The sequence below is a fragment of the Bacteroides caecimuris genome, from assembly GCF_001688725.2.
Lineage (GTDB): Bacteria > Bacteroidota > Bacteroidia > Bacteroidales > Bacteroidaceae > Bacteroides > Bacteroides caecimuris.
In genome coordinates, this window is record NZ_CP015401.2 from 2,306,856 (window position 1) to 2,422,198 (window position 115,343).

Here is a 115,343-nt window from a genome sequence, read left to right on the forward strand (position 1 = left end):
GAAGCCGGCTATTATACGGCGGATATCTTCAATATACTTCCCTACGTTCAAACGAGGCTTTGCGGGAATAACAAAAGCCAAGATAACCCCGGAGATCGTACTATGAATACCCGATTGCAAAAATAAATACCAGATAACGACCCCAATCACTAAAAAGAAAATCTTATTTGTTGCCCCCCATTTTCCGATAAAATAAAGAAAAGCATAAAGCAACGCAGCCACCAGAAGATAACCGTAAGAGACATGTGAACTATAAAAAATGGCAATCACCAGAATACCGCCAATATCATCGACAACCGCAAAAGCCGTCAGAAAAATTTTCAGGCTCAGCGGAACGCGATTCCCCAGCAAACTCAACACACCCAATGAAAAAGCAATATCCGTTGCCATCGGGATGGCGGACCCTTGTCCGCCGACACTGCCCGGCGGGCAAATCAGCATATATATAATTACAGGAACCAGCATGCCACCACAAGCAGCGATAAAAGGCAACGCCGCCTTGCGGAAAAAAGAAAGCTCGCCCACCAGCAATTCCCGCTTGATTTCCAGCCCCACCAGCAAAAAGAAAATCGTCATCAAGCCATCATTGATAAACTCAATCATCCGTAGATTCTCCCCACCGTGCGAAAGTAAATTAAAACTACCAATCTGCAAATGAAGTTCATGCGATAAGAACGCCTGATACACCGGAGCCACAGAAGAGTTCGCAATGACGGCTGCCGAAATAGCAGCCAGAAACAGAAGAATACTCGCTGTGATATTCATGGATGAGAAATTCCGCATAGTCCGCAAAATAGTCATAACGAAATGTATTTATAATATTAGATTCGCAATATACGGATTTTTTCCAATCAAAAAGCAACCGCAAGTCAATTTGTTCAGAAAATACTCTGAAAAACTGCTTGCGGCAATATTCTTAATCCAGTTTCAGTACAGCAAGGAAGGCTTTCTGAGGCACTTCCACGTTACCGATTTGTTTCATTCGTTTTTTACCTCTTTTCTGCTTTTCAAGCAGTTTACGCTTACGGCTCACGTCACCCCCGTAACACTTCGCAGTCACATCCTTACGGACTGCCTTAATGGTTTCGCGAGCGATAATTTTGGCACCGATAGCTGCCTGAATGGCAATTTCAAACTGCTGGCGAGGAATAAGTTCCTTCAACTTCTCACACATCCTCCTGCCCATATCATACGCATTGTCGATATGCGTCAATGTAGAAAGCGCATCCACAGGCTCACCGTTCAGCAAAATATCAAGTTTCACCAGTTTGGAAGTACGGAAGCCGTTGGGCTGATAGTCGAACGAAGCATAACCTTTGGAGATACTCTTCAGTTTATCATAAAAGTCGATGACAATCTCTCCCAAAGGCATATTATAATAGATCTCCACCCGATTGCCGGAGATGTACTCCTGCTTGAGAAGCTCGCCGCGCTTGCCCAGGCAAAGCGTCATGATAGGTCCTATGTAATCGGTCGTAGTGATGATAGACGCCTTGATATACGGTTCTTCAATATGATCTATTAATGTAGGATCGGGCATACCTCCGGGGTTATGCACCTCCTTCATATTGCCTTGCTTGTCATATATGTTGTACGATACATTGGGCACGGTGGTAATCACGTTCATGTCAAACTCGCGGTCCAACCGTTCCTGTACAATCTCCATATGGAGCAATCCCAGGAATCCGCAACGGAAACCGAAACCCAGTGCCAGCGAAGATTCCGGCTGGAAAGTCAAAGATGCGTCATTCAACTGCAACTTCTCCAGAGACGCACGCAGGTCTTCAAAGTCCTCCGCCTCAATCGGATAAACTCCGGCAAACACCATCGGCTTCACTTCCTCAAAACCGGCAATAGCCTTGTCGCACGGACGGGCGATATGCGTAATGGTATCTCCCACCTTCACCTCTTTGGAAGTCTTGATACCCGAAATAATATATCCTACATCTCCCGTACGAAGCTCGTTGCGGGGAACCATATCCATTTTAAGCACCCCCACCTCATCGGCGTCATACTCTTTTCCCGTATTGAAGAATTTCACCTTATCACCCTTGCGTATTATACCGTTCTCAATCTTGAAATAGGCTATAATTCCACGGAAAGAGTTGAACACAGAGTCGAAAATCAACGCTTGCAACGGGGCATCCTCGTCTCCTTCCGGATGAGGAATCCGTTCAATCACAGCTGCCAATATCTCTTCCACTCCCATCCCCGTCTTGCCGGACGCACGAATTACTTCCTCCCGTTTGCAGCCCAACAATTCAACAATCTCATCTTCCACTTCTTCGGGATTGGCACTCGCCATGTCACATTTATTAATCACCGGAATAATCTCAAGGTCATGCTCAATGGCCATATACAGATTTGAAATCGTCTGCGCCTGCACTCCTTGTGAAGCATCAACAATCAGCAACGCACCTTCACATGCAGCAATAGAACGCGATACCTCATACGAAAAGTCCACATGTCCCGGAGTGTCAATCAAGTTAAGGATATACTTCTCCCCTTGATAAGTATATTCCATCTGGATAGCATGGCTCTTAATAGTGATCCCCCTTTCTTTCTCCAGATCCATATTATCAAGCATCTGCCCGGAAGTCACCTGAATGGTATGTGTAAACTCCAACAAACGGTCAGCCAAAGTCGACTTACCGTGATCAATATGAGCAATAATGCAAAAGTTGCGTATATTCTTCATTCTGAATTCTTATTATTTTATCTTTTTGGTGTGCAAAGATACGTAAATGACGGAATAAAAAAAATGCGTTGATAACATTATGATCATGTACCAACGCATTTTTTTATTGCTTAAGTGAGTTACTCGCTTAGATCAATTTGATGAAGAGTTCACCTTCAACTTCTTCCACAGAGATTTTGTCTTCTCTCAATAACCAGCCAAGGCCGAGAAACAGATCTTTGTCAACCAATTTAGTCGCTTTTTTAAGCTGCTTGGCAGTCATTCCTTCTGTTTCATTCAGTGTATTCCAGATAGTACCTGCAATTACACCAGCTTTTTCTTTCAACATTTGCTTTGCAATTTTAGTTAGACATGCTTAAAATCCTTCCAGCCATAAAGACTTTCAGATTTTATTTCGGAGACAAAGATAGCTATTTTTATGTTATATAACATTTTATTGAGTACTTTTTTACCGTTTTTGTAATAAAAAAGCATTTTAAGAGCTCATTTTAGATGCTTTTCGAGATATTCAGACCAAATTCTTGCTGCTTCTTCAACCATTTTTGCACAAGGGCGCTTGCTATAATATTGAACTGTACGCTCTTCCGGAATGGTGGAAACCGGCTCTTTTTTCTTTAACCCCAACAATTCACCACAAATCAGCGAGCCGTTACGCTTCTTAAATTCAGTTGCCAATTCTTGCACTACCGCATAATTGGCAGCTTTTCCTTCCCGGTCTGTCGCTTCCGTAGCACCGGTTTCTAAGCCTGCCAGTAAGAACATGCCGCAGGCAGCTCCACACGTTTCACGCATCCGTCCGATGCCTCCGCCAAAAGAAGCACTCATACGCAATGCCTGTTCCTGTGTAAATCCATACATGTCCGCAAAAGCCGCTACCACCGACTGTGAGCAGTTATATCCACTCTTAAAAAACTCCACTGCTTTCTGTATTCTATCTTCCATAAACTTTTTGCATTTTTATTTTGTACAAAAGTATAAAAAAGTATCTTTGTATCAGATAGGGCGTAAAGATTAAAATCAAAAAAAAGAAAATATAAACAGATGGCTACAACATTTGATATCCAACTACCTCATTATTCGCGCGGATTTCATCTAATCACGCGCGATATTGTCTCACAGCTACCCGCACTTCCTGAAAGCGGTCTGCTGGTAGTCTTTATCAAACACACTTCTGCCGGACTAACCATCAACGAAAATGCAGACCCAGACGTACGGCATGACTTTCAGACGTTTTTTAATAAACTCGTTCCCGACGGTACTCCCTACTTCCTCCATACCCTTGAAGGTCCTGACGATATGAGTGCCCATATAAAAGCCTCCCTGATAGGAAGCTCGGTCACCATACCCATCAAGAACCATCGTTTAAATCTAGGCACATGGCAAGGCGTCTACCTCTGCGAGTTTCGCGACGGAGGAGACACCCGCAAATTGAGTATTACCATTCTATAATATTTCCAGAACCATCGGACAAAGCGTACGGAAAAATAAGTTCATGTTCATTTCATGAAAACAAAAGCATAATGTTTAGTACCGAAACAATAATGGCAATCGAATACAATACAAACGTACTCCAACGGCTATTGACATAATCGCCCATCACCTTTCGGGAAGACGTCAGTCCTACTTGTAAGAACACGGTAAAAGGCAATTGGATACTAAGTATCATCTGCGAAATAATCAATCCTTTAAAGGGATCTCCAATAAAGAAAATCAGCAATAAGGCAATTCCTAAAGACAAGAGGACTCCCAGCTGTGAGTGACTGTCTTTGATATGATAAGATTCGCCAAAAATCCCTGCAAAGATAGAACCTGCCGCCATTCCACTCGTAATGGTTGACGAAATGCCCGCCATCAGCAATGCCAGTGCAAATACGATTGCTGCATTACTTCCCAATAAAGGTTCGAGTAGAGACTTAGCCTGCTGCAGTTCCTCTACCTGAATACCGCTTTTAAAAAAAGTGGCTGCCGCCAGCAGAATCATGGCACTGTTAATCGCCCAACCGACAATCATTGAGAAAAGAGTGTCAAACAACTCATATTTCAATACTTTCTTAATAGAAGCATCATCTTTCTTATTGTACTCGTGACTCTGTATCACCTCCGAATGAAGAAACAGATTATGAGGCATCACTACCGCTCCCAACACACTCATGATAATCAGCATACTGCCTTTCGGAAAAGAAGGAGTCACCCACCCTGCCGTTGCAGCGGACCAATCTATTTCCACCAGAAACAATTCATAAATAAATGAAAGCCCGATAACAGAAACGAATGCAATGATGGAACGTTCTATCTTTTTATACGAATTAGTGAAAAGCATGATGGAGACAAAAAGCGTAGTCAGCACAGCTCCCCATATAATAGGAATATCCAATAACATTTCCAACGCGATGGCACCTCCCAGAATTTCCGCCAAGGAAGTAGAGATCGACGCTAATACTGCTGTGCCAAGAATAGGTCGTGACACCCATTTAGGAGTGTACTTAGTGGCCGCCTCCGAAAGGCAAAGTCCGGTAACGATTCCCAAGTGAGCAACATTGTGCTGAAGGACAATCAACATGATGGTAGACAAGGTAACCACCCAAAGCAAGGAATAGCCGAATTCGGAACCGGCGGCGAAATTAGAAGCCCAGTTTCCCGGATCAATAAATCCTACAGTAACCAGTAGCCCCGGACCAATATATTTAAAAACATCCAGTCCACCCAGATAGCGTTTATGATCTTTCCGTTTTAAGTCTTGAAAAATACCCTTCATTTTTGCATAATAGTTTATCCAGTACAAATATACTTATAAATAACGAGTGAGAATCAATTTTAGTTCAAAATACCGACCAATAAGTAGATGATCTATGAACACAGATGATACATTAATTATGAGGGCATTATTATAAAAGGATTGAGTAAGGACTACTCGAGAAAAGTAAATAAGGGCTTTCTGCAAAAAAATAACCTCCGACAAACCAATTGCCAGAGGTCACAAATCAATATATAATTTACATAAATGAAAACCAATCAATATCCCATCTCATGCAACGCACGACACAATTGGTCGGGGCATGAGGTCGGTCTGCCACCACAACGCACTCCTTCAAGTTTTGTGATAACATCTGCCACCTTCATTCCTTTCACAAGCCGTGAAATACCTTGAAGGTTACCATTACATCCTCCCCAGAAAACAACTTCTTTCACCACTCCATCTTCCACATTCAGTTCGATACTCGTGCTGCAAGTCCCCTGGGTCTTATAAACATATTCCATAACCTTGCTTTACTCTTCACCCTCTTCCGGTTGCATGTTGGTATAGACAGTCTGCACGTCATCAAATTCTTCCAGACGTTCGATCATCTTATCCAATGTTTCGCGTTGTTCCGGAGTAACCTCTTTCAGGTCGTTCGGGATATAAGTGAAGTCTCCACCAACATCTTCAAATCCACATTCTTCCAGATGTTTCTGAATAGCAGCGTAGCTCTTAGGATTACCATAGATAGTGATTGTTCCCTCTTCATCATCTTCTTCATATTCATCTTCCACATCATAGTCGATCAGATCAAGAATCAGTTCTTCCATATCCAATCCGTCTTTCTTCTTGAAAGTGAACATACATTTGTGGTCGAAAAGGAACGCAAGAGAACCCATTGTACCCAGATTGCCACCGAACTTATTGAATACCGAACGAACATCAGCCACCGTACGAGTTGTGTTGTCTGTCAGTGTGTCTACAAACACAGCAATACCGTGAGGACCGTATCCTTCATAAGTCATGCTCTTGTAGTCGCTCTGATCTTTACCCATTGCGTTTTTGATAGCACGTTCAATGTTATCCTTCGGCATGTTTTCACGCTTACAAGTAGCGATCACCGAACGTAGCGTCGGGTTGTTTTCAGGTTCCGGACCGCCAGCCTTTACAGCAATAGCGATTTGTTTACCCAGTCTTGTAAAAGTTTTAGCCATGTGGCCCCATCTTTTCAACTTAGCGGCCTTTCTATACTCAAATGCTCTTCCCATTGGTTTATATTTTTAATAATGACAATTTTAAGTTTATCTAAGTTTGGCACCCAGTTTATCTTCCAGGTTCTTCACCAGTTTCGACATGATCTTATCAATCATCTTATCATTCAAAGTCTGGTTTTCATCTTGAAGCAGGAAGCTCACCGCATACGACTTCTTACCCGCTTCGAGGTTCTTACCTTCATATACATCGAAAAGTTCCACCTCTTTCAACAGCTTCTTCTCTGTTTCGTATGCAATCTTTTCGATTTCGGCAAATTGTATATTCTTATCAAGCAACAATGCCAAGTCGCGTTTCACAGCAGGGAATTTGGAAATTTCCTTGTAGCTGATCTTCACAGAACGGATAGCTTTCATCAATTCCTTCCAGTTCAGGTCAGCGTAATAGACTTCATTATCGATATCAAATGCTTTCAACAGCTTCTTAGTTACAATACCGAAAGAAGCAAGACGTTTTCCGCCTTTCGTGTTGACAGAGAGTGCGGCAGCAAAAACATCGTCTGTCAGATTACCGACAACCAGATTGTGCAAATCCAGTCCCAGACGCTTCAATATATTTTCTACGTACGCTTTCAATTCATACACCGAACTATTTTCATCCGCATGCGCCCATGAATTGGAAACCTTCTTACCGGTTACCCACAAGCCCAGGTGATAATCTTCCGAGTAAGGAGCCAGTACCTTCTCTTCGTTCTTCTTGTCAGCATTGAAATAATAACAATTACCGAATTCGAAGAACTTCAAATCAGCGTTTTTACGATTGGCGTTATGAGCAATACTTTCCAGTCCGCCGAACAACAAAGTCTGACGCATAGCGTTCAAATCAGTACTCAACGGATTGAGCAACATCACCAAGTGATTGGACGGATAAGCCTCCAACCCATCATAATAAGCAGCACGAGTCAGTGAATTGTTCAAAATTTCATTGAATCCGCAGCCCACCAGCTGTTCTGCAATCAGATTCTGCAATTTATTCGACTTGTCGTGCTCACCCTTTGTCGTCAGACTAGAGTTCAATGTAGTCGGGATTTCCACATTATTATATCCATAGATGCGAAGAATATCTTCAATCACATCGCAATCACGCTGCACATCTACACGATAAGGAGGAACAGCCAATGTCAGTCCTTCTGCCGTTTCATTGGTAATCTTCATTTCCAGGCTAGTCACAATGCTCTTGATTGTCTCTACCGGAATCACTTTACCTATCAAAGAATATACTTTTTCGTAAGCAAGATCGACGATAAAATCCTGTGCAGGAGTAATGCATACATCTTTTATTTCAGAAGAAATCGTACCGCCAGCCAGTTCTTTCACCATCAAGGCAGCCAATTTCAGGCAATAAATCACGCCATTCGGATCGATACCACGCTCAAAACGGAAAGAAGCATCCGTGTTCAAACCATGACGACGTGCCGTCTTACGCACCCATGTAGGATGGAAATAAGCACTTTCGATGAACACATCTGTCGTAGCTTCCGTAGAACCGGAGTCCAGTCCGCCGAATACGCCGGCAATACACATGGCTTCTTCCTTGTTGCAAATCATCAGGTCGCGTTCGTTCAACTTACGCTCCACTTCATCCAGCGTAACGAACGGAGTACCTTCGGGCATTGTCTTCACAATCACTTCATTGCCTTTAATCTTTCCGGCATCGAAGCAGTGCAACGGCTGACCGAAAGCATGAACGATATAGTTCGTAATATCCACTACATTATTAATAGGACGCACACCGATCAGGCGCAATTTGTTTTGCAGCCATTCCGGACTCTCCTTCACTGTCACACCTTTTACGGTAATACCGGCATAATGCGGACAAGCTTCGCTATTTTCAACCTTCACTTCGATATTCAAGTCATGGTTTTCCACTTTAAAGCCATCCACCGACGGGCGTTGTAAAGTTGCCTGACGACCGTTCTGAATCAGATAAGCATACAGGTCACGAGCTACCCCATAGTGAGAGCAGGCATCCGCACGGTTAGGCGTGATGTCCACTTCCAATACATAGTCGCTCTTGATATTATAATAATCCTTGGCAAGTGTACCCGGAACAGCAGTTTCCGGCAATACGATGATACCTGCATGATCCGTACCGATCCCGATTTCGTCTTCAGCACAAATCATACCTGTAGATTCTACCCCACGGATTTTTGATTTCTTGATGGTAAAACATTCGTCACCGTCATAAAGTTTCGTACCTAAAGTAGCTACTACCACTTTCTGTCCGGCAGCCACATTCGGGGCACCACAAACAATCTGTACCGGCTCACCGTCTCCCAGATTGACAGTAGTAATATGCAAATGGTCAGAATTAGGATGTTCCGTGCAAGTCAGCACTTCACCAATCACAAGTCCTTCCAAACCACCTTTAATGGTTTGCACTTCTTCCACACCGCCTGTTTCCAAGCCGATAGAAGTCAACGCAGCAGCCGTTTCATCAGGTGTCAGGTCGAAGTTGACATACTCTTTCAGCCAGTTATAAGAGATATTCATATAATTAATTTTTTATTGTTTCTCAAAAAGATTCGCAAAGTTAATAAGATTTTTCGGTTGACCGAGAAGGTTTGATAAAAAATTGCACGTTATTTCACCACAGAGGACGCAGAGGACACAGAGGATATCGGAAAGATGAAAAATAAGTGCAAATCCTTAATAAGCAAATGCGTATAATTAATTTACAAACCAATTCAACATGAGTACTTAGTAAAAAGAAAGAACTCTGTGTCCTCTGCGTCCTCTGTGGTGAAATAATGCGCAACTAGAACGGCAAAGGTCCATCCCCCGGTGCTCCAAACGGATTACTCGCCTGCGGTGCAAAATCAGGCGCAGGAGGAGGTATGGAACCGACATTACCTGTATTCATCTTCGATCCTAGCATAGCCCCGGCAGGCTCACCCGGCATCGGAATAACCATATCGTCCTCCGGATTGGAGAAACGGGTGAATTCTCCCTTAAACCGGAGCAACACCTCGCCTACCGCACCGTTACGATGCTTGGCGATGACAATCTCCGCCATACCACGCAGGTCATTACCACGATCATCCTGATAAATCTTATAGTATTCAGGACGGTGGATAAAGCACACCATATCGGCATCCTGCTCGATGGCTCCCGATTCACGAAGGTCACTCAACTGCGGACGTTTACCATCAATACCTTCACGACTTTCCACACCACGATTCAACTGCGACAGTGCGATGATCGGAATATTCAACTCTTTCGCTAGTCCTTTCAACGAACGAGAAATGGTACTAACCTCTTCCTGACGGCTACCAAACGCCATACCACTCGCATTCATCAACTGAAGGTAGTCAATAATAATCATTCTCACTCCATGTTCACGTACCAGACGACGTGCTTTCGTCCGAAGTTCAAATACAGACAAAGACGGCGTATCATCCACGTAAAGCGGTGCATCCATCAGATTCTTTAATTTATAGTCCAATTGCTGCCATTCATAATTTGCCAATTGTCCACTTTTGATCTTCTCACTTGGAATCTCACAGACATTCGAAATCAAACGATTCACCAACTGAACGTTACTCATTTCAAGCGAGAACAACGCCACTGGATTCCGATAATCGACAGCAATATTCTTAGCCATAGAAAGGACGAAGGCGGTCTTACCCATCGCAGGACGTGCAGCGATAATGATAAGGTCGGAATTCTGCCAACCGGAAGTCATCTTGTCAAGCTTTGTAAAACCACTCTCAAGACCACTCAAACCGTCGGTTCGCGCCGCAGCCTTCTGAATCAGCTTATAGGCTTCGTCAATCACCGGATTGATCTGCGTATAATCCTTTTTCATGTTCTGCTGTGAAATCTCAAAGAGCTTACCTTCCGCTTCCTGCATCAAGTCGTCCACATCCAATGTCTCGTCAAACGCTTTACTTTGGATATTGCTCGTAAACGTAATCAACTCACGCGCCAGAGATTTCTGCGCAATAATACGGGCATGGTATTCAATATGAGCTGATGAAGCCACTTTACTACTCAATTGAGTAATATAAAACGGACCTCCCACTTCTTCCAGTTCTCCGCGTTTGCTAAGTTGTTCCTTTACAGTCAGAATATCCACAGGTTTCTGATTCACCGCAAGATCGGTGATGGCAGAATAAATCAACTGATGCCGGTGTTCGTAAAAAGATTCGGGACGAAGAATCTCACTCACCAATGAATAAGCATCCTTTTCAATCATTAAAGCTCCCAGAACTGCTTCTTCCAATTCAGGCGCCTGCGGTTGAATACGCCCATAATCATTTACCGGTTGTACCTTAGTTGACTTTGTATTGCGGGTATTTCTTTTCTGTTCGGCCATCGAGGTATTTACTATTTTACAATTTACTATTTACTATTTTACGACTGGACAGACTCCTTTATAACAGAGTTTTTCCGGTCGGGGCGACAAAGATAGAATATAATCACGAAGAATGGATAAGGAAAAATGAAGATTTTACTAACTTTGCTCCCGAATCACATTTCAACACATGATTAATTATCATGTGCAACACTGCAAATAGTAAATCGTAAATTGAAAAATAGTAAATAACCTTATGATCGCTTTTCCTAATATTAAAATAAACTTGGGGCTTTCCATCACCGGGAAACGCCCGGACGGATATCACAATCTGGAAACCGTTTTCTATCCGGTAGCACTTGAGGATGCCCTCGAAATCCGTACTTCTTCTGAAACAGAAAACAAGATTACCCTCCACCAGTATGGCATGGAAATAGCCGGCAATCCGGAAGACAACCTGGTGGCAAAGGCCTATTCATTGCTGGATAAGGAATTTCATCTTCCCCCTGTCGAAATTCATTTGTATAAGCATATTCCTTCGGGAGCCGGACTGGGGGGCGGTTCATCCGATGCCGCTTTTATGCTGAAGTTGCTCAACGATCATTTTCAGCTGGAATTATCCGAAGAGCAGTTGGAGGTATATGCCGCCACTTTGGGAGCGGACTGTGCTTTCTTTATTAAAAACAAGCCGACCTATGCCGAAGGGATCGGAAACCTGTTCTCACCAATCGAGCTTTCATTAAGCGGTTACCAAATCATGATCGTCAAACCGAACGTTTTCGTTTCTACCCGGGAAGCCTTTTCAAATATCCACCCGCACCGTCCGGAATATCCGGTCAAAGAGGCAATCCTGCGTCCGGTTGCAGAATGGAAGGATATCCTAATCAATGATTTCGAGGCAAGTGTATTCCCGCAACATCCCGTTATCGGAGAAATCAAAAGGAAACTCTATCATCAAGGAGCCACCTACGCCTCCATGAGCGGCTCCGGCTCTTCAGTGTTCGGACTGTTCGCCCCCGGAACTTCTTTACCGGAAACAATGGAAGAAAGCGACGTTTTCTGTTTCAAAGGAAAGCTATAAACATAGTTCTGTTCGCCTGTGCCAGGCGAACAAAAAACGGTACCACGACTCACGTCGTAGTACCGTCACAACACAAACACAAAATAAAACACGACAAAACTACTATGCAATCTTCCTGTCTATGCCGGGGAGGCATAAGTACCATTTACGTATATTCGCATACTCATAAACAGCTTCAGGTCGATTAGCATCAAATAAACAAATCGCATGCACGATTTGTTTAATCTTTTATGTTATTTTTTAAACAAATCTCTTTTATTGAATCCCTCTCTCACGGAGTTTCAGCTGCCAATTCCATGCAGAACGTAAAGTATCTTCCAACGTTTCTACAGCCTTCCAACCCAGTTCCTGGTTTGCGAAATCCGGATTCGCCCAAACTTTTTCAATGTCGCCTGCACGACGTCCGACAATCTGATAATTCAATTTTACGCCGGTGGCTTTTTCAAAGCCATTTATTAATTCCAATACAGAAACGCCACGTCCCGTACCGATATTGAATACTTCCACTTTTTCTTTTTGTGTCTTTTCCAAGATACGACGGATAGCAATCACGTGGGCTTTAGCCAAGTCAACAACATTGATAAAGTCACGGATACAAGAACCGTCCGGTGTATCATAATCGTCACCAAACACACTTAGTTTCTCACGGAGACCGATGGCGGTTTGGGTCAAATATGGAATCAGGTTTTGAGGAACCCCATTAGGCAGTTCACCCAGCAATGCCGTAGGATGCGCACCAATCGGATTGAAATAGCGCAGCATAATCGCATTGATCGGAGCACCTGAAGCTACTGTATCACGAATAATCTCTTCATTGATCTGTTTCGTATTTCCGTATGGCGATTCCGCTTTCTTAATCGGAGCCTTTTCCGTTACCGGAAGTTCATCCGGCTGACCGTATACTGTACAGGAAGAAGAGAACACGATACCTTCTACTCCATGTTTTGGCATCAGTTCGAGAAGGTTAATCAAAGAAACCAGGTTATTACGGTAGTAAAGCAACGGTTTCTGTACTGATTCTCCTACTGCTTTGCTCGCTGCAAAGTGAATGATCGCCTTAATTCCTTTATATTTTGTAAATACTGCATCAAGACCAGCAAAGTCCAAGCAATCCAGCTTTTCAAAAACCGGGCGAGTACCGGAAACTTTCTCTATATTGTCAACAACGTCAGCACTTGAATTTGATAAATTATCAATGATGATTACTTCATATCCACTATTCTGTAGTTCTACAACAGTATGAGACCCTATGTATCCTGTCCCTCCTGTTACTAAAATTCTTTCTTTCATATACTTTATAAAAATGGTTAGTTTCTCGGCTTATCATTGTTCGAGTTACAAATGTATGGAAATAAAATGAGATAGCAATAATTTGCCACAATTTTATTTATCAAAAAGTAATTAAGGCACGATTTGGCGGCAACCAGATATAAAAAAGAATTGGAAACTCAAATTTGTATGTCGCCATACAACAGAGTTTCCAATCCCCTATTTAAATATCAACTGTAAATCCTTACACCACGCCGGAGAATCCCATGAATGCCATAGCAAGCAAACCGGCGGTAATCAAGGCAATCGGAGTGCCTTGCATTCCTTTCGGAACTTTCACAAGACTCATCTGTTCGCGCAATCCGGCAAAAAGCACCAGTGCCAGACCAAAACCGATGGCCGTAGAAAATGCGTACACAACACCTGTCAGCAGGTCGTAGTCTTTCTGAATCACCAGGATAGCCACACCAAGAATACAACAGTTGGTTGTAATCAAGGGCAAGAACACGCCCAAAGCCTGATACAGAGCAGGCGATACTTTTTTCAGAATGATTTCCACCATCTGCACCAATCCGGCAATGACCAGAATGAACGTAATGGTCTGCAAATATCCCAGCCCGAAGACATCCAACACAAACTTCTGAATCAGGAAGGTAACGATGGTAGCGATGGTCAACACGAAAGCAACTGCAGCGCTCATACCCATCGCAGTTTCCACCTTCTTGGATACGCCCAGGAACGGACAAATACCCAGGAACTGCGACAACACGATGTTGTTTACAAAGATTGCCGAAATAAATATCAATATATATTCCATATTCTTTTCTTATTTAATTGAATTAGGCTTTCTTGAGACTGTTAATCAGCGCAATGAGGTATCCCAAAGCGATGAAAGCACCCGGAGCCAATACAAATACCAACATTCCATATTCTTCCGGCATGATGGTCAGATCGAAAATCTTACCGGTTCCAAGGAATTCGCGGACAGCACCCAGCAATGTCAGGGCAATGGTAAAACCAAGTCCCATGCCGATACCGTCGAACATAGATGCAACTGCGTTATTCTTGGCAGCGAAGGCTTCGGCACGTCCCAACACAATACAGTTCACCACAATCAACGGGATGAAAAGACCGAGCGTAGCGTACAGTCCCGGCACGTATGCCTGCATCACCATTTGAAGCAAGGTTACGAAAGACGCGATCACCACGATAAACGACGGGATACGCACCATATCCGGAATCAGGTTCTTGATTAAAGAAATCACCACATTCGAGCAAATCAAAACGAACATGGTAGCCAGTCCCATACCCATACCATTGATGGCCGACGAAGTCGTACCCAATGTAGGACACATACCGAGCAGGAGTACAAACGTAGGATTCTCTTTGATAATCCCGTTCATCATTACTTTAAAGTTATTCATATCTGTCTCCTTTCTTATTTAACACTGACCGAATCAGTAAGTTCAACTTTTATCGTAGCTCCCGTAGCAGCGTCTGCACTTGTAGCCTTTTGAGAAGCACCGCTGACACCGTTCACCTCACCACCTTCCGCTTTATAAGCCTGATAAGCAGCATTTACAGCATTCAGAAATGCACGTGAAGTAATGGTAGAGGCTGTAATGGCATCCACCGCTCCCCCATCCTTGCTGACAGTCAACGGAGCTTCACCCGGATTCATCCCCAAAATAGACTTTTTACTCTCTTCGTGAGACACAGCCTGTTCTCCCTTGGCCGGGTCGTATGCTCCAAACCATTTGTCGGCTTTAGAGCCCAGTCCCGGAGTTTCCGCGTGAGCGAGTAACGAGTAATTATAGATTTTACCTTCGGCGTTAAAGCCTACCAGTACTTTCAGTTCGCCGCCAAATCCCATTGATTTAGCTTCGACAGCCGTTCCTACCAATTCTTCGCCATTTTTGGCGGGATAAACGATAAAGTCAACGTTCTTCTTTCCGTCTTTCTCGCTGAAGATCGTATCGCTTTCCGCTACCGGATTATTGGTAAATTCGGGAAGAACCTTTTTCAAGGCCTCGTTCAATGTCTTCGCATTCGCTTCGGCAATGGGGCCTTTTGTCAGTTCGTTTACATAAGCCAGCAACGCTACGGAAACAGCAGTCACGCCCGTAAGTACCAGCAACATATTCTTTAAAGATGATTCTAACTTTTTCATTTCTTCTTCGCTACCTCCCCAAAGCGTTTTGGTTTACAATAGGTGTTAATCAGCGGAGTGAACGCATTCATAATCAGGATGGCGAACGACATACCTTCGGGATAAGCACCGAACAGACGAATGACAACCGTCAGCAGACCGATACATACACCATAAATCAACATTCCTTTCTTACTCATCGGAGAAGTCACATAGTCGGTTGCCATAAAGACAGCACCCAGCATCAGACCACCGGAGAGCAACTGCAATACCGGAGAAACATATTTTCCCGGATCTGCAAAGTGCATGATACCTGCAAAAATAAACACGGTAGCCAGGATAGACACAGGAATATGCCAAGTGATGATCTTCTTCCAGAGCATATAAACCAATCCGATCAATAGAGCCAATGCACTCACTTCACCCAAGCATCCGCCATTCTGTCCGATCAGCAAACTCAATGCATCCGGAATCTGGTTTAAAGCATCCATAGCCGCACTCTTATCTGCAGCATGAATCGCTTGTTTCATCAATGCCAGCGGAGTGGCACCGGTGGTAGCATCCGTATAGGCGGTCATCTGTCCGACTACCGGCCAGCTGGTCATCTGCACCGGGAAAGAGAGCAACAGGAACACACGTCCTGCCAGTGCCGGATTAAAAGGATTGCAGCCTAATCCACCGAAAGACATTTTGCCTACACCGATAGCAAACAGTGCACCCAGAATGATAATCCAGATAGGGAGATTAGACGGTAAGTTGAATGCCAGCAACACACCTGTGATGATGGCAGAGCCGTCGCAGATGGTGGTGGTAGGTTTCTTCATTAAATATTTCCCGATCGCCCATTCGAAGAACAAACAAGCTGCAACGGAAGTAGCCGTGACAATCAGGGCACCCAGTCCGAAGAAATAGAGAGACACCAGAAAAGCCGGAATCAGTGCGATCAGCACGCCATACATATTTTTCTGTACGCTGTCTCCGCCATGAACGTGGGGCGATAGTGATACGATTAATTTATTTTCCATATTCGTTATTTTTTAGCTTGACGTGCACGAATCATAGCGCCAACTTTGCCTTTGCCCAGACGACAGTAGTCGAGCAGCGGACGGTTGGCAGGACAAGTGAACTGGCAAGAGCCGCACTCGATACAATCCATGATTCTTTCTTTTTCCATTGTTTCAAAATCTCCGTTTTCGGACAAAGCTCCGAGCAAGTACGGTTCCAGTCCCATCGGACAGGCACCCACGCACTTCGCGCAACGGATACAGGTTTGAGCTTCGCCGCGTTTGGCTTCCTTCTGATTCATAATCAGGATACCGGAACTGCCCTTCGCAGTAGGAACCTCGATATTTACGAGCGCCTTACCCATCATCGGACCGCCACCGATCACCTTACCCGTATCTTCGGGCAGACCACCGCAAGCGTCAATCAACTGTTTCATCGGTGTACCGATACGAGCCAGGAAATTGGAAGGTTTCGCAACCGACTTTCCTGTCACGGTAATCACACGTTCGAACAACGGCTTATTTTTCTGTACAGCTTCATAAACGGCAAATGCTGTTCCCACGTTCTGCACGACTGCTCCCGTAGAGATAGGCAATGCACCGCTCGCCACCTGACGTTTGGTGATCGCGTCGATTAGTTGCTTTTCACCTCCTTGCGGATATTTCACCTTCAAGGGCACTACTTCGATACCTGCATAGCTGGAAGCCACTTTGGTCATCAGTTCGATAGCATCCGGCTTATTATTTTCGATTCCGATAAATGCCTTGTTCACTTTCACCGCTTTCATCAGGATAGAAACACCTACCATAATTTCTTCCGCGTGTTCCAGCATCAGCTGATGGTCGGCAGTCAGGTAAGGTTCACACTCTACGGCATTGATAATCACACATTCAGCCTTGAAAGAAGGAGGAGGACAAAGTTTCACCTGCGTAGGGAAACAAGCACCGCCCAGACCTACGATTCCGGCATCGGCAATCTTCTTCACGATCTCTTCTGCGGAAAGTTCACACTCTTTCACCAGTGTGGTGCTACGGTCGATTGTTTCTTCCCATTCGTCGCCTTCCACATCAATGAAGATGGCAGGTTTCGCATAACCGCTGGCATCGACTATAGTATCAATCTTCGCCACTTTACCACTGACCGAAGAGTGAATTGCTGCCGAAACAAAGCCGGCAGGTTCGGCAATCCGTGTGCCTACCTTTACCACATCCCCTTTCGCTACAATCGGTTTTGCAGGCGCACCGATGTGCTGCCCCAGCAAAATAACAGCCTTTGCAGGAACTTCCGCTGTGATAATAGGTTGATGTGCCGACAATTTATTTTCGTGTGGATGAACTCCACCAATTGAAAATGTCTTTAACATACAGTTCTGTATTTTATTCTGTTATTATTCTGTTACTTTCGGAGCTTCCGCCACTTCTTCCACTTTCGGTTTCCGTGGCGGGAAATTCAACTCGACAATGCTATTCTGCGGACAAACTTCCACACATTTCCGGCAAGATTTACACTTGTTCGGATCAATGTAAGCCAAGTTGTTTTCCAGCGTAATAGCTTCGAACGGACAAGTCTTCACACACTTGCCACAGCCGATACAGCTCACTGTACAAGCCTTACGTGCCACTGCTCCCTTGTCTTTATTCACACAAGAGACATACACGCGGCGTGACTTCTTTCCTTGCGGACGGATTTCGATGATCGCCTTCGGACAAGCCTTCACACAGGCGCCACAAGCGGTACATTTCGCTTCATCCACTTCCGGAAGTCCCGTTTCAGGATTCATGTGGATGGCATCGAACTGACAAGCCGCCACACAGTCGCCACACCCCAGACATCCGTAACTACATCCCGTTTCCCCACCATACAGCGAAGCGGCAATAGCACAACTCTTCGCACCATCATACTGGTTGGTACGCGGACGATTAGCACACGTTCCGTTACATCTTACCACTGCTACCATCGGTTCAGCTTCACCGGCTGCAAGTCCGAGGATATCAGCAATTTGTGCCATGACAGGTTGTCCACCTACAGGGCAGAATTTACCATCCAGCGAACCGGCTTTGACGCAAGCGTCGGCAAATCCGCTACAACCGGGATAGCCACATCCACCACAATTAGCCTGGGGAAGCACTTCTCCCACCTGAGCAATCCGCGGGTCTTCATACACGGCAAATTTCTTGGAAGCCACATAAAGAATAGCGGCCAGCACGAGCGCTATAGCTCCCAATGAAATCACTGCAATCAGAATCAAATTCATAATGTTTTTAGTTATTTATTGGTTTTATAGTAAATGAAAATTGTTGTTTGAGTCGCGTTTTATTGAGCCACAAAACGAAATAATAAGGTATAAGGACAGCCAGAGAAAGAAGTGCTACATACAACTCATTCTCTATCCACGCCATCAAAATAAACAATGAAAATATAAGAAGTACGAAAGGAAGTACGAAAGCCAATGCCACTGCCATCATGCCCATCGACGTTTCACCGACCACCATCACCTTCTCTCCCACCTGATAGGAAGGAGCCGCGGTATCTATAATATCTATGATTTTGTCCTTACTATCCGCCGAGGAACAATGCCCCTTTGCGCTACAAGCCGCGCAAGCCGATGTTTGGACAATCCTCACCAACAGATGAGAACCTTGTATGTTTTCCACAATACCTAGATGCTTTATAGTATTATTCGTCATTTTGCAAACTCCGCATTACAAATCGCGGCAAATTTAATCATTATTTATGAACTACGAAGCATTCCTCCCACTTTTTCTACATAATAAATTGTTATTTTTTACGTTTTCGTTATCGCACACGGGAAAGATATAGCTACCATTTAATATTTTCCAAAAATGGCAAATAAACATTTTAAACAAGAAAATCCCGGCCGTTTTATTTATTCAGCCGGGATTTTCTGTCGTTATTTCACCATTATCCCACTATCCATCTCTCAATATTCCGCATTTTCGCGTTAAAGTTCACTCCTATTTTAAATAATCGGCGATTGCCATCGGCCTCAAAAGGAAGTGCATAATGTTTTTCATTGATTTGTCGTAAGGCATCTTCCGCTGTCCCGTCAAATTTGAATTCGATCACATAAACAAACTTATCAGTTTGCAGAACTAAATCGATACGCCCTTCACTTGTGTGGTATTCCGCTTTCACATAAAACCCGACCAACTTAAAGACAATAAAAAGTACATTTTGATAATGCAATTCCAAATCACGGATAAGTTCATAAGGAGTATCAGCAAAGAAACTCCGGAGACGACGGAAAAAAGAATCATAATCTCCGACACGTATTTCACGAACAAACTTCTGTATTTCAAACTCCGATTCTACCGCATTGGTGTTTGCATAAAAAGGAAGCAAGAATTTAATGAACCCTTCCTCTACTTCGCGATTCGGGAATCCTAAACTGTAAATTCCAAATTCATTATCATATCCTTTGATAGTGAGATAACCGCTCTGATAAATGACCGGAATGGGATTGTCCGATGTCGAATCAATACTGTTCAATACAGCGGCACTCGTTTCCTCATGTGCCATACGCCCCAAGTCATAATGATGTTTTTTCAGCAACTCCACTAGATAAGTAGGAGTTCCCGTTTCAAACCAATAGTTACCGAACTCTTTATACTTAAAAGTATTAAGCAAGCTAAACGGATTATATAGTCCGATAGAATTGTATGTAAAATGATAGCCATCATAGTATTCCCTCAATCTATTGCACAGTTCACCATAAGTCAGTTTCTTTGCATCCGCCAGTTCATGCAGTTCAATTTCGAGATTATCATGCAGTTCTTTTTCAGAAACTCCGCAAATATCCACGTATTGCTTCCGCATTGAGATGTCATCGAGATTATTTAAATCGCTGAACACGCTTACCTTACCGAATTTCGTCACTCCCGTCAAAAATGCAAACTGAATACAGCCATCCATGGTCTTCAGCACACTATAAAAAGCTTTCATAGTATTACGGAATTCCTTCTGAAGTTCCTCGTTACCTATTGCCTGCAACATGGGTTTATCATATTCATCAATCAGGATGACAACCCGTTGCCCGGTTTGCTTGTAAGCCCGTTCAATAAGACCGCGAAAACGCAATGCAAAAGTTGTTTCTGACGGAGCGGTGCCATACAGCTGTTCCCATTTCTCCAATGTGAAATTCAATATACTATCCAGGCTCTCCCGCGTATCATACTTCTCCGTATTCAAGTCCATATGAAAAATAGGATATACAGTCCAATCCTTTTCCAGCTTTTCCATGGCCAAGCCCTCAAAAAGCTCTTTCTTGCCCAAGAAATACGCTTCAAGTGTAGATATCAACAGACTTTTCCCAAAACGACGGGGACGACTCAGGAAATAATAACTGCCTGTCTTCACCATCTGATAAATCAAAGCAGTCTTATCAATATAGAAATAACCGTCTTTCCGGATTTTTTCAAAGTTCTGTATGCCGATGGGGTATATCCTGTTACTCATGTTTTTCCTTTTCTTAAACTATAATAATTACAAAACAACTATGCATACGTTTCTCTTGAAATCATCCAATCAGCTATCGTCCGACTCTCCGCACTAAAATTAATTGCGACCTTTACCACCGGAAGCCCACAAAGAGCAAAACGCTCGGAATATTGCTGCAAGTTAATCTGATTCATAGCAGCCTCTGCACTCTGATTCAATTTCAGTTCTACCAGATAGAGAGTAGTCTTCGTGCGAAGTACCATATCCACTCGTCCCTTCAGCGTACGTACCTCCACATCGGTATAAATACCCAGTAATGAGAATATCACATAGAGCATTTGCTGGTAATGTCCTTCATAATCCGTGTTGTCACAATAGGGCACAGTAGAAAGGAAAGTCTGAAGCAGCTTCAACGCTTCATCCATATCCCCCCGCACAATGTTACGCGCCAAATTACGCACCACACTGTTCACCTCATGACTGTCACTTTTCACATAAGATGGGATCAGGCTTTTCATCAGACCGACACGCACCTCTTTGTTTGGAATATCAAGCATATATGCGTCAAATTCCAAATCCGCCCCCTTTATCGTAAGGTAACCAGCCTGATAAAGCAACGGCATATAATTGGTAGCCAACTCTAAAGGTACGTTAAAATCACTGGGCGACGCTTCCTCGCCACCAATTTCCGATGGCAATACAGCATATTTACGCAGCATCTCTATGATATAAGTGGGCGTGCCGCTCTCAAACCAATAAGAGCCGATCTCTCCCAAAGCCATCGCTTTCAGTAAACTGAAGGGATTGAAAACATCGGGCGACGGCCACGAAAAATGATAGCCGTCATAATTTTCCTTCAGTCTGTCCAGCATCTCTTCTGCAGTGATTCCCAACCGGATGGCCAGACGCTCTACATCGGGAGCCATTTGAGTACGGAGTTCTTCAGCAGTGATACCGCAAATGGCAGCATAATCAGGCAACATGCTCACATTGGTGATATTATTAAGTTCACTGAACACACTAAGTTGCGAAAACTTGGTTATACCCGTAAGAAAAACAAAGCGTAGATAAGGATCACATGCCTTTAACGGACTGTAAAAATTACGCATCACATTGCGCAACTGTGGCAGATTTTTCTCCTCATGAACCACATCGAGCAGAGGAGCATCATATTCGTCTATCAAGACAACCACTTTTTTACCGGTCTGCTTGTAAGCGCGTTTTATAAGTCCCTCCAGGCGCTGATTCACATACTGTTCCTCCTCTACACGTCCATAAATCTCCTCATAAGCCATGAGTTTCAATTCCAGTTCTGCGTTCAGTTGTTCCTTGTCCACATGTTTAGCGGTACTCATGTCGAAGTGCAACACCGGGTGCTTTATCCATTCCGTTTCCAGTGTCTCTATAACCAGCCCCTCAAACAAATCTTTCCGTCCTTCGAAATAGCAGTGAAAGGTGCTGGTAAGCAAAGATTTCCCAAAACGTCGGGGACGGCTTAAAAACAAATATTTAGAGTAAGAGTGCGTCAGGCGATACACATATTCCGTCTTATCAATATAAAGATAATTACCTTCCCGTATCTCCGAGAATGTCTGTATCCCAATAGGGTATAATCTTTGCAAATCTTCCATATCAATCATATTTTTCACAAAGCTACAAAAAATATCCGTGCAAAAAAAAGACAGGCGGGAAACTTTTCCCGCCTGCTGCTCTTTGACTTTATATGGTTTTCACTTGTTGATTTCAACTCACGTTGATCCTACTTATCTTCTACGCAACGGATAAAACAAGCATCTTTTCCACCATTGGTTGCATAATAGGTGATGGGATAGAAATCAAAAGTAAAGTAATTGAAATCCCACCCAGTTGTAGTCCCATCTCCCGGATTTTGAACATCTACATAATTGCTCAACCAGTAGAGTGCTCCAGGACGCATATATACGTCATAGAAAAGGGGGACACCCTGGACACCGTCAGGGTAGACAGCACCAACAGGTCCTTCGGGAAATCGGTCGTCTCGAGATGCTGCATATCGTAATGTGCCCGGACCTTTGGCATCTTTATTTTTTCTATGTCCGTATCCGGAAGCCCCAATAGGAAAGAACAGATTTTTTCCAGTTTGTTCATTGTAGACAAAACAACCACGCATTCCACGTTTTGTATTATTGTAGTCATAACCGTACGCTGCAACTATATCATCTTCAGTGCTTGTCGATTCATCTCCATATAGTATACCATATCCTTGTTTGATGTCTCCATGGTCATATAATGCTTTAAAATCGGCATAAGAAGCAATTCTTGTATTTGAAGGAAGCTGCGATTTATCGACAAATGCTTTTCCGATATCAGTGTTTATCAATTCTACAGGTTTTATCTCTTCCCATGACTTCTCTTCGTTTGTGCCAGCAATGGGCAATTTCCTGGTTCCTAAGCCTTGAAAAGATTCCGGTGTAACGTCTACCCAATATTCCTTAGGGTTCTTATTAGCGAGTGCGTCAATTGGATCGGTCAGGTTGCCCCATTTGAACAACGAACCTTCTTCCAACGGAGAAGCAGTTTCTGAGTCTTTAGTCTTCATATTGTACGCATGCCATTCGGTCCCTCCATCAATCAATGCATCGGGAGCATCTCCTTGACGTACAAATATTAAGTGGTAGCAAGTATAGTTGTGATACTCTACCCGTATGATGGCATATCGATTTTCATTCTCTCCGCAGCTGCCATTAAAGTCAATTCTGAAATCTATATTCGAACCGGTTTTTCCACAAACAGTGTCGTTTTTTACTTCATTATTATCTTTGCCGCCACCTAAATTGACAAATTTTTCATCCCCACGAACCACATAAGCTTTCCACGGACCTTCGGAAGTGAATGCCTCAAATTTTGTTCCATTCTCTTGAGATAATCGTTTCAATAACACATCGAATCCTGCGCTATTGTTATGACTGCGCCAAATTCCTTTGGGATTAACAACACGGCGCACTTGATAAATAACCGGGTTTTCATTCCCTTTGACGGAGTTTGTAACGGAAGAATTTGTAGAAATCGTTTTCCATACTGTACCGTCCGGATTCAATAACGTCGCTTTTATCTCCACTTCCGATCTGCGTTGATAGGCCACATAGGGATTATTCCCAGTATATGCGGTTGCCTTAATTAGCTGTTTGGCGCGGGTGTACATAGGAAGCAGCACATGATATATGCTATCACCTTCTTTTCTTACTTTGTATTCTCCGTCTTTTTCCTCTCCTGCTTCACCAAAGAAACTATGTTCCTCTTCGTCTGTAATATCTCCGATGGGATATGTGCGTTCTCCTCTTTTATGCTCTTCATAATAAGATTGGTTGGAGGTTGCGGTATACGGAGAGGTACCGGTTATAAACAAATCCTTGGTCTTACGCAGGGACAGAAAGCCATTCCACGGGTTGGCATTGGCTATATCCATCTGATAGTAATAATCGAAAGCTTTTAATGCGTCGTGGGGACCCCATCGGTTGTCTACAATCCTTGCCTCTATTTTACCCAGTTTATGTCCTCCCGTTTTGACTTTCAGCGGCAACATCATCGAATGATTATACAGATAAGAGATATAATAAGGGTTCGGCACCTCAATACCTGGTTCAGGCTCTTCATATTCAATGTGCCAGTCGGCATCATTGGCATAATTCTTGAATTTCAGTGTGAGTTTATAATGATGGTTACGCTCGGCGTTGTAGTCGGTCTTTTCATCTTTTCCAAGCATAAAACGATATTTGATATTCCCGCTTCCCACTTTTTCAGGATTGACGGAAACGTAATAAGCATCCACTTCGATGTAAGTGCCATAGGGCATGGCGTCTTTCGGCCGATAGTTGGGATATTTGTCCGGATGGTCGGGCAATCCGGGAAAGTCTAATTTCCCGTCCCCATTTGCATCCTGGCGTTTGTCGGGACCTATTCCTTGCATATTTTCAAAGAAAAACAAGGAGTTGGCAATCTCATCATGAGCTTTCTCTTCCGGATAACGAGGTTGACCTGTGGTCAGGCGCACCGGATAGGATTCGTCAAAAACGGTCGGTTCCGCTCCTTCGTAATATTTTATCACCTCGCCACCAAGCAAATCCGAGTTCAATTGATAAGCAGGTTTATCACTATCCCCTTCACTTCCTACATTGTTTTCTTTGCCTAAGTAACAGTGAGAAGGAATATCTTTGATTTGCACTGACTTCAAGTAAATGAAAACCCCCTCTTTCAGTCGGCTTGCATCATAGGCAATGGTTATTTTGGAAGCGGCACGACGTATCCACGCGTGCAGCTTCATTCCTTTCTTATTGATGGTAACAGGCGAATCCTGCGTGTTGCGATTTGCTTTTTCAGGAGCATTTTCTTGTGTAGTGAAGTAACCAAACATTTGGTTGTTGGCCGTAGCTTTTGTTTTTTGGTCTGTAGCTTCTCCTTCTGTTGAAGTCCATTCCGTCTCCCATTGCAAATCGATGGATTTCAGTCCGTCGGCTGTCTTTATAAGTTCTTTATGAACTTCCGATGTAGCGAGATTGCCCATATTGGCAACAGCATACATATAGTAACGACCGTATGGAATCTGAGACAAATTAAAAGTGGCTCGTTTGGTTCGGCTTTCCGCTGTTTTGTTACCAGTTGCATCTGCATCTGATCGGTCTATATCGCTGACGTTGAATGTACCGTCTTTCTCTTCTGCCGATACAGTTCCTTCCGGCAGGAGATAGTAGGATTTCATAAGACCTCCTTCCATGTCATACAGCAATATGCAAAGATTGTCGATATCCTTGATTGCATCTCCTGCCGTACGGGTTTTCACATCCAGCGCCGAGCGGAGAGGAAGAAACTCCACAGTCGCAGTTACGCCGGTTTCTCCTTCTGGCATTTGTTCGCCTTCGTTGTTCAACCAATCGTCCGTACAGGCTGTCAGGGCAAATGCCAGCACGGTTAATAGACTATAAATAATGTTTCGTTTCATTGTTTCCTGTATAAATGTTGTTGTAAGGAAATCCGTTTTTTGTTTTATAATCCGAAATCGGGTTCCAGTTCGATTTCGGTATAAGGACGGACGTCTACTACACAGTCTATATCTTGTTCATTAATAGTCACATTAACCACCACATGAGTATTGCGTGGTAAATGTGGCAAATTAGGTAAATAGCTTTTTAATTCTGTTCCATTGATTCCCAACGTCAGTAGATAGGGATTATCCCTGTTTTTGTCGTCTTTATGTTTTCCTTCTAACAAATAAATCGGTCGGTCGTCGTTGGTTTTGGTTCCTCCAATTGGCAACTGACCTTTGAACAACGCTGATGCATCATACGTATAATACCCCGTATTGGTAGGAACATCAAAACTTGTAATGTCTTTGTATGTCTTTCCATCTTCTGTCTCTTTTTCCGTATATATCGCATTGCGTGGAAGAAAATATTCTTTTTGTGCCATCTTGTCTATGGACAGTTGGGTGATGTTGAGGGGTTGCCCACTTTTATTGGTTACATTGAACGTGAACTTAGTAGTAACCCGTGTTACGAACAACTTACATTCGTAATCCTCATTTTTTACATCTATCGTATGACATTCGCTCATTGGCAACAGCCCATCTATCTTTTCCGTGTTGTCGTTTAGTTGGATAGACAAATCGGAAATAACTCCTGTAGGAAACGGACTGCCGAGTTGAATTTTGCTGAAATCATAGTTTACCAGTTTGCGTTTTGCGGGAAATCCCGATGTTGTCATTTCCGCTCCTTCATTTACAAGCAGATAAATCCGTTTTTTTTCGTTGCTGACTACTTTCATCTTTTCGATATAGTAGTCTGTAGAAGGTTCGGATTGCAAATTATAGATTCGGTTTTGTTCTACTATATTATCCGTATCCGGATTGCGTACGACGATAATACGCAAACTTTGTATCTTCTCATTATCATTGATTGGAGGGGTGGGATAAGTGTCATTAGCCCGTGTTCCCGCCTGCGAAATATCGGACAGGGCAACGCTGATGTTCAGATTCACCAGCATTGCCTCACTGCCGGACATTTCAAGAACCGCATCATGGCTACATCCTCCACAAAAAAGCAGTGCAAACCACACTATGATAATATGTGCGTATTTCTTCATTGTCCTATATTGTTGATTCTTACAGTCCAATCGTTAATCTTAATGTAAGTTTTAATCCATTCAAGATTTGGGCTTAGGAAGAAGATCATCGACCATTCGCTTTCACGGTCGAGAAATTCCTGCGACTCCATGCTTGCATATAAATCACTTTTGAGCATCAGCAGATAGTTGATGAGCGGAATGTCTACAATGTCCTTACCATCAGACTTGCGGCGGATTTTTAATTGGGGCGAATGCCAGTCACTCACCATCAATCGCGAAATAGATAATTCGGCGTATGCAGCTATCACCTCTTGTTCATCATCGGTGACTCCCGCCGAAACTTGTCCTTGCGACCAAGGAGTGTATGTCACCATACCGTTTGCGAGCAAGTTGTTGTCGTAATTAAACAAAGTATTATCATCAGTAATTTCAAACTCAAAGTCTTTATCGTCTACCGGTTCACCACTCATCTGTTGCAATACGATACGCACATTGTTGGTGTTCTTCATCATTTCGACAGTGCCTTCGCTATAGAGGTCGGCAGTAGCAAGAATGAGTTCGCCCCAATACAATCCATGCAGGTTTTTGCGTAAAGGATTAGTCAAGCATTCTTCATCCAATTCTACCCGTAAATCGGTATATTGTGTTCCCCCTTTAGGAGTATGGTTCATCAGGAAAGAACTTTTTTCACAAGCCAGACCGCCGTAAGCCACGAAATGATAATTCCCTTTTTTGAGGTCCAGTTTCATTCGGTAGTTCTCATCCTGCAACTCCGTGCCCGTTACAATACGGGTATCCACATAATTGCCTTTATCATCGTAAATCAGCAACGTCAGACAATCCACTTTTTTGGGAAACGCATTGGCATATTCCATGTTGTAATCGTAGATGAAGCGCAACGATACACCGTGCGGACACGGGTCGAGATCTTCATAGATACGCTCGCACGAAGAAAAGACAATGTTTACCAGTATGATGCCAAGCACCATACTGGTAAACTGTGAAATTATATTTCGTTTATTATTATGCATTTTTTATATCTTAGAATTCAATGTTATTGATGCGAACCACCCACGGTAGTACGTCCACTGAAACCGTCAGGTAGATATCACCTCTTTCGTCCGGTATTTCAGGAGTCGGGTTGTCCGGATCGTTGTCGGAAATACGTGGATGACCAAGACGTGAAATGTTGGTAACGGCAAGTTTATAAACGTTATTGCGTACTACGGCAAATTCCATAGGGGCCATTTGTCCATCTATACCATTGTCATTGTGACGATTCCAATAATAATAGTAGCAATAATATCCCCATCCTCCTTGTTCATCATGACTTGACTGATAAATAGTGATACCGGCACCGGTAGCTGCTTGTCTGAAAGCTTTCAGCTTGTTGTCAAGTGGTTTGCCAGCCTGGTTCCAAATATTCCATTTGTAGTTGGCGCAGGTTGGATCCTGAGCACTATCATCGCCTGTTTCACCTGTTCCACCTTCGCCGTATACAGCTACATAAAGCGGGTTCGAACGGCTCCAGGTTTTTGTTTCTTCATTGTATGCAACAGCCTTTACCGCTTTGAGTACATTGGGCCAACTTACATACAAGTTGCCACCAAACATATAGATAATAGGATCTTTATAGGAGTCTTCCTTTAAATCATCGGCAGTATAATTCAAAACTTTCGCCAAACGTTGGGTCATTTCATCAGTGCTGTTAACAGCATCTTCGGTTGCTATCATTTTTCCTTTGAATACAATTCCGGTGGTGATTCCGTTTACTTGATTTGTCACAGGACCGGGAATTGTATTTTCGGTCACATAGCGCCAGATACGATAGTCACCATGTTGTTGATTACTATTCCAACTATTATCGTTATCAGCTTCATTGCCTAAAACATCATTGATTAAATAGGTGTCCCAAGAGTCTTGTTTAGTATTATCTATCGAACCGTCTTCTTGGAAAAGAGGATAATCGAAATGATTTTTCAATTCATTTGTTTTGATGCCTATCGATTTTTCAGTCGCCCATGCATCTACCACATAATTGCCTTCGAGTGGATCACCCATACCATCCGGAGCGGTAAACCAAGGTTTTTCCGGAGCACAAAGTTCTTGTTTAGTTGGCAAACCGTCATTAGAAACTCTACGCAAATAATGGAACGCTTTATTCATGTTTACCAAAGCCATTTTGCCTAATTGTACATTTACGATGTACTTGCCCAGAGTTCCGTCCGGTGCAATATCCTGTACTACCGGATAGGTATTTCTTCCTTTAGGGCTAGCGTCTTTGAAATCAAAGCGCGCCATTGCGCGTTCCACTTTTACAGCACCACCCACACTGTTGTCTACTTGCGAATTACTTCCCGCATTGTTCATACCGGAAAGATTAAAAGGATTGGCTTCACTATATAGCAACCAGTCATTCATCGTATTAGGCAACTGGCGTTTAGCTATGACATAGTTTGCCATCAAGAAACTACCACCATCACTTGGCTCCCATGTTTTATCTATTTCATCACCTTTACAGAGTTCATTGTACCATGTCACATTTTTATATTCGGCATTACGAATGATATCTATCAGATGATCGGTCGGATTACAGAAAACAAATACATTTACTTCTTTCTTGTTGGCAGGTGTATCTTGGTCATCATAGAATTGTGCCAACTGTGTTTTGGTGATTTCGGAAGTTCCGGTATACGCCTGTTTGTTGGCCGATTGTTTCATTTTGTCCGACATATCGCCAAAAGCTATAAATGCATTATCGGTGCTTCGGGCAAGTACAATATACATTCTTTTCACATTGTTTTCATAGTCTTGACCGATTTCCACTCCGGCATTGCTACCACCGTCTTCATCGGTATGGCTACGACTACCAGGAGCAGATGGCATCGTCACTTGCACTGTCATATAAGCTTTCTCTCCTTCATATATAGTAGGATCAAAGTTTGTTTCGCCCAATTTATCATCAGCACAACTTGCTGTGAAAGCCACGGCTAAAAGGCCTAATAAAGATTTGCTAATTCTTTTCATAATCTGAAAATATTGAATGAATTAATTATTTCTATGATTTATCGTTACATTCTATCAGAGTTTGATTTCCTCAATTTGCCTTAACATCTTTTCTGCATCCGGCATTCCTTTGCGCGCAGTTTCTTCAAACATTTTCTTGGCTGTGTCGAAATCCTTGTTCAAAGCAGCAAGCGTAGCACGTGCATAGATAGCCTGCGGTGAATCACCGGCTTTCTGCAAGTAACGTTCGGCACTTTTAAGTCCACCACGACTCATGGCGATATTGGCTGCATTGAGGTTGGCCACTTCATCGTCGGGGAACATACGCACAGCGATGTCGAATGTTTCGTTATACTCCTCACTGCCTGTTTCCATTTCTTGTGCAGCAAGATACATTTCATTGAGGCTTAACTTTTGCGGCTGTGTCTTGATAAGACGTTTAATCTCTTCCACATCCGTATAAGCACGCACTTCATACTTCACAGCATAGTCCGAATGGCGCAAGCCCGGATAGATGTTCTTCAACAACCAGGAGTAGTCGGCAGGATAAGTCTTTTTGATTTTCCATTCTTTGGCATCCGGCTCCATGTTGCTGCGAATCAAAGCGAGGATGGCATCGCGGTTCTGCAAGTCGGAGTTCTCGACGGCACGTTCCAGCCCTGCCCAGTCTTCGGGTTCGTAGTCGGTGGAAATAATGGATTCGGGGAAGTTATACTGTCTCTGTACATATTCCTTAAGCGTCTGCGTACGTCCTTTTGCCAACCGTTCGTTGTTGGAGTATGGGCTTTCGGGCGACGCATATCCCTTAATGGAGAGGGCTATGATGCGGGTGTCGGCATCGTTGCGTACAGCATCAATGGTAGAAAGAATCTTCTGCAATTCCACTGGATTACGGCGGTAGTCCTCATGTATTTCCGTACGATTTACAGGGAAGTCGATATAAGCAGAACCTTCCAACACATTGATCTTCGGTTCGGCTTTCGGGCGTACATATATATAAGAAGGCACAAACGCCTTCGGTTCAAGACGGAGCGCCAACAACGGTTTGTTTTCGCCGGCAAGCGTCTCTTCACAACATCCGCACACTTCATTCAGGGTAACAAGTTTGGATGTATTCATCCATTTTTCATAAGGTACCACTGTACGATATTCCACTACCGATACGTCGCTGCGACGGTATATTTGCGTAGTCGCCGGTCTCAAGTTATCATTGCGTAAATGATGGTAATACCGGTTACGTCCGGCAATCATCACAGCAGGCAGGCTCAACGTGTGGTCATCACTTGCCAATGCCGGCATAAATATCACTTCGCGATTGCTCTTAACCTCCAAACCGGATACGTCTATATCCATCGAAATGAAGAGTTTGTCATCCGAACGGGAAACGAAAAGATTTCGCACTGTCACTTGCCCATTCATAAGCGGCTGTCCTTTTACACCAGCCACACCAAGTAGTGACAACAAAACACTACCTGCTATTTTAGCTATTTTATTATTTATTATAATCATGACTACAAACCGAATTAAAATGTATAAACCAAATTAACAGCCGCTTTTGTGGGACCAAAATAGTTGTGCGATTTTCCTTTGACAAGTTTGGTGCCGCAAGTTGCACATGGATAGACATCATAGCGTGTATAAACCCAGCCCAGCCCGAGTTCGGTTTCCAAATTCCAATGCTTATTCAATATCCATGCATAACCGTATGCAATGCCGGCACCGGCAAACCATCCTTGGTAACGACGGTCGGAAACTACAGAGAAATCTGTGCCCAGAAAAGAAAGGTTGTTTTTCAGACCGCCAACGTTATATTGGCCGCCTAAAGCATGGGCACCCACAAAATGACCGGCAAAACGGTCGCAGAACCAATAACGCGCTTCCGGTTGCAAAAGCCAGTGTTTCCACTTCCGCTCATGGGAAAGCGTCCACCCATTGTAGTCGGCAGACAAATCGAATGTCCAGCGAGGGGCCAATCCTACCTCTACGCCTGCATTCACATTCAAAAACGCATCATACAGAACATTAGTCTTAATTGCTACTTTCTGTGCTCTTGCCACCGAACAGAACGTCCCCGACAAGGCTAACAACAGAAATAAAGTCGTTCGTTTCATCTCAAGTGTGTATTATTCAGTTTAACTTTAAATCCTTACTTATTATACTCTTTATACTCTCTTAATTCCCCCCTAAAGTACATACCACATGTACTAATAAAATAACATCGGACAATCTTCCGAATGATAATATAATATACACGACACTTATGCTTCCCTATATTAAAATTAAGAGAAGCATCAAGCAACATAAAAAATCAACACCTCTTCATTAGAGATATATTAATTTACAGGCAAAATTACATAAATTCCTCAAAGTAACAACATAATGCAGTATTTTTTTTTTAATCATCTCAAAAAAAATCAAATAAGATAACTGCCATGCACTCTTCCCCTTATCTTTTATAAGACCACCCCGATTCGTTCATAAAAAAAGCAGGCGAGAAAATCTTCCCGCCTGCCTTTTTTATTTCACCTGCTTTTCATTGTGTTCTTCTCTCTTCTCTTTTTCCTTCCGATACCTCATGTATAGCTGTTTCCACCTGTTCAAAACCCTCTCGATTTCCTCCTCGTCAAGATAATCAAAACAGAGTTCCACCACTTTTAGGTAATTACCCAATGAGCAATCTAGCCCTTTTTTAACTCATTCAAAGGATCATGGCCGATTCCCAATGCCTTGCACACATTCTTATTTGTCAAACACGTGCGTTTAAGCAACTCACTAACGCTAGCTCCTAATGCTGCGTAATAGTCTTTTTCTTTTTTCATACTTATTTATTATTAAAATTACACCATAATGGTTAATTATTTTAACTTTCATCCTGACATATCAGGATGATGCTTATTTTATTTCTACTACATTTACACCATGTTTCAAAATGAACACATATATGATGCAAAGTAAATAATTAAATTTTTAATAACAAAGAATTATGCCAAACGATTACAGAATGTCCTATTTCATGCCTCCCATCGCCCCTATCAAAGACAAACAGGGACAAATACTCACTCCCCCCACACTTTCCCCCTTCTGCGAAGTCTGCATTGAACAGGTTTTCCAGATGATTACCAGCAACGAAGACCTCAGGCTCCTGACCGAGCAAGTACGCAACGCACCGGACATACGCATAGCAAAAACAAGGCTTTTGCCCTATGTAACTCCCTGCGGCACCTTCTCCCGCCGCAGCGGCAAATACTTCCTGTCCCCATCGGGGCTGGTGATAGTGGACCTGGATCATTTCCGCTCTTACCGGGAAACTGAAGAAATGCGCCGTGTATTACATGACGACCCGCTCCTCCGTCCCGTACTCACGTTTATCAGTCCCAGCGGACTGGGTGTAAAGGCCTTTGTCCCCACCTACCATTTATCCACGGCAACTGGCGGCAAACAAATCACAGAATGTATGAGTTGGGCAATGCAGTACGTAGAGACAGCGTATAATACAGAAACATCTGTTTCCTCCGAAACAAAGACCAAAGTAGATTTCTCCGGCAAAGACCTTGTGAGATCCTGCTTTCTTAGCCACGACCCCGAAGCTTTATTCAGAAACATCTAACATAAGAAAATTAAGAAAAAATGAACAACATCGAATCACTACGCCGTCTCACCGAGACAGTTGAAACAGCAGGAGCAGACATCGCACCCACTTACATCGAATACATACAACTGGCATTTGCCATCGCCACAGACTGCGGCGAAGCCGGGCGCAATTATTTCCACCGTCTCTGTCGCCTGTCTGCCAAGTACCAGCGCGAACACACCGAACGGGTATTCTCCAACGCGCTCGCCACAAAACATGGTGACGTACATCTAGGCACGGCTTTCCACCTTGCCGGAATCGCAGGAGTCGAGCTCCATCAAGACAGCGTAATGAACAAGCCGAAGGGTACAAAGGGTACAGAAGATTCAGGGGCAACTTTTTCCACACACACGTGCGCGCGTTATAAGGTAGACAATGACGAAAATACCGGAAAGGAGGAAAATACCCAAGAAGAGGAAAGAGAAGAAGAGGAACTTCTCTCGGGCAGCGAACCGAAACAACAATTGCCCACCTTCCCCAAAGCCGACTGGCCCACACTCCTACAACGTATCATTGCCTATGGCAAAAGCGACGCCCTGAAAGACGTTATGCTTTTAGGAGCATTGACAGCCCTGGGTGCAACCATCGCCCCACACTTGCGCTGTTCCTATAGCGGCAAATTCCTGCATCCCTGCCTTCAGTATTTTGCCATCGCTCCTTCCGCTTCCGGCAAGAGTATCCTCTCTTACATCCGGCTGCTTGCCACTCCCATTCACGACGAAATCCGTGCGGAAGTGGCAGCAAAGATGAAAATCTACAAGAAAGAGAAAGCCGCCTACGAGGCATTGGGCAAAGAACGAGCGAAAGTGGACGCACCGGAAATGCCCGCCAACAAGATGTTCATCATTTCGGGTAACAACACCGGCACAGGTATCCTGCAAAATATTATGGACTCTGACGGAATAGGATTTATCTGCGAATCTGAAGCGGATACCCTCTCTACCGCCATCAATGCAGACCATGGACATTGGAGCGATACCCTCCGCAAAGCCTTCGACCACGACTGCCTGTCTTACAACCGCCGCACCGACCAGGAATACCGTGAAGTGAAGAAAAGCTACATCTCCCTCAACATTTCCGGCACACCGTCGCAAGTGAAATCCTTCATCCCCACCACGGAAGACGGAGCCTTCTCCCGCCAATTGTTCTACTACCTCTACGGCATCGACCAATGGATCAACCAATTTTTGGAAGACGACCTGGATCTCGAAGAAATCTTTACCAACCTCGGATTGGAATGGAAAAAAGAAGTGGAACAGATAAAAGCACATGGAATACATACGCTCTGTCTTACCGAGGAGCAGAAAAAAGAATTCAACACGCAATTCTCCCACCTCTTCCAACGCTCGAGCATAGCCAACGGCAGGGAGATGTACAGCTCCATCGCCCGCCTGGCTGTCAATCTATGCCGCATCATGTCGATAGTGGCCCTGCTGCGTGCCCTCGAAAACCCGCATCCCTACCAAGTGAAGAACGCTCCCTCCTCGGGACTGACTCCGGATAAGGGCATTCCCGAAGATAACATCAAAGACAACATCATCACCCGTTGGAAGCTTGCCATCACCCCTGACGATTTCCACGCAGTGCTCCGTCTTGCGGAACCGCTCTACCGCCATGCCACACACATTCTCTCGTTCCTTCCTTCCACGGAAATCAGCCGGCGTTCCAATGCCGACCGCGACTTCCTCTTCTCGCAGTTGGGCGACCGTTTCACTCGTGCACAAATGATAGAGATAGCAGAATCCATCGGAATTAAGAAAAATACCGCCATCACTTGGTTGAAACGACTGACGAAGCGAGGCATATTAGTGAAGGGAGATAGCACCGGAGTATATGAACGCGCATGTGTGCGTGTGTGAGGGAGCCCCGAAAAAGTGTACCCACTGTACCCCCGCCGCAAACCAATAACGGTACAGCGTTTTACGGATACTAAAGCGGCGCTTTAGAGAGCATAAAGCTAAGCTTTAGCCCTCTTAAAGCACCGCTTTAAGGTTCTCCTAATGCATCCACAATCACCCTCACCTCCAAAGGCGTATATGAACGGTGCTCCGGTTGATAGCCCAAGTCGTACAAGCGTTGCAGCAGTCCGGGACACCGCTCTATCCACTTTTTCATTTTTCGGTAAGCGGCAATATCAGTAAGTTCGGGAGAATAGAGTTGCGCCAGTTCCATGCGCCCGTAGGCACGTATTCTGAATTCGTTCATGATGGATAAGAGTTTGATTTAATGTTACAAATATAGCAAAATAGTTGCACATACGCAACGCTTTCCGGTTGAATAACCGACGTTAACTGCACATAACTGACAAGTAACGGACATAAATGCATATAAGCGATTTTCCGGATTTTCGGCAGCCTATCTTTGTATCGTCGGAAGGGAAAAGAATCCCGAAGACACGATGTTTTAACCTTTTAATTTATTGTTTTATGATTCGTTACAAAATTTATCAGAACCAGCAGAAGAAAGGCTTGAATGCGGGTAAGTGGTTCGCCCGTGCAGTAAGCGATGAGACGTTTGATTTGGCAAAGCTTGCCGAACACATGTCGAAGCACAATTCACCATATTCCGGTGGTGTCATCAAAGGTGTGCTTTCGGATATGGTAGATTGTATCAAGGAGTTGTTGCTGGACGGCAAATGTGTGAAAATTGATGATCTTGCCATTTTTGGTGTGGGTATTCGCAGTAAGGCAGCCGATACGCTGGAAGAGTTCTCGTTGGAGAAAAATGTTACTGGCATGCGTCTGAAAGCTCGTGCCACCGGTAACTTATCAACTACCAACTTGAAACTCGACAGTCAGTTGAAGCAGCTGGCGGAATATCAGAAACCGACAACTACCGGAAGTGGTTCTGATTCGGGTGATAACCCTGATCCGAAACCAGACGGAGGTGGCGAAGCACCCGACCCGGCTGCTTAAAAGATTCACCACTGATTACACCGGTTTCCACAGATTATAATTTAATTCAAGTTTCGCAAGTCGGTATATTCCGCATGGTTTTCCCTCCTTTCAAGAAGCTATGCAGCGTCCTTGCAAAACTTTAGTAATTTAATTGGCAGTCATTAAAATAGTCGATTATTTATTTCTGTGTGAGTCTGTGTAGTAGTGTGCATAGTTGCGTAGTTTGCAGCTTTGTGAGAAAAGAAAACTGTTATCCATTTATTTAAAACCTGTTATTGTATGAGCAAATCATCCTCTTCCCGCTCTGTATGGAGCTTCATTATCAAAGTAATCATCACCGTTGCCACCGCTGTTGGGGGCTTGCTCGGAGTACAAAGTTGCATATAGATCTATGCGAACTATTACACTGATTATCATTCATTGCAGTGCCACGCCGGAAGGAAAATCCCTTTCGGCGGAGGCTTGCCGACAAGATCATATCCTGCACCGTGGTTTCCGTGATATTGGCTATCATTTTTACATTACTCGCGACGGGGAGATCCACCGGGGACGTGCGTTAGAAAAGGTCGGGGCACACTGCCGTAATCATAATAGCCATTCAATAGGTGTCTGTTATGAAGGTGGACTGAATGCGGATGGCAAACCCAAGGATACTCGCACAATGGAACAACGGGGCTCGCTGCTTGCTTTATTGCGTGAATTACGACGGCAGTTTCCCAAAGCGTTGATTGTGGGACATCGGGATTTGAACCCAATGAAAGGGTGTCCGTGCTTTGATTGTGTGAAGGAATATCGGGATGTATAGCAACACCTCAGTAAGTACACCGGTTTTTGCCTTAGGCACATACTCCAACGAAGGTCGCATAAAAAAACTACACTCCCAAAGTTTTAGTGTCTAACTTTGGGGGTGCAGTTCACTAGCAAAAAGGGGGAGACTGTCCGAGAACTCCTCTTTAAACAGAGGTTTGTCGTTGTCCCTCCGCAATAGCCCCTGTTTGTAGCATGGTTTAACATTAGATATTCATGCTTCTCATTCATTTTTCTTATCTTTACCTAAGCTAAGAAACAGAGTTATGGCATATAAGAAAGGTGAAGAACGACAACAGAAAGTACTTTTCCCCGATTGCATAGACGACTATGTTGAGGAGGATGCTCCGGTTCGTTTGTTTGATGCATTCGTTGATAGTTTGGATATGGGCAAGTTAGAGTTTATACGGAACATTCCCAAAGCCACGGGAAGTCCCGGGTACGACCCTCGTGACCTGTTAAAACTGTATATTTATGGTTACTTTTACCAAGTGCGTTCATCGCGCAAGTTGGCCCGTGAGTGCAAATGCAACGTGGAGGTGATGTGGCTACTGGGCAAATTATATCCTGATTTTCGCACCATTTCCGATTTTCGCAAGGATAATAAGGATAGCATAACTAAAGTATTCAAGGAGTTCAATAAGTTCTGCATGGGGTTGAAGCTCTTCTCCAAGTCATACATATCTATTGACGGAAGCAAGTTCAAGGCTGTAAATGCCAAGGATAACAATTTTACGCTCAACAAACTTGACGACCGTATCAAACGTTTGGATGAACATATCACTTTATACATGGAAGAGCTTGACTCATGCGATCGGGAAGAAGGTCGCAAACTTTCCAGAGAAGAACTTGAGCACAAACTGAATGTCTGTAAAGAACGCAAAGCCCGTTACGAAGCATACCGCACTACATTAGAGGAGTCTAATGAAAAACAGATATCGCTTACTGACCCGGATGCAAGACTGATGAAAGCGAATGAAGGTTTCTGCGTAGGCTATAACATGCAGACGGCTGTTGACGCGGACAGCCACATGATTGCCGGCTTCCGGGTCACTAACAGTCCTACTGACCATGGCCAAATAACAAACGTAGCTACAGATGTGAAAAAAGACTATGGGATTGACATCCTTGAGACTACAGCAGACAAGGGCTATGAATGCCCCGAAGACCATACCGACGCACTTGCATCGGGCATTGTACCCAATGTCATCCGGCGTGACGGTGGCTGCACCGAGCAGGTTGAGTTTGAGTACATTGGAAACACCATAACCGATGAACAGAAAGTTAGTACCAACCCCGAGGACTTGAAGGCATGTCTTCAAGCCGGAGTAATTCCCGATGTCTACAACGGAATCTTAACTGATATGGAAATTGTTGAGGTAAAAAAGCGTACATTGCCGACATCCGATTCAGCAGTGCTGGACATGACTTCCGAACAAATGCGTGCCAAAGCTCTTGAAGGCTTCTTCGTTAGGGATGCCGAACGTAACCTTGTCTATTGTCCGCAAGGTGAGATTCTTAGACAGAAATCCATTAAACGAAACGGCAATATACGTTACTGCAACAAGTTGGCCTGCAAGAAATGCAAATGCAAGTGTACCATATCCAAGTTCAAGGAAGCGGACTTTAGTAAGGATGATCTAATAAAGGTTGCTGATACCCGAAGGAAACAAGATGCAGCAAATGACGGCAATGCGAATCTGAAACCAACAAGAATAACCGTTATGAAAAAGGTGGTACGCTATGTGCTACATCTTGACCAAAAGAAAATGGATAATCGCAAATGTTTGTCGGAACATCCGTTCGGGACAATTAAAAGAACGCTCGGATACTACTATTTTTTACTAAAAGGTTTTGCAAAAGTAGGTGCAGAGATGGGATTGCTCTGTCTATCCTATAACCTACGTCGTGCTATAAGTCTCAAAGGTGTACCCGCACTGCTTGCCGCACTCCGATAAAAGACTTGCCGAGGTGCACATCCTTACGAATATAGGTAATAACCACATTTTAAAGTGCATTTTAAGCTTCTAAAACCGATTATCATGAGAGAATTTATTCTTTCAATTGAAAAACAAATTCCACCAGATAGTCTCTACGACCTCAAATCCGCTGCAAGAATGCCATCCTACAGCGAAAATCAGAGTTCTCGGACGGTCTGGGGGGGCGCATTTTTTCTTTTCAGGAAGCAGCCCCCATCCTCCTGTCTTATAAATCTTCAATCTCGATCTCCGACAGACCTGTGCTTTCCATTATAATGGCAGTAGGTATACCTGCCATTTTCAAGCTGCGAGCAACTTCTTTTTTGCCTTCCTTTATGCCTTCCTTTATGCCTTCCTTTATGCCTTCCTTTATGCCTTCCTTTATACCTTCTTTTATACCTTCTTTTTTGCCTTCTTCCAAGCCTTTCTTCATACCTTCTTCCAGCCCTCTCCTCATGCCCCGTCGCTCCGCACTACTGAACAAGGTTTTCTCCACACTGATTATATCCCAAAACTTCTCATAGCCAGCAAGCTGGGCATCGGTAAAAGCAGACTCTTCAAGAGCCTTCACAGCTTTTTTAAGTTCAGGATTTGCCAAAAACTCTTTGGGGACTTCGCGCGTACGTTCGTTGATCTCAGTTAGATAACGCAGCCAAAGAACCTGCATTTTCTTATCACTATAATTTTGAGGAGTAAACTTAGGAAGTTCCACAAATACAAGATGCAGGCCTTCGATCACCTTTTCGGTATGTTCCGTATGAACCAAACGGTAATAATGATAGAACTCATCATCCAAATCCAATTCAAAGATATCGTTCACTAGATTCAGAGAATAAACGGGTTGAAGTAGTTCATAATTCTCACCAGTATCCAGCTGGCGCACGTAAGCCTTGGAAGCGTTGAACAAAACACGCTGTTTAAACTCAGAACTCCATATCATCTGCATTTCAACCAGGAAAATGCGACCCTGATTGTCGCGGCAACGGACATCCACAATACTGTTTTTACGCAAAGGATTGTCAGGGACAAGCTCCACGGGGAGATATTCGATTTCAGTCACCTCCTGACCCGGAGATAAAGGAAGCAAGGCATTCAAAAAGCTCATCACCAAATCGGGGTGCTCGCCGAAGACGCGCTTGAACGTCAAATCGGCTTTAGGGTCTAAGTATCTCATTATATTTTATATAGGCGTTAGTTACTAATATGCGTCAAAGATAAAAAGAATTCCGGGAATTACCACTATCCTAGCCGAACTTAATCGTCGAAATAGAAGTTGATGAGAGATACGCCCATTTTTATCGGATACTTTAAGATTTGCCCTTGATACAGCTATCTGTGGCAAGGGAAAATTCTTCAAAAGGAGAATTTTGATACCCAGGTGCAGTTCAATAACAGAAAAGAAAATCGTTTTTTCTTTTCAGGCAACACTCATCTACCGCTTTACAAATCCTCAATCTCGTTCTCCAACAGACCTGTGCTTTCCATTATAATGGCAGTAGGTATACCTGCCATTTTCAAGCTGCGAGCAACTTCCTTTTTGCCTTCTTTTATACCTTCTTTTTTGCCTTCTTCCAAGCCTTTCTTCATACCTTCTTCCAGTCCTCTCCTCATGCCCCGTCGCTCCGCACTACTGAACAAGGTTTTCTCCACACTGATTATATCCCAAAACTTCTCATAGCCAGCAAGCTGGGCATCGGTAAAAGCAGACTCTTCAAGAGCCTTCACAGCTTTTTTAAGTTCAGGATTTGCCAAAAACTCTTTGGGGACTTCGCGCGTACGTTCGTTGATCTCAGTTAGATAACGCAGCCAAAGAACCTGCATTTTCTTTTCACTATAATTTTGAGGAGTAAACTTAGGAAGTTCCACAAATACCAGGTGCAGGCCTTCGATCACCTTTTCGGTATGTTCAGTATGAACCAAACGGTAATAATGATAGAACTCATCATCCAAATCCAATTCAAAGATATCGTTCACCAGATTCAGAGAATAAACGGGTTGAAGCAGTTCATAATTCTCCCCCGTATCCAGCTGGCGAACGTAAGCTTTGGAAGCGTTGAACAAAACACGCTGTTTAAACTCAGAACTCCATATCATCTGCATTTCAACCAAGAAAATGCGACCCTGATTGTCGCGGCAACGGACATCTACAATACTGTTCTTACGCAAAGGATTGTCAGGAACAAGCTCCACGGGAAGATATTCGATTTCAGTCACCTCCTGCCCCGGAGATAAAGGAAGCAAGGCATTCAAAAAGCTCATCACCAAATCGGGATGCTCGCCGAAGACGCGCTTGAACGTCAAATCGGCTTTAGGGTCTAAGTATCTCATTATATTTTATATAGGCGTTAGTTACTAATATGCGTCAAAGATAAAAAGAATTCCGGGAATTACCACTATCCTAGCCGAACTTAATCTCTGAAAGATAAGTTTATGAGAGATACGCCCATTTTTATCGGATACTTTAAGATTTGCCCTTGATACAGCTATCTGTGGCAGGGGCAAATTCTTCAAAAGGAGAATTTTGATACCCAAGTGCAGTTCAATAACAGAAAAGAAAATCGTTTTTTCTTTTCAGGCAACACTCATCTACCGCCTTATAAATCCTCAATCTCGATCTCCGACAGACCTGTGCTTTCCATAATAATGGCAGTAGGTATACCTGCCATTTTCAAGCTACGAGCAACTTCCTTTTTGCCTTCTTTTATACCTTCTTTTATACCTTCTTTTATACCTTCTTTTATACCTTCTTTTTTGCCTTCCTTTATACCTTCCTTTATGCCTTCTTTTATACCTTCTTTTTTGCCTTCTTCCAAGCCTTTCTTCATACCTTCTTCCAGCCCTCTCCTCATGCCCCGTCGCTCCGCACTACTGAACAAGGTTTTCTCCACACTGATTATATCCCAAAACTTCTCATAGCCAGCCAACTGGGCATCGGTAAAAGCAGACTCTTCAAGAGCCTTGACAGCTTTTTTAAGTTCAGGATTTGCCAAAAACTCTTTGGGGACTTCGCGCGTACGTTCGTTGATCTCCGTTAGATAACGCAACCAAAGAACCTGCATTTTCTTCTCACTATAATTTTGAGGAGTAAACTTAGGAAGTTCCACAAATACCAGGTGCAGGCCTTCGATCACCTTTTCGGTATGTTCAGTATGAACCAAACGGTAATAATGATAGAACTCATCATCCAAATCCAATTCAAAGATATCGTTCACTAGATTCAGAGAATACACGGGTTGAAGCAGTTCATAATTCTCCCCCGTATCCAGCTGGCGAACGTAAGCTTTGGAAGCGTTGAACAAAACACGCTGCTTAAACTCAGAACTCCATATCATCTGCATTTCAACCAAAAAAATGCGACCCTGATTGTCGCGGCAACGGACATCTACAATACTATTTTTACGCAAAGGATTGTCAGGGACAAGCTCCACGGGGAGATATTCGATTTCAGTCACCTCCTGACCCGGAGATAAAGGAAGCAAGGCATTCAAAAAGCTCATCACCAAATCGGGATGCTCGCCGAAGACGCGCTTGAACGTCAAATCGGCTTTAGGGTCTAAGTATCTCATTATATTTTATATAGGCGTTAGTTACTAATATGCGTCAAAGATAAAAAGAATTCCGGGAATTACCATTATCCTAGCCGAACTTAATCGTCGAAATAGAAGTTGATGAGAGATACGCCCATTTTTATCGGATACTTTAAGATTTGCCCTTGATACAGCTATCTGTGGCAGGGGCAAATTCTTCAAAAGGAGAGTTTTGATACCCAGGTGCAGTTCAATAACAGAAAAGAAAATCGTTTTTTCTTTTCAGGCAACACTCATCTACCGCTTTACAAATCCTCAATCTCCACCTCCGACAGACCTGTGCTTTCCATAATAATGGCAGTAGGTATACCTGCCATTTTCAAGCTGCGAGCAACTTCTTTTTTGCCTTCCTTTATGCCTTCCTTTATACCTTCTTTTATACCTTCTTTTTTGCCTTCTTCCAAGCCTTTCTTCATACCTTCTTCCAGTCCTCTCCTCATGCCCCGTCGCTCCGCACTACTGAACAAGGTTTTCTCCACACTGATTATATCCCAAAACTTCTCATAGCCAGCAAGCTGGGCATCGGTAAAAGCAGACTCTTCAAGAGCCTTCACAGCTTTTTTAAGTTCAGGATTTGCCAAAAACTCTTTGGGGACTTCGCGCGTACGTTCGTTGATCTCAGTTAGATAACGCAGCCAAAGAACCTGCATTTTCTTATCACTATAATTTTGAGGAGTAAACTTAGGAAGTTCCACAAATACAAGATGCAGGCCCTCGATCACCTTTTCGGTATGTTCAGTATGAACCAAACGGTAATAATGATAGAACTCATCATCCAAATCCAATTCAAAGATATCGTTCACCAGATTCAGAGAATACACAGGTTGCAGCAGTTCATAATTCTCCCCCGTATCCAGCTGGCGAACGTAAGCTTTGGAAGCGTTGAACAAAACACGCTGCTTGAACTCAGAACTCCATATCATCTGCATTTCAACCAGAAAAATGCGACCCTGATTGTCGCGGCAACGGACATCTACAATACTGTTCTTACGCAAAGGATTGTCAGGGACAAGCTCCACGGGGAGATATTCGATTTCAGTCACCTCCTGACCCGGAGATAAAGGAAGCAAGGCATTCAAGAAGCTCATCACCAAATCGGGATGCTCGCCGAAGACGCGCTTGAACGTCAAATCGGCTTTAGGGTCTAAGTATCTCATTATATTTTATATAGGCGTTAGTTACTAATATGCGTCAAAGATAAAAAGAATTCCGGGAATTACCACTATCCTAGCCGAACTTAATCTCTGAAAGATAAGTTTATGAGAGATACGCCCATTTTTATCGGATACTTTAAGATTTGCCCTTGATACAGCTATCTGTGGCAGGGGCAAATTCTTCAAAAGGAGAATTTTGATACCCAAGTGCAGTTCAATAACAGAAAAGAAAATCGTTTTTTCTTTTCAGGCAACACTCATCTACCGCTTTACAAATCCTCAATCTCCACCTCCGACAGACCTGTGCTTTCCATAATAATGGCAGTAGGTATACCTGCCATTTTCAAGCTGCGAGCAACTTCCTTTTTGCCTTCTTTTATGCCTTCTTTTATACCTTCTTTTATACCTTCTTTTTTGCCTTCCTTTATACCTTCTTTTTTGCCTTCTTCCAAGCCTTTCTTCATACCTTCTTCCAGTCCTCTCCTCATGCCCCGTCGCTCCGCACTACTGAACAAGGTTTTCTCCACACTGATTATATCCCAAAACTTCTCATAGCCAGCAAGCTGGGCATCGGTAAAAGCAGACTCTTCAAGAGCCTTCACAGCTTTTTTAAGTTCAGGATTTGCCAAAAACTCTTTGGGGACTTCGCGCGTACGTTCGTTGATCTCAGTTAGATAACGCAGCCAAAGAACCTGCATTTTCTTATCACTATAATTTTGAGGAGTAAACTTAGGAAGTTCCACAAATACAAGATGCAGGCCTTCGATCACCTTTTCGGTATGTTCCGTATGAACCAAACGGTAATAATGATAGAACTCATCATCCAAATCCAATTCAAAGATATCGTTCACCAGATTCAGAGAATAAACGGGTTGAAGCAGTTCATAATTCTCCCCCGTATCCAGCTGGCGAACGTAAGCTTTGGAAGCGTTGAACAAAACACGCTGTTTAAACTCAGAACTCCATATCATCTGCATTTCAACCAAAAAAATGCGACCCTGATTGTCGCGGCAACGGACATCTACAATACTGTTCTTACGCAATGGATTGTCAGGGACAAGCTCCACGGGGAGATATTCGATTTCAGTCACCTCCTGACCCGGAGATAAAGGAAGCAAGGCATTCAAAAAGCTCATCACCAAATCGGGATGCTCGCCGAAGACGCGCTTGAACGTCAAATCGGCTTTAGGGTCTAAGTATCTCATTATATTTTATATAGGCGTTAGTTACTAATATGCGTCAAAGATAAAAAGAATTCCGGGAATTACCACTATCCTAGCCGAACTTAATCGTCGAAATAGAAGTTGATGAGAGGATGACATACAAAAATATCAACGATCTTCACAGACCGTTGATATAGTGGGAAATTCACATCGGCTTTAACCTCCGATGCCAGGGCGTAGATCAGAAATGCACCGTCGTGCTATTTCTGATCCACCATGTAGGGAATCATGTTTTTACAGCATGAAACTAGGGACCTACATTTTCTTCATCTCAACATACGAAACACTCACGTGTTCATTTCACATTTTCAACATATTTCACGTTTTCAACATAGTCAACAAATTCAATATTTATTTTATACCATTTTTATTCTTTTCATCCACCAAATATTCAACCCGATCCATACCAGCATATCCAGTAACAGCATCACCGTATTCTCCACATAAGGAATCAGCCAGATATTCAAACCGCTGAGGATGCAAGACAACAGAAGAATCATCAGCAATGCTTGACGAACCGTAAAGCCCATTTTCAAGAACAAGTGATGAATGTGCGTCTTGTCAGGTTCGAAAGGATTCCGCCCTTTATACATACGGACGATAGCAACGCGGATAGCATCGAAAACAGGTACCAGCAGCGTGCTGAAAGCAATCACCAACGGACCGTGTTCCTTAGGGATGCCATCGAGATTCTGACTATACTTGATGGCAAGGAAACTCAGGATGTAACCCAACGTCAGACTGCCCGTATCGCCCATAAAGATCTTACGCGCACGCTCAGCCTTACCAAAAACATTGTAATAGAAAAACGGAACCAGCACACCGAACGAGCTGAAAGCGATCAGACTGCAACTCCACATCTCACGCTCTAAAAACAATGCCCCCAACACCACTAACGACACGCTACTTAACCCCGAAGCAAGACCATCGATACCATCAATCAGATTGATGGCGTTCGTGATGAGAATCACTACCAGCACTGTGAGCAGCCCTCCCCAAAACTGAGGAATCATGCCCAAACCGAACAAACCGTAAAGGTCGTTTATCCAAAGTCCGCTCAACGGAAACAGGCAGGCACTCACTAACTGCACTGCCATCTTATTGCCGTAACGAACACCAATCAAGTCGTCGGCAATACCCGTCAGGTAAAGCAGAACCAGTCCGCAGACAAGCAGCAACATCTCCGACAAGATGCGGTCGTCGTGAAGCGTGGAGACATAATAGCCGAACAGGTTGTAGAAAGCCAGCACTCCGCAACAAGAAAACAGGATGGTAGGGAAAAAAGAGACTCCGCCCAGACGGGGGATCGCACCTTTGTGAACCTTGCGCTCTTCCTGAGAATCGAACAGTTTCTTCCGATAGGATATCAGCAGGATGCGAGGGATAATCATACGGGCGATGAAAACGGAAATCAGAAAGGCCAATGCCATTAGTAGATATTTCATGATTTTAGGACGTTATGGGGTTAATACTAGATAAATTTTCATTCTATGCAAAAAAACATATAAGCACTCAATTTAGGGATACTCCTTTGGAAGGGCACATTATTGCATCCTAAACCAAGTTTTGTTAATTAATTAGTCTTGAATTTAACATTGGCTGGCAGCCCAAGTGATTTTGTCAGAAACCATGTTAACATAATCCCTGCACCCGTTAAAGATATTTTTGAAAAAAGTTCCGATGAAGTTCCAGATAGAACTACCATGAAGCTTTACCGTTCCTATCACACTGTGATAAGTTGCTGCCATCTCTGCTCCAGCATCACTACCATAATGAAGTGAATTGTTGCGTTGAGTAGTCAGCTTTCGAATGGTTCGCTCTGCCGGATTGTTGTCTATCGTAAACTCCCTCGTCATCCCAAAAACAAATACCTCTTTCCAGAATCGATTCAGATAACTAAAAACTTTCGTATAATTAAAAAAAACAGACATTCTTTCATTGTAGTATTAATACAAAGCCTCATATTGCGACGCTATCATTTTCCAAGTATATTCTTTTTGAGCAATACTTCGCATTGCATCACCACATAAATCCGTGCGTTTTAGCAAATCAACAAGTTCACAGACATCCTTCCAGTAATAGGCTTCATTCTGCGTACTAGCGCGATTATATACAACATCATAGCATAAGATAGGACACCCAAAGAACATAGCTTCTACTAGAGATGGATTTGTACCTCCTGCACTATGACCGTGAATATACATCTCTGCGTTTTTTCTTAAAGCATACAAAATGTCTATATCATATATTGGATCTTGAATGATGATATTCGGGAACTTACTATACTTCTCTTTTAAGTTACGTCCGTACTCACTACGATTCCAGTTCCCGATAAAAATAAGTTTCTTATCAGTCTTTGAGAAAGCCTCAAGTGTATTATGACAATTGTTTTCCGGCTCTATTCTACATACAGTGATAGCATAATCATTGGGGATTAATGCAAACTTTCTTAAAATATCATCTTCAAACCTAGGTTCAATATCTCGAATCACATGATCGCCTCCGTATGCAATAAGCACAGAATCTTTTCCATATTCCTCTTTTACATAATCCTGTATTCCCTTGTTGTCAGCAATTATGACATCAGCATATTTTACCGCCATCTTCTCAGAAATCTTAAGATACCATTTTGCAGCTTTACTCCATTTATTACGGCGATGTTCCAGCCCATCAATGTTCATCACTAGTTTCTTCTTGGAAAACAGCCTAAAAAAAGGAAATATCAGGGAGCCTGATACTCCCAGAACTAAGATCACATCTGTTTCTTTTGGCACTTTTAATAGGCTGAGCATATCGTATGGTATACTTTGAATACCATTCGCGCTGAGAGGTATATATTTTAGTTTTGCACTCTTATATTCATTTATTTGTTGCGGTAAGTCCTTGCTACTACAAAATACCGTATAGTTCATATTAGGAGATTTATTCTCTCCAATAATATTTTCAACGAGAGACTCAAAACCTCCATAATTGGCGGGAACCCCTTGAGTTCCTACGATTGTAATATTTTTCATGATTGATTATAATTACTATTTATTGCACCAAAATTGTTTCAATTCCTTCGCACATATATTTGTTTGAATACAATGCTGCTGTTGTTAATGCACCTTTTGCCAATTCAGAATAAATGTCTATGTCAGAAAGCATATACTTGATTCTATCCGCAATAATATCAAGTTGTTGCACATCTATTTTATATCCGTTTATATCATCATCGACCAATTCTGCTATTCCACCAACCGTCGGTACTATTACAGGTATGCCTGCTGACATACCTTCGAGAGCGGTCATTCCAAAAGTCTCTATAAATTTTTTTCTATTCGACAAATTCAATAGAATTGAAGCTTCATTATAAAATCGACTTATATCTGACTGACGAGGATAAATCTTAATGTTATTAGGAACCTTTATATTATACTTTGATATAAAATTCTCTATAGCAGTCTGAGTATCATTCAAAACTAATGTGAATTTATACAAAGGAAGTTTTTGTGCTAATGTTATAAATTCAATCGGACTTTTATAAAGAACTAATGAAGAAACCATTAATATATTTTTCTTATTAAATGCCTTATTCATATTTGGAACCAACTTACATATAAATGATTCTGGAAGTGCATTATAAACGACCGAGATATTATTACTTTGAGGCAAGAACGAACGCTGATATTTTGATACACATATTATTTCATCAGCAATGATTAACATTATACGATAAAGCACTCTGTAAAAAGAACTTTTAATAAAAGCATTCTCGTGATAATGATATACCACCTTCTTATTTAAAAGCCGACCAGCTATAGCTGCACCTACTGGCATAATTGTATTTATATAAAATACAGAAGAATCCTGATATTTTAATGCCTTCAAAAAGAGGGATACTTGAGCGTATATGAAATGGCATATCCATAAAAACTTATTACTAGAAGGATGATAATTAAAATACTCATAATTCAAATTATCAACTTCAAATAAATCATTTAAAACACCATTTGTCTTAGAAGTAACAATAGTTACCTTATGTTTTTTATCAAGCAACCCTTCTACTATATTACGTAATACTTTAGGGCTACCACTGTAATCGTTGTATAAATGGAAACAAGTAATATTCATATACTTTATTAGTCTTAATAAAGGGGAATTCTCTTATTTAAATATGTTTTGTACAGAAGAATCCAGATAATCATGTTCCCGAAAATCAAAACAAATGTCAAAACTGACTCTGTCAAAGCTACGGTAAAAACACTCGCCATAAGTGGAACAATAGCAGATAATTGATTTTTATCAGCTTTACGTATAAAATTAAAATACAATAAAACAAACAACGAAAAAGGAATGACTCCTCCCTCAAACAGAAGATGAAGAAAAGAACTATCTATAGTCTCTGTGTTTATTAGATCCGTACCAATCAAATAGTCAAAGTAACCAACTAATGACAACAGTTTGTTATAAAGATCTAAGCGTCCTGAAAATAATAAATTTACTTCTGGGTATGAGATGTAATTCTGAGAGAAATAAAATACTGCACTAAAAATTAATATAGGAGTTGTTATTAATAAAAATTTTAATATTAGAGGATATCGTGCCCACAATTTACCTAAAACTCTAAATATCAATAGAATTAAAACAGACATAAAAAAAGTTCTAGATCCTGTATATGAAAAAACCATCCATGCTATCATTCCAATAATGAATAGATATTTCTTATAATAAATCCCCTTATATAAGTATAAATTGATTATGAAGGAGTATATGAATAAAGCAAATGTATTTGGATTACCCATACCATAATCGTATCTAATACGCATATCCAGTACTGTCTGTTGAAATAGTTCTGATGTTGTAATTCCAAAGAACAAACAAATTGATGATAAAAAAAATATTATTAATTGAGCCGAAAGATTATGGAATAATATAGTTTTTAATGATAGTTGAGATACGATATAAGTAGATAATAATATCACAAATATATTACGAGCTGCTACGTTCAGAATACAGACACCCAAAATAGGTATTAAAATAAGAAATGAATACTTTACCCTCTTATAGTCAATTCCCAATAGTAAAAACACATACAACAATACATTCATTATGACAGACTCTATATCCAGTACAATCTGCAAAAAGAATTTAAAATGAATAAAATACACCAATAATATTGCATATTTATCAGTTGCTACTGAATAGTACTTTTGTACAAACTTATCCATTTTCCCATTATATTATCTAAGTTGAATTTTGCCGCTTTCTCTATTGCACTCTTACTCATTGAGGATCTAATATGCGAGTTCTTCATTAGATGTGTCATGGCGTCTGCTAACGCTGAGATATCCCCATTGTTGACTAAAATGCCATCTTCTCCATCAGAAATTATTTCTTTAGGTCCAGACTTGCAATCAAAAGAAACGACAGGTAATCCACATTCCATTGCTTCTATTATTACTAATCCAAAACCTTCAAACCGAGAACTTAATACATAAAAGTCGGAATTTACAAACTGTTCGGAAATATTCTCATCAAATGGATTTATTTGAACATTTTTGAGTTTCTTTCCCTCTATTATAGATTGTAGGTTACTATATTCTTCTCCTTCTCCATAAATAGCTAATGACCAATCTGGGAACAAAGGGAAAATCAATTCCCATGCATGCAAAAGTAAATCAAATCCTTTTTCCTTGGTTAAACGACCAGCAGCAACTACCCTTTTTGTATTTCCTTCAGACTTATATTCCTTTACAAATGACAAAGGATTGGGTATTATATGTTTTTTTACACCATCTGACCACAACGAGGCATCTTCTTGAGTTAGCGTCACTAACACATCCAATTTCTTCACATTATGACCAAGTTCAAAATCTCTATATTTAGCTATAGTATGTCGAAGAATATTTTTAGAATTATTTTTAACGAAAGAATATCGGAAATTTCGGTTAAAATGGTTTTCACCGATTTTGATACTTCCATCATTCAAATCTGAAAGGAAATCTATTTCATGAGACAATAAGGATGTTACTATATCAGGTTTTATTTCTTGTATAACAGACCATAATTTAGCTTTATATAACTTCAGCTTGCTTTTATAATTTAAGAGTTTCGACAAAAATGTTTTCTCCTCATTAAAATTAATGTTCAAATTAATTATAGAAATTTTTGAGTTAAGATCAAAAAATGGTTTTCTTATTTGATCCTCAGTAGTAACAATATAGAGTTCATAGGAAGTACGCTCTGCTAGATAATTCAGCCTAGTAGTTAACACCCTTTCTGTTCCACCACAATTTGTTAATGATGGAATGCAATATAATAGACGCATAACACTAATAATTATATATGAGATACAATGTTGTTCTCATTGGGCATTTTCATATAGTCGCCAAAAATCTTTTGAAGATAAGCATGAGAATCCTTTGGAGCATTAAACTTATAGCCTTCAAATTCAATTTTTGTTAAAGGGAAAATATCCTCCATTGTACGATATCTATGAAACCCAGAACCATAAGTTTGAAATAACTTTGAATCGGGACGGAAAAACATGCACAAGCGAAAGAATGGATATACTAAGTGGGTTAATGTATTATATACCAAAGACAAATATAACTTAGGAGTTGATTTATAGCAAGATCTCCCTAAACACAATCTATAATGAAGCCACTTAGATATTTTCGAGAAGAAAAGAGAACCTTTCTCTATGCAAAATACATCAATATATACCCCATGATATTTATACCTGATATCTGTATTACATACTTCTTTTATAGGGTAACGTTCATCTCTAACTTTTGAAAAAGGCCAATAATAACATTTATCAGTCTTATGATTCTGTAGCTTAAAGTTTTCCGGTAAATATTGCGGTATGATTTCATTGAATTTCTTAAAGTCATCTCTAAGCATTTCTATGTCAACATCATCATCCCATGGTATGAAACCTTTATGACGAACGGCACCTAATAATGTACCACTTGACAACCAATAATTTATATCGTGTTCCCTACATATAATGTCGACAATTTTAAGAATCTCCAATGTTCTTAATTGGTGTTGACGTAACTGTGAACCTTCAGGATTATATTTAGCACGCAAATCATTCTGCAATTTTTCGTCTATCATGTCATTTCTTGATTAAAAACAATAAACTGTTTACTTTAGCCATCAATTTCCCAATTAGAGTCCCCCCATTGTATAAAGGCGATGAAACAATAATACTCAATAAAGACAACTTTCTATCTAATTTTTTATTCGTATACAACTCTACAATATTATCTCGTCTTAAGATAGATAGCCGAGAAGAAATATTAAAATCTTTAGAAATTACAACTTCTACCATAAGACCAACTCTAGAGGCTTCTCTCCACACTCTTTTCAGTGGATTCTTAATAGGGAATGGGTAATCATAGGTAATATTCATCGAATGGTTGTCCCCTACAACAGACGGATACCATATTGGGCGGGGAGGATACATATAGAAGTCAGGGAACAAGAAATTCCCCAAACCATAAAATATATGTTTCTTTTTATACCTTATGCTTGGCTGAACGATATGAGCATGGCTGCCAATAATCAAGTCGGCACCAGCATCAATCATCATCTTACCATAATCTTTCATTTTTTTAGTAGGAAAACGATTATACTCTACCCCCCAATGAGGTAAGATTACCACAAAATCACACTTTTCTTTATATTTTTTTATGTCTGCAACAGCAGAATCTATATTCAGCGGATTTATACCGTATGAATTTTCAGTTGCAATTGGCACATAGCCAATAGTGGGAAAATCATAATCACAATATGCAAGAAATGCTATTGTCTTCCCATGCATTTCAATCAAAACAGGGCGTCTCGCTTCTTCTATATTTCGACCAGCTCCACAATAACAGATTTTGTTTTCTCCAAGCAACTTAATGGTATTCTCAAAACCTTCAAATCCTAAGTCAAAAATATGATTGTTCGCTAAAGATACAATATTAATATTCAATTCTACAATTTTAGCAATCGATTCATTTTTTGAATATATGATATTACATCTCCCTTTCATTTTGATTTCGTCAAAGGAGATATTATCTCCTATTGCAACCTCAAGAGTTGCCACACGTAAATCAAACCCCGACAAGTACTCTTTTATAGAATCTGTATAGAATCGATCTTGATATGCCAATACTCCACCTGGCATTATATCACCAACAAATGATATATGTAAATCTTTCATAAATGCATTTATAACCTTTTATTAACAACTCTATGAAGCAAATCTTTTGTGATATTAGAAATCAATGTCAACGTCCTTATATTAGATACATACGATAGCAATAGATATATAGAAATATAAGCTACTAACATTATTAAATACCAAACAAATCCATTGATAGACACATAACATTTAATGGCATATACACATATGTATGTAACACCATTAATCAATATTATTGACAGTAAATCAGTAAGTTGCTCCAATAGTTTGTACCCAATATACTGATGCACCATTATAGAGTTGTATAAACAGATAAAGAATGATGATACAACCATTCCCCATAATAAACCTTCAATGCCACCTACTTTCAGACCTACAATTAGTGAAGCTACGGAGACACTGCGCTTGATTACTGTGGATACAAATAAATTCTTACTACGTCCAATGGAAGCTACTGCATTATAATTCACATTCTGTATGCTGATAGCTATACCTTGAAATGCCAAAATTTCAAGATAAGGTACGGCAGGCAGCCATTCAACTCCTAACAGCAGACTGATAATTGGTTTAGCAAACAAATTTAACAGAAGCATCAAAGGTGTCACTACATATAACAATAAGGAGTTGAACTGTGACAACATTTTTTTTAATTCATCATTTTTATCCTTTACTTCAACCAATACAGGATAAGTCACTTGCCCGACAACAGTTTCTATACTTGAAGAAAAAACATCTTCCAACTTCTTGGCTTGTGTGAAATATCCCATAGATGAAGCATTGAAAAATTTTCCTATCAATAATCCGTTCAAGTTGTTGCAAAAAGCATTGAGTAAACTGGATAAAAGAATAAATGAACCGAAACCGAAAAGTTCCTTAAATGATCTTGCTGAAAAAGTTCGACTAGGACGCCATGAACCATGTATCCAATATAGTAGAGTAGAAACAAAAGATAAAACTATTTGTTGAGCCACCAAACTCCAAACTCCATACCCCATATAGGCCATCACTATTGCGACTATGACAGAGACTATTGATGCGGTCAGCGTAATATGTGCAATAGATTTGAATTTGAGCTGTTTTCGTAATTGATTGTTCTGTATGATACCAAGCGCATTTATAATAAGAATAATCCCTTCAACTTGTAGAATTTTTGATAATATTTCAATATTATAAAAGTCTGCTATTAGCGGCGCGCAAAGAAATAATATTGCGTAAAGTACAATACTTAAAAAGACATTCCAATAAAAAATAGTAGAGTAATCCTCTTGTGTAGGACGTTTTTTCTGTATCAGTGCAGAACCAAAACCGCCATCAATGAATGTATTAGATAATGCAATGAATATGGTTAGCATTCCGATACACCCATAATCATCCGGAGTTAAAAGACGAGCAAATATTATATTGGATATAAAACTCACTCCCATCGAACCAAAACGTTGAAGAAAACTCCAAATCATGCCTGATATCGTTTGTTGTTTCAGTGATATTGCCATGTTTGTTTTTTGTCAGCACAAAAGAATTTACGCTTATATTATTTATATAGCGCGAGTAACTCTTCTTTAGTCTTTATATCATAATTCTGTATTATGCCAGTTTGAATAAGATCCTTGCCACAGAATTTTCCCTCAACATACCATTCTAATCCCATATAATCTGCATACCATCCAAGCACTTTATCCATTGTAGGGGCTTTTATATTAAAAAACTCAAAATAAGAACGAATCACTGCTAATCCCCACGGAAAGTCCTCTGTAAACATACGGGATGTAACATCGGTTATATACCCTCCTTCTGTTTCCTTCATTGGCGCAAACACCGTTTGGAAAGTAGGTATACTATTAATCTTAGCAGTTAGTGCAGGTATAGTAGGAGACTCATAATGCTCTGATAAAGGACGAATGGCAGAAGTATTGATGCCATCCATAGCATCAAGAAGATTATGCAATTCCCGATCCATGCCCAAAAGAGTCTCCGAAGTATCATCGCTCCATCCTACATAGAACTTAAATTTCGTATCATAAACATAATCCACATCATGTTTACTAAAAAGTTCGTATGTTCGTGAAGTATGCAATATAGGATTGGTAGGAGTAAGTGCAATTTCCAGATAATTTGAAGCTTTCTTTGTTCTCAATCCGCACAGCTCAATCCGTTCACAGGCTTTGTCTATACGATCGGTATTTAATGTTCCAACCACACTAAATGGTTTCCAACTCTTCAAATTTGTTTCAACACCATACTTTTCCAATTTAGCAGTAAATGGTACTCGTTGAAATCCAAAAAGAGTTTTATCATTGTCAAAATACTTATTAAAAATGAACTCACAACCTCCTCCGCCAGGCAAGACACCGATAAAAGCATCCGCAGCAACATACGGAGCAATATTTCCAAAAGCCTTTTCTATGGCAAAATGAGGAAGAGCTATAAATACAATATCAGCACCTCCTGCAGTCTTTTCTGCACTATTACTAATCAAATCTGGTTTGACATAATACGAAATATTCCGCTCAATATCATTACATTGAATTTCTTCAGCAAACAATTCCGGTTTACGAGTATAAAGAGACACTTTATACTCAGGATGAGAGTGCTTTATATAACATACCAATGTAGTACCTATATGACCACCACCTACTATACAAATATTCATTGTGTCGTTCTTTTATCTATTATTATTATTTGTAATACAACTCATGCATGGCAACCATTTCGTTCCAAAAACCTCTCATCTTACAACCATCGAAAGCTTGATGTAAAACAACGTCCCATCCGTCATTACCCTCAATAACATGAGGACCATTAGGTGTTATACAAATATCCCATCCTATTGTGAAAATTTCAGGGATATTACTATGTAGGTGCTTTACCATATCAACAGCATCCTTGAAAAATGGTATTTTCATACCTGCCTCATGGCACCTCTTTCTCTGCTTACTCTTAAGATCAAAAGCCGATTCCATAACGATACCTTCCATGTCAACACCAACACCTAAACTGGAATTATCAACTAAAGCTCCAAAAGCGCCATACCTCATCATAATAACAGGAAATACTCTAATATCATCTCCCGTATGAAATGTAACAAAACGCAATGTGTTCACAGATGTTTCATTCAGTCTTTTCATTTTAGGATGCTGAATAATATATTCCTGTACAATCCAACTTGAGGACTTTATATTGGTCAATAGATTAAAAAAATTGATTGGAGTATATGTTTCACCACTAGAAAATACATTACCATTTTGGATTTTAACGACTTTTACAGTTTCACCGGAACAACCAAATACTTGCTTGAATACGAGCATCTGAGATTCATATTTCTCTATAAATTCTTTAAAGTCAGCAGAATCTAATACTCGACCATTCTTTAGCATGAACTTTCTTTCAACAATGTAAGCAACTGATGGAGAATAACTATTCCCATATCCTAATACCATTTCACAAAAGCCTTCAAACATACGTTTATCTCGCATGATTACAGTATAATCCATTGGAAATTTACTTCCATTGGGATAAACAAATGCATTAATATCGTGGCGTTGCTTTCTAAATAAACCCCGATCTAGCCATTCGTCAAGATTTGTTGCATCGACACAATCCATTCCCCAGAAGTTATAAACTTCATTGATGTCCTCATATTTCTCGTACCATGCTAACAAATCAGCATTACGTTGCTCACGGCTTTTCCTCTCCTTCTCTGGATAACAAGTAGGGGCATCCAATATAGAAGTAAATAAGCGTTCCAATTCCATAATTATTCCTTATTATTGTCTATCTCTTTCAATGCTGCTATAAATCTAGAATTATCTTTGTCATCACGTATTGCGATACGCATATACTGTTTTCCATCAAATCCTTCTTTCCCCGAACAGTTTCTCATAAGAATATTATGCTCTTTAAGCATTCGTAATATAATTTCTCTCGCAGTATAAGGAGGAAGTACTTCTACAAGAAAATAATTGGCTTGAGATGGTATAACGCGCAAAAAACGTATCTGACGAAGGTTCTCTTCAAATGTATTACGTGTAACAATAAATCTTTCACAGGCACGCTTATAGTCCTTTTCGTACTTGGTATATATTTGCATAAAGAATTCGCAAAATGAATTTAAATTCCAAATACTAACCATTTTCTTTATTTTTGCAATAATCTCCACATCAGCAGAACAGAGAATACCCAAACGAATACCAGGGACACCATAACTTTTACTTATGGATTTCATTACTAACATATGTGGATATGATTCTAAGATATGATCATGTAACAATGTATTATTTTCCCAATTTATACTAAAATCAACGAAACTCTCATCTACAATGAGCCTTATTCCATGCTTTTCACACCATTCTGCAAACATACAGATATCTTGCATCGGAATAAAATTTCCAGAAGGATTATCAGGATTAATAAGTAAGATGTTGTCTGCCGGATTCTTCTCGAAAAAGTTCATCAAGTCCTGTACAGAATAACGATATTCATTGTTTTGTGGAATAAATGTTACCAATGATTCTGATTCACGACGATTTGGATATTCTTCAAATGTAGGACGTGTAATTCCTAGTTTTCCCGGCAATAATTCCATTAGTGCCTTAATGAGTTCAGCGGCACCATTTCCTGGTACTATATAATCTTCTTTGACCCCCCAACATTTACTTGCAAGCAATGTATTAACTTTCATTCCTGATGGATATTCTCCTATAAGGGTACGAAAATTTGCTTGCATTTCATCTATGATTTCTGACGATCGAAAATATGGATTTACCAAATAGCAATAATCTAACATTTTAGGGAAACGCCAATATCCTCCGAAACGTCCATAATATTTTTTGAGGATGTCTTGTTCTTCTGCAAATATTGCTTCAGCAATATCCAAGTCTTGTTTATCATCTATTTCATACCACTTTTCTGTTGTAATTGGGAGTGCTTTTAAATCTGTGTTATTTAAAAAACTAATTATGCGAAGTACGTTCTCATAATATTCGTTATTTCCCATTACTTTTGAATACGCATCTAAGAATGGTATGTATTTATCTCGCAAAAAATCTTTTGAAAATTTATAGATATTTACTGTCTTGAAATACTTATCTGTATCAGAATACTTAAACGCTTTCTTTGGTATGAAATTCACAATATTTCTATCATCGTCAATACGAACCATAGTACCGTCCATCCATGTTTCATATTTTGCAACTAAAGCAAGATTCGAATCAGGATGTTTTACCAATATGTCTAGCATTTCACTATCAAAAATCAAATCCGATTCTAATAGTAAAGTATCATCCTCCATCATTTGCTGTTTTGCGAGTGCTAGAGAGTAAATGTTGTTGGTCTTATCGTATATCGGATTATGCACATATTCTATTTTCAATTTGTTATCGTATCTATTACCTATATATTCTATGAGTTTAGTGCCCTCATATCCCACAACTATAACAACACGATTTAAGTTCTGTGAGGATAATTGCGTGAGCATTCGATCAATAAGTCGAACGCCATTAACAGGCAACATACACTTCGTATTATTTTTAGTATACTCTCCAAGGCGCTTGCCCATTCCTGCCGCTAAGATTATTGCTTGCATATTTAGAATTTTTAATGATATATACTAAGAACCTTGCTTAGATTTTATTCAATATTTTTAAGAATTTCTTTTGAGGATATTTTTGAAAAAACAAACTATTGGCATCAGTCGAATAAATCATCATGGAACCTTGGGTACGAATAAGACCAAAATTTACAACATAATAATGTGCTACAATCATCAATATGCAAATAATCCGGTAGAATTCCAGATTAGGATTCCTTCGCCTCTATTCAGTTTTATCAACTTTATTATCAACTATATAAATCAAAATATTCTTTTACAATAGAAAACCTGATATTATTTGGAATACTTTAAACCACACAACATATCCTTTCCAAACAATAACCATCCCATCGTGACTAAAACCGAAAGGAATGTAAAAGCCAATATGTACATTTTTCTTCCCATACCCGATGGCAAAAACGGAACAACAGCTGGCTCCACCACAGCAAATACGGGCTTCTCCTCTTGAACCTTCGCACGTGCCATCTGCAACTGAGTGGCAACCTGACTATACACCTGATAAGCCAGGCTCATGTCATTCTGCAAGCGTTCTTGCTCAGCACGTACGCTTTGAAGGATCAAATTGTCATGCGTATCCACATAATCGGCATATTTCCTCTGAGCGGCATAATATTCCTGTTGACGGTCTTGGTATAGTTTCTCCAAGTAGGCACAATCCTCCTTCGCCTTCGAAGTACGGTAGCTGACAATGCATTCCTGCAACTTACAGACAACCGAATCCGCCACAACGGCAGTCACTTTCGGGTCCTGCAAAGTGACGGATACATTCGTGATAGACGTCTTCTTGTCCATCATAACTGAGATATTCTCCTTTAATGAAAGGATTTTTTCACTCTCTTCCTCTGTCAATACAAGCATGCCGTTCATAGAAGATTGGTCAGTTTCTTCCTCATCGGAAGACAGTAAATCCTTGATGCCACCGATCACCATGCCAGGCATCCCCAAGATATAACTCCACCAAGGGGAAGACTGGCTGTCCAGATAAGCGGACAAGTTCATTTCCTTACCGCCTTTCTGTAAAGAAGGAACTTGCATGTTCAATAAATCCAACAGAAACGGTGTCGAAGAGACGATGTCCGAAGAAAGGGCGGCATTCAAGGCGTCAGAACCATCCGCTCCCATCGAAGCGCCGCTCCCTAAGAAAGATGCGGCAAGACCGGCAAGACCGCTGTTTCCTTTAGAGCTCCCCATCTCAGGAGACAAGGTCACTGTAACCGTATATTTCTTCGGAATGCTGAATCCTATGACAAGCCCTATGAATGCACCAACAATGGCGGCCTTGTACAAAGTCTTACGGATACCGATTATCTTACGAACAATCTCCAGCAAGTCAATCTCCATCTCATCATTATGGGGATTATTGTGCAATTGCTTTGTTTCCTTTTCAGATGCTTGTTCCATCAAAGTAGACATAATAAAAGATATTATAAGGTATTCGTTATTTCTTGATTAAATTGGCAAGAGAGGCAATCATCATGCCCAAAGAACTGAATGAGGTGGCATAGCCAAGGATGTTCCCCAAATTATTCTTTTTCCTTTCTTTATTGGGAACGATAATCTCACAACCGGCCTCAATCTGTTTCTTACCACTGCCTTTAACCTTAGCAACCTGACCGTTCATGTAAATGATAAACTTCTTGCTCTTGCGGGCATTGTCTGAATAACCACCAGCCTGGTTCAGATAGTAATCAATATTCTTGCCGGCTATATAAGAAACCGTATTGGGAACCATCACGGCACCATTGATCTTAACCGTATTGGTACTTTTGGGAATAAAGACAACATCACCCTCACGCAAGACAATATCAGCCGTGCTACCCGGATTAGCTATAGCTTTTTCCAAATCAATACCCACCGTAAAATGGTCTTCCACATGAATATCCAAAGAATCCATCATAGCCTCACCCAACTGACGGCTCATCAAGCGAAGCACATCTTCCATACGTTTCTTCTCACCCTCAGTGGCGACACGAGTCAACTTGGCACCGCGCAGGTAGGCGTTTTTGGTGGAACCGCCGGCTTTGCGGATCAAATCGGAAAGACGTTCCGTACGGCTGGTCATGGCGTAGGAGCCTTCGAACAGGATTTCACCTTCAACGGCTACATTCTGTTGGACCTGATAGCCCGGGCTGCGGCGAACATAAACCTCATCGTACGGTTGAAGCACAAAACCCGGTGTACCGTCAACGACAAAGCCTTCTTTCAGGGAGAATGTGTACGTCCGGCCGATAGTATCGTTATCCGCTGTACTATGGGGATTCCTGATTCTGCGAGAGACATCCACACGGACTACAGAAGCGGCTTCACGCAAACCTCCCGCCTGAATGATCAGGTCTTCAAGCGTCATGTTGTCAGCGTACGGATAGGAAGCAGGTTTTGCCACTTCGCCATGGATGACAACATCTCCCCTGTCTTCCAGATCATGGATGCTCGGAATATAAAGAATGTCGTTTTTCGTCAGGATAATGTTTTGGGAAGTGCCATCCATGATGGCTTTTATGTCAACAGGGACAACTTCAGTAGTGAGGTCCTCACGCTGGCGATAAAGGACGGCACGGTTCAGGAAAGCATCACCCGTCAAGCCTTGGGCTTCATTCACCAGTTCGCGGACCGTATTCAGTCTGCCGTTGAGCTGGTAGATGCCGGGGCGGTAAACGGCACCACGGATTTCAAGCTTATTGGTGAAGCGGTTGAGGATGGCCTCGGTGGTCACGACATCACCGTTACGCATTTTATAGACACTATAGTCAAGGTCCTTGACCGTGTTCACTTCATACTCCTGGCCGTTTTGGCGTACCACGCGCAAAGAACGGGTGTAGGCGTCGGCGTCAAAGCCACCGGCGTAACTGATAAGGGTGGACAGGTTCTCGTCCTTCTTCATCTCGAAACGCATCGGGCGTTTCACTTTCCCGTCGATCTTGACCAGGACCTCATAGGCGGGAACAATCACCACATCGCCTTCCTGAAGGCGGATGTCATCCTGGATGTTGCCTTTCATGATGAACTGGTAGACGTCGATCGTGGCGATGTTTTTGCCGTTACGTACCAGCTGCACATTGCGGAGGCTGCCTATCTCACTCACACCTCCCGCACGGTAAAGCGCATGGAAGACAGTAGAGAAGGAAGAAAGGGAATAAGTGCCCGGCTGGACCACTTCACCCATCACATTGATCTGGATAGTACGGATGCTGCCCAGAGTCAGACGGATGTCGGAAGTAGGGTCGTCCGTATTATCAAGACCATTATATATCTTGTTTAATGTTCGCTTGAGATAGTCATTGGCTTCAGCAATAGTCATACCGTTCAGGTTGACGGGACCGATTTTCTGGATGTTGATCGTGCCGTCAGGGGAAATCTGTTGGCGGATCGTGTTCTGGCTGGCTCCCCAGATGTCGATGATCACTTCATCACCGGGACCCAGGCGGTAATTTAAAGGGGTGGCGATGTTGACACTGGGTTCAAAAGTCAGGTTACGGGTATTGAAGATGTTGCGTCCGAAAACCTGGTTGCTACGGGCAAGGTCTTCAGTACCAGGACGGTCTTCCAGTATATCGGAAGTGTTCTCGTTCATCTCTTCACGAAGGCGTGATTCATTGACATCCGTACCGGCAGCGTTGGAGGCATTGACATTGTTCTGTTGCTCATAGAGCTGCTTCACACGCATGGCCTGTTCCTTGGTCACGCCTTTGCGTGCCAGTTCGGAGGCGAGTTGCTTTTGTTCTTTTCCCTGCTTGATCCCCTCTTTGACATACTCCAATACCTGGGAGTCGCTCATGGTTTGAGCTGTCACAGGTGTGGCGCCCAACATCAATAAGAAGATGAGCGCCCCCATTAATTTTTGCATTTTCATTGAGTAATTTGAATGTTTGATTCAACCAATAGTGCTAGACCGGCTCCACACATCCTGCCGGTATATCTACGCACGCACATCCTAACATAGTCAGTCGGACTGCAACTTTTGATTTCCCATTTATATTTACCAGTTCTCCTTCTAATCCTGCTAATGGTCCTTTTATGACCCGTATCTTTTCTCCCGGAGCTAAAGGTGAAGTGCTCATACTGATCGTCTCGTCCGAATAGTCGAGCATAAACTTGAATCGCAACATTTGTTGGTCGGGAATTACAGCCGGAGTACTCTCCCCACGAAGTACCATGTAACGGCTGATAGCGGATAAAGTCAGAACTTCTTTTTGTTCTAGTGAATCAACGTGGACAAAGATCATCATTGGAAGTACAACACGATCGATCACTTTGCGACGATCGCTCCATTGATGAACTTCTTGTTGGATAGGAAGAAAATTTTCAATGCCCATTTTAGTGAGGCGTTCGCTTGTTTTTTTCTCATGATGAACGCGCACAATGGCGACTAACCAGCGTTTAGAGTGCGCTACGCTTCTGCCAATCACATCTGTTGGCAGAACTTCTCGATCGTCATTTTTGCTAATGATCATATATTTTTACCCCACTTTTTCTATTACCATTTAGGCAATGAAATAATTCCTGTTGCAAAGATAGATAAAATAATAAATAAGAAACAAGAAAAAAATGCTTTCTTTTCTTGTTTACCAATCAAAATATGCAGTTAAAGCATGTAGTAAGAATGATTACATCATATAACAGATATGAACATAAAAAAAAGACTGAATAACTTTTATAGTTAAACAGCCTTTTCTTATCTTTTAATCAGTATTCCCGAAACGCGAATTACCACTTATAATTAATACCGAAGCTAAGCAATTCTTTCAACTGGAAGAAACTATCTCCTTCAGTCGGCTTGGAACTGTCATCAAAACGGGTATGTATATAGAGCTTGGTAGAAAGATAACGGTTTAATACAAAGTTGAATGTATTTTCCCATTCTACACGTGCCCAATGGTAGTTGGTCAGGTAATTAAGACGAGACTCTAAAGTTACTGCAGAAATGATAGTCCAATTGAATGTCGATTGCAACTGCGAACCAAAATCGTTTTTAGAACATTTTCCTTTTTCTAAGCCAAACTTCGTTTCGTCTACTTCAGAATTGCCAATATAACGCAAGTTGTAAGTCAACGGCGCCATAAACACGGAAAGATTAAATTTCTTCTTACTCAATTTATAATCCATACCGATACTGACCGCCAAATCTGCCGGAGACATGAAAGACGAAACCAACTCTTCGCTATTAGCTTTATAGCCGTTGAAGAACTGTGTCTTAAACTCGGAAGAAATGGTATAGTACCAATTCTTGAAAGCCCTCAAACCTAATTTATTATATAAGCGGAATTGGTCGGTATTAAAAAGATATTTATGAAATTCATCTGACGGTGTGGAAGTCATGCCCACTTTAGCTTCCAATTGATTCTCAAACAGGACTTTCTCATTATCATTATAGTTGGCAAAAACCTGAAAAGTCGCTAATCCGGAGAAGTTACTTTCACCTCCCTTATACCAGTTATCCGAAAGGTGGTTCTGACTAATCTGCAACGATCCGTTACCTCCGGTCACCCACCAGTTAGGTCTGCTAATCTTCATATTGGCCTCTCCTACATTGTCGTCCATATTTTCCGGTTGAAACAGATGAATAACATTCGCTTTGGGAGATATTTTCGGCTTTACATCATGGCGGAACACATCACGACTCATGATACGATCCTCCGTTGTGACAACTAATTCCGGATGCGTCAAATAAAAATCCATCAATGCGCTGTTGACTATCTTCTCAGCACGTTGTGTTTTGGTAAATACTAGAGTATCGTATGGCAAAAGCTCTTGCGTCAGTTGAGGAGTGGTATCCAATTGCATGGGCTTCCATTCCAACTTCGAGTATTGAGCCATCGGAGCATAATAATATGCTAAAGGTGTAAACAGACGGAAATAATCGGGATCGGACGGAATATAACGTGGCGGCACAGACAAATCATTCAAATAATCTAATTGCGCAACATACCTATTATATAAATAAGATACAGTATCCAATTTCGGAGTCGGACCTGACAAATTAAGTTTTAGCATTAAATATTTCTGAAGCTCTGCCGAAAGCGTATCAGCTTTCACAACTCTTGCCTTTGCCACAACTGCCGAAGGGGTGACCGTTTTAGCTGGTTTAATTACTTCAGGGGCGGGCTGCAGAGAGTCAGTTGGAAGTGAAGCAGCCTCGACAGATTCCTGCGCAAAAAGTGATAACGACAAGATTGACAGGATAAACGCTGAACATAAAGTAGTAATTCTCATCATATTTGTCTATGGTTTAGGCTGCAAAGCTACATTATTTTGTTCAGAAATCATAGGATTCTTTCAAAATTGCATTTTTTAATAAAATTGTAGAGACGAAAGTCTGTAATCTTCCTCTTTTTTTTATAATTTTGCGCTTTTTAAGTTCGTAAGATTACTACTAAGTAAACAATTATTAAAACAGTTATAGCTGTGGGAGAAACAAAGTATATTTTCGTCACCGGTGGTGTTGCCTCTTCATTAGGAAAAGGGATCATTTCATCATCCATCGGTAAGTTGCTGCAAGCAAGAGGTTATAATGTAACCATTCAGAAGTTTGACCCGTATATCAACATCGACCCGGGAACATTGAATCCATACGAGCATGGAGAGTGCTATGTAACCGTAGACGGACACGAAGCCGACCTCGACCTGGGACACTATGAGCGATTCCTGGGTATACAAACGACAAAGGCGAACAACATTACTACGGGACGTATCTACAAGAGCGTCATTGACAAAGAACGTCGTGGAGACTATTTGGGTAAAACAATCCAAGTGATTCCTCACATTACAGACGAGATCAAACGGAATGTAAAACTGCTTGGTAATAAATACAAGTTTGATTTTGTAATCACTGAAATCGGTGGTACGGTAGGTGACATCGAGTCACTCCCCTACCTCGAAAGTATCCGTCAGTTGAAATGGGAACTCGGTAAAAACGCTCTTTGTGTACACTTGACTTATGTTCCTTACCTTGCTGCTGCCGGAGAGTTGAAAACAAAACCGACGCAACATTCTGTAAAGGAACTCCAAAGTGTAGGTATCCAGCCGGATGTACTGGTATTGCGTGCTGAGCATCCGCTAAGCGACGGACTGCGTAAGAAAGTGGCACAATTCTGTAATGTAGATGATAAAGCCGTTGTGCAGTCTATCGATGCAGAAACAATTTACGAAGTACCTATCCTGATGCAGGCGCAAGGACTAGACAGCACTATCCTCGAAAAGATGGGACTGCCGGTAGGAGAAACTCCGGGATTAGGTCCATGGCGTAAATTCCTGGAACGCCGTCACGCTGCAAAATCCAAAGAGCCTATCAATATTGCACTGGTTGGAAAATATGACTTACAGGATGCTTACAAATCTATCCGCGAAGCTTTATCACAGGCAGGTACTTACAATGACCGCAAAGTGGAAGTTCATTTCGTAAACAGCGAAAAACTGACAGACGAAAATGTAGGTGAAGCTTTGAAAGGCATGGCAGGTGTAATGATCGGTCCGGGATTCGGTCAGCGGGGTATTGACGGCAAGTTTGTCGCTATTAAATATACACGTACGCATGACATTCCGACTTTCGGTATTTGTCTGGGTATGCAATGTATCGCCATCGAATTTGCACGCAACGTACTGGGATACGCTGATGCCAACTCACGTGAAATGGATGAAAAGACTCCACACAACGTGATTGATATCATGGAAGAACAGAAAGCAATCACCAACATGGGGGGTACGATGCGTCTGGGCGCTTACGAATGTGTATTGCAGAAAGATTCGAAAGCATATCAGGCTTACGGACAAGAACATATTCAGGAACGTCACCGTCATCGCTATGAGTTCAACAATGATTATAAAGACCAATATGAAACTGCCGGCATGAAATGTGTAGGTATCAACCCGGAATCGGATCTGGTAGAAATTGTTGAAATCCCGGCCTTGAAATGGTTTGTCGGTACACAATTCCATCCGGAATATGGTAGTACGGTACTGAACCCTCATCCGTTGTTCGTGGCATTCGTGAAGGCTGCTATCGAAAATGAAAAAGCAACGGTGAACGACTAACGATACGTGGTAAACAACCGGTAGTTTGTAATTTATATAATTTGTAATTAAAATAAGAATGGATAAAAACACCATCACAGGTCTCGTTCTAATAGGCATATTATTGGTAGGATTCAGCTATTTGAGCCGTCCAAGCGAAGAACAGATAGCTGCACAAAAAAGATACTATGACTCTATTGCCGTAGTACAGCAGCAGGAGGAAGCGCTGAAGGCGAAAACGGAAGCTGCGCTGGCCAACAGCCAAAAGGGAGTTGCAGCGACAGCCGATTCTACATCTTTGTTTTTCAACGCCTTGCATGGGACTGACTCTAAAATCAGTATCCAAAATAATGTAGCGGAAATTACTTTCGCAACCAAGGGCGGACGTGTCTATTCAGCCATGCTGAAGGATTATATGGCACAGGACAAAAAGACGCCGATCATGTTGTTCGACGGTGACGATGCTTCGATGAACTTCAACTTCTACAACAAAGCAGGAGCCATCCAGACCAAAGATTATTTCTTTGAAGCTGTAAACAAGACAGACAGTAGTGTTACCATGCGTCTGGCTGCGGATAGCGGAAGCTATATCGATTTCATCTATACGCTGAAACCGGATAGCTACCTGATGAACTTTGAAATCAAAGCGACAGGCATGGAAGACAAGTTGGCAAGCACTAAGTATGTAGACATCGATTGGTCACAACGCGCCCGCCAACTGGAAAAGGGATTCACTTATGAGAACCGTCTGTCGGAACTGACTTATAAAGTAACAGGCGACGATGTAGACAACTTATCTGCTGCCAAAGATGACAGCCAGAATTTGCCGGGACGTATCGACTGGATAGCTTTCAAAAATCAGTTCTTCTCTTCTGTATTTATTGCTGAACAGGATTTCGACAAGGTTTCCGTAAAGTCAAAAATGGAGCAGCAAGGAAGCGGATATATCAAAGATTATTCTGCTGAAATGAATACTTTCTTTGATCCGACTGGCAAAGAACCGACAGAGATGTATTTCTATTTCGGTCCGAACCACTTTAAGACGCTGAAAGCGTTGGATAAAGGTCGCGACGAGAAATGGGAACTTCACAGACTGGTTTATCTGGGCTGGCCGTTGATTCGCTGGATCAACCAGTTTATCACAATCAACGTATTCGATTGGTTGTCCGGTTGGGGATTGAGCATGGGTATCGTACTGTTGATTCTGACCATCATGGTGAAAGTCGTGGTTTATCCGGCTACCTGGAAAACGTACATGTCTTCTGCCAAGATGCGTGTATTGAAACCGAAAATTGACGAAATCAGCAAGAAATATCCGAAGCAGGAAGATGCAATGAAGAAACAGCAGGAAGTGATGAGCCTTTACAGCCAGTACGGGGTAAGCCCGATGGGTGGCTGTCTGCCGATGTTATTGCAGTTCCCCATCCTGATGGCTTTGTTCATGTTCGTGCCGAGTGCTATCGAGCTGCGTCAACAGAGTTTCTTGTGGGCGGACGACCTTTCTACTTATGACGCTATCATCACATTCCCGTTCCATATCCCGTTCCTTGGCAACCACCTCAGCCTGTTCTGCTTGCTGATGACGTTGACAAACATCTTGAACACGAAGTACTCGATGTCTATGCAGGATAACGGAGCACAGCCACAAATGGCGGCAATGAAATGGATGATGTATCTGATGCCGATTATGTTCTTGTTTGTCTTGAATGATTATCCGTCAGGTTTGAACTATTACTACTTCGTGTCAACGCTGATTAGCGTGGGTACTATGATTCTGCTTCGCAAAACAACCGACGAAACTAAATTGTTGGCTATTCTTGAAGCGAAAAAGAAGGACCCGAAACAAATGAAAAAGACCGGATTTGCTACTCGCCTGGAAGCGATGCAAAAGCAACAAGAGCTACTGCAACAGCAAAGACAGAATAAAAGATGAGAGGAATTATTCCTGAAATCATATTCTACGAAAGCCGGGCAATCCAAATAGGGTGTCCGGCTTTCTTTCTCTAAACAATATAATAAAATGAAAACTAAATATTCGTATAAACAAATATGGACGATCACCTTCCCTATCCTGATCAGTCTGATTATGGAACAAATGATCGGTATGACGGACACAGCCTTCCTGGGACGTGTAGGAGAAATCGAGCTGGGTGCTTCTGCTATCGCAGGGGTATATTATCTCGCCATCTTTATGATGGCATTCGGTTTCAGCATCGGTGCACAGATCTTAATCGCCCGCCGCAACGGAGAAGGAAACTACAAGGAAATCGGACCGATTTTCTATCAGGGCATTTATTTCCTGCTTGCTATGGCAGTGATTTTACTCACATTCTCCATTGTATTCTCACCACATATCTTGAAGAATATCATTTCGTCTCCTCACATTTACGATGCAGCCGAAAGTTATATTCACTGGCGTGTGTACGGGTTCTTCTTCTCTTTTATCATGGTCATGTTCCGCGCCTTCTTTGTAGGTACAACACAAACCAAAACGTTGACACTGAATTCTATTGTGATGGTGTTTTCGAACGTGGTATTCAACTATATCCTGATCTTCGGTAAATTCGGTCTCCCGCAACTGGGAATTGCCGGTGCTGCCATCGGCTCGTCACTGGCTGAAATGGTATCGGTGATTTTCTTTATCATCTATACCTGGAAACGAATTGACTGCAAGAAATATGCGTTGAACATATTGCCCAAGTTCCATGGAAAAACACTGAAACGTATACTGAATGTTTCTGTGTGGACAATGATTCAGAATTTCGTTTCTTTGTCTACCTGGTTCATGTTCTTCCTATTTGTAGAGCATCTGGGAGAGCGGTCATTGGCGATTGCCAACATCATCCGCAACGTGTCGGGGATACCGTTTATGATTGCAATGGCATTTGCTTCCACCTGCGGTTCGCTGGTAAGTAACCTGATCGGTGCAGGCGAACAGGATTGTGTACGAGGAACTATCAAGCAACATATCCGTATCGGATATATCTTTGTATTGCCCATCCTGGTGTTTTTCTGCTTATTCCCGGATCTGATTCTACGTATTTATACAGACATCCCGGATTTAAGGGCGGCATCCGTACCTTCACTGTGGGTACTATGCTCTGCCTATCTGGTGCTGGTACCTGCCAATGTGTATTTCCAATCGGTATCAGGAACAGGAAATACGCGGACTGCATTGGCTATGGAACTTTGTGTACTGGCTATCTATATCACCTACTCTGCATATTTCATCATGTACCTGCGGATGGACGTCGCTTTTGCCTGGACAACAGAATGTGTGTACGGTACTTTTATACTGTTGTTCTGCTACTGGTATATGAAGAAAGGAAACTGGCAGAAAAAGAAGATTTAAATCCTTTTTTCACTATCTTCGCAAGAAAATAAACATTTTATAAAATATATGAGACAAGCTAATTTATTTATGATGTCGGCAGCAATGTTGTTAGCTGCCTGCGAAGGAACGAAAGACGCAGGCAAAACAGATCAGGTGCTTATCAAGAAATCGGATATTAAGATCGAAGGGAAGCGCATGACTCCCGAAGCACTTTGGGCCATGGGACGTATCGGCGGATTCGCCGTATCACCCGACGGAAAGAAAATTGCGTATACGGTAACGTATTACAGTGTAGCGGAAAACAAGAGTAACCGCGAAGTCTTCGTGATGAACACAGATGGAAGCGAAAACCAGCAAATCACTCATACCCCGTATCAGGAAAATGAAGTGACATGGATTAAAGGAGGCAGCAAGCTCGCATTCTTAAGTAATGACAACGGAAGCAGCCAGCTCTACGAGATGAATCCCGACGGCAGCGACCGCAAGCAGTTGACCAACTATGACGGTGACATCGAAGGATATTCAATCTCACCGGATGGCAAAAAACTACTGTTTATTTCACAAGTAAAGACGAAAGAAAGCACTGCTGATAAATATCCGGACCTGCCGAAATCCACAGGTATCATCGTGACCGACCTGATGTACAAACATTGGGATGAATGGGTGACGACAGCTCCACATCCTTTTGTTGCCGACTTCGACGGTAACGGCATTTCCAATATCGTGGATATTTTAGACGGTGAACCGTATGAAAGTCCTATGAAGCCTTGGGGTGGCATTGAGCAACTTGCTTGGAATACGACTTCAGATAAAGTGGCTTACACTTGCCGTAAAAAGACAGGATTGGAATATGCGGTTTCTACCAATTCGGATATTTATGTCTATGACCTGAATACTAAGAAAACAGAGAACATTACCGAAGAGAACAAGGGATATGATACCAATCCGCAATACTCTCCGGACGGCAAGTATATCGCCTGGCAGAGCATGGAACGTGACGGTTACGAAGCCGACCAGAACCGTCTGTTCATCATGAACCTGGAAACCGGAGAGAAACGGTTTGTCAGCAAGGCGTTCGAATCGAATGTGGATGCTTTTGTATGGGGTGCAGATGCCAAGACTATCTATTTCACAGGGGTATGGCACGGAGAATCGCAGATTTATGCGCTGGATTTGGCAACTGATTCGGTAAAGGCTGTTACTTCGGGAATGTATGATTACGAAGGTGTGGCTCTTTTGGGTGATAAGCTGATTGCCAAGCGTCATTCTATGAGCATGGGTGACGAGATTTATACAGTGACATTGGATGGCACAACCACTCAACTGACACAGGAGAATAAGCAGATTTATGATCAGTTGGAAATGGGTAAAGTGGAAGGTCGCTGGATGAAGACAACAGATGGCAAACAGATGTTGACATGGGTGATCTATCCTCCGCAGTTTGATCCGAACAAGAAATATCCGACTTTGTTGTTCTGTGAAGGAGGTCCGCAAAGTCCGGTAAGCCAGTTCTGGTCTTATCGCTGGAACTTCCAGATTATGGCAGCCAATGATTATATCGTTGTTGCTCCGAATCGTCGCGGCTTGCCGGGATTTGGTGTGGAATGGAATGAACAGATCAGTGGTGACTACGGTGGCCAGTGTATGAAAGATTACTTCACTGCTATCGACGAGATAGCGAAAGAGCCGTATGTAGATAAAGACCGTTTGGGATGTGTAGGTGCCAGCTTCGGAGGATTCTCCGTATACTGGTTGGCGGGACATCATGACAAACGATTCAAAGCGTTCATTGCCCACGACGGTATCTTCAATATGGAAATGCAATATCTGGAAACTGAAGAGAAATGGTTTGCCAACTGGGATATGGGTGGCGCATACTGGGAAAAACAAAATCCGGTGGCACAACGTACGTTTGCCAACTCCCCTCACCTCTTCGTGGAGAAATGGGATACGCCTATCCTCTGTATCCATGGAGAGAAAGACTACCGTATCCTAGCCAATCAGGCAATGGCTGCTTTCGATGCTGCCGTGATGCGTGGTGTTCCTGCAGAGTTACTGATTTATCCGGATGAAAACCACTGGGTATTGAAGCCGCAGAATGGGGTTCTATGGCAACGCACATTCTTCGAATGGCTGGACAAATGGGTAAAAGGAAAGAAGTAATCTGTGCTTAACGACTTTCCAATAAAGTAAAATTAAAGAAGGCTCTGTTCTCAATCTACTTGAGTTCAGAGCCTTCTCCATTACATTCATTATCAATCGGCTAAGAGGCTTAGTTAAAGCAGTGCAGGCCATACAGAGGCAGTTGCCAGCCAAGAGCAGAAAGATTGATAACCATAATGACCGCACCCAATATCCATAAAATCAATAGCGACCATTTCAAACCTGTTCCCATTGGCGACCAATGGAATAGCTGGCGCAGGATAGTATATAAGAAAGCTCCTAATGGAATACCGATGAGGGCAACTCCAGCAATCGTACCTAATAATGTCATCATAGGGGAGACGGAAGCAACCGGCATCCAGTCGATGGCAGGCAACAACTCATAAAGTAAAGCTCCTCCACTGACTGTCACGGCAATTGCCGCAAATACCAACGCTACCAATACGACAGCCAATACGAACAAGACAGGGCAACAAAGAATGACAAGAGCTACCAGAAATATCTTAAAGAGAACAGCAGCAATGGAAACAAATACATCGCCTATCTTTTGAAGAAAGGTACGAGGTTTACCGGAGTTCACATAATTATTAACCCCATCTGCTACCCGTTCGAAGCCGTCTGTCACTGTTTTGCCAATATTCTCAATGGTTACCGCTTCTCCACGCATACTTAACTTTTCTGCAGCCGTACGGGCTTCCGGAATAACGAGCCATCCGATAATATAAAGGATAATCATCGGACAATAAGGCACAAACACCAGAATAATCATCAGGATACGCACCAATGTGATGTCCCAACCGAAGTAAGCTGCCAGTCCTGCTGCCACACCACCCAACAATTTATTATCCGGATCACGAAACCAGCGACGCTGGGCAGAGGTTTGCGTATTGCTTTGATTAGCGGACGATGCTTGTTCCGTTCTTTTCCGTGAATCTGTATCCTCGTCAGCAATACCAAAATCTTCCGGCTTGCCTACACGGGCGATAATCTCTTCTACATCCGAAACCGTGATAACCTGGTTTCCTTCAGTTACTTTCTCGGCAAACAGTTCGGCAATACGCATCTCAATATCGTCTACAATTTCTTCCGCACCCTCCTGTTTACGAAAGTAATGTTTCAAATTAGACAGATAATTGTCTAACAGTCGGTAGGCATCGTCATCTATATGATAAACTATTCCTCCTAAGTTTATGGTCAATGTCTTTTTCATTTTTATTTCTTCTTTTTCGGATTATCTATTGGCTATATGATTCACTGTGTCGTTAAGTTCTTTCCAGGAAATTTCCAGTTCTCCCAAAAAGGTTTCTCCTTGTTCAGTGAGTTTATAGTACTTGCGGGGAGGTCCCTGGGTAGATTCCACCCATTCATAACTTAACAAGTCGTCATTTTTCAGACGGGTCAGCAACGGATACAAGGTGCCTTCCACTACGATCAGCTGGGCTTCTTTCAATTTCTGAATAATATCAGAAGCATAGGCAGGCTCTTTGTGCAACAAAAGCATGATGCAATATTCAAGCATGCCTTTCCTCATCTGTGATTTTACATTGTCTACTTTCATTATTCACTTCTTTTAGATGGCACAAATATATGCATTACTCAAGTACCTTGCGTTACAAAGTACTATAAATTAATAATAATTAAAACATTAGAGAGTGCTTACCTTATTATAAAAGGAAATAATGGCTATATTTGTGCCCGTTAAACTATAAAATAGAAAATACGTATGTTTACAATTCGAAAAGCAACGGTAGCCGATTGCGAGCTTATTCATATGATGGCAAAGGAGGTATTCCCCGCCACCTACAAGGATATTTTATCTCCTGAACAACTGGATTATATGATGGACTGGATGTATGCTCCTTCCAATGTGCGCAAGCAAATGGAGGAAGAAGGGCATGTGTATTCCATCGCCTATAAAGAGAATGAGCCATGCGGATACGTCTCTGTGCAGCAACAGGAAAAAGATGTATTCCATCTTCAGAAAATCTATGTTCTCCCCCGCTTTCAGGGTACGCATTGCGGTAGTTTCTTATTTAAAGAAGCAATCAAGTGCATCAAGGAGATGCATCCGGAACCTTGCCTGATGGAACTAAATGTAAATCGCAATAACAAGGCATTACAGTTTTACGAACACATGGGGATGAGGAAACTGAGGGAAGGTGATTTTCCGATTGGAAACGGATATTATATGAATGATTATATCATGGGACTGGATATTTAATAAAAAAGGCTTGCAGATTGTGTTCTGCAAGCCTTTTTTATTAAATAATATTACCAGGCAAATACCCGTCTTAATTTATGCTACCTTTTCAAGTTTCTTCATGATAGAGAAGATAAACAGAGCTGATAACAGACAGCAGGCGATCAATACGCTCCATACCATCCACAGTTGCATACCACCCCACAGATAACCAATAATAGCGACCAAATAGTTACCAATAGCAGTAGCTACAAACCAGCCACCCATCATCATACCTTTATACTTGGGCGGAGCCACTTTCGAAACAAAAGAAATACCCATCGGAGAAAGCAACAACTCAGCAAAAGTCAACACAAGATAAGTAGAAATCAACCAGTTGGGAGAAACCAGGACATCCGGATTAATACCCGCTGTTTCCACTTCTTTTGGAGTAGGCAACCCCATAGAACCAACTGCCAGAATCAAGAAACCACACGCAGCAATCACCATACCGATACCGATTTTGCGTGGTGCGGACGGTTCTTTTTTCTTTCTAGCCAAATAACCAAAGACCGCCAAAGATACCGGAGTCAGAGCCACTACAAAGAACGGATTGAACTGCTGGAATATTTGAGGAAGGATTTCTACAGTCGGATTCATAGAAGAATAATTCCAAAACAATACACCCAAAGAAGCCAATACAGCAATACCGCCAATCGCTTTTCCACGGCCGGTTTTTGACTGGAAAAGGGAGAATGCACCATAAACAGCGATAACAAGAAGAACCAGATTCCACACATCGAATCCAATACGGTCAAGTCCTGTCACGGATTGAGTAGTATAATCGCGTGCAAAGAATGTCATTGTCAAACCATTCTGATGGAATGCCATCCAGAAGAAGATAACCACAGAAAAGACAAGTAATAAAGCAACGATACGTTCTTTTGTTTGTGCCGGAGTCAGTTCCGGTTCGTTATTATTATTTACAGCCTTAGCCTGTTTAGAATTATAATCCGCATGTTTAAACATAGAACGGCAGCATACGTAGATTGCCATTGAAATAATCAAAGAAATACAAGCTACGGCAAAACCATAGTTATATGCTTCTGACAATTTCTCTATATAAGAACTACAGAATGCGGCTGTATCACCGGCAAAGCCCTGGGCAGCCTGCAAACCGCTAAGAGCAACATTTCCTTCGGGAGTAATAGTTCCATCAAGGAATTGATGCGCCAAAGAAGGTATTTGAGCGTTATAAGTAAATCCTGCACCACCTAAGATATAGTTGGTTACCTTGGTTGCAGCCGTTGGAGCAAATAATGCACCTACATTGATTGCCATATAGAATAAGCTGAAAGCGGTGTCACGCTTTGAACTATATTCCGGAGAATCATAAAGGTTACCCACCATTACCTGCAAATTACCTTTAAATAGTCCGGTTCCGCAAGCAATCAAAAACAGTGAACCAAACATCATCATCTTACCGGTGAGGTCTGCTGCAGTAGGAATCGCTAAAAGCAGATAACCAATAAACATGACAATGATACCTGTCGTCACCATCTTACCATAACCGCACTTGTCAGCCAAAATACCACCAACAAGAGGCATAAAGTAAACTGCTGCCAAGAATGAACCAAAAATCGTAGAAGTTTCTGCTGCCGTGTAACCAAATTTCGCTTGTAAGAAAAGTGTAAAGATAGCAAGCATCGTGTAGTAGCCAAAACGTTCGCCCGTGTTAGCCAAGGCTAAAGCGTATAGCCCTTTCGGTTGTCCTTCAAACATATAAATAAGAATATTAGATTAATAAAATTGATATTTTCTGCAAATATATACTTTTTTTAATTCATTCAAAGAATATGAAGCCATATTTACTCTACAAATAATAAGGCTTACTCCTCAAATAAACGACAAATTGCTGCTCTGGATTCACGAATCAAATCTTCTGGAGCTATTTTTATCTGAAGTCCACGTACCCCGGCACTTACATAAATATACGGAAACTGACGGCTGGTTTCATGGATATATGTAGGGAAATGTTTCTTCATGCCGATAGGCGAACATCCTCCCCGGATATATCCGGTAAGTGGCAGAAGTTCTTTTACGGGAATCAAATCACACTTCTTATTACCCGAAGCTTTAGCTGCCATTTTCAAGTCAACTTCATGTTCTCCCGGAATGACACAAACAAAATATCCGCTTTTATCGCCATGCAGGACAAGAGTTTTAAACACTTGCTCAATGTTTTCTCCCAAATCAGCTGCTACATGAACAGCACTCAAGTCATTTTCATCCACTTCGTAGGGAATCAGTTCATAGGCTATCTTAGCTTTATCTAACAGCCGTGCGGCATTTGTTTTATTGATTTTCATTTTCGTTATATTTATACTTTCTATATCTGACAAATAAAGAATTAGCAGGAGACAAAATCCTCTATGACTTTTATTAAGGCACGGATTACGCGGCTCTAACTAAATAAAAACGGTGTAATCCGCGCCTTAATTAATATGATTAAGAATAGTTGACTTTATTAGGGGAACGCTATGCTTCAAATTAGAGCCCCAATTCTTCGCGAAGAAACTTAGGTGTATATCCCTTATGGCTCTTCGCAACCTCTTCCGGTGTTCCGTAACTAAGGAGTTCTCCCCCACCCTTACCCCCTTCAGGGCCCATATCGATAATATAATCCGCCATTTTAATCACATCCAGATTGTGTTCGATGACGACAACCGTATTCCCTTTATCCACAAGCTTATTCAGTACTCCCATCAGTACGCGGATATCTTCAAAATGAAGTCCAGTAGTCGGTTCATCAAGGATGTAAAGGGTCTTGCCTGTATCTCTTTTCGACAGTTCCGTTGCCAGTTTCACACGCTGGCTTTCTCCACCGGAAAGAGTGGTAGAAGATTGTCCCAACTTGATATATCCAAGTCCGACATCCTGCAATACTTTTATCTTATTCAAGATTTGCGGAACGTTTTCAAAGAATTCTACGGCACGGTTGATTGTCATGTCCAATACATCGGCAATCGATTTTCCTTTGAAACGTACTTCCAGTGTTTCCCGGTTATAACGTTTGCCGTGACATACTTCACAAGGCACATATACGTCAGGAAGGAAATTCATTTCAATTGTTTTATAACCATTTCCCGTACAGGCTTCACAACGTCCGCCTGAAACATTAAAGGAGAAACGTCCCGGCTTGTAACCGCGAATCTTAGCTTCCGGAAGACCTACAAACAGATTACGAATATCAGAAAACACACCAGTATAGGTAGCAGGATTGGAGCGTGGCGTACGTCCCAAAGGTGATTGATCGACATTCACTACCTTATCGATGTTTTCCAATCCTTCAATCGAATCGTATTCCAAAGGATCCTGCAAAGAACGATAGAACTTCTGCGATAGAATCGGTTGCAGAGTTTCATTAATCAAAGTAGATTTCCCGCTTCCTGATACACCTGTCACGCAAATTAGTTTTCCTAACGGAAACTCTACATCAACATTCTTCAGGTTATTCCCTTTCGCTCCTTTCAGCCAGATAGATTTCCCGTTTCCTTTTCTACGCTTGGCGGGGATTTCTATCTTCATCTTTCCATTCAGGTATTGCGAAGTCATCGTATCGGTCTTCAGCATCTCCTGGGGAGTTCCTGCAAAAACAACCTCTCCACCGAGACGTCCGGCTTTCGGTCCCATATCGATGACATAGTCGGCAGCCAACATCATATCCTTATCATGTTCCACCACAATCACGGAGTTTCCCATGTCACGGAGTTCTTTCAAAGAGTTGATAAGACGCAAATTATCACGCTGATGCAGACCGATACTCGGCTCGTCGAGAATATAAAGCACATTCACCAATTGAGAACCAATCTGTGTAGCCAAACGGATACGCTGGCTCTCACCCCCGGAAAGGCTGACAGAACTACGGTTCAACGCCAAATAATCCAAACCGACATCCAGCAGGAACTTCAAACGTGTACGAATCTCTTTCAGAATTTCTACTGATATTTTCTTCTGCTTATCGGAAAGGAATTCATCGACCTTCATCAACCAGTCATACAACTCGTTGATATCCATGTTTGCCAATTCATTGATATTTTTATCGTGGATGCGGAAATGCAGAGCTTCCTTATTCAAGCGGGCCCCTTTACATTCAGGACAAGCCGTTGTTTTGGCAAATTGTTCCGCCCATTTCTGCGCTGTCGCAGAAGCATCTTTCTCCTGCAACATCTGAATATACTTCACCACTCCTTCATAAGTAACAAAGTAATCGGATGAAGTGCCGATCAGCGAACTCTTGATTTTAATCCGTTCGTCAGAGCCATACAACACTTCATCAATCGCATCGTCCGGCAACTCCTTAACCGGTGTTTTCAACGTTACATCGTACTTCTCAAGCAAAGCACCGATTTGCCAGAAAATCATCGCATTCTTATATTTTCCCAAAGGAGCTATCGCACCTTCGTAAATGGAAAGTTCACGATCGGGAATCACTTTGTCCACGTCAATCTGATTGACTACTCCCAACCCTTTACACTTCGGACACGCTCCTTGCGGTGAATTGAATGAGAAATTATGCGGAGCCGGTTCACGATAAGACAACCCGGTGACAGGACACATGAGCCGCTTACTATAATGCCGGATACTTTCGGACTGGGCATCCAAAATCATCATCAGCCCGTCTCCCTGACGCATGGCAGTTGCCACACTCTGTTTCAAACGCCGATCGTCTTTCTCTGCAACCACTAATTTATCGATAACCACTTCTATATCGTGATTCTTATAGCGATCGAGCTTCATACCATGTGCGATTTCATGCACTTCTCCGTCCACCCGTACATATAAATATCCCTTTTTACGTATCTGTTCAAAAAGTTCTCTATAATGTCCTTTACGTGAACGCACCAATGGCGCCAGCAAATATATTTTCCTTCCTTTATAATCTTTCAGAATCAAATCCAGAATCTGCTCTTCGGTGTATTTCACCATTTCTTCCCCTGACAGATACGAATAGGCAATTCCCGCACGGGCATACAACAAACGAAGATAATCATAGATCTCGGTAGTTGTTCCTACAGTAGAACGGGGATTTTTATTCGTTGTTTTCTGTTCAATGGAGATAACCGGACTCAAGCCTGTTATTTTATCAACATCCGGCCGTTCCAGATTGCCCAGGAAATTGCGGGCATAGGCTGAAAAAGTTTCGATATAGCGGCGCTGTCCCTCGGCAAAAATCGTATCGAAGGCTAGAGAAGATTTTCCACTACCGCTCAATCCGGTGATAACAGTCAAGCTGTTACGGGGAATCTCGGCATCAATGTCCTTCAAATTGTGCACGCGCGCACCATACACATTAATATATTCTGTTTCCTGCATATTCATATCCTTCCATAAATGTTGCAAAATTAATGTTTCCGCCCGAAATATGCTCCTAAAAAAGCACAATATTATTTTCTTAACTCAAATCTTATGAAGATATAGGGCATTATTTGTACCTTTGTTCCTTGATTTCAAGAACCAATAGTTATAATTTGATGAAACCGATAAACCGAATATTCTTATTTCTGCTTTTTGTAAGCGTTTCATACGCTATCAGTTATGCACAGGAAAACCAATCTTATTTCTTGCATACCATCGAAAAAGGACAAAGTTTATACTCCATTTCGAAGATGTATAATGTCACTACGTCAGACATCATACGTCTGAATCCTGGTTGTGACGAAAAGATCTATGCCGGGCAAACCATCAAAATCCCTACAGGAAAAGAAAGTCAGAAAGGGGAAACATTCCATACAATCCAAGCCGGAGAAACATTGTACAAACTGACATCAATGTATAATGTGTCCGCTAAAGATATTTGTGAAGCAAACCCAGGTTTGAGTGCCGAGAATTTCCGTCTCGGACAAGTTATTCTGATTCCGCAAAAAAAAGAAGAACAAACTGCCGCCGTAGTTCAAACGCCTACTGAACAATCGACCATTCAAGGTCCTGTTGTTCCGAGATGCAAAGATATGCATAAAGTAAAGCGCAAAGAGACTATATTCAGCGTGAGCCGTGAATACGGAATCAGCGAGCAGGAGTTAATTGACGCTAACCCGGAACTGAAAAAGGGTATGAAAAAGGGACAATTCCTTTGCATCCCCTACCCGGCAGCAACCACTGTACAGCCAACAAAGAAAGAAGATCCATACGCTATTCCTCCCAGCAATAGCGAGCTTTTCCGTAACAATAAGGAGACTCCCCAAAAACTGTCTACCATTAAGGCTGCCTTGTTGTTGCCTTTCCAGGAGTACAAACGCATGGTGGAATATTACGAAGGCTTCCTGATGGCAGTAGACAGTCTGAAACGTACGGGCGTTTCTCTTGATTTATATGTATATGACAGTGGAAAAGACATTTCTACATTGAATACAATTCTTGCCAAAAACGAGATGAAGAGTATGAATATCATCTTCGGTCCGATGCATCAGAATCAAATAAAACCATTGTCAGACTTCGCGAAGAAGAACGATATACGCTTGGTGATTCCTTTCTCTCAAAAGGGAGAAGAGGTATTCAACAACCCTGCCGTATTTCAGATCAATACGCCTCAATCTTATTTATATTCAGAGGTTTATGAGCATTTCACCCGCCAATTCCCTAATGCGAACGTTATTCTCATCGAACCATCGAGTGCTGACAAGGAGAAAACGGAATTTATCAGCGGCTTGAAACAAGAGTTGAAGAGCAAAGGAATTCCTATGAGAACCGTCAGCGAAAGCGCAACTAAAGAAACATTGAAAGCAACACTTCGCAGCGATAAAGAAAACATTTTTATCCCGACATCGGGCAGTAATGTTTTACTGATTAAGGCACTTCCTCAACTGACGTTGTTAGTGAGAGAGAATCCTACAGAAAAAATTCACCTGTTCGGTTATCCGGAATGGCAGACTTACACCAGAGATCATCTGGAAAGTTTCTTTGAGTTGGATGTATATTTCTACTCTTCATTCTATACCAATACATTGTTCCCGGCAGCCGTGCAATTCACCAACGCTTATCATAAATGGTATAGTAAAGATTTGGCAAGCAAATACCCTAATTACGCAATGCTTGGCTTCGACACTGGTTTCTTCTTCTTGAAGGGATTATCGCTCTATGGCTCGGAATTGGAAAACAATCTGACTAAGATGAACCTGACTCCAATCCAGACAGGATTCAAATTCCAGCGCGTGAACAACTGGGGAGGATTTATTAATAAGAAAGTGTTCTTCATACGTTTCACTAAGAATTTTGAATTAGTAAAACTTGATTTCGAATAATACGAAAATGATAAAGATAAAACCATTTTTGATTGCAACACTCCTACTTACAGGATTTGCTCTTCCTGCCACTGCCCAAATTGGAGAAGCACGCAGCAATTTATCAGTAGGTGTTAATGGAGGTGTCAACTTAAACAGTGTTTCTTTCACTCCCAGTATCAAGCAAAATAGCTTGATGGGAATTACCGGAGGGGTGACGGCACGTTATATATCCGAGAAGTATTTTGCCATGATTTGTGGTGCACAAGTCGAATTGAATGTATCACAAAGGGGTTGGGATCAATTGTTTGAAACGGTATCATTGGACGATAACGGATATGAAGTCACCTCAAAGGATCCGAGCAAAACTTATACCCGCAAAATGACCTATATTGATATTCCTTTTCTAGCCCATCTTGCTTTCGGACGAGACAGAGGATTACAATTCTTTGTTCATGCAGGTCCTCAAATCAGCTTTCTGATAAGCGAATCGGAAACAATAAAAGGTATTGATATGAACACCTTATCGAATACACAGAAAGCCATATACGGAGTTAAGATTCAGAATAAATTCGACTACGGTATTGCCGGTGGCGGTGGCGTAGAACTCCGAACAAAGAAAGTTGGCAGCTTCATCGTTGAAGGTCGTTACTACTTTGCACTGTTTGACTTTTACAGTACCACAAAGAAAGACTATTTCGCCCGTGCAGCGCATGGAACAATTACCATAAAGCTCACATACTTATTTGACTTGAAGAAATAAAATCCTCTCCCTCCTCCTTTCGAGAGAAGAAGCTTGAAATATTTACAAAGCATCACTTTAGGGATACTCATTAAATAAGGCAACTAACTCGCAATGAATTAGTTGCCTTATTTGTATCTTTAAAACAGGAATATTCAGTAAATGCCCCGTTTTAGAGATGCTAAAGCATAGCTTTAGAGAGCAAAAAGCATAGCTTTAGAAGAGTTAAAGCGATGCTTTTCATTAATCATATTAACGAATTATCCAAATATAGGAAAATATCTTCTTATCTCAATCTATCCGCAGCCTTTACCATCACCTCATCGCGTCCAATAGCACGAACAGCCAATATATTCAGAATAATGGAAATAAGTGGTAAACACAATGCCCAGCCTACCCGGAACATATTTGCATCATTCTTCAACGCAAAATAAAAAGCGAGGGCAGCAATGTAATAACCGACCAACAACAAGCTATTGAAAATCGTCATGCGAATCTGCAACATACGGTTCTTATATAAAAAAATGGTAGCCACGGCAACGATAGCACTAAGCATCAGAATCCCGAATAAACCCCATGTAGACTGAAAAGTGTCGTTTATTTCCAATCCTAATGCCTTAAAAGGATGTTCACCCATTGTATCAATGAAGTAACCTATCGGCATACACATAGCTGTAATCAGCAATCCTGTAACAATCAATAAATAAACAGTTTGAATTCGTTGAATCATAAGTATTCTAAATAGTAGTTGAGTTAAACAATAATAGCCAAGCAATAAGGAGTAGGGATAATCATCCCACTTACTACTTGACTATCAAATTCTTCGTCAGAAAATAAATTACTGAAGTTTTTCTTTCTCCTTAGCCGGATTTCTATAATATACTTTCCCTTCGATGTATTCTTGCGTAGCAATCAAGTCCGGTTTCGGCAATTTCTCATAATAACGAGAAATTTCGATTTGCTCTCTATTTTCAAACACTTCTTCCAAGTTGTCATTGTAAGAGGCAAACTCTGCCAATTTCTTTGAAAGATCGTTTTTGATTTCTACACTGATCTGATTAGCACGCTTACCAATAATGGCAACAGTTTCATAAACATTACCTGTATCAGCACAGAGTTCCATCATGTCACGGGTTACTGTTGTAGCAGGAGCATTCGTTTTTTTGTAGTCCATAAATCTATTTAAATTTAGTCTTTAATTACTTTCTGTGATTCATTGAATATTTTTTCGGCTTCTTTCAAATATTTACTTTCAGGAAATTCATTCTTGAAAGCATAATATTCGTCCACTGTTTCGCGGTAACGTTCCATCTTCTTGTCTTCTACACTATAAATAGCCATTTCGTATCTCGCACGCAGAATCAAGATAGAAAGTTCTTCACGATAATCGGTATAAGGATAATCCTTCAGTGCATTTTGAGCTGTGATTACACAAGACTCATAGTTATTACCTAAATAATTACCCAAATTATAATATAATTTTGCAGAATAAAGTTCTTTCAAAACCAGCTTATCCTGCAAAGCAAAAATCATATCCTGTGCTTCCTGCTTCTTTGTGCTGTTTGGGAAATACTCCATGAACATCTGCAACTGCTGGATAGCCTGATAAGTGCTTGATTGATCCAAACGTGGTTCCGGGGTATCCAGAAATAAAGCTTTACCTGCATGAAAACGTGCCAGTTCGGTAAAAGTGCCACGAGGATATGTATTGAAATAGGTGATAAATGTTTGGGCAGCTGTCTGATAATCTTTCTGATTATAATAACTCATTCCCAGCATATACAAAGACTCTTCCGCTTTATCGGTTCCTTTCAGAATGGTTATCAACTCATTCAGCAACGTAGCTGAACGATTATACTGTCCCTTCGCAAAATAGTTTTTGGCAGCTTCGTACTTGTATTCGTAATCGGTGCTTTTCAGCAATTTATTGTACTCTCCACATGATGTCAGAGTAGCCGCCGCAAGCAAAGTTATAATGATATTTTTCTTCATCCTATTTAAAAATAATGCGCAAAGTTACTTATTCGCCGGGAATTTAGCAATTAATCTGTGTTTTTTAATACATAAAAGGCGTTAAACATCGACAAAAGGAGAGAAAATGACGTCGAATTGCAAACGGCAAACAACTGTGTTATCCCATTCAAAGACAACACAGCTATTTACCGTTCCCTGTTGATCGTTTACTGCTATATCTACAGCTTGTACAAATCACTTGCAGCCAGCAGATCGACTTTCTTTTCTTTCAATACCTCGATACATTTGTCCAGATTGCTGGGGCGAATTACCACATTTGCAATATTGTTATTGGCAAACGAATACATATATTCAATAAATACACCCTCGTCTGATAAATATCCCAGCACTTTTGCCAAAGCACCCGGTATATTGGGACAGCTTATACCTACTACATCAGTCACATTCACTGCAAAATGATTATCTTTTAAAGCTTTGTATGCTTTATCCGGATCAGATACTATTCCACGCAAAATACCAAAATCAGCATTTTCGGCAATGCACAAGGCAGAAAGGTTGACATTTTCTTTCGCCAGCACTTCAGTCACTTCCGTCAAACGACCTGACTTATTTTCCAAAAAGATAGAAAGTTGCTTTGCTACCATATTTATTAAAGTATTAAGTAATAAGTATTAAGTAACAAGCATTAGGTATTAGGCAACAAGTATTACCACAGTTCCAAGATCACCCGCATGGTTAATACTTAATACTTAATACCTAATACTTATTTATATTTTTCTGTTATCAATCACACGTTTCGCTTTACCTACGCTACGCTCAATGCTGCGAGGCTCTACCAGTTTCACGTTGACTCCCAATCCAAGCACGCTTTGCAAACGTCCTCCCAGCTTTTTCTTCAAAGCCAGCATTTTGTTGATCTCATCAGAATAGAATTCCGGACGTACTTCAACCTGGAGTTCCATCGTATCGGTATTGTTTTCACGACCCACTATCAACAAATAATGCGGTTCAAACTCTGCCATTTCAAGAATGACAGATTCAATCTGTGTCGGGAATACGTTTACACCACGGATAATCAACATATCATCACTGCGTCCCAAAATACGATCCATACGTACTAATGTACGCCCGCAAGAACATTTATCATGATGCAAAGCAGTCAAATCACGCGTACGGTAACGAAGCAACGGCATACCTTCTTTGGTCAGGTGGGTAAATACCAGCTCGCCCGTTTGTCCCGGTTCAACCGGTTGCAAAGTATTCGGATCGATAATTTCCGGGAAATAATGGTCTTCATTCAAGTGAGTGCCATTCTGACATTCGCACTCGAAACCGACACCCGGTCCGGCAATTTCACTCAACCCATAAATATCGTATGCTTTGATTCCCAGTTTCTCTTCAATTTCATGACGCATATTTTCCGTCCAGGGTTCCGCACCGAACGCACCGACTTTCAGTTGAAATTCTTCACGTGGCAAACCGGAATCTTTGATTGCATCTGCCAGATAAAGCGCATAAGAAGGGGTGCAACAAAGCACTGTCGCTCCGAAATCATGCATCAAAGTGATCTGTTTTTCAGTGTTGCCACTGGACATCGGAATAACAGAAGCACCGATATTCTCGGCTCCGGCATGCGCTCCCAGTCCGCCCGTAAACAGTCCGTATCCGTATGATACCTGGAAAATATCAGAACGACCCGCTCCGTAAGCGGTAAAAGCACGTGATATACATTCCGCCCAGGAGGCCAAGTCCTTACGGGTATATCCGACAACCGTCGGCTTTCCGGTTGTTCCGGAAGAGGCATGAATACGTACAATCTGGCTCATCGGCACGGCACAAAGTCCGAACGGATAATTATCTCTTAAATCATGTTTCGTGGTAAACGGCAGTTTTACAATATCATCGATACTATTGATATCATCGGGGGTTATTCCCATTTCCTGCATCTTCTTTCGATAGAAAGGAGTGTTGTGATAGACGTAATCTACAATTTTCTTGAGTCGTATGCTTTGAATCTTGCGAAGACTTTCGCGGTCCATACACTCAATGCTCTCATTCCAAATCATTATGTTTCCGGTATTACTAGTTGTATGAATCTGTTTTTTGATATTAATATGTTGCAAAGTAAAGGATTTATTTGGAAAAATGATTTGTTATCTCGATTATTTTACCGAATATTGCTCCACTTTTTAGGATTTAACTATGAATTATGAACTAACATCAGCTTACAAACCTACCGGGGATCAGCCGGAAGCGATAGCACAACTGACTGAAGGGGTACTTCAGGGAGTTCCCGCACAGACTTTACTGGGAGTGACCGGATCGGGAAAAACATTTACCATTGCCAATGTGATCGCCAATATCAATAAACCTACGTTGATTTTGAGCCATAACAAGACATTGGCTGCCCAGCTCTATAGTGAGTTTAAAGGTTTCTTCCCCAATAACGCGGTAGAATATTACGTTTCTTATTATGACTATTATCAGCCGGAAGCCTATCTCCCGAGCAGTGATACTTATATAGAGAAAGATCTTGCCATCAATGACGAAATCGACAAGCTTCGACTCGCGGCCACTTCTGCCCTACTCTCCGGACGAAAAGACGTGGTAGTGGTTTCTTCCGTATCTTGTATCTACGGTATGGGAAATCCTTCGGACTTCTACAAAAATGTCATTGAAATTGAACGGGGGCGGATGATGGACCGTAATGTCTTTTTACGTCGTCTGGTAGACAGCTTGTATGTCCGCAATGATATTGACTTGAACCGTGGAAATTTCCGCGTTAAAGGTGATACTGTGGATATCTATCTGGCTTATACCGACAATCTGCTCCGTGTCACCTTCTGGGGGGATGAGATTGATGGTATAGAAGAGGTAGACCCGATCACAGGAGTCACCATTGCCCCATTCGACGCCTATAAGATTTATCCTGCCAATTTGTTTATGACGACCAAAGAGGCTACTCTCCGTGCTATCCACGAAATAGAAGATGACCTGACCAAACAAGTGGCATTCTTCGAGTCTATCGGTAAAGAATATGAAGCCAAACGACTATATGAACGGGTGACTTACGATATGGAAATGATACGGGAGTTAGGGCATTGCTCCGGAATTGAGAATTATTCCCGTTATTTCGACGGTCGTGCTGCCGGCACTCGTCCTTATTGTCTGCTCGATTTCTTTCCAGACGATTTTCTGATTGTCATTGACGAAAGCCACGTAAGTGTACCTCAAATCCGTGCGATGTACGGAGGAGACCGTGCACGTAAAATCAATCTGGTGGAATATGGTTTCCGATTGCCTGCGGCTATGGACAACCGTCCGTTGAAATTCGAAGAGTTTCAGGAAATGGCGAAACAGGTAATTTACGTCAGTGCCACACCGGCAGATTATGAATTGATTCAGTCTGAAGGTATCGTCGTAGAGCAGGTGATTCGTCCAACGGGACTGCTTGATCCTGTCATCGAAGTGCGCCCGAGCCTTAATCAGATTGACGACTTAATGGAAGAAATCCAGCTCCGCATTGAAAAGGAAGAACGCGTACTCGTCACCACACTAACCAAACGAATGGCAGAAGAACTGGCAGAGTATCTTCTTAATAATAATGTAAGATGTAACTATATCCATAGTGATGTCGATACATTGGAACGTGTGAAGATTATGGATGATCTCCGGCAAGGAATCTATGATGTGCTTATCGGAGTCAACCTGCTTCGTGAAGGACTCGATCTTCCGGAAGTGTCGCTCGTTGCTATTCTTGATGCTGACAAAGAAGGATTCCTCCGCTCCCACCGTTCACTGACGCAAACCGCAGGACGTGCTGCCCGTAATGTAAACGGCAAGGTAATCATGTATGCAGACAGAATGACGGATAGCATGAAACTGACGATTGACGAAACCAATCGCCGCCGGGAAAAACAGTTGGCATACAATGAAGCAAACGGGATTACTCCGCAGCAGATTAAGAAGGCCAGAAACTTGTCAGTATTCGGCAATGCCAAAGAGACGGATGAATTGCTGAAAGAAAGACATGCTTATGTAGAACCTTCTACTCCGAACATTGCAGCAGATCCGGTAGTGCAGTATATGAGTAAAGCGCAAATGGAAAAGAGTATCGAACGTACTCGCAAACAGATGCAGGAAGCAGCCAAGAAACTCGAATTTATTGAAGCTGCACAATATCGTGACGAATTGTTGAAACTGGAAGACTTGATGAAAGAGAAATGGGGATAAAAACTCCCACTTTTCATATATTACACAATGTATGTCACCATAATTAGCTTATATGCACGGATTACATGGTTCCTCGAATGATGACTGTCATAAAGCAACCGCGTAATCCGCGCAATCTGCGCCCAATAATATAAGGTTATTTTGCAAGGATTCTTACGATTGCTAAGGGTTAGAACTCTTAACAAACCTGTAACACAGGATCTAATCTATTAATTAGTGTTATAAAAACGCCAATTAATAGTTGATAATTTGCAAAGTTGCCAAAACTCTGTATCTTTGCACTGTGTTTTTCATAGTATTAGATTTAAGGTTAACAAAGGTTGGAGCAAGGCGTTGCTCCTTTTTTTATACCTATACGTCATCTAAAACCTTTTCAACAACTCCCTTCACTAGAAGGGACATTCACAATAAATGCTGCCCAACTTGATTATCAGACAGCATTTATATTTCAAAATTTACATCAATAAACCTTAGAGTGCTTTCTCAATAGCGGCTTTAATCAACGGCTCCATTATATCATACCCATCACTTGTCGGATGTACTCCATCTTTAGTATATTGGGAATTCAAGGCCTGATTTTCATCCACCATTGCCTTATAATAATTAACAAACGGAATCTTATTAGCCTTTGCATAAGCCTCTATCCGGTCATTTAAAGATTTTATTTTCTGTGGAGCATCTTTTATTTCCATTCTCCATTTAAACGCAGCGGCAGGCAATACGGAAGTCAGAATTACTTTTATCTTATTTGCTTTTGCCAATTCTACCATAGAAACGATGTTTCCAAATGTATAATCTTCATTATAAGCTTGTGTGTTTTCGGCAACATCATTGGTTCCGGCATTAATCACCACTAAAGCAGGAGAAAGATTAATCACGTCTTCCCGAAAACGTAACAAGAATTGATAGGAAGTCTGCCCACCGATTCCACGACCGATGTAACCGTTTGATTTGAAAAAGTCCGGATGAGTACGTACCCAGCCTTCTGTAATGGAATTTCCCATAAACACAACTCGTTTGTCTTTCTTCGTTGCTTGTGGAAGTGCAGCATTTTGTTTTGAATAACGAGCTAAATTTCCAAAATCATTTTTCTGTGCATAGCTTTCTCCTATTGAGAAACTCAAGCAAACAACAGCCAATAACATCCATTGGCTCAATCTTCTTTTATCCATGTTTATATTAAGTATTAGTAATATGATATTTTGCGCAAAGATAACAAAAACTCCATACATAGACGCCCAAAATATCAAATAACCGTTAAGGCGAAAGAAGCTTTTCTTAATCTATGTTATATAACATGCTATTTTTCTTGGATTATTTGCTAATTTAGCAGAAGTCCGTATCTTTGCAATGTGTTTTTCATAGTATTAGATTTAAGGTTAACAAAGGTTGGAGCAAGGCGTTGCTCCTTTTTTTATGCCTATATATTTGATTTCCTAAAAAAGAATGGTATTTTTGTAGAGTCACAATTATTATCCGAAACATGAAACGCAAACTACTTTATGCCACTCTAATAATAGCCATTCTGTGTGTTATCAGTATTATTGTATGCAACAGAACGATCAAGAAGCATACAGTCTCCAAATTATATACGGAAGTGGGTATTATCCCCTCCAACAAGGTAGGATTACTCCTTGGGACTTCTCCCAAATTGAAAAATGGAAACAATAACTTATATTTCGATTATCGTATTCTTGCAGCAGTAGAGCTATATAAAGCAGGGAAAATTAAATATATCCTTATTAGCGGCGATAACCGTAAAAAGGATTACAATGAACCGGAAGAAATGAAAAAGGCACTCATACAAAAAGGCGTTCCTGCAAAATTCATTTATTTAGATTATGCCGGATTCCGGACTCTCGACTCTGTTGTACGTGCCAAAGAAGTGTTTGGACAGAATCAACTGACTATCATTTCCCAGCGTTTCCATAACGAACGAGCCATCTACCTTGCCGAGAAAAATGGAATAGACGCTATCGGCTATAATGCCCAGAATGTAAATGCTTATGCCGGACTGAAAACTAATATCCGCGAATTGTTCGCAAGAGTGAAAATGTTTATAGATTTAGGTATAGATAAGCAACCTCATTTCTTAGGAGAAAAGATTTATATTGGAAGCAATCATGAAACAATAAATTCAACTCAATGATCATAATAAATACAAGTATCCTCCTATCCATACGTAGAGACACATTATTAATAGATTTTGGTGGTGAACGTATCGAAATAAAAAGGAAATTCAGAGAATATAAACATAAAAACAACGCATAAGAAAAAATATGTTCTTTTGTTCTTATGTCTAAAAGCAATAAAAACTTGTCTATTATGGAAATAAACCAAGCTGCACCCAAATTTCAAGACACATTAATTGCTCCTATGCATACAGCAGAGCATTTACTCAATGCAACCATGGTGAAAACCTTTGGCTGTCCACGTTCTCGCAATGCCCACATCGAAAGAAAAAAGAGCAAATGCGACTATATACTTTCTTCATGTCCGACAGCGGAACAAATCCAGTCCATTGAAGAGACAGTAAATGAAGCAATCAGTCAAAACCTACCTGTGACTGTTGAGTATATGACACATGAACAGGCCAAAGACATCGTAGATTTAAGCAAACTACCTGCTGACGTAAGTCCTACCCTTCGCATTGTCCGCATTGAAGATTATGACGCCTGTGCCTGTATCGGATTGCATGTATCAAATACTTCTGAAATGGGAACTTTCAAAATCATTAGCTATGACTATGACGAAGAAAGGCAAACATTAAGAATAAGATTCAAACTAATCGAGAAGAAATAGATATATTATCAAATTAATATCTATCTTATATAATTATTAGACAATCTTAAAATTGTCCGACATAAGCTATGTCACACTCCACGTTATCTGAATACTGTCATCCGACAGGCCAGTCAACAAACAGTAATGGACTGGATAAACCAGTCCATTATACTAGAAGCAAAAGTATTGCTAAAACATAGCAATCTGCTCGTTTATCAAGTTTCTGATGAATTAAACTTCCCTAATCCTTCTTTTTTCTCGAAGTTCTTCAAACGAATGACAGGAACGACACCACACGAATATCAGCAAACGAAATAATCATTATTTCGAGAACTCTGAATACAGTCAGTCACTTTCTATGAGTTGGCAAAATGTTCTGAAGAGATAATGGATAAAATGATGAGAAAAATTAAAGAAAAAGTAGTCTAAAATTGCTTTTATGTAATTTATAAGTTACCTTTGTAAAATGAAAGTAAGAGAAGTCATAACATATAAAGAATATTTTGATGATTTCTTCAAGAAACAACCACAGAAGGTTCGCGATAAAATCATCAGAGTGCTAGATATTATTGAGCAAATAGACCGAATCCCAACGACATATCTAAAATACATAGAAGGTACTAATGGACTATTTGAGGTTCGCGTGCAACTAGGCAATAATATCTTCCGCATTTTTTGTTTCTTTGACGGTAATAAATTGGTTGTTTTGTTAAGTGGCTTTCAGAAAAAGACACAAAAAACACCACCAGAAGAAATAAAAAGAGCAGAACGGCTTATGACCGACTATTATAAAGAAAAAGAAAAGGAGATTTTAGAATGAATACAAAGACATTAGACCAAATCAAAAATGAGTATTACGGTGAAGTTGGAGCACCGGAACGAGACAGGCTTGAGCGAGAACTTGAGGCTTTGCGCATTGGCTTTAAGATACGAAGTGCCAGAGAAAAATTAGATATGACACAAGCAGAGCTTGCAAGTCGCATTGACAAGAAACGTACATTCATATCAAAAGTCGAAAACGATGGAGAAAATATTACTCTTAAAACATTATTTGATATTGTAGAACGTGGACTTGGTGGAAAATTAAATATCGAAGTGCAATTATAAAAATAATGCCGGAGTGCTTAACTCCGGCTTTCAATTGAATATCAGCTGAATGACAGGAATGATACCATACGAATATCAGCAAACGAGATAATCATTATTTCGAGAACTCTTTAATCCGTTGTTCCTCTTCCAGTTTACAAATCAGTAATGTATTATCTTTCTCTGCGATGATATATCCATCCAGTCCTTGAACAACAACTCGTTTTTCTTCGCTGGCATGCACAATACAATTCTTACTGTCATACAAACGTATATCGGTTCCTACCGTAGCATTTCCCGATTTATCTTGTGGTAAAAGACCGCGAAGTGCTCCCCATGTGCCTAAATCCGACCAGCCGAAAGAAGCCGGTAACACGTAAATTGCCTCCGCTTTTTCCATCACCGCATAGTCGATAGAAATACTTTCGCAAGTCGGGAATAACTTTTTGATTGTTTCATTTTCTTTTTCCGTATAGAAATCCGGGAAAATACGGTCAAAAATCTGTGCGATACCCGGAGCATATACACGCATCACGGAAGTGATAGTACGCACGTTCCACACAAAGATTCCCGCATTCCAGAAGAAATTACCTTCCGCCAAATACTTTTCTGCTGTCTCTTTATCGGGTTTTTCCTTGAATGCGTCTACTGTATAAATTTCTTTATCTGTTTGAAGTTGGTTGGCAGCAGCAATATATCCGTAGCCTGTCTCCGGACGAGTTGGCCGAATACCTATTGTGACAATAGCACTGCTATCATCCGTAAAACGAAGTGCTTTCTCCATCACTCTACGGAACTCGCTCGTATCGATGACTAATGCATCCGAAGGAGTTACTACAATGTTAGCATAGGGATGCTTCTTTTTGATTTTCCAGCAAGCAAACGCGATACAAGGTGCCGTATTTCGTGCACAGGGTTCCGCTAAAATATTACTTTCCGGAATTTCCGGCAACTGCTCCCGAACAATATCAATGTATTTTTCAGAAGTTACCACCCACATATTTTCTCTGGGGCAAACACCATCAAACCGGTCTGCCGTCAATTGAATCAGTGATCGGCCACATCCCATTACATCAATAAATTGTTTAGGACATTCCGGAGTGCTCATCGGCCAGAAACGGCTCCCTATGCCACCAGCCATTATTACAACATGATTATCCATACCTATTATCCTCCTGTAAAAAAAATACTATTTTAAATAAGCGCGCAAGTTACATTAAAATGTCCAAAACAGCAAATAAAGACCAAGAGTATTTAATTTTCCAACTGAATAATCGAAAAATTGTATTTCTACAATAATAAACAAAGGCCGCTCTCGAATAATAAGAACGACCTTTGTCTTTTCATTTCAATAGAATATAATCATTTTATTTATATTCTGCCCAACTCTTGATAGCTATATCATCCACAGTCATCGTACAGAATGCATTGATAAATGCACTAGCCAGACGAGCGTTCGTAATCAACGGAATATTTAAATCGATGGCAGCACGACGGATTTTATACCCATTACTTAATTCTCCGGAAGTCAAGTTCTTCGGTATATTAACTACCATATCTATTTCCTTACTATGAAGCATCTCCAACGCCTGCGGATGTCCCTCTTCACTCGGCCAATAAACATGAGTATTCTCAATACCGCTCTCGGCAAGCGCTTTATGTGTACCGCCCGTTGCAAAGAGTTTATATCCCTTATTCACCAACATACGGGCTGCATCCATCATATCCGCTTTTTGCTTCATGGTACCCGTGGAAAGCAAGATATTCTTCTTCGGAATACGATAGCCTACAGAAAGCATTGCTTTCAATACGGCACAAGAAGTATCCATACCAATACAACCTACTTCACCAGTGGAAGCCATATCTACCCCCAACACCGGATCCGCTTTCTGCAAACGGTTGAAGGAGAACTGTGAAGCCTTGATTCCCACATAGTCCAGTTCGAAAAGATTCTTTTCCGGTTTTTCGACAGGCAGGCCGAGCATAACCTTAGTTGCCAGTTCGATAAAATTAATCTTCAGTACCTTGCTGACAAATGGGAAAGAACGACTGGCACGCAAGTTACATTCAATCACCTTGATATCGTTGTCTTTTGCCAGATACTGAATATTAAACGGACCGGAGATATTCAAAGCCTTGGCAATCTCACGGCTGATACGCTTGATACGGCGAACAGTTTCTACATATAGCTTCTGTGGCGGGAACTGAATAGTCGCGTCACCGGAGTGTACTCCTGCAAATTCGATATGCTCACTAATAGCGTATGCCACAATTTCGCCATTCTGCGCCACAGCATCCATTTCTACTTCCTTGGCATGTTCAATAAACTGACTTACTACTACCGGATGTTTTTTCGAGACATTGGCTGCCAGTTTCAGGAAACGTTCCAGTTCTTCCTGATTGGAACAAACATTCATTGCAGCTCCCGAAAGTACATAAGAAGGACGGACAAGTACAGGAAAACCTACTTCTTCAACAAACTCCTGAATGTCATCCATAGATGTTAATTCACGCCAACGGGGCTGATCTACACCGATACGGTCGAGCATGGCAGAGAATTTCTCACGATCTTCAGCGTTGTCAATGCTCTTGGCACTTGTGCCAAGGATATTGATATGCTGTGCATCCAGACGCAAAGCAAGATTATTTGGAATCTGACCGCCGGTAGATACAATTACCCCATGCGGATTCTCAAGCTCCAGAATATCCATCACACGTTCAAAAGTCAATTCGTCGAAGTACAAGCGATCGCACATATCGTAGTCCGTAGATACGGTTTCAGGATTATAGTTAATCATCACGCTGCGCCATCCTTCTTTACGAATAGTATTCAAAGCCTGCACACCGCACCAGTCAAATTCTACGGAAGAACCGATACGATAAGCACCAGACCCTAATACGACAATGGATTTATGATCGCCCAAATAATGAACATCATTTGCCACGCCGCTATAAGTAAGATACAGATAATTGGTTTGTGCCGGATATTCGGCAGCCAAAGTATCGATCTGCTTCACTACCGGAAGAATACCCGCCTCTTTACGATGTTTGCGGACATAAAGAATACCATCCTCCATATCACCTTCGTAGCCGATGGCACGGGCAACCTGGAAATCAGAGAAACCTTGAACCTTGGCTTTACGAAGCAGTTCGTTTGGCAGATCGGCAATCTGTTTGTGATTATTTCCCCAGCTATGCAGTTCTTCGGAAGTCTGCATGATATTCATCAATTTCTGAAGGAACCATTTATCAATCTTAGTCAGTTCGTGTACCTGATCGATGGTATAGCCGGCACGAAAAGCCTTCGAGATAACAAAAATACGTTTATCAGTCGGGTCGCGCAAAGCCTTGTCAATATCCTGAATAACCAGCTCCTTGTTTTCTACAAAACCATGCATCCCCTGTCCTATCATGCGGAGCCCTTTCTGAATCGCTTCTTCAAACGTGCGTCCGATAGCCATCACCTCACCGACAGATTTCATAGAAGATCCCAATTCTTTATCTACACCGTGGAATTTACCCAAATCCCAACGTGGAATCTTACATACAACATAATCCAGTGCCGGTTCGAAGAAAGCAGAAGTAGTCTTTGTTACAGAGTTCTTCAGGTCGAAGAGTCCGTAACCCAGTCCCAATTTGGCCGCAACGAAAGCCAGCGGATAACCCGTTGCCTTAGATGCCAAAGCCGATGAGCGGGAAAGACGGGCATTTACTTCAATCACCCGATAATCTTCGGATTCGGGGTCGAAGGCATATTGTACATTACATTCGCCCACAATACCGATGTGGCGGATGATACGTATTGCCAGTTCCCGGAGTTTATGATATTCTTTGTTCGTAAGCGTTTGTGACGGAGCAATAACGATAGATTCACCGGTATGAATACCCAGAGGGTCGAAGTTTTCCATATTACAAACGGTGATACAGTTGTCGAAACGGTCACGTACCACTTCATATTCCACTTCTTTCCAACCACGAAGTGATTTCTCCACCAATACCTGCGGAGAGAAAGAGAACGCTTTTTCTACAAGAATATCCAGTTGCTCTTCGTTATCACAGAAACCGGAGCCCAAACCACCCAAAGCGTAAGCAGCACGAACAATTACCGGATAACCCAGTTCTTTTGCTGCGCGACGCGCAGCTTCCACATTTTCTACGGCTTCACTCTTAATGGTCTTTACATTGATTTCATTCAATTTCTGAACGAAAAGTTCACGATCCTCGGTATCCATAATGGCCTGTACCGGAGTACCAAGTACTTTTACATTATATTTTTCAAGAATACCTTCCTTATACAATGCCACTCCACAGTTCAAGGCTGTCTGACCACCGAACGCCAGCATAATGCCTTCCGGTTTTTCTTTCTGAATCACTTTCTCTACGAAATACGGAGTCACCGGGAGGAAGTAGATTTGATCCGCCACTCCTTCGGACGTTTGTACCGTAGCAATATTAGGATTGATAAGAATCGTTTCAATGCCTTCTTCTTTCAAGGCTTTGAGTGCCTGCGAACCGGAATAGTCAAACTCACCGGCCTCACCGATCTTCAGGGCACCGGAACCCAACAGCAATACTTTCTTTATATTTTCTTTCATTGATTCTACTTTCTGGTTCACCACAGATTACACAGATTAACACAGATTTTTTATAATCCGTGATGAATATGGGTTATAATAGTTTTACAAATTCGTCGAACAGGAATTCCGTATCCGTAGGTCCACTCGCTGCTTCCGGATGGAATTGTGCAGAAAACCAAGGGTTTCTTTTATGCTTGATTCCTTCGTTAGAGCCATCATTCATATTAATAAATAACGGTTCCCAATCTGCACTCAACGTTTTATTGTCTACGGCATAACCGTGATTTTGCGAAGTGATGAAGCAACGTTCAGTGCCTACCATACGCACCGGTTGGTTATGGCTACGGTGACCGTATTTCAATTTATAAATCTTGGCTCCTCCCGCTTTTGAAAGCAGTTGGTTACCCATGCAGATTCCGAAGATAGGCAGTTTCTCGTTTGACATTGCCTTACGGATATTCTGCACCGCGGCATCACAAGTATCCGGGTCACCCGGTCCGTTAGAAATAAACAGTCCGTCAAATTCGAGTCCGTTATAATCATAATCCCAAGGAACACGAATCACCTCAACATTACGTTTCAGCAGACAACGAATGATATTAGTCTTCACACCGCAATCTACCAAAACCACTTTCTTAAGTTGTGAGTTAAAACTTGAAAGTTGAGAGTTGAGTTGCTCAATAGGAGTCGTTAATGGGAAAGAATGGGAGGTTCCGTCGGGAAGATAAGAGGTTATTTCTTTGCAGCTTACTCTGTCTACATAATTAATACTTTCATAATCTTCCATGTTCAATTCTTCATTCTCAACTTCATCGAAAACGATTTTCCCCATCATTACTCCATGTTCACGAAGAACTTTCGTCAACTCGCGTGTGTCAATGCCCGTGATACCAGGAACCTTTTCGCGTTTCAACCAATCACCGAGGCTCTCCACAGCATTCCAATGGCTGTATTCATAAGAATAGTCACTTACGATAATCGCTTCCGCGTGGATCTTCTCACTTTCCATGAAAGTGGCAAGTCCATTCGGCTCGATAGTAAAAGGAGGAACACCGTAGTTACCTACCAAAGGATAGGTAAGCGTCATCAACTGTCCGGCGTATGAAGGGTCAGTGAGGCTCTCCGGATATCCGGTCATGGCAGTATTAAACACTACTTCGCCCGCCACCGGCTTCTCGTAGCCAAACGACTTACCGGAAAACCGGCTCCCGTCGTCAAGGATTAATGTCACATTTCTCATTCTTATTATTGAATCGTTGTATGGTTGTTAGAATTGATACATTTGTTCTATATAGTCGATGAACGCCCGGTTCACCATTTTCACACCACCCGGTGTAGGGTAGTTACCGCTAAAATACCAGTCGCCTTTATGATGCGGACAAGCCTCGTGCAATCCCTCCAACGGTTGATAGACGATTTCCACTTTCGCCTTGGTTCCCTTGGGTGTCAGCAGTTCTACCATTTTGGCAGAGATTTCCTCATCAGTGAACGGAGCATAAATGTCTTTCACATAGTTTACCATCTGCTCTTTCGGCAGTCCTACCTGCTCTTTCGATTTACGGTAGGCGGCCGCAATCACATCTTTCATATCCCGTTCCTTTAAAAGTTCTACAGCAGCCCTGAAGGCGATAAACTCGCTCATCTTTGCCATATCAATACCGTAATAGTCAGGATAACGCACCTGCGGAGAAGAAGATACGATGACAATCTTCTTCGGACCGAGACGGTCGAGAATACCGATAATACTTTGTTTCAGCGTAGTGCCACGCACAATGCTGTCATCGATAATCACCAAATTATCGACACCGGGTACAAGACTTCCGTATGTAATATCATACACATGGGCAGCCAAATCATTACGGCTGTTTCCTTCGGCGATGAACGTACGGAGCTTAATATCCTTGATTGCCACCTTTTCGCTACGAATACGACGGGAAAGAATAACTTCTAACTCCTCCATATTCGGGTTATGCCCCAATGCAGCGATCTGCTGCACTTTCTCCTCATTCAAGTAATCATCCAGTCCCTGCAACATTCCGTAGAAAGCAACCTCCGCAGTGTTAGGAATAAAAGAGAAGACCGTATGATCGATGTCATTATTGATTGCTTTCAATATTCTCGGAACCAACTTTTCGCCCAGCCGTTTTCTTTCTTTATAAATATCAACATCACTGCCACGGGAGAAATAGATACGTTCGAAAGAACAAGCCTGATTTTCACGCGGCTTATTGATTTGCGAAGTACGTATCTTACCCTCTTTGCTAATCAGCAATGCCTGCCCCGGTTGCAGTTCCTTGATTTCCTCAAACGGAACATTCAAAGCTGTCTGGATAACCGGACGTTCGGAAGCAAGAACAGCTATCTCGTCATCCTGATACCAAAATGCAGGCCGGATGCCCCACGGGTCACGGATAGCGAAAGATTCACCGCTTCCGGTCAATCCGCAAATAACATACCCCCCATCCCATTCGCGACTGGAAGTACGCAGTACGTTTGCCAAATCAATATGTTCTTCTATATAATGCGTGATGCCCATGCCCGTAAGCCCTTCGGCTTCGGCAAGATTGAATACACGCTCCACTTCACGGTCCAGACGGTGTCCCACCTGTTCCAACATGATATATGTATCGGCATATTTACGCGGATGCTGACCAATGGCAGTGATACGGGCAAATATTTCATCCACATTCGTCATATTGAAGTTTCCGCAAAGAGCGAGATTCTTGGCACGCCAGTTATTTCTTCTTAAGAATGGATGCACGTATGAGATTCCGGATTTTCCCGTAGTGGAGTAACGAAGATGCCCCATATATACTTCCCCGGCAAAAGGCAGGAGTCGTTTGGCATACGCAGCATCATGCAACTGTTCGGGAGTGAGCTCCTTAAAATTGTTTTGAACATTTTCAAAAATCTCCGTAATAGCTCCGGAGCCTAAAGCACGTTCACGAAACATATATTCTTCACCCGGATTTGCTTCCAGTTTCACACATGCCAGCCCCGCACCTTCCTGTCCACGATTATGTTGTTTCTCCATCAACAGGTAGAGCTTATTAAGACCGTACATCCATGTTCCGTACTTTTTCTCGTAATACTCCAACGGTTTAAGCAAGCGTATCATGGCAACGCCACATTCATGTTTCAATTGTTCCATCTATACTATTTACGATTTGACGATTTACTATTTACTATTTAAATTACCACTGTCAATCAAACAACTTACTATCTATCATTGATTCTTCAATCGTAAATAGTAAATTGTCTAATTGTAAATCACATTACTCCACCGTTACCGACTTCGCCAGATTTCTCGGCTGGTCTACATCCATCCCCTTACATACCGCAATATGATAAGCAAGAAGCTGGAGAGGTACCGTCGTAATTAACGGATCGAGACATTCTATTGTTTCAGGAAGTTCGATACTACAATCGGCAATCTTGCTGATAACCGTATCTCCCTTCGTAACGAACGCAATCACTTTTCCCTTCCTCGCCTTGATCTCCTGAATATTACTTAGCACTTTTTCGTACAGTCCATTCTGCGTCGCAATCACCACTACCGGCATTTCCGCGTCAATCAAGGCAATCGGTCCGTGCTTCATCTCGGCAGCCGGATAACCTTCGGCGTGAATATAAGATATTTCTTTCAATTTCAATGCACCTTCCAAGGCAACAGGATAACTATATCCGCGTCCCAGGTAAATAAAGTTATGTGCATACGTGAAAGTTTTCGATAATTCTGCCAGGGTATCATTCAGTTTCAGCACTTCTTTCATCTTCTCCGGAATATGATTTAATTCCTGTACAATTGAAAGATAATGCCGTTCGTCAATTGTTCCTTTCGCTTTGGCAAGCGTCAATGCCAGCATTGCCAACACAGTGACCTGTCCGGTAAACGCTTTGGTGGAAGCGACTCCGATTTCCGGACCTACGTGGATATACGAACCGGTGTGAGTGGCACGGGGAATAGAAGACCCGATAGCATTGCAAATACCATATATAAATGCTCCGCGGCTTTTTGCCAATTCTACAGCAGCCAAAGTATCCGCAGTCTCACCGCTTTGGGAGATTGCTATCACTACATCCTGTCCGTCAATCACCGGATCACGGTAACGGAATTCGGAAGCATACTCCACTTCCACCGGTATGCGGCAGAAACTTTCAATCAAATGCTTACCAATCAGTCCGGCATGCCAAGAAGTTCCGCAGGCAACGATAATAAACCGCTTGGCATTCAGCAGCTTTTCCCGATGATCGATCACAGCGGAAAGTACCACATTGTCTGCTTCCACATTGATACGTCCGCGCATACAATCATGAATACAATCGGGCTGTTCGAAAATCTCTTTCAACATAAAATGCGGATATCCCCCTTTTTCCAGCTGGCCGAGATTAAGCTCCACCCTTTTAATTTCAGGTGTCATTTCAACATTACTCAAGTTGACCACCTTCAATTCTTTTCCCAGATGGAGAACAGCTATTTCTCCGTCTTCCAGATAAACCACCTTATCTGTATATTCTACAATCGGAGTGGCATCCGAAGCAAGGAAGAACTCGTCCGCTCCAATCCCCACTACCAGCGGGCTACTCTTACGGGCAGCAATAATCTCATTGGGATGCTCTTTATCAAGAATCGCAATCGCATAGGCACCAATCACTTCTCCCAACGCCAATTGAACGGCTGTCAGCAAACTGACTTGATTAGTGACTTTCATGTATTCTATTAATTGAACAAGGACTTCGGTATCTGTACTACTTTTAAAAATATAGCCTTTGGCTTGAAGTTTTTCTTTGAGAACGGCGTAGTTTTCAATAATACCGTTATGAATGAGAGCGAGCTTTTCGGAAGAAGAGTAATGAGGGTGGGCGTTAGCGGAACAAGGTTCCCCGTGAGTAGCCCAACGAGTATGGGCAATTCCGATTGTACCGGAAATATCTTTTTGTGTGACGAAATTTTCAAGATCGGAGACTTTTCCTTTCGTCTTATACACATTTAACTGTCGGTCATCACTGATGATTGCTACCCCCGCGCTATCATATCCACGATACTCCAGTCGCTTCAGCCCTTTTATAAGGATAGGGTAGGCTTTTCGTTTACCAATATAGCCTACTATTCCACACATATTATGATATTTTTATTTCGACTGCAAATATACACATTACAAATAACATAAAGACAACAAAAGGCATATTTATTTGACAGAAACGCATAAAAAAGTTGCAAACACATCAAAAAGTTAAATAATATATTATTTTTAGCTCAAAAAGAAATAAATTACAATTAACCCACTATTAACTCAAAAGAGCTAACAAATTAAAAGTAAATCCCCTTCTTTTAATTACAAATTAGAAGAAGACAGGCTCTCCTTTTAATTTCGAGTTACAGAAAAGTTACATTTTACTATCATTTTGAAATCAAACAACTAACTTTGCCAAACAAATTAACACTTCAATTAGGTGTTATCATACAATAAAGCTAGTAAGAATGAAGAAACAAGAACTTTTTAACAACGTAACAGAAGGATCCCCTTACCAACGACAGCCCAAACAGATGGGCTTGTACAATGCGGCATACGAACACGATGCCTGCGGTGTTGGTATGCTGGTAAACATTCATGGAGAAAAGTCACACGACATTGTTGAGTCGGCTTTAAAGGTATTAGAGAACATGCGCCACCGCGGCGCCGAAGGTGCGGATAACAAAACCGGCGACGGTGCAGGTATCATGTTGCAAATTCCGCATGAGTTTATTTTATTGCAAGGTATTCCTGTACCCGAAAAAGGACGGTACGGCACAGGATTGTTATTTTTGCCGAAAAATGAAAAAGACCAGGCAGCCATTTTAAGTATCATTATTGAAGAAATTGAAAAAGAAGGACTCACATTGATGCATCTGCGCAATGTGCCCACCTGCCCTGAAATTCTAGGAGAATCCGCTCTGGCAAACGAACCAGACATCAAGCAAGTATTCATCACCGGATTTACGGAAACGGAAACTGCCGACCGGAAGTTATATCTGATCCGGAAAAGAATCGAGAATAAGGTCAGACTGTCATCCATTCCGACAAAGGACGATTTTTATATTGTTTCGCTTTCTACAAAAAGCATTATATATAAAGGTATGCTTTCGTCGTTGCAACTGCGCAACTACTATCCGGACCTGACGAATAGCTATTTTACCAGCGGACTGGCACTGGTGCACTCCCGTTTCAGTACCAACACATTCCCTACATGGGGATTGGCACAACCATTCCGCCTTCTGGCACACAACGGTGAAATCAACACGATCCGTGGTAACCGCGGATGGATGGAAGCCCGCGAAAGCGTACTCTCCACTCCTACCTTGGGTGACATAAAAGAACTTCGCCCGATTATACAACCGGGCATGAGCGACAGTGCTTCCCTGGATAATGTACTGGAGTTCCTGGTGATGTCGGGGTTGAGCCTGCCACACGCTATGGCTATGCTCGTGCCGGAATCTTTCAACGAAAAGAATCCCATCAGCGAAGATCTGAAATCATTCTACGAATACCATTCTATTCTGATGGAACCGTGGGACGGACCGGCTGCACTTCTCTTCAGTGACGGACGATTTGCCGGAGGTATGCTCGACCGTAACGGTCTGCGCCCTGCCCGTTATCTGATTACTAAAAACGATATGATGGTAGTGGCTTCGGAAGTCGGTGTGATGGATTTCGAACCGGGAGACATCAAAGAAAAAGGCCGCTTACAGCCCGGTAAGATTTTGCTAGTAGATACGGAAAAAGGTGAAATTTATTATGATGGCGAACTGAAAAAACAGTTGGCTGAAGCCAAACCTTACCGCACCTGGTTGTCTACGAACCGAATCGAACTGGATGAACTGAAGAGCGGACGCAAAGTACCTCATCATGTAGAAAACTACGACTGTATGCTTCGCACTTTCGGCTACTCCAAAGAGGATATCGAAAAACTGATTATGCCGATGGCAAGCACCGGAGCAGAACCGATCCATTCAATGGGTAATGATACTCCGTTAGCTGTACTTTCGGATAAGCCGCAATTGCTTTACAACTATTTCCGGCAGCAATTTGCACAAGTGACCAATCCTCCCATCGACCCGCTCCGCGAAGAACTGGTGATGTCATTAACAGAATACATCGGGGCAGTCGGCATGAATATTCTGACACCCAGCGAGAGTCATTGCAAAATGGTCCGCCTGAATCATCCGATTTTGAGCAACACACAACTGGATATTCTTTGTAATATCCGCTATAAAGGCTTCAAAACGGTCAAACTGCCCATGTTATTTGAAGCAGCGAAAGGGAAAGCCGGATTGCAGGAGGCACTGAACAGCCTCTGTAAAATGGCGGAAGAATCTGTGACGGAAGGCGTAAACTACATTGTCCTGACCGACCGTGACGTAGATATTACCCATGCCGCTATTCCTTCATTGCTGGCGGTAAGCGCCGTTCATCACCACCTGATTTCAGTCGGCAAACGTGTACAAACAGCATTGATTGTAGAAAGCGGTGAAATACGTGAGGTGATGCACGCTGCGTTATTACTGGGGTTCGGAGCAAGTGCCCTGAATCCTTACATGGCATTCGCCGTTCTCGACCGCTTGGTTAAAGACAGGGATATTCAGTTGGATTATGCTACTGCTGAAAAGAATTATATCAAATCCATCTGCAAAGGCTTGTTTAAAATCATGAGTAAAATGGGAATCTCTACCATCCGCTCTTATCGTGGCGCAAAGATCTTCGAAGCTGTCGGTTTGAGCGAAGAATTGAGTAAGACCTATTTCGGTGGACTCGGTTCGCCCATCGGAGGTATTCGTCTAGAAGAAATAGCTAGAGATGCCATTGCTTTCCATGAGGAAGGATTTGAAAAAATCAGAAATGGAAATGAAGAAACACAGAGTAATTCTCCATCTTCTACTTCCAACTTTCCATTATTAAAAAACAACGGTTTGTATGCCTTCCGCAAAGACGGAGAAAAGCACGCATGGAATCCGGAAACAATCAGTACGCTGCAATTGGCTACACGGCTGGGGAGTTACAAGAAATTTAAAGAATACACTCATCTGGTAGACGAAAAAGAGAAGCCTATTTTCCTTCGTGACTTCCTGGGATTCCGTCGTAATCCGATTTCGATCGATCAGGTAGAACCGGTGGAAAACATTCTGCATCGTTTCGTCACGGGAGCCATGTCTTTTGGTTCTATCAGCAAAGAGGCTCATGAGGCAATGGCTATTGCCATGAATAGAATTCACGGACGCAGTAATACCGGTGAAGGTGGCGAGGACGCTGCCCGTTTCCAACCGCTACCCGATGGCAGTTCCTTACGAAGTGCAATCAAGCAGGTGGCTTCCGGACGTTTCGGTGTAACGGCAGAATATCTGGTTAATGCGGATGAGATTCAGATTAAGATAGCACAGGGGGCAAAGCCGGGTGAAGGCGGACAACTTCCGGGATTTAAAGTGAATGATGTGATTGCAAAAACACGCCATTCCATTCCGGGAATTTCACTGATTTCTCCCCCACCTCATCATGATATTTATTCGATTGAGGATTTGGCACAATTAATCTTCGATCTGAAAAATGTAAATCCACAGGCTAAAATCAGTGTGAAACTGGTAGCAGAAAGCGGTGTCGGTACAATTGCCGCCGGGGTGGCAAAAGCAAAGGCAGACCTGATTGTCATCTCCGGTGCTGAAGGGGGCACAGGTGCTTCTCCGGCTTCTTCTATCCGTTATGCGGGCATCTCACCGGAATTGGGATTGAGCGAGACACAACAAACATTGGTTTTGAACGGACTTCGTGGTCAAGTAGTTCTGCAAGCCGACGGACAACTGAAAACCGGACGTGACATCATCTTAATGGCACTAATGGGTGCTGAAGAATATGGCTTCGCCACCTCGGCATTGATTGTATTAGGATGTGTAATGATGCGCAAATGCCATCAGAATACTTGTCCGGTGGGAGTTGCCACACAGAATGAGGAATTACGTAAACGCTTTCATGGGCGTAGTGAATATTTGGTAAATTTCTTCACATTCCTAGCGCAGGAGGTCCGCGAGCATTTGGCCGAAATGGGATTCACCAGAATGGATGATATTATCGGGCGCACAGACTTGATCGAACGCAAATCCGTTGTCAACGACCCGAATCCGAAACATGCGTTAATCGACTTCACCAAATTGCTGGCACGCATTGATAACAACGCGGCTATCCGCCATGTCATCGATCAGGATCACGGTGTTTCTACTGTAAAGGATGTAACCCTCATTGATGCGGCACAGGAAGCTATTGAACATGAGAAAGAGATTTCTTTAGAATATACGATTGCCAATACAGACCGTGCAATAGGTGCGATGCTATCCGGAGTGATTGCCAAGAAATACGGTGCCAAAGGATTGCCGGAACATACGCTGAATGTGAAGTTCAAAGGCTCGGCAGGTCAGTCTTTCGGGGCTTTCCTCGTACCGGGAGTTAACTTTAAACTGGAAGGTGAAGCAAACGATTATCTGGGTAAAGGATTGAGCGGCGGACGCATCTCCGTATTGCCTCCTATCCGTAGCAACTTCGAAGCCGAAAAGAATACAATTGCCGGTAATACCTTACTTTATGGAGCAACAAGCGGTGAAGTATATATCAACGGGCGTGTAGGAGAACGTTTCGCAGTTCGTAACTCCGGTGCAGTTGCCGTAGTGGAAGGTGTGGGCGACCATTGTTGCGAATACATGACAGGAGGTCGTGTGGTAGTCCTCGGGCAAACCGGACGTAACTTTGCAGCTGGTATGAGTGGTGGTGTGGCTTATGTATGGAACAAGGATGGTAACTTCGATTATTTCTGCAACATGGAAATGGTGGAACTATCACTCATCGAAGAAGCCAGCTACCGGAAAGAACTACACGAACTAATCCGCCAACATTATCTGTACACAGGCTCAAAACTAGCCCGTACCATGCTTGACAACTGGAATCATTATGCAGACCAGTTCATCCAAGTAGTACCCATCGAATACAAAAAAGTATTGCAGGAGGAACAGATGAGAAAATTACAACAAAAAATTGCAGACATGCAAAGAGACTATTAGATTTACAATTTGACTATTTACAATTTACTATTTGAATGTATAGTCTGTAAATAGTCAAATAGCAAATGACATGATAGTCTATAAATAGTAAATAGTAAATCGTCAAATAGTAAATAACAAGATGGGAGATCCTAAAGCATTTCTAAATATACCTCGACAAGAGGCGGGATACCGCCCTGTAAACGAGCGAATCGCTGACTATAGTCAGGTAGAACAGACTTTGAATACAAACAGCCGTAAATTGCAGGCGTCACGCTGCATGGATTGCGGTGTACCTTTCTGTCATTGGGCATGCCCGATAGGAAATAAACAACCGGAATGGCAGGATGCATTATACAGGGGAAAATGGAAGGAGGCATACGAAGTATTGTCGTCTACTTGTGATTTTCCGGAATTTACGGGACGTATTTGTCCTGCTCTTTGCGAGAAATCGTGTGTGTTGAAACTTTCCTGCGATCAGCCGGTGACTATTCGCGAGAATGAAGCAGCTATCGTGGAAGCGGCTTTTCGTGAAGGATATATACAGGTAAAGACACCGAGAAGAAACGGAAAGAAAGTGGCGGTGATTGGTGCGGGTCCTGCCGGATTGGTGGTGGCTAATCAGCTGAATTTAAAAGGATATAGCGTTACTTTATTCGATAAGGATGAAGCGCCCGGAGGGTTATTACGGTTCGGTATTCCTAATTTCAAACTGGATAAGAATGTGATTGACCGACGGATGAAGATATTGGCTGCAGAAGGAATACAGTTTGAAATGGGAGTAGAAATAGACGTCAATCATTTACCGGAAGGATTCGACGCTTACTGCATCTGTACCGGAACGCCGACTGCACGTGATTTGAGTATTCCGGGACGTGAACTGAAAGGCATCCATTTCGCACTTGAAATGCTGGCACAGCAGAACAGGATTCTGGCAGGACAGACTTTCCCAAAAGATAAATTGGTGAATGCCAAAGGCAAAAAAGTACTTGTGATAGGTGGCGGAGATACCGGTTCCGACTGCATCGGAACCAGTGTGAGACAGGGAGCCGCCAGTGTCACTCAAATCGAAATCATGCCGAAACCTCCTGTCGGCTACAATCCGGCTACTCCTTGGCCACAATGGCCGGCAGTCTTCAAAACGACTTCCAGCCATGAAGAAGGTTGTACACGCCGCTGGTGCCTGGCTTCCAATCAGTTCCTCGGAAAGAATGGGAAAGTGACAGGTGTAGAAGTGGAAGAAGTGGAATGGATTCCAGCAGCAGACGGCGGACGTCCCACGATGAAACCAACAGGGAAGAAGGAAGTCATCGAAGCTGATATGGTATTATTGGCGATGGGATTCCTGAAACCGGAGCAACCGAAATTTGCAAAGAATGTATTCCTAGCCGGTGATGCCGAGACTGGTGCCAGCCTGGTGGTACGCGCCATGGCGGGAGGACGAAAGGCTGCTGCGGAAATAGATGCTTATCTAATACAATAAGTTTTGCAACAGTGTACAACAAGAAGCTCGATTGCTATTACCGATTCGTTCCATATCTGTGGAACTAAAGGATAACAGATATGGAACTAAAGGGAAACAGTTGTGGAACTAAACGATAACAATTATGGAACGAATTAAGAATAGCTAGTCAGCTTCTTAGAAATAGCGAATAAACAATCAACAGATTACATTACCCCCTCTAAAAATTAAAGTTATGTGTGGAATAGCAGGTATACTCAACATCAAAGTTCAAACGAAAGAACTAAGAGATAAAGCACTGAAAATGGCCCAGAAGATCCGTCATCGCGGACCGGACTGGAGCGGAATCTATGTAGGCGGAAGTGCCATCCTGGCACACGAACGTCTTTCTATTGTCGACCCGCAGAGTGGCGGACAACCGTTATACTCTCCCGATCGTAAGCAGGTGCTCGCCGTCAACGGTGAGATTTACAATCACCGTGATATTCGCGCTAAATATGCGGGAAAATATAACTTTCAGACTGGAAGTGACTGTGAGGTAATTCTTGCCCTTTACAAAGATAAAGGCATCCATTTTTTGGAAGATATCAGCGGTATCTTCGCTTTCGTGCTTTATGATGAGGAAAAGGATGAATTTCTGATTGCCCGCGATCCGATAGGGGTTATTCCTTTATATATAGGAAAAGATAAAGAGGGAAAAATCTACTTCGGCAGCGAGTTGAAAGCTCTCGAAGGATTTTGTGACGAATATGAAGTATTCCTTCCCGGACATTATTTCTATAGTAAAGAGGGAAAAATGAAACGTTGGTATTCGCGCGACTGGACAGAATATGAAACCGTCAAAGAGAATGATGCACAAACCGAGGATGTGAAAGTGGCATTGGAAGAGGCTGTGCACCGCCAGTTAATGAGTGACGTACCGTATGGAGTGTTGCTTTCGGGCGGGTTGGATAGTTCCGTTATCTCTGCCATTGCCAAAAAATATGCGGCAAAACGTATAGAAACAGACGGTGCAAGCGATGCGTGGTGGCCTCAACTCCACTCTTTCGCCATCGGTCTAAAGGGCGCGCCCGATTTGATTAAAGCGCGTGAGGTAGCCGAATATATCGGTACCGTCCATCATGAGATCAACTACACCGTTCAGGAGGGGCTGGACGCCCTGCGTGATGTTATTTATTTCATCGAGACGTATGATGTAACTACCGTACGCGCTTCCACTCCCATGTATTTATTGGCGCGTGTCATTAAATCAATGGGGATCAAAATGGTGTTGAGCGGTGAAGGTGCCGATGAAGTTTTCGGGGGGTATCTGTATTTCCACAAGGCCCCTACTCCACAGGCATTTCACGAAGAAACAGTACGTAAACTTTCAAAGTTGCACATGTACGATTGCCTCCGTGCCAATAAAAGTTTGTCAGCATGGGGAGTAGAAGGACGCGTCCCTTTCCTTGATAAAGAATTTCTCGACGTGGCAATGAACCTGAACCCGAAAGCTAAAATGTGCCCCGGAAAAAACATCGAGAAACGAATTGTTCGCGAAGCCTTTGCCGATATGTTACCGGAAAGTGTGGCTTGGAGACAGAAAGAGCAGTTCAGTGACGGTGTAGGATATTCATGGATTGACACATTGAGAGAGATCACAGCAGCTGCCGTGAGCGATGAGCAAATGGAACATGCTGCCGAACGTTTCCCCATCAATACGCCACAAAACAAAGAAGAGTACTACTATCGTAGCATTTTCGAAGAGCATTTCCCCAGTGAAAGTGCAGCACGCACCGTCCCCAGTGTTCCGAGTGTAGCCTGCTCCACAGCAGAAGCTCTGGCATGGGATATCGCTTTCAGAAATCTGAACGAACCTAGCGGACGTGCAGTGAAAGGAATACATGAAGAGGCTTATACCTGATTAATAGAAGAGTGACAAACTCCTTTTGTGCAAACTATCAGACGCGTCCGGAGAATGTTTTTATGACAGACAGTTTTATTTTTGACACTCTTTTGTTACATTTCTATTCTAAAATCCCAAGAATTAACGCAGATTAGCATATTATCGGCTGATTTGCGTTATCTTTTTTATAATTTTGAGGCCAAACCCAATTAAATCTATCAAACTTTTAAAAGACCAAACAAATGAATTTAAAAAAAATGATGATGGCTTCTGCCCTTCTAATGGCTGCTTGCTGTATGCAGGCACAGACAAAAGTGATAGCTCACCGTGGTTTCTGGAAAATTCCGGGATCATCGCAGAACAGTATTTCATCACTTCTAAAAGCAGATTCCATCGGTTGTTACGGTTCAGAATTTGACGTATGGATCGCGAAGGATAACAAATTAGTGGTTAACCATGATCCCGTATATAAGATGAGGCCGATGGAATATTCCAAAAGTAATGCACTGACCGGACTTAAATTATCCAACGGAGAGAACTTACCCAGCCTAGAACAGTATCTGGAAACCGGAAAAAACTGTAAAACCCAATTGATTCTCGAGCTGAAAGCACATAGCAATAAAAAACGTGAAACCAAAGCCGTACAAGGAATCGTTGCCATGGTAAAGAAAATGGGACTGGAAAACCGTATGGAATATATCACGTTCTCTCTACATGCCATGAAAGAGTTTATCCGTCTGGCTCCTGCCGGTACTCCGGTATATTACCTTAACGGGGAACTGTCTCCCAAAGAGCTGAAAGAACTGGGTGCTGCCGGTCTGGACTATCACATGGGAGTGATTAAGAAACACCCCGAATGGATCAAAGAAGCTCACAACCTTGGCTTGAAAGTTAACGTATGGACAGTAGACGAAGTAGAAGATATGAAATGGCTGATCGAACAAAAGGTAGATTTCATCACCACTAACGAGCCGATCATCTTACAGGAAGAACTTAAAAAACTTCAATAAGAAAAAATATTCACATATTAAAGAATTTAATATCTGGCTTTAAGGAAACGAAATCTTCCTTTAAAAGAAACAGATTGTTTCTCGGTGTCAAACGGGTGTTTCCTTTAATAGGAAACACCCGTTTCTTTAAATGAAAAATACTCTTCAAAACATTACGCGAACAATATGATAGAGAAATAAGGATTCCCACTTTCATATCGTCAAAAGAAAAAAGATATATTTCTTGTTTTTATAACTGGTTTTATGGATTATCAGGACTAAATATTCTTCATATATTATGAAAGAATATGCAAGGCAATTCGTTCAAATAACAGTTTGTTAATATATGAATATATATAATTCTAATTTATAACTAAACATAGCTGCATAAAAGGCAATTATAAGCTCACAAAAAATTAATAGAGATTAGACATACTTTTCAATAAAATATAAATCAAAAAGTCATATCTTTGCATTGCAATAAGACAAAAGGATACAACAATCAATAAATACCAATCAAAATGACAACAATAATTAAATTCACTAAAATGCATGGAGCAGGAAATGACTACATATATGTAGACACGACCAGATATCCGATAGCAGACCCTGAAAAGAAAGCGATCGAATGGAGCAAGTTTCATACAGGAATCGGAAGCGATGGACTTATATTGATTGGTGTCTCTGATAAAGCAGATTTCAGTATGCGTATTTTCAATGCCGACGGTTCGGAAGCAATGATGTGTGGCAATGGTAGCCGCTGCGTAGGCAAATATGTATATGAATACGGATTGACTGATAAAACAGAAATAACTTTGGATACACTATCGGGAATTAAAATTCTGAAATTGCAGGTAGAGGGAAAAACAGTCAATACAGTCACCGTAGATATGGGCAGTCCACAAGAAACAGGAGAGATTGATTGGAGAAAGAAATATCCTTTCCAATCTACTAAAGTATCAATGGGTAATCCACATCTCGTCACATTTGTTGATGACATTACCCGAATTAATCTGCCGGAAATCGGTCCTGAACTGGAGAATCATCCTCTCTTTCCCGACAGAACGAATGTAGAGTTTGCACAGATCGTCGGTAAAGACACCATACGGATGAGAGTATGGGAAAGAGGATCGGGAATTACTCAAGCTTGCGGGACAGGTGCCTGCGCCACAGCAGTAGCCGCCTTCATCAACGGACTTGCAGGAAGAAAAAGTGATGTGATAATGGATGGAGGAACAGTTACCATCGAATGGGATGAAACCTCCGGACATATATTAATGACCGGACCGGCAACCAAGGTTTTCGATGGGGAAATTGTTGAAGAAATGGAGAGTTGAGAATGGAGAGTAATAGAAACTTAAAACAATAACAATATGGCATTAGTAAACGAGCATTTTTTAAAATTACCGGGAAGTTATTTATTCTCGGATATAGCGAAAAAGGTAAATACTTTCAGGATAACGCATCCCAAACAGGACATCATCCGGCTAGGTATCGGCGACGTTACGCAGCCACTTCCTCCAGCCTGTATAGAAGCAATGCATAAAGCGGTAGAAGAACTGGCCGGCAAAGATACATTCCGCGGATATGGTCCTGAACAGGGATATGATTTTCTGATTGAAGCAATCATAAAGAACGATTTCGCTCCACGCGGGATCCATTTCTCGGCATCCGAGATTTTTGTCAGTGACGGGGCTAAAAGCGATACCGGAAATATAGGTGATATTCTTCGCCACGACAATAGCGTAGGTGTTACAGATCCCATTTATCCGGTTTACATAGACAGTAACGTTATGTGCGGACGCGCCGGAGTACTGGAAGAAGAAACGGGTAAATGGAGCAACGTTACTTATATGCCTTGCACAAGTGAGAACAACTTTATCCCGGAAATTCCGGACAAACGGATAGACATCGTTTATCTCTGTTATCCGAACAACCCGACAGGGACCACCTTAACCAAACCGGAACTGAAAAAGTGGGTGGACTATGCCTTGGCAAACGATACACTGATTCTGTTCGATGCCGCTTACGAGGCATATATCCAAGACGAGAATGTCCCCCACTCTATCTATGAGATTAAGGGAGCTAAAAAGTGCGCGATTGAATTCCGCAGTTTTTCAAAAACGGCAGGATTTACAGGAGTACGCTGCGGATATACCGTGGTTCCGAAAGAGCTCACTGCCGCCACTCTGGAAGGCGATCGCATACCACTCAACAGATTGTGGAACCGCCGCCAGTGTACTAAGTTTAACGGCACTTCTTATATTACCCAACGGGCAGCAGAAGCCGTTTACAGTGCAGAAGGCAAGGCACAGATTAAGAAAACAATCGACTATTATATGACCAACGCAAAAATCATGAAGGAAGGACTGGAAGCCACAGGACTGAAAGTATACGGCGGCGTCAACGCTCCCTACTTGTGGGTGAAAACTCCGAACGGACTTTCTTCATGGCGATTCTTCGAACAGATGTTGTATGAAGCCAATGTGGTCGGTACTCCCGGTGTAGGTTTCGGGCCAAGCGGTGAAGGGTATATCCGCTTAACTGCGTTCGGCGAACGCAACGACTGTATCGAAGCGATGAGAAGAATAAAGAACTGGCTCTGACTGAATGAATAATGGATAGCGGGAAATAGAAAGTTCAACATGCCCCCATTAAACGAACATCATCATTCCTGCAGGATCAGTTATCCATAATCAGTTATCTATAAAAAACGATAGTATTTTGCGCGCTACTATAATAACAAATGGACCGTACATCCACATTTTTCTAACTTTTAAAGGTAAAAAGACGATGAAAACGACGATTAACAACAAATTGGGGGTAATAACAGTAGCATTATTACTGTCAGGACTTGTCCCGTCTACGATGATGGCACAAGATAAGGTAGAAGCTTCCGTTGGGGCAGATTTGGTAAGTGGTTACATCTGGCGCGGTCAGAAATTAGGTGGAGTTAGCGTCCAGCCTTCACTGGGAATCTCTTACAAAGGTTTATCACTCGGAGCATGGGGATCAGTGGGAATTGAATCCAAAGATGCAAAAGAGTTTGATTTAACTCTCGGTTATTCAATTGGTGGATTTAGTGTTTCAATAACGGATTATTGGTTTGATAAAACATATACAGGAGATGTAGACGAATACGGAAAGGAGATTTATACAACCAATAAGTATTTCCAATATGGAGCCTATTCTACAGCACATGTATTTGAAGCACAAGTGGGATATGATTTCGGTCCGCTAGCCGTCAACTGGTACACAAACTTTGCAGGTGCCGACGGTGTGAAAGAAAACGGCAAAAGAGCTTATTCTTCTTACCTCGCACTTAGCGCACCTTTCAAATTGGGAGGTCTCGACTGGACAATAGATTTAGGTATGGTTCCCTGGGAAACAACTTTTTATAATGGCTATACCAGTGGATTCTGCGTAACAGACATCAGTCTCGGAGCATCCAAGGAG

The 115,343-nt window shown here is 42.0% G+C and carries 90 protein-coding genes and 2 pseudogenes (2 of these 92 cut by a window edge); 28 read left to right on the forward strand and 64 right to left on the reverse strand.

The features are described from left to right. The 4 genes from nhaA to A4V03_RS10020 all read right to left on the reverse strand — a co-directional run. Window positions 1–801 carry the 5' portion of a Na+/H+ antiporter NhaA gene (nhaA, locus tag A4V03_RS10005; RefSeq protein ID WP_065538777.1) on the reverse strand. The gene continues 519 nt to the left of window position 1, outside the view, so the window shows 801 of its 1,320 coding nt (coding positions 1–801); its start codon is at window positions 799–801; its stop codon lies off the left edge, out of view. 115 nt (window positions 802–916) lie between these two features. Next, the gene (lepA, locus tag A4V03_RS10010; protein ID WP_065538778.1) at window positions 917–2,698 is read right to left on the reverse strand and encodes a translation elongation factor 4; all 1,782 of its coding nucleotides are present in this window, start codon (window positions 2,696–2,698) and stop codon (window positions 917–919) included. Window positions 2,699–2,825: 127 nt separating this feature from the next. Then, window positions 2,826–3,026 (reverse strand): winged helix-turn-helix domain-containing protein, encoded by a 201-nt coding sequence (locus A4V03_RS10015; RefSeq protein WP_065538779.1) that lies wholly within the window; start codon window positions 3,024–3,026, stop codon window positions 2,826–2,828. 155 nt (window positions 3,027–3,181) lie between these two features. Then, complete coding sequence (locus A4V03_RS10020) at window positions 3,182–3,640, reverse strand: C-GCAxxG-C-C family protein (protein WP_065538780.1); 459 nt, start codon at window positions 3,638–3,640, stop codon at window positions 3,182–3,184. 99 nt (window positions 3,641–3,739) lie between these two features. Between A4V03_RS10020 and A4V03_RS10025 the strand changes: the two genes are divergently transcribed. Next, complete coding sequence (locus tag A4V03_RS10025; protein ID WP_071807666.1) at window positions 3,740–4,147, forward strand: secondary thiamine-phosphate synthase enzyme YjbQ; 408 nt, start codon at window positions 3,740–3,742, stop codon at window positions 4,145–4,147. A gap of 52 nt (window positions 4,148–4,199) precedes the next feature. On the opposite strand, the gene A4V03_RS10030 is transcribed toward A4V03_RS10025, so the two are convergent. From A4V03_RS10030 to dnaB, 5 genes are all read right to left on the reverse strand, one after another. Then, window positions 4,200–5,453 (reverse strand): Nramp family divalent metal transporter, encoded by a 1,254-nt coding sequence (locus tag A4V03_RS10030; RefSeq protein ID WP_065538782.1) that lies wholly within the window; start codon window positions 5,451–5,453, stop codon window positions 4,200–4,202. 257 nt (window positions 5,454–5,710) lie between these two features. After that, window positions 5,711–5,956, reverse strand: coding sequence for a TIGR03905 family TSCPD domain-containing protein (locus tag A4V03_RS10035; protein ID WP_065538783.1), 246 nt, complete (start codon window positions 5,954–5,956; stop codon window positions 5,711–5,713). A 9-nt stretch (window positions 5,957–5,965) separates the two neighbouring features. Continuing rightward, a complete protein-coding gene (locus tag A4V03_RS10040) occupies window positions 5,966–6,703 on the reverse strand; it encodes a YebC/PmpR family DNA-binding transcriptional regulator (RefSeq protein WP_065538784.1) in 738 nt (245 codons plus the stop codon). 33 nt (window positions 6,704–6,736) lie between these two features. Continuing rightward, window positions 6,737–9,199, reverse strand: a complete 2,463-nt coding sequence (gene pheT, locus A4V03_RS10045; protein WP_065538785.1) for a phenylalanine--tRNA ligase subunit beta — start codon at window positions 9,197–9,199, stop codon at window positions 6,737–6,739. A 265-nt stretch (window positions 9,200–9,464) separates the two neighbouring features. Beyond that, window positions 9,465–11,024 (reverse strand): replicative DNA helicase, encoded by a 1,560-nt coding sequence (gene dnaB, locus A4V03_RS10050; RefSeq protein ID WP_065538786.1) that lies wholly within the window; start codon window positions 11,022–11,024, stop codon window positions 9,465–9,467. Window positions 11,025–11,259: 235 nt separating this feature from the next. Between dnaB and ispE the strand changes: the two genes are divergently transcribed. Next, window positions 11,260–12,084: a 4-(cytidine 5'-diphospho)-2-C-methyl-D-erythritol kinase gene (ispE, locus tag A4V03_RS10055; protein ID WP_065538787.1), complete on the forward strand. Its 825-nt coding sequence runs from the start codon at window positions 11,260–11,262 to the stop codon at window positions 12,082–12,084. 255 nt (window positions 12,085–12,339) lie between these two features. Here ispE and galE read toward each other — a convergent pair whose 3' ends face one another. The 17 genes from galE to A4V03_RS21025 all read right to left on the reverse strand — a co-directional run bounded on the left by galE (window position 12,340) and on the right by A4V03_RS21025 (window position 32,886). Then, window positions 12,340–13,374, reverse strand: coding sequence for a UDP-glucose 4-epimerase GalE (gene galE / locus A4V03_RS10060; RefSeq protein ID WP_065538788.1), 1,035 nt, complete (start codon window positions 13,372–13,374; stop codon window positions 12,340–12,342). A gap of 223 nt (window positions 13,375–13,597) precedes the next feature. Beyond that, entirely contained in the window at window positions 13,598–14,170 is a 573-nt protein-coding gene (rsxA, locus tag A4V03_RS10065; RefSeq protein ID WP_004303570.1) for an electron transport complex subunit RsxA, read from the reverse strand. A 22-nt stretch (window positions 14,171–14,192) separates the two neighbouring features. Continuing rightward, complete coding sequence (locus A4V03_RS10070; RefSeq protein WP_065538789.1) at window positions 14,193–14,777, reverse strand: RnfABCDGE type electron transport complex subunit E; 585 nt, start codon at window positions 14,775–14,777, stop codon at window positions 14,193–14,195. Between the two features lie 14 nt (window positions 14,778–14,791). Beyond that, window positions 14,792–15,523, reverse strand: a complete 732-nt coding sequence (locus tag A4V03_RS10075; RefSeq protein ID WP_065538790.1) for an RnfABCDGE type electron transport complex subunit G — start codon at window positions 15,521–15,523, stop codon at window positions 14,792–14,794. Further along, window positions 15,520–16,527, reverse strand: coding sequence for an RnfABCDGE type electron transport complex subunit D (locus A4V03_RS10080; protein WP_065538791.1), 1,008 nt, complete (start codon window positions 16,525–16,527; stop codon window positions 15,520–15,522). Before A4V03_RS10080 ends, A4V03_RS10075 begins: the two co-directional genes overlap by 4 nt. A 5-nt stretch (window positions 16,528–16,532) precedes the next feature. Next, window positions 16,533–17,870 (reverse strand): electron transport complex subunit RsxC, encoded by a 1,338-nt coding sequence (gene rsxC / locus A4V03_RS10085; protein WP_065538792.1) that lies wholly within the window; start codon window positions 17,868–17,870, stop codon window positions 16,533–16,535. A 24-nt stretch (window positions 17,871–17,894) separates the two neighbouring features. Beyond that, the gene (locus tag A4V03_RS10090) at window positions 17,895–18,761 is read right to left on the reverse strand and encodes a Fe-S cluster domain-containing protein (protein WP_065538793.1); all 867 of its coding nucleotides are present in this window, start codon (window positions 18,759–18,761) and stop codon (window positions 17,895–17,897) included. Between the two features lie 7 nt (window positions 18,762–18,768). After that, window positions 18,769–19,194 (reverse strand): SoxR reducing system RseC family protein, encoded by a 426-nt coding sequence (locus A4V03_RS10095; RefSeq protein WP_065538794.1) that lies wholly within the window; start codon window positions 19,192–19,194, stop codon window positions 18,769–18,771. 235 nt (window positions 19,195–19,429) lie between these two features. After that, window positions 19,430–20,983 (reverse strand): ATP-binding protein, encoded by a 1,554-nt coding sequence (locus tag A4V03_RS10100; RefSeq protein ID WP_065538795.1) that lies wholly within the window; start codon window positions 20,981–20,983, stop codon window positions 19,430–19,432. 38 nt (window positions 20,984–21,021) lie between these two features. Beyond that, the gene (locus tag A4V03_RS10105; RefSeq protein WP_065540368.1) at window positions 21,022–22,596 is read right to left on the reverse strand and encodes an ATP-binding protein; all 1,575 of its coding nucleotides are present in this window, start codon (window positions 22,594–22,596) and stop codon (window positions 21,022–21,024) included. Between the two features lie 128 nt (window positions 22,597–22,724). Then, window positions 22,725–25,940 carry a DUF4906 domain-containing protein gene (locus tag A4V03_RS10110; RefSeq protein WP_065538796.1) on the reverse strand — a complete coding sequence of 1,072 codons (3,216 nt, stop codon included), beginning with the start codon at window positions 25,938–25,940 and terminating at the stop codon, window positions 22,725–22,727. A gap of 44 nt (window positions 25,941–25,984) precedes the next feature. Then, window positions 25,985–27,079 carry a hypothetical protein gene (locus A4V03_RS10115; protein WP_065538797.1) on the reverse strand — a complete coding sequence of 365 codons (1,095 nt, stop codon included), beginning with the start codon at window positions 27,077–27,079 and terminating at the stop codon, window positions 25,985–25,987. Beyond that, on the reverse strand, window positions 27,076–28,092 hold the full coding sequence (locus tag A4V03_RS10120) for a FimB/Mfa2 family fimbrial subunit (protein WP_065538798.1): 1,017 nt from the start codon (window positions 28,090–28,092) through the stop codon (window positions 27,076–27,078). The genes A4V03_RS10115 and A4V03_RS10120 overlap by 4 nt, the downstream gene beginning before the upstream one ends. Window positions 28,093–28,102: 10 nt before the next feature. Next, entirely contained in the window at window positions 28,103–30,088 is a 1,986-nt protein-coding gene (locus A4V03_RS10125) for an Mfa1 family fimbria major subunit (protein ID WP_065538799.1), read from the reverse strand. A 54-nt stretch (window positions 30,089–30,142) separates the two neighbouring features. After that, complete coding sequence (locus A4V03_RS10130; RefSeq protein ID WP_065538800.1) at window positions 30,143–31,576, reverse strand: DUF3868 domain-containing protein; 1,434 nt, start codon at window positions 31,574–31,576, stop codon at window positions 30,143–30,145. Between the two features lie 14 nt (window positions 31,577–31,590). Continuing rightward, window positions 31,591–32,178, reverse strand: coding sequence for a DUF3575 domain-containing protein (locus A4V03_RS10135; protein WP_065538801.1), 588 nt, complete (start codon window positions 32,176–32,178; stop codon window positions 31,591–31,593). Window positions 32,179–32,745: 567 nt separating this feature from the next. Further along, window positions 32,746–32,886 carry a hypothetical protein gene (locus tag A4V03_RS21025; RefSeq protein ID WP_167371340.1) on the reverse strand — a complete coding sequence of 47 codons (141 nt, stop codon included), beginning with the start codon at window positions 32,884–32,886 and terminating at the stop codon, window positions 32,746–32,748. A 164-nt stretch (window positions 32,887–33,050) separates the two neighbouring features. Between A4V03_RS21025 and A4V03_RS10140 the strand changes: the two genes are divergently transcribed. Together A4V03_RS10140 and A4V03_RS10145 are read left to right on the forward strand one after the other, a co-directional pair. Then, the gene (locus A4V03_RS10140) at window positions 33,051–33,674 is read left to right on the forward strand and encodes a BT4734/BF3469 family protein (RefSeq protein ID WP_065538802.1); all 624 of its coding nucleotides are present in this window, start codon (window positions 33,051–33,053) and stop codon (window positions 33,672–33,674) included. A 20-nt stretch (window positions 33,675–33,694) separates the two neighbouring features. Beyond that, window positions 33,695–35,557, forward strand: coding sequence for a DUF3987 domain-containing protein (locus A4V03_RS10145; RefSeq protein ID WP_065538803.1), 1,863 nt, complete (start codon window positions 33,695–33,697; stop codon window positions 35,555–35,557). Between the two features lie 127 nt (window positions 35,558–35,684). Here the strand turns inward: A4V03_RS10145 and A4V03_RS10150 are convergent, their stop codons facing one another. After that, complete coding sequence (locus A4V03_RS10150; RefSeq protein ID WP_065538804.1) at window positions 35,685–35,903, reverse strand: DUF4248 domain-containing protein; 219 nt, start codon at window positions 35,901–35,903, stop codon at window positions 35,685–35,687. Window positions 35,904–36,124: 221 nt separating this feature from the next. Between A4V03_RS10150 and A4V03_RS10155 the strand changes: the two genes are divergently transcribed. The 4 genes from A4V03_RS10155 (at window position 36,125) to A4V03_RS10165 (ending at window position 39,360) form a co-directional block, all read left to right on the forward strand. Next, a complete protein-coding gene (locus A4V03_RS10155; protein ID WP_065538805.1) occupies window positions 36,125–36,613 on the forward strand; it encodes an HU family DNA-binding protein in 489 nt (162 codons plus the stop codon). 261 nt (window positions 36,614–36,874) lie between these two features. After that, window positions 36,875–36,982: a smalltalk protein gene (locus tag A4V03_RS20760; protein WP_157448000.1), complete on the forward strand. Its 108-nt coding sequence runs from the start codon at window positions 36,875–36,877 to the stop codon at window positions 36,980–36,982. Window positions 36,983–36,986: 4 nt separating this feature from the next. After that, the gene (locus tag A4V03_RS10160) at window positions 36,987–37,400 is read left to right on the forward strand and encodes an N-acetylmuramoyl-L-alanine amidase (RefSeq protein WP_065538806.1); all 414 of its coding nucleotides are present in this window, start codon (window positions 36,987–36,989) and stop codon (window positions 37,398–37,400) included. Between the two features lie 268 nt (window positions 37,401–37,668). Beyond that, entirely contained in the window at window positions 37,669–39,360 is a 1,692-nt protein-coding gene (locus A4V03_RS10165) for a transposase (protein ID WP_065537976.1), read from the forward strand. A 247-nt stretch (window positions 39,361–39,607) separates the two neighbouring features. On the opposite strand, the gene A4V03_RS10170 is transcribed toward A4V03_RS10165, so the two are convergent. From A4V03_RS10170 to A4V03_RS10270, 21 genes and pseudogenes are all read right to left on the reverse strand, one after another. Beyond that, a complete protein-coding gene (locus tag A4V03_RS10170) occupies window positions 39,608–40,555 on the reverse strand; it encodes an Rpn family recombination-promoting nuclease/putative transposase (protein WP_065538807.1) in 948 nt (315 codons plus the stop codon). Window positions 40,556–40,821: 266 nt separating this feature from the next. Next, window positions 40,822–41,709: an Rpn family recombination-promoting nuclease/putative transposase gene (locus A4V03_RS10175; RefSeq protein WP_065538808.1), complete on the reverse strand. Its 888-nt coding sequence runs from the start codon at window positions 41,707–41,709 to the stop codon at window positions 40,822–40,824. A 266-nt stretch (window positions 41,710–41,975) separates the two neighbouring features. Further along, window positions 41,976–42,947, reverse strand: coding sequence for an Rpn family recombination-promoting nuclease/putative transposase (locus A4V03_RS10180; protein WP_065538809.1), 972 nt, complete (start codon window positions 42,945–42,947; stop codon window positions 41,976–41,978). A 266-nt stretch (window positions 42,948–43,213) separates the two neighbouring features. Then, window positions 43,214–44,125: an Rpn family recombination-promoting nuclease/putative transposase gene (locus tag A4V03_RS10185; RefSeq protein ID WP_065538810.1), complete on the reverse strand. Its 912-nt coding sequence runs from the start codon at window positions 44,123–44,125 to the stop codon at window positions 43,214–43,216. A gap of 266 nt (window positions 44,126–44,391) precedes the next feature. Continuing rightward, window positions 44,392–45,327, reverse strand: a complete 936-nt coding sequence (locus tag A4V03_RS10190; RefSeq protein ID WP_065538811.1) for an Rpn family recombination-promoting nuclease/putative transposase — start codon at window positions 45,325–45,327, stop codon at window positions 44,392–44,394. A 374-nt stretch (window positions 45,328–45,701) separates the two neighbouring features. Beyond that, window positions 45,702–46,790, reverse strand: coding sequence for an MraY family glycosyltransferase (locus A4V03_RS10195; RefSeq protein ID WP_065538812.1), 1,089 nt, complete (start codon window positions 46,788–46,790; stop codon window positions 45,702–45,704). Window positions 46,791–46,934: 144 nt separating this feature from the next. After that, a pseudogene (locus tag A4V03_RS10200) lies at window positions 46,935–47,243 on the reverse strand (IS66 family transposase); the annotation flags it as partial. Between the two features lie 48 nt (window positions 47,244–47,291). Further along, complete coding sequence (locus A4V03_RS10205) at window positions 47,292–48,359, reverse strand: DUF1972 domain-containing protein (protein ID WP_065538813.1); 1,068 nt, start codon at window positions 48,357–48,359, stop codon at window positions 47,292–47,294. A 19-nt stretch (window positions 48,360–48,378) separates the two neighbouring features. Then, a complete protein-coding gene (locus tag A4V03_RS10210) occupies window positions 48,379–49,458 on the reverse strand; it encodes a glycosyltransferase family 4 protein (RefSeq protein ID WP_065538814.1) in 1,080 nt (359 codons plus the stop codon). Between the two features lie 14 nt (window positions 49,459–49,472). Further along, on the reverse strand, window positions 49,473–50,555 hold the full coding sequence (locus tag A4V03_RS10215; protein WP_065538815.1) for an oligosaccharide repeat unit polymerase: 1,083 nt from the start codon (window positions 50,553–50,555) through the stop codon (window positions 49,473–49,475). After that, entirely contained in the window at window positions 50,522–51,655 is a 1,134-nt protein-coding gene (locus tag A4V03_RS10220) for a glycosyltransferase family 4 protein (RefSeq protein ID WP_065538816.1), read from the reverse strand. Before A4V03_RS10220 ends, A4V03_RS10215 begins: the two co-directional genes overlap by 34 nt. Window positions 51,656–51,666: 11 nt before the next feature. Next, entirely contained in the window at window positions 51,667–52,449 is a 783-nt protein-coding gene (locus A4V03_RS10225; protein ID WP_065538817.1) for a LicD family protein, read from the reverse strand. 1 nt (window position 52,450) lies between these two features. Continuing rightward, window positions 52,451–53,545 (reverse strand): CapA family protein, encoded by a 1,095-nt coding sequence (locus A4V03_RS10230; RefSeq protein ID WP_065538818.1) that lies wholly within the window; start codon window positions 53,543–53,545, stop codon window positions 52,451–52,453. An 8-nt stretch (window positions 53,546–53,553) separates the two neighbouring features. Further along, on the reverse strand, window positions 53,554–55,020 hold the full coding sequence (locus tag A4V03_RS10235) for a lipopolysaccharide biosynthesis protein (RefSeq protein ID WP_065538819.1): 1,467 nt from the start codon (window positions 55,018–55,020) through the stop codon (window positions 53,554–53,556). A 38-nt stretch (window positions 55,021–55,058) separates the two neighbouring features. Beyond that, the gene (locus A4V03_RS10240; RefSeq protein WP_065538820.1) at window positions 55,059–56,177 is read right to left on the reverse strand and encodes an NAD/NADP-dependent octopine/nopaline dehydrogenase family protein; all 1,119 of its coding nucleotides are present in this window, start codon (window positions 56,175–56,177) and stop codon (window positions 55,059–55,061) included. A 25-nt stretch (window positions 56,178–56,202) separates the two neighbouring features. Then, entirely contained in the window at window positions 56,203–57,279 is a 1,077-nt protein-coding gene (locus A4V03_RS10245; protein ID WP_065538821.1) for a sugar-transfer associated ATP-grasp domain-containing protein, read from the reverse strand. A 2-nt stretch (window positions 57,280–57,281) separates the two neighbouring features. Further along, window positions 57,282–59,108 carry an aminotransferase class I/II-fold pyridoxal phosphate-dependent enzyme gene (locus A4V03_RS10250; RefSeq protein ID WP_065538822.1) on the reverse strand — a complete coding sequence of 609 codons (1,827 nt, stop codon included), beginning with the start codon at window positions 59,106–59,108 and terminating at the stop codon, window positions 57,282–57,284. 300 nt (window positions 59,109–59,408) lie between these two features. Then, a complete protein-coding gene (locus A4V03_RS10255) occupies window positions 59,409–60,548 on the reverse strand; it encodes a Wzz/FepE/Etk N-terminal domain-containing protein (protein WP_065538823.1) in 1,140 nt (379 codons plus the stop codon). Window positions 60,549–60,573: 25 nt separating this feature from the next. Further along, window positions 60,574–62,985 (reverse strand): SLBB domain-containing protein, encoded by a 2,412-nt coding sequence (locus A4V03_RS10260; protein ID WP_065538824.1) that lies wholly within the window; start codon window positions 62,983–62,985, stop codon window positions 60,574–60,576. A gap of 34 nt (window positions 62,986–63,019) precedes the next feature. Next, complete coding sequence (locus A4V03_RS10265) at window positions 63,020–63,586, reverse strand: UpxY family transcription antiterminator (RefSeq protein ID WP_065538825.1); 567 nt, start codon at window positions 63,584–63,586, stop codon at window positions 63,020–63,022. Between the two features lie 253 nt (window positions 63,587–63,839). Then, window positions 63,840–65,348 carry a DUF3078 domain-containing protein gene (locus A4V03_RS10270; RefSeq protein WP_065538826.1) on the reverse strand — a complete coding sequence of 503 codons (1,509 nt, stop codon included), beginning with the start codon at window positions 65,346–65,348 and terminating at the stop codon, window positions 63,840–63,842. A gap of 189 nt (window positions 65,349–65,537) precedes the next feature. On the opposite strand from A4V03_RS10270, the gene A4V03_RS10275 reads away from it, so the two are divergent. The 4 genes from A4V03_RS10275 (at window position 65,538) to A4V03_RS10290 (ending at window position 72,639) form a co-directional block, all read left to right on the forward strand. Next, a complete protein-coding gene (locus A4V03_RS10275) occupies window positions 65,538–67,163 on the forward strand; it encodes a CTP synthase (RefSeq protein WP_065538827.1) in 1,626 nt (541 codons plus the stop codon). A 58-nt stretch (window positions 67,164–67,221) separates the two neighbouring features. Beyond that, window positions 67,222–69,075, forward strand: a complete 1,854-nt coding sequence (gene yidC, locus A4V03_RS10280; RefSeq protein WP_065538828.1) for a membrane protein insertase YidC — start codon at window positions 67,222–67,224, stop codon at window positions 69,073–69,075. 87 nt (window positions 69,076–69,162) lie between these two features. After that, window positions 69,163–70,494, forward strand: coding sequence for a multidrug efflux MATE transporter BexA (gene bexA, locus A4V03_RS10285; protein WP_065538829.1), 1,332 nt, complete (start codon window positions 69,163–69,165; stop codon window positions 70,492–70,494). Window positions 70,495–70,542: 48 nt separating this feature from the next. Next, a complete protein-coding gene (locus tag A4V03_RS10290) occupies window positions 70,543–72,639 on the forward strand; it encodes a S9 family peptidase (RefSeq protein WP_065538830.1) in 2,097 nt (698 codons plus the stop codon). A 109-nt stretch (window positions 72,640–72,748) separates the two neighbouring features. Here the strand turns inward: A4V03_RS10290 and A4V03_RS10295 are convergent, their stop codons facing one another. Continuing rightward, window positions 72,749–73,849, reverse strand: a complete 1,101-nt coding sequence (locus A4V03_RS10295) for a PspC domain-containing protein (RefSeq protein WP_065538831.1) — start codon at window positions 73,847–73,849, stop codon at window positions 72,749–72,751. A 21-nt stretch (window positions 73,850–73,870) separates the two neighbouring features. Next, a complete protein-coding gene (locus tag A4V03_RS10300; RefSeq protein ID WP_004312715.1) occupies window positions 73,871–74,197 on the reverse strand; it encodes a PadR family transcriptional regulator in 327 nt (108 codons plus the stop codon). A 165-nt stretch (window positions 74,198–74,362) separates the two neighbouring features. Between A4V03_RS10300 and A4V03_RS10305 the strand changes: the two genes are divergently transcribed. After that, window positions 74,363–74,860 (forward strand): GNAT family N-acetyltransferase, encoded by a 498-nt coding sequence (locus A4V03_RS10305; protein ID WP_065538832.1) that lies wholly within the window; start codon window positions 74,363–74,365, stop codon window positions 74,858–74,860. Window positions 74,861–74,935: 75 nt separating this feature from the next. Here A4V03_RS10305 and A4V03_RS10310 read toward each other — a convergent pair whose 3' ends face one another. The 3 genes from A4V03_RS10310 to uvrA form a co-directional block, all read right to left on the reverse strand. Beyond that, window positions 74,936–76,600 (reverse strand): peptide MFS transporter, encoded by a 1,665-nt coding sequence (locus A4V03_RS10310; RefSeq protein ID WP_065538833.1) that lies wholly within the window; start codon window positions 76,598–76,600, stop codon window positions 74,936–74,938. Between the two features lie 107 nt (window positions 76,601–76,707). Next, window positions 76,708–77,187: a Cys-tRNA(Pro) deacylase gene (gene ybaK / locus A4V03_RS10315; RefSeq protein WP_065538834.1), complete on the reverse strand. Its 480-nt coding sequence runs from the start codon at window positions 77,185–77,187 to the stop codon at window positions 76,708–76,710. 181 nt (window positions 77,188–77,368) lie between these two features. Next, window positions 77,369–80,194: an excinuclease ABC subunit UvrA gene (uvrA, locus tag A4V03_RS10320; RefSeq protein ID WP_065540369.1), complete on the reverse strand. Its 2,826-nt coding sequence runs from the start codon at window positions 80,192–80,194 to the stop codon at window positions 77,369–77,371. A gap of 158 nt (window positions 80,195–80,352) precedes the next feature. On the opposite strand from uvrA, the gene A4V03_RS10325 reads away from it, so the two are divergent. Both A4V03_RS10325 and A4V03_RS10330 read left to right on the forward strand, forming a co-directional pair. After that, on the forward strand, window positions 80,353–82,119 hold the full coding sequence (locus tag A4V03_RS10325) for a PBP1 and LysM peptidoglycan-binding domain-containing protein (protein ID WP_065538835.1): 1,767 nt from the start codon (window positions 80,353–80,355) through the stop codon (window positions 82,117–82,119). A gap of 7 nt (window positions 82,120–82,126) precedes the next feature. Further along, window positions 82,127–82,861, forward strand: coding sequence for a porin family protein (locus A4V03_RS10330; protein WP_065538836.1), 735 nt, complete (start codon window positions 82,127–82,129; stop codon window positions 82,859–82,861). 265 nt (window positions 82,862–83,126) lie between these two features. On the opposite strand, the gene A4V03_RS10335 is transcribed toward A4V03_RS10330, so the two are convergent. The 5 genes from A4V03_RS10335 to A4V03_RS10355 all read right to left on the reverse strand — a co-directional run bounded on the left by A4V03_RS10335 (window position 83,127) and on the right by A4V03_RS10355 (window position 86,880). Beyond that, window positions 83,127–83,570 (reverse strand): DUF4293 domain-containing protein, encoded by a 444-nt coding sequence (locus A4V03_RS10335; RefSeq protein WP_065538837.1) that lies wholly within the window; start codon window positions 83,568–83,570, stop codon window positions 83,127–83,129. Between the two features lie 108 nt (window positions 83,571–83,678). Continuing rightward, window positions 83,679–84,014 (reverse strand): DNA-directed RNA polymerase subunit omega, encoded by a 336-nt coding sequence (locus tag A4V03_RS10340; RefSeq protein ID WP_065538838.1) that lies wholly within the window; start codon window positions 84,012–84,014, stop codon window positions 83,679–83,681. Between the two features lie 14 nt (window positions 84,015–84,028). Continuing rightward, a complete protein-coding gene (locus A4V03_RS10345; RefSeq protein WP_065538839.1) occupies window positions 84,029–84,832 on the reverse strand; it encodes an outer membrane protein assembly factor BamD in 804 nt (267 codons plus the stop codon). Window positions 84,833–85,032: 200 nt separating this feature from the next. Next, a complete protein-coding gene (locus A4V03_RS10350; RefSeq protein WP_065538840.1) occupies window positions 85,033–85,458 on the reverse strand; it encodes an amino acid-binding protein in 426 nt (141 codons plus the stop codon). A 123-nt stretch (window positions 85,459–85,581) separates the two neighbouring features. Continuing rightward, window positions 85,582–86,880, reverse strand: coding sequence for a phenylacetate--CoA ligase family protein (locus A4V03_RS10355; RefSeq protein WP_065540370.1), 1,299 nt, complete (start codon window positions 86,878–86,880; stop codon window positions 85,582–85,584). 136 nt (window positions 86,881–87,016) lie between these two features. Between A4V03_RS10355 and uvrB the strand changes: the two genes are divergently transcribed. Next, a complete protein-coding gene (uvrB, locus tag A4V03_RS10360; protein ID WP_065538841.1) occupies window positions 87,017–89,047 on the forward strand; it encodes an excinuclease ABC subunit UvrB in 2,031 nt (676 codons plus the stop codon). Window positions 89,048–89,517: 470 nt separating this feature from the next. On the opposite strand, the gene A4V03_RS10365 is transcribed toward uvrB, so the two are convergent. Then, a complete protein-coding gene (locus A4V03_RS10365) occupies window positions 89,518–90,219 on the reverse strand; it encodes an SGNH/GDSL hydrolase family protein (protein ID WP_065538842.1) in 702 nt (233 codons plus the stop codon). A 311-nt stretch (window positions 90,220–90,530) separates the two neighbouring features. Here A4V03_RS10365 and A4V03_RS10370 point away from each other — a divergent pair, with 311 nt between their 5' ends. The 5 genes and pseudogenes from A4V03_RS10370 to A4V03_RS10395 all read left to right on the forward strand — a co-directional run bounded on the left by A4V03_RS10370 (window position 90,531) and on the right by A4V03_RS10395 (window position 92,938). Then, window positions 90,531–91,196, forward strand: coding sequence for a SanA/YdcF family protein (locus tag A4V03_RS10370; RefSeq protein ID WP_065538843.1), 666 nt, complete (start codon window positions 90,531–90,533; stop codon window positions 91,194–91,196). 176 nt (window positions 91,197–91,372) lie between these two features. Beyond that, on the forward strand, window positions 91,373–91,849 hold the full coding sequence (locus A4V03_RS10380; protein WP_065540371.1) for an alanyl-tRNA editing protein: 477 nt from the start codon (window positions 91,373–91,375) through the stop codon (window positions 91,847–91,849). A 60-nt stretch (window positions 91,850–91,909) separates the two neighbouring features. After that, window positions 91,910–92,149 (forward strand): annotated as a pseudogene (locus A4V03_RS10385) (helix-turn-helix domain-containing protein); the annotation flags it as partial. Window positions 92,150–92,297: 148 nt separating this feature from the next. Beyond that, the gene (locus A4V03_RS10390; protein WP_065538844.1) at window positions 92,298–92,651 is read left to right on the forward strand and encodes a type II toxin-antitoxin system RelE/ParE family toxin; all 354 of its coding nucleotides are present in this window, start codon (window positions 92,298–92,300) and stop codon (window positions 92,649–92,651) included. Next, window positions 92,648–92,938, forward strand: coding sequence for a helix-turn-helix transcriptional regulator (locus A4V03_RS10395; protein WP_007752287.1), 291 nt, complete (start codon window positions 92,648–92,650; stop codon window positions 92,936–92,938). Before A4V03_RS10390 ends, A4V03_RS10395 begins: the two co-directional genes overlap by 4 nt. Window positions 92,939–93,032: 94 nt before the next feature. On the opposite strand, the gene A4V03_RS10400 is transcribed toward A4V03_RS10395, so the two are convergent. The 5 genes from A4V03_RS10400 to glmS all read right to left on the reverse strand — a co-directional run bounded on the left by A4V03_RS10400 (window position 93,033) and on the right by glmS (window position 102,614). After that, complete coding sequence (locus A4V03_RS10400) at window positions 93,033–94,079, reverse strand: mannose-1-phosphate guanylyltransferase (RefSeq protein ID WP_065538845.1); 1,047 nt, start codon at window positions 94,077–94,079, stop codon at window positions 93,033–93,035. A 205-nt stretch (window positions 94,080–94,284) separates the two neighbouring features. Next, window positions 94,285–97,512, reverse strand: coding sequence for a carbamoyl-phosphate synthase (glutamine-hydrolyzing) large subunit (gene carB, locus A4V03_RS10405; protein ID WP_065538846.1), 3,228 nt, complete (start codon window positions 97,510–97,512; stop codon window positions 94,285–94,287). Between the two features lie 73 nt (window positions 97,513–97,585). After that, window positions 97,586–98,734 carry a glutamine-hydrolyzing carbamoyl-phosphate synthase small subunit gene (carA, locus tag A4V03_RS10410; protein WP_065538847.1) on the reverse strand — a complete coding sequence of 383 codons (1,149 nt, stop codon included), beginning with the start codon at window positions 98,732–98,734 and terminating at the stop codon, window positions 97,586–97,588. A 27-nt stretch (window positions 98,735–98,761) separates the two neighbouring features. Next, on the reverse strand, window positions 98,762–100,645 hold the full coding sequence (locus A4V03_RS10415) for an amidophosphoribosyltransferase (protein WP_065538848.1): 1,884 nt from the start codon (window positions 100,643–100,645) through the stop codon (window positions 98,762–98,764). Window positions 100,646–100,769: 124 nt separating this feature from the next. After that, a complete protein-coding gene (gene glmS, locus A4V03_RS10420; protein WP_065538849.1) occupies window positions 100,770–102,614 on the reverse strand; it encodes a glutamine--fructose-6-phosphate transaminase (isomerizing) in 1,845 nt (614 codons plus the stop codon). Window positions 102,615–102,976: 362 nt separating this feature from the next. On the opposite strand from glmS, the gene gltB reads away from it, so the two are divergent. From gltB to A4V03_RS10455, 7 genes are all read left to right on the forward strand, one after another. Then, window positions 102,977–107,572 (forward strand): glutamate synthase large subunit, encoded by a 4,596-nt coding sequence (gene gltB, locus A4V03_RS10425; protein WP_065538850.1) that lies wholly within the window; start codon window positions 102,977–102,979, stop codon window positions 107,570–107,572. 121 nt (window positions 107,573–107,693) lie between these two features. Beyond that, window positions 107,694–109,034, forward strand: a complete 1,341-nt coding sequence (locus tag A4V03_RS10430) for a glutamate synthase subunit beta (protein ID WP_065538851.1) — start codon at window positions 107,694–107,696, stop codon at window positions 109,032–109,034. Window positions 109,035–109,248: 214 nt separating this feature from the next. Continuing rightward, on the forward strand, window positions 109,249–110,916 hold the full coding sequence (gene asnB / locus A4V03_RS10435) for an asparagine synthase B (protein ID WP_065538852.1): 1,668 nt from the start codon (window positions 109,249–109,251) through the stop codon (window positions 110,914–110,916). Window positions 110,917–111,140: 224 nt separating this feature from the next. Beyond that, window positions 111,141–111,908, forward strand: coding sequence for a glycerophosphodiester phosphodiesterase family protein (locus A4V03_RS10440; RefSeq protein WP_065538853.1), 768 nt, complete (start codon window positions 111,141–111,143; stop codon window positions 111,906–111,908). Window positions 111,909–112,408: 500 nt separating this feature from the next. Beyond that, window positions 112,409–113,224, forward strand: coding sequence for a diaminopimelate epimerase (dapF, locus tag A4V03_RS10445; RefSeq protein ID WP_065538854.1), 816 nt, complete (start codon window positions 112,409–112,411; stop codon window positions 113,222–113,224). 36 nt (window positions 113,225–113,260) lie between these two features. Then, window positions 113,261–114,493 carry an LL-diaminopimelate aminotransferase gene (locus A4V03_RS10450; RefSeq protein WP_004315728.1) on the forward strand — a complete coding sequence of 411 codons (1,233 nt, stop codon included), beginning with the start codon at window positions 113,261–113,263 and terminating at the stop codon, window positions 114,491–114,493. Window positions 114,494–114,680: 187 nt separating this feature from the next. Beyond that, window positions 114,681–115,343, forward strand: partial view of a hypothetical protein gene (locus A4V03_RS10455; RefSeq protein ID WP_065538855.1) — the 5' portion only. Its footprint extends 99 nt past the window's final position; only the first 663 of its 762 coding nucleotides appear in the window; its start codon is at window positions 114,681–114,683; the stop codon falls past the right edge of the window.

Bases quoted from the DNA above. Each gene is read 5' to 3' on its own strand.
- lepA (WP_065538778.1), bottom strand. From the start codon at position 2,698: ATGAAGAATATACGCAACTTTTGCATTATTGCTCATATTGATCACGGT.
- A4V03_RS10015 (WP_065538779.1), bottom strand. From the start codon at position 3,026: ATGTTGAAAGAAAAAGCTGGTGTAATTGCAGGTACTATCTGGAATACA.
- A4V03_RS10020 (WP_065538780.1), bottom strand. From the start codon at position 3,640: ATGGAAGATAGAATACAGAAAGCAGTGGAGTTTTTTAAGAGTGGATAT.
- A4V03_RS10025 (WP_071807666.1), top strand. From the start codon at position 3,740: ATGGCTACAACATTTGATATCCAACTACCTCATTATTCGCGCGGATTT.
- A4V03_RS10030 (WP_065538782.1), bottom strand. From the start codon at position 5,453: ATGAAGGGTATTTTTCAAGACTTAAAACGGAAAGATCATAAACGCTAT.
- A4V03_RS10035 (WP_065538783.1), bottom strand. From the start codon at position 5,956: ATGGAATATGTTTATAAGACCCAGGGGACTTGCAGCACGAGTATCGAA.
- A4V03_RS10040 (WP_065538784.1), bottom strand. From the start codon at position 6,703: ATGGGAAGAGCATTTGAGTATAGAAAGGCCGCTAAGTTGAAAAGATGG.
- pheT (WP_065538785.1), bottom strand. From the start codon at position 9,199: ATGAATATCTCTTATAACTGGCTGAAAGAGTATGTCAACTTCGACCTG.
- dnaB (WP_065538786.1), bottom strand. From the start codon at position 11,024: ATGGCCGAACAGAAAAGAAATACCCGCAATACAAAGTCAACTAAGGTA.
- ispE (WP_065538787.1), top strand. From the start codon at position 11,260: ATGATCGCTTTTCCTAATATTAAAATAAACTTGGGGCTTTCCATCACC.
- galE (WP_065538788.1), bottom strand. From the start codon at position 13,374: ATGAAAGAAAGAATTTTAGTAACAGGAGGGACAGGATACATAGGGTCT.
- rsxA (WP_004303570.1), bottom strand. From the start codon at position 14,170: ATGGAATATATATTGATATTTATTTCGGCAATCTTTGTAAACAACATC.
- A4V03_RS10070 (WP_065538789.1), bottom strand. From the start codon at position 14,777: ATGAATAACTTTAAAGTAATGATGAACGGGATTATCAAAGAGAATCCT.
- A4V03_RS10075 (WP_065538790.1), bottom strand. From the start codon at position 15,523: ATGAAAAAGTTAGAATCATCTTTAAAGAATATGTTGCTGGTACTTACG.
- A4V03_RS10080 (WP_065538791.1), bottom strand. From the start codon at position 16,527: ATGGAAAATAAATTAATCGTATCACTATCGCCCCACGTTCATGGCGGA.
- rsxC (WP_065538792.1), bottom strand. From the start codon at position 17,870: ATGTTAAAGACATTTTCAATTGGTGGAGTTCATCCACACGAAAATAAA.
- A4V03_RS10090 (WP_065538793.1), bottom strand. From the start codon at position 18,761: ATGAATTTGATTCTGATTGCAGTGATTTCATTGGGAGCTATAGCGCTC.
- A4V03_RS10095 (WP_065538794.1), bottom strand. From the start codon at position 19,194: ATGACGAATAATACTATAAAGCATCTAGGTATTGTGGAAAACATACAA.
- A4V03_RS10100 (WP_065538795.1), bottom strand. From the start codon at position 20,983: ATGAGTAACAGGATATACCCCATCGGCATACAGAACTTTGAAAAAATC.
- A4V03_RS10105 (WP_065540368.1), bottom strand. From the start codon at position 22,596: ATGGAAGATTTGCAAAGATTATACCCTATTGGGATACAGACATTCTCG.
- A4V03_RS10110 (WP_065538796.1), bottom strand. From the start codon at position 25,940: ATGAAACGAAACATTATTTATAGTCTATTAACCGTGCTGGCATTTGCC.
- A4V03_RS10115 (WP_065538797.1), bottom strand. From the start codon at position 27,079: ATGAAGAAATACGCACATATTATCATAGTGTGGTTTGCACTGCTTTTT.
- A4V03_RS10120 (WP_065538798.1), bottom strand. From the start codon at position 28,092: ATGCATAATAATAAACGAAATATAATTTCACAGTTTACCAGTATGGTG.
- A4V03_RS10125 (WP_065538799.1), bottom strand. From the start codon at position 30,088: ATGAAAAGAATTAGCAAATCTTTATTAGGCCTTTTAGCCGTGGCTTTC.
- A4V03_RS10130 (WP_065538800.1), bottom strand. From the start codon at position 31,576: ATGATTATAATAAATAATAAAATAGCTAAAATAGCAGGTAGTGTTTTG.
- A4V03_RS10135 (WP_065538801.1), bottom strand. From the start codon at position 32,178: ATGAAACGAACGACTTTATTTCTGTTGTTAGCCTTGTCGGGGACGTTC.
- A4V03_RS21025 (WP_167371340.1), bottom strand. From the start codon at position 32,886: ATGAAAAAAGAAAAAGACTATTACGCAGCATTAGGAGCTAGCGTTAGT.
- A4V03_RS10140 (WP_065538802.1), top strand. From the start codon at position 33,051: ATGCCAAACGATTACAGAATGTCCTATTTCATGCCTCCCATCGCCCCT.
- A4V03_RS10145 (WP_065538803.1), top strand. From the start codon at position 33,695: ATGAACAACATCGAATCACTACGCCGTCTCACCGAGACAGTTGAAACA.
- A4V03_RS10150 (WP_065538804.1), bottom strand. From the start codon at position 35,903: ATGAACGAATTCAGAATACGTGCCTACGGGCGCATGGAACTGGCGCAA.
- A4V03_RS10155 (WP_065538805.1), top strand. From the start codon at position 36,125: ATGATTCGTTACAAAATTTATCAGAACCAGCAGAAGAAAGGCTTGAAT.
- A4V03_RS20760 (WP_157448000.1), top strand. From the start codon at position 36,875: ATGAGCAAATCATCCTCTTCCCGCTCTGTATGGAGCTTCATTATCAAA.
- A4V03_RS10160 (WP_065538806.1), top strand. From the start codon at position 36,987: ATGCGAACTATTACACTGATTATCATTCATTGCAGTGCCACGCCGGAA.
- A4V03_RS10165 (WP_065537976.1), top strand. From the start codon at position 37,669: ATGGCATATAAGAAAGGTGAAGAACGACAACAGAAAGTACTTTTCCCC.
- A4V03_RS10170 (WP_065538807.1), bottom strand. From the start codon at position 40,555: ATGAGATACTTAGACCCTAAAGCCGATTTGACGTTCAAGCGCGTCTTC.
- A4V03_RS10175 (WP_065538808.1), bottom strand. From the start codon at position 41,709: ATGAGATACTTAGACCCTAAAGCCGATTTGACGTTCAAGCGCGTCTTC.
- A4V03_RS10180 (WP_065538809.1), bottom strand. From the start codon at position 42,947: ATGAGATACTTAGACCCTAAAGCCGATTTGACGTTCAAGCGCGTCTTC.
- A4V03_RS10185 (WP_065538810.1), bottom strand. From the start codon at position 44,125: ATGAGATACTTAGACCCTAAAGCCGATTTGACGTTCAAGCGCGTCTTC.
- A4V03_RS10190 (WP_065538811.1), bottom strand. From the start codon at position 45,327: ATGAGATACTTAGACCCTAAAGCCGATTTGACGTTCAAGCGCGTCTTC.
- A4V03_RS10195 (WP_065538812.1), bottom strand. From the start codon at position 46,790: ATGAAATATCTACTAATGGCATTGGCCTTTCTGATTTCCGTTTTCATC.
- A4V03_RS10205 (WP_065538813.1), bottom strand. From the start codon at position 48,359: ATGAAAAATATTACAATCGTAGGAACTCAAGGGGTTCCCGCCAATTAT.
- A4V03_RS10210 (WP_065538814.1), bottom strand. From the start codon at position 49,458: ATGAATATTACTTGTTTCCATTTATACAACGATTACAGTGGTAGCCCT.
- A4V03_RS10215 (WP_065538815.1), bottom strand. From the start codon at position 50,555: ATGGATAAGTTTGTACAAAAGTACTATTCAGTAGCAACTGATAAATAT.
- A4V03_RS10220 (WP_065538816.1), bottom strand. From the start codon at position 51,655: ATGCGTCTATTATATTGCATTCCATCATTAACAAATTGTGGTGGAACA.
- A4V03_RS10225 (WP_065538817.1), bottom strand. From the start codon at position 52,449: ATGATAGACGAAAAATTGCAGAATGATTTGCGTGCTAAATATAATCCT.
- A4V03_RS10230 (WP_065538818.1), bottom strand. From the start codon at position 53,545: ATGAAAGATTTACATATATCATTTGTTGGTGATATAATGCCAGGTGGA.
- A4V03_RS10235 (WP_065538819.1), bottom strand. From the start codon at position 55,020: ATGGCAATATCACTGAAACAACAAACGATATCAGGCATGATTTGGAGT.
- A4V03_RS10240 (WP_065538820.1), bottom strand. From the start codon at position 56,177: ATGAATATTTGTATAGTAGGTGGTGGTCATATAGGTACTACATTGGTA.
- A4V03_RS10245 (WP_065538821.1), bottom strand. From the start codon at position 57,279: ATGGAATTGGAACGCTTATTTACTTCTATATTGGATGCCCCTACTTGT.
- A4V03_RS10250 (WP_065538822.1), bottom strand. From the start codon at position 59,108: ATGCAAGCAATAATCTTAGCGGCAGGAATGGGCAAGCGCCTTGGAGAG.
- A4V03_RS10255 (WP_065538823.1), bottom strand. From the start codon at position 60,548: ATGTCTACTTTGATGGAACAAGCATCTGAAAAGGAAACAAAGCAATTG.
- A4V03_RS10260 (WP_065538824.1), bottom strand. From the start codon at position 62,985: ATGAAAATGCAAAAATTAATGGGGGCGCTCATCTTCTTATTGATGTTG.
- A4V03_RS10265 (WP_065538825.1), bottom strand. From the start codon at position 63,586: ATGATCATTAGCAAAAATGACGATCGAGAAGTTCTGCCAACAGATGTG.
- A4V03_RS10270 (WP_065538826.1), bottom strand. From the start codon at position 65,348: ATGATGAGAATTACTACTTTATGTTCAGCGTTTATCCTGTCAATCTTG.
- yidC (WP_065538828.1), top strand. From the start codon at position 67,222: ATGGATAAAAACACCATCACAGGTCTCGTTCTAATAGGCATATTATTG.
- bexA (WP_065538829.1), top strand. From the start codon at position 69,163: ATGAAAACTAAATATTCGTATAAACAAATATGGACGATCACCTTCCCT.
- A4V03_RS10290 (WP_065538830.1), top strand. From the start codon at position 70,543: ATGAGACAAGCTAATTTATTTATGATGTCGGCAGCAATGTTGTTAGCT.
- A4V03_RS10295 (WP_065538831.1), bottom strand. From the start codon at position 73,849: ATGAAAAAGACATTGACCATAAACTTAGGAGGAATAGTTTATCATATA.
- A4V03_RS10300 (WP_004312715.1), bottom strand. From the start codon at position 74,197: ATGAAAGTAGACAATGTAAAATCACAGATGAGGAAAGGCATGCTTGAA.
- A4V03_RS10305 (WP_065538832.1), top strand. From the start codon at position 74,363: ATGTTTACAATTCGAAAAGCAACGGTAGCCGATTGCGAGCTTATTCAT.
- A4V03_RS10310 (WP_065538833.1), bottom strand. From the start codon at position 76,600: ATGTTTGAAGGACAACCGAAAGGGCTATACGCTTTAGCCTTGGCTAAC.
- ybaK (WP_065538834.1), bottom strand. From the start codon at position 77,187: ATGAAAATCAATAAAACAAATGCCGCACGGCTGTTAGATAAAGCTAAG.
- uvrA (WP_065540369.1), bottom strand. From the start codon at position 80,194: ATGCAGGAAACAGAATATATTAATGTGTATGGTGCGCGCGTGCACAAT.
- A4V03_RS10325 (WP_065538835.1), top strand. From the start codon at position 80,353: ATGAAACCGATAAACCGAATATTCTTATTTCTGCTTTTTGTAAGCGTT.
- A4V03_RS10330 (WP_065538836.1), top strand. From the start codon at position 82,127: ATGATAAAGATAAAACCATTTTTGATTGCAACACTCCTACTTACAGGA.
- A4V03_RS10335 (WP_065538837.1), bottom strand. From the start codon at position 83,570: ATGATTCAACGAATTCAAACTGTTTATTTATTGATTGTTACAGGATTG.
- A4V03_RS10340 (WP_065538838.1), bottom strand. From the start codon at position 84,014: ATGGACTACAAAAAAACGAATGCTCCTGCTACAACAGTAACCCGTGAC.
- A4V03_RS10345 (WP_065538839.1), bottom strand. From the start codon at position 84,832: ATGAAGAAAAATATCATTATAACTTTGCTTGCGGCGGCTACTCTGACA.
- A4V03_RS10350 (WP_065538840.1), bottom strand. From the start codon at position 85,458: ATGGTAGCAAAGCAACTTTCTATCTTTTTGGAAAATAAGTCAGGTCGT.
- A4V03_RS10355 (WP_065540370.1), bottom strand. From the start codon at position 86,880: ATGATTTGGAATGAGAGCATTGAGTGTATGGACCGCGAAAGTCTTCGC.
- uvrB (WP_065538841.1), top strand. From the start codon at position 87,017: ATGAATTATGAACTAACATCAGCTTACAAACCTACCGGGGATCAGCCG.
- A4V03_RS10365 (WP_065538842.1), bottom strand. From the start codon at position 90,219: ATGGATAAAAGAAGATTGAGCCAATGGATGTTATTGGCTGTTGTTTGC.
- A4V03_RS10370 (WP_065538843.1), top strand. From the start codon at position 90,531: ATGAAACGCAAACTACTTTATGCCACTCTAATAATAGCCATTCTGTGT.
- A4V03_RS10380 (WP_065540371.1), top strand. From the start codon at position 91,373: ATGGAAATAAACCAAGCTGCACCCAAATTTCAAGACACATTAATTGCT.
- A4V03_RS10390 (WP_065538844.1), top strand. From the start codon at position 92,298: ATGAAAGTAAGAGAAGTCATAACATATAAAGAATATTTTGATGATTTC.
- A4V03_RS10395 (WP_007752287.1), top strand. From the start codon at position 92,648: ATGAATACAAAGACATTAGACCAAATCAAAAATGAGTATTACGGTGAA.
- A4V03_RS10400 (WP_065538845.1), bottom strand. From the start codon at position 94,079: ATGGATAATCATGTTGTAATAATGGCTGGTGGCATAGGGAGCCGTTTC.
- carB (WP_065538846.1), bottom strand. From the start codon at position 97,512: ATGAAAGAAAATATAAAGAAAGTATTGCTGTTGGGTTCCGGTGCCCTG.
- carA (WP_065538847.1), bottom strand. From the start codon at position 98,734: ATGAGAAATGTGACATTAATCCTTGACGACGGGAGCCGGTTTTCCGGT.
- A4V03_RS10415 (WP_065538848.1), bottom strand. From the start codon at position 100,645: ATGGAACAATTGAAACATGAATGTGGCGTTGCCATGATACGCTTGCTT.
- glmS (WP_065538849.1), bottom strand. From the start codon at position 102,614: ATGTGTGGAATAGTAGGCTATATTGGTAAACGAAAAGCCTACCCTATC.
- gltB (WP_065538850.1), top strand. From the start codon at position 102,977: ATGAAGAAACAAGAACTTTTTAACAACGTAACAGAAGGATCCCCTTAC.
- A4V03_RS10430 (WP_065538851.1), top strand. From the start codon at position 107,694: ATGGGAGATCCTAAAGCATTTCTAAATATACCTCGACAAGAGGCGGGA.
- asnB (WP_065538852.1), top strand. From the start codon at position 109,249: ATGTGTGGAATAGCAGGTATACTCAACATCAAAGTTCAAACGAAAGAA.
- A4V03_RS10440 (WP_065538853.1), top strand. From the start codon at position 111,141: ATGAATTTAAAAAAAATGATGATGGCTTCTGCCCTTCTAATGGCTGCT.
- dapF (WP_065538854.1), top strand. From the start codon at position 112,409: ATGACAACAATAATTAAATTCACTAAAATGCATGGAGCAGGAAATGAC.
- A4V03_RS10450 (WP_004315728.1), top strand. From the start codon at position 113,261: ATGGCATTAGTAAACGAGCATTTTTTAAAATTACCGGGAAGTTATTTA.